The following is a 112,059-nucleotide window of genomic DNA, read 5'->3' on the forward strand; positions in this document are numbered from 1 at the left end:
CATCATGGTGATGTGGTTCTTCTTCGCGTTCGCCGCGCGGTCGTTCCAGCGATTTACCCATGACCAAAAGGGCCAGAAGGTCCTCAATCGCGTGTTTGGCTGCTTGTTCGTCCTGGTGGGCATCCTGCTGGCGGTCATCCACTAGCCACGGATTTCAGACACTAAGCCTCGACGCGTCTCAGCAAAACGCGGTGCTACCGTCGAAGCCATGGAAGCGGACTGGATCGAACACCGACGAGCGGACGACCGTGAGCACGTGGGCTGGATGAAGCCGGTGGATGACGGCTTCGTCGCCATCGACCTTCTGGGACGCCCCAGGACTGAGGTGGTGGACTGGTTGAGCGCCGAGGAAACTCTTGATGAACTCGGCCTCCGCTACCTCGCCGAGCCTCACGAACTGCTCCTCGACGACGGTGCTTGGCTTCGCGTGCGGATCGCCGAGGTAACGCCCTCCGCTGTCCGCGTGAAAAAGGAGGACTGGGGCGACATGACCGCTCCCCAGATCTACTTCACGGTGTCGAACCCCGTATCGGAAGCGCAGCTCCGCCCGCTGTCACCTAACTAAGTGACGTAGATCCCCGCACCACCAGCGAGCTCTCGAGTGTCACATGGGGCTCCTCCAACGGCACGCCTTCCATGAGTCCCCGCAGCTGCTCCCCCGCTTTGCGCCCCAGCGGCGTAGCCGGCAGATGGACGGTGGTGAGGCTTGGGTTGCTGGTGGCCGAGTACGGCAGATCATCGAAGCCCGCCACGGCCAACTCCTCAGGGATCCGGACACCCTCCACGCGCGCTTCCTGCAGCACGCCATAGGCGTGCGTATCGGTACCGCATACGACGGCGGTGACCCCCTCGCGCTGCCACTCCGGCCAGGCGTCTGCGAACGCGGCGGCGGCAGCACCGACGTCGATCGGGGTGCCAATGACGTGCCCGTCGGCCACCGAGAGTCCACACGCAGCAGCCTCCGCCAAGAAGGCTTCGCGGCGCAGCTGGAAGGTAGTAGTACCTGTCACGCCGTCCACATAGGCGGCCCGGGTGTGCCCGGAAGCAGCGAGATGACGGGCCAGTTCCCGGGCTCCCTGGGCGACATCTAGGTTCACGGAGGGAGCAAACGATTCCAACCCCGGCGCGTCCAGCAATACCAGGGGCGCGGCTGCGGACAGGTCTTCCAGGAATTCCGCGCTGGGAGCACCTACCAGCAAGCCGGCAGGACGGAGCGCCAGCAGTTTGCGAACGTCATCGGCTTGGGGTGATTCTCCGGCGTCGGTCACGGAAAGCAGCAGCTGATACTCGGACCCCAACGATTCCCGTACCCCGGTGATGACGTTGGCAAAGAAAGGGTTGGACACGTCCGGGGTCACAAGAATGACGATCGAGCTGACGCCGCGGGCCAGGGAACTGCCAATGCTGTCCACCACATAGCCGAGCTCGGCAATCGCAGAGCGGACCCGGGAGATGTTGTCATCGGATACCCGGCCTTGGGTTTTGCCGTTCGCCACCAGTGACACGGTGGCCGTGGAAACCCCTGCACGGGCGGCCACCATCGCGGCCGTCACGCGTTGGGAGCGGGGCGCGCGGCCATGGCGCCGTTCCAGGGATTCCATGCATCGATCGTAGCGTCCATTAAGCGCCCTGACCTGCGAGAAGGCATCAAGCGCTTGACGCTTTGAACGTTAAGCGTTTGACGTAACCCGCAAAGCAGTGCCAGAATTCCCCTGAATGCTTAGCGCCCTGCCCCGGGCAAGTTCCAGGCAGGCCCCAATGACGTGGAGAGAAACGTGGATCCCAACACCATGACACCGGCACGCAAGAAGATCATTCTTGACTGCGACCCTGGCCATGACGATGCAGTGGCATTGCTGCTGGCGCACGGCAACCCGGACATCGAGCTCCTGGCCGTGACCACCGTCGTGGGCAACCAGACTCTGGAAAAGGTCACTCGGAACGCCCTCTCCGTAGCCACCATTGCCGGCATCACCGGCATCCCCTTCGCCGCTGGCTGCGACCGCCCCTTGGTCCGCACCATCGAAACGGCCCCCAGCATCCACGGCGACTCCGGCATGGACGGCCCGGAACAGCCTGAGTCCGCCATCGAGCTGGACCCGCGCCACGCCGTCGACCTCATCATTGAAACTGTCATGGCGCATGAGCCGGGCACCGTCACTTTGGTCCCCACCGCGGGGCTCACCAACATCGCCATGGCCGCCCGCAAGGAACCCCGCATCGTGGAGCGCGTCAAGGAAGTTGTCCTCATGGGCGGTGGCTACCACGTGGGCAACTGGAGCGCCGTGGCGGAGTTCAACATCATCATCGACCCCGAAGCGGCGCACATTGTCTTCAACGAAAAGTGGCCCTTGGTGATGGTCGGTCTGGACCTCACGCACCAGGCGCTGGCCACGGACGAGGTAGTGGACCGCATCGCAAAAATTGGCACCAAGCCGGCCAAGTTCGTCATGGAACTCATGGACTTCTTCCAGAAGACCTACAAAGATGCCCAGGGCTTCGATTTCCCGCCGGTCCACGATCCGTGTGCCGTGGCCTATGTCATCGATCCCACCGTCATGACCACCCGCAAGGTCCCCGTGGACATCGAACTGCAGGGCAAGCTCACTCTCGGCATGACCGTAGCCGATTTCCGCGCACCCGCACCGGATGACTGCCACACCTCCGTTGCCGTGGACCTGGATCACAAGAAGTTCTGGGATTTGGTCACCGATGCCATTGAACGGATCGGCGAACCAGCTCACGACGGCGGCGCTGACGCCACCGCCGTAGCCGAAACGGTCCCGGCGGGAGAGTCCCACTAATGACCACGCTCACCGAAGCCAAATCCACCCGCGGCAACGTCACCGCCCTCATGGTTGCTTTGCTGGCCGCCTGCGTGGCCTTCCAGCTCAATGCGTCCATGCTCAGCCCCGCACTGGTCACCATGGGCAACGAGCTCAACACTGACCAAGCCACCATCGGCCTGTCCCAAACCTGGTTCTTCACCGCCGCAGCCCTCTTCTCCCTCTTCCTCCCGCGCCTGAGCGACATCGTGGGCCGCAAGAAGATCCTCGTCGGCATGATGCTCCTGATGGCTGTGGGCTCGGTCATCGCAGCAATGGCCCCGGACGTCACGTGGCTCTTCGTGGGCCGCATCATCCAGGGCGTCAGCGGCCCCACAGTTCCGCTCTGCCTGATCATGCTCCGCTCAGCGGTCAGCAATCCCCGCAAGTACGGCACCCTCATGGGCCTCATCACCGCGGTCAACGGCGGCGTGGCCGGCGTCGACTCATTCGTTGGTGGCTACTTCGCCGAGAACTTCGGCTTCCGGAGCATCTTCTGGTTGATGGTTGCACTCGCTTTGGTAGCGACCGTCCTGATTGCTGTCCTGGCTGGTGAAAGCAAGCCCGCTGCCGGCACCACCATGGACTGGCTGGGCGTGTTCTTCATCGTCATCGCCGTTGGTGCCCTGCTGACGGCCCTGAACGAGGGTGCCAAGCTGGCCACGGCCTTCGACGCCGGCACCCTGACTCTCTCGATCGCACTCACGCTGGTCGCCGCCGTCGCGTTCTTTGCGTTCTGGACTGTTGAGAAGCGCGCCAAGCAGCCCATGGTGGAAACCGTGCACCTGCGCCAGCGCTCCACGTGGGCTCCGCTGCTGACCACCACTCTCACCATGACGGGTATCTTCGCGGTCATCAACGGGATCGTCCCCGCGTATGTGCAGGCAGCCGACCCCGGTTTCGGCGTTGGCCCCACGGAGATGTCGCTCATCATCCTTACGCCGTACGCCCTGCTTGGTTGGCTGTTCGGCCCCATCAGCGGCCGGCTTGCCCCGGTCCTCGGCTACACCAAGGTCCTGCGTATCGGCCTGCTTGGCAGCTTGGTGGCGCTGGCGATCATCGCGTTCTTGGGCCTCAACAGCCTGCCGATGATGATCGTGGGAACGGCCTTGCTGGGCATCATGTACGCCGGTACCGTCAACATCATGCTGAACGGACTCGGCGTGGTTCTCTCGCCGCAGGGCAACCCGGGCTTCCTGCCTGGCATGAACGCCGGCGCCTTCAACCTCGGTGCCGGTCTCAGCTTCCTTGTCCTGCCCGCGGTCCTCGTCGCCACAGCCTCGTTGAATGATGACAAGGCTTCATATTTGACGGTGGTTGTGGTTGGTCTGGCCATCACCCTCGCAGCCTTCGCAGCTTCACTCCTGATCCCCAAGCCGGTTGACGCAGAAGTGACCGAAACCGAGAAGGTGACCGCATGACCAGCGCACCCAAGGCGGGAATCGTCGTCGTCGGCTCCCTCAACGCCGACCTGACCATCTATTGCGACCGCCTCCCCCAACCCGGCGAGACGGTCCACGGCAACGGGTTCGCCGTGAACCCCGGCGGGAAGAGCGCCAACCAGGCGGTGGCTGCCAGTAAGCTCGGCGGTCAGGTCAGCCTGATCGGTGCCGTGGGTGACGACCCCAACGGCAGCATGCTCCTGGATTCGACAGCCAGCGCCGGAGTGGACGTTTCGCGCGTCCGACGCTCCGACGTCGCCACAGGCGTCGCAGTCATTTCCGTGGACGCCGGCGGCGAGAACAGCATCATCATCTCGGCCGGTGCCAATGGCACCCTCAGGCCTTCGGATGTTACGCCGGACGCCTTCCGGGATGCGGCTGTAGTGTGCCTCTGCCTGGAGGTGGGGATCGATACTGTGATTACCGCCGCCCAAGCAGGGCACGACGCCGGTGCGACAGTTCTGCTCAACCTCTCGCCTTACGCCGAAGTGCCGGAGCGCTTGGCCGGGTTGAGCGATGTGCTGCTGGTGAACGCGCACGAGGCCTCATTATTCCTTGGTGCAGAGGCCGACGTTCCGGACGCCGACGCAGAGGCTGAAGCATGGGAGCCGGTCCGGAGCCAGTTCGCGGACCGTGGTCTGCAGCGGGTTCTGGTGACCCTCGGCTCACGGGGTTCCGTAGTACTGGATTCGCTGGCCCGTGGTACCGAGGATCAGATCACCCGGATCGCCCCAACACGCGTTTCTGCGGTGGACACCACGGGTGCCGGTGATGCCTTCACTGGTGCTGTCGCTGCGCGCCTGGCCGCTGGCGAATCCCTTGCGGATGCCGCGTCCTTCGCCTCGGTGGCTGCGGCCTTGGCTGCCACGAAGAAAGGCACGCAGGCTGCGTACCCGGGCATCGCCGACGTCGAGCGGCTGCGGGGCGCTTAGTCCCGGCGCCGCACCCAACTGGGTCGCAGTTCAGGCCGTTTTTGAGCGCTCAAACGGCCTGATCTGCGACCTACTTGGGTTAAGCGGACTTGCGGGCCGCGCGCTCTACTGCTTTGCGGCTCAGGGCTCCGTGGCCGGCCATGAGCCGGGGAACCACAACGTACACCGCGGCGGGAACCACCAGCGCCGTCAGCAGGAGGGCCCGCAAGACGGGGTGCCACGGTTCCATGACCGGGCCGAGGAGCAGCATGCCGATGGACACCAGCGGGAAGATGGCCAGCCAGGTGATGAGTGCCCGCATGTGAACGGACGGCGCTTTCGGACGGGCAGAGGCGGCCGGGGACGTGGACTCAGCGGTGACTTGGGACGTTGCTTGGGCTGTCATGGCGTTCTCCAACTAAACGGTTGCTTTTGGCTTGGAATTACCATAACCCCGCTCGCAAACAATTACAACCAGCTAGTTGGAAAATGGTAATATGACTGCATGGCATGGGACACAGAGCGAACCAAGGGACTGCTGCTTCAGGCAGCCACGTCCGAGTTCTGCACGCGTGGACTGGCCGGCGCCCGCATTGACCGCATAGCAGCGGAGGCCGGCGTCAACAAGGAGCGGATCTACCAATACTTCGGCAATAAGAATGCCCTGTTCGATGCCGTCATCGTGTCCGCGCTCAGTACGCTCATGGACGAAGTTCCCATCGAGGGCAGCGGACCCGAGGCCATGGCAGACTACGCCGGCCGACTCTTCGACCACCACCAGAAGGATGCCACCGCGCCGCGCCTCCTGTTCTGGGAAGGGCTGGAACGTGGCACTGAGGTTGTCGGGCTGCCGAAGCGGATGGCCAACTGCGCATCGAAAGTCAACAGCACCATCGCCGCCCTCCCCGGCATCTCCAGGGAAGACGCCGGGGATCTCCTCATCACCATCGTGAGCTTGTGCGACGCCGCTCCCGTGCTCCCTGCGCTCGACGGACTCATGGCCGGCAATGACCCCGGCCGGGCAGACAGGCGACGCGCCGCCGTCGTACGTACCGTTTACCTGGCCGCCGCAGCGCTGGCCGCCGAAGCTCCAACCACCGCCCCCGCCTAAGCGCAACCTGCTTGCCCGTAGCAGCCGCGTGACAGCTTTGACAGGAAAAGTGACTCACTTGTGAAGTTGCCCCTAGCCAAGAGGGGGCGCCATCAATCATGCTTGCTGCATGTACTCAACGACGAGCCCATACCGCATCATCACGGTCTGCACTGGAAACATCTGCCGCTCGCCCATGGCAGCGCTCATGCTCACCGAAGCCTTCGACGCGGAAGGGCTCGGCGAGCTTGTAGTGGTGGACTCTGCGGGCACCACAGGGTACGAGGTAGGGCACCCCATCGACCCCCGCGCCGCACGAGTCCTGACGGCCCAACACCTCGCTTCGGAGGACCACGTTGCCCGCGAATGGCGGCGTGAATGGTACGCCCAACGGGACCTGATCCTCGCCCTGGACGTCGATCACTTCGGCTGGCTCCAGGAAGGCGCCCCGGATCACGGTTCCCTCAAAAAAGTTCGGATGCTCCGCAGCTTCGATCCCCACATGAGAGGCCGCAGCTCCTTGGACCTCGGCATCGAGGACCCCTGGTATGGCGGCCACACAGACTTCGACAACACCTGGACGCTCATCAAAGCCGCGATCCCAGGGATAGTGCAACACACCAAGGCAGCAATCGCCTCCGCGGACGGAGCCTCAGGCCACGAGCACCAACAGGTAACCTCTATGACATGACCCCTGCACCCGTGATCATCGCTGTTGACGGCAGGTCCGGCGCAGGAAAAACCACCCTGGCCGTTGAACTGGCGGCCCGGTTGCGGCAGCACCACAAGGTTTCGCTGTTCCACCTGGAAGACATCTACCCCGGCTGGAACGGCCTCATGCCCGGCATTGAGCGCTATGTGGCCACAGTCCTCGCGCCGCTGAGCGACGGCCTGGCCGCGGAATGGACCAGCTGGGACTGGGAAAAGCATTACGACGGCGGCCTGAACGTTACGCTGCCCGCCGAGATCGTCATCGTGGAAGGCGTGGGCGCTGCGGCGGACGCTGCCCGACCCATGCTGGATGCCGTGGTGTGGGTGGAAGCCTCCGGCGACGAGCGCCGTCGTCGAGCTTTGACTCGTGACGGAAGCACCTACGAACCGTACTGGGACAGTTGGGCCGCCCAAGAGGATGAGTGGCTTTCAACCGATCAGGTGATCAGCGCCGCCGACATCCACGTGAAGAACCTTGCCGACGGCAACGCCCCTGACGATGTCCTGCGAACCCTGATGTACCTGCCTTCGGTTGCTTCGATTTTGTCACCGGAACTCAGCGCGCGGCGGGGACTTCAACTGCGGTCCGAGCGCCTGGAGGCAGCGCCCGATGCGGCGCTCCTGTTCGAGACACTCTACGGCCGGTCCACCAACGCGGTATGGCTGGATTCTTCCAACGCCTCCGCCGTAGCCGGCCGATCCCAAGCGGCCGCCCGCAGCCGCTTCAGCATCCTGGCGGACGACGGCGGCACGTTCGGCCAGTCGGTCATGCACCGCTCCGGCGCTACCCAAGTGACTGCGGGGTCTGCCTCCGTGACCACCTCCGGGCCGTTCTTCCGCTGGCTCGATTCCGTTTGGGGCCGGCGCGCCGTCCGAGCACCGCGCGGTTACGACGGCCAGTTCACGCTGGGCTGGCTGGGGTACCTCGGCTATGAACTCAAGCGCGAAACCGGCGGCAACGATGTCCCCTCCGACACGCCCGATGCGGCGCTGCTCTTCGCCGGGCGTGCTGTGGTGCTGGATCATCGCGAACAAACTGTCTGGCTGCTGGCCTTGGACGCATCCGACGCCGGGGAATGGATGCGCGAGGCTCGCACCGCCGTCGAGGCTGCCGCGGCCGGTCCGGTCTCTTCCGTCGCGGCCTCATTGAGTGCGGAGCCTGCCGGCGGCCCTGAGTTCGTCAGCCGGGACTCCGCGACGGATTACAAGCGCAAAATCGCGGACTCCCAGCATGAGATCAGCGAAGGCAACTCCTACGAGATCTGCCTGACCACCACCTTGGAAGCCGCCGCCGGGAACCTGGATCCATGGAGCAGCTACCTGGCACTGCGACGCCGGAACCCGGCACCGTTCGCCAGCTACCTCCGCTTCGGCGAGCTGGTGGTCGCCAGCACGTCGCCCGAGCGCTTCCTCCGCATACTGTCCGACGGCGGCATGCGCGCCGAACCGATCAAGGGGACCCGGCGCCGATCATCCGATGCCTCCGAAGATGCTGCGTTGCGGCAGGATCTTGAGACGTCGCTGAAGGACCGCGCAGAGAACATCATGATCGTGGACCTTCTGCGCAACGACCTCAGTCATTTCGCTATCCCGGGTTCTGTGACGGTCAGCCGGCTGTGCGCCATCGAGAGCTACGCCACGGTCCACCAAATGGTGAGCACCATTGACGCGCACCTTCGTCCGGGTGCTCCGCGGGCGGAAGCCTTGGCCGCAGCCTTCCCGGCCGGGTCCATGACAGGTGCGCCGAAAATCAGCACCATGGACATCCTGGACCAACTCGAATCCGGGCCGCGTGGAATCTACTCGGGCGCCATCGGCTACTTCTCGCTGAACGCGGCCACGGACCTCGCGGTGGTGATCCGCACGCTGGTGGTAAACCCTGACGGCGCAGGCGGGCGAACCCTGTCACTGGGCGTGGGAGGGGCCATCACCGCCGATTCCGTGGCCGACGACGAGTACGAGGAAATCCGGACCAAGGCGTACGGCGTGCTGTCCACGCTGGGCGCTGACTTCCCCGGCTGAGTCTTTACTGGAGCGTCGCCGTCAATCTGGCCACGTTATCCACATACTTGGCCAACGGGGGTCTATCCATCCAGTCGTCCAACATAAGCTCACGGGACACCTCTCGATACGTGGACTCCACGGCCCGCATGAGGTTCACGGTTTCGGCGCCGAGGAGCATCACCGAGACCTCCATGTTCAGTGAGAAGGAGCGCATGTCCATGTTGCTGGAACCAAGAACAGCCACCTCGTCATCAATGGTGAAGTGCTTGGCGTGGAGGACGTACGGCGCCCGGTACAGGTAGATCCGCACTCCGGCGTCCAGCAAGGCCTCGTAGTAGGAGCGCTGGGCGTGGTGAACCAGGAATTGATCGCCCTTCTCGGACACGAAGAGTTCCACGTCAACGCCTCGCTGCGCGGCGGTGGTGATGGCGTAGAGCAAGGAGTCATCAGGGACAAAGTACGGACTGCAGATGGAGATTCTGTGCTGTGCGGAGTAGATCAGGGTATTGAACAAGCGAAGGTTGTTTTCGGTAGCGAACCCCGGACCACTAGGTACTACTTGGGCAGTGACACGGCCTGGAGCCGGCTGGGTGGGCAGGCGCAACTGGTCCTCAAGGGATTCGTCCGTTTCGCTGAGCCAGTCCGTGGCGAACACGACGTTGAGGGTAGCCACGATAGGCCCCTCGAGGCGGGACATGAGCTCAACCCATTTGCGGCCAATCTTGTGGTGCTTGGGATTGTTGTAAGAGGGCTCGATCAGGTTCTGCGAGCCGGTGAAGGCAATCTCGCCGTCGATCACCATGATCTTGCGGTGATTCCTGAGGTCCGGGCGCCGCCATTGACCATGGATGGGCAGCAGCGGAAGCATCCGCTTCCACTGGATCTTGCCTGCTTTGAGGCGGCGGATCAGGCGACGGTACCCCTTGACGCGCAGCGTTCCAATGTGGTCGAAGAGCAGCCTGACGGTGACACCCCGCTCAGCCGCCTTCTCGAGCTCGGTGAGCAGTTCGTCCGTCACGGAGTCACTGCTCATGATGTAGAACTCGGCGTTGATGTAGCTCTTGGCGCCCTTGACCGCTTCGGCCATGGCTTTGATGGATTCCTGGTACCCGGGAATCAGCTCAACCTTGTTGCCATCAACCATGGGCAGCGATCCGAGCCGATGGTTCAGCTCACCCGCCGACTTCACCCACTCCGGACCCGAGTAAACGCTCACCGGATCGGCAAGATCGGACGTTACGGCCCGAACGCGGCGATTTACTTCTTCCTGCTGCTCACGCCTGCGCTTGGACAACTTGAAATTGCCGAAAAGAAGGAACAGGACGAAGCCTACGGATGGGATGAGGAACACAGCCAAGAGCCAAGCCATGGCGGTGGTGGGACGGCGGTTGCCGGGAATGATGCCCAGAAGGACGATGCGCATGACCACTTCCGCGATAGCCCACGCGCCCAGCAACCAGGTCCACTCCTGGCCAAACGGAAAAGGAAAGAGCACGCGACAAACCCCCACGGTCCAAGAACATCAGTGACCACAGCCTATCCGGCAAAGTCATCCGCCACGGCCCAGCACTAAGCTGGGACCATGACTTCACCTGCTCCCACGGTCTTGGTCTTCCTTGACCCTGCCTTCGAAAACGGACGCATTGCCGACTCCAGCCAGCCCCAACTCATGGCTACGGACCTTGGCGCAACCCGAGGCGACGGCGTGTTCGAATCACTCCTGGCTGTTCAAGGACGCCCCCGCAAGGTCCAGGCCCATCTAAACCGGCTGAGCAGTTCCGCTGCAGCCCTGGACCTGGTTCTTCCGGAGCAGGATGCCTGGCGCAAGGCGATCGACACCGCCATCAACGAGTTCCGTGACGCGCACCCCTCCCCTACTCCGGAGGAGGACGAGGTTGTGGTCAAGCTGATCGTGACCCGCGGCGTTGAAGGCGCAGCCAGCCCCACATGCTGGGTGCAGGCTTCGCCCTCACCCGCGGGCAGCCGCCGGCAGCGCGAGACGGGCATCGACGTCGTACTTTTGGACCGTGGCTTCGACACCGAAGCCGGCGAGCGGGCACCGTGGCTGCTGCTGGGCGCCAAGACGCTGTCCTATGCGGTCAACATGGCGGCGCTGCGCTTCGCGCATAAGCAAGGCGCAGACGACGCGATCTTCACCTCCACGGACGGCCGCGTGCTGGAGGGCCCGACGTCCACCGTGTTGCTGGCGCACCTTGAAACAGTGGACGACGGCGAGGGTTCCGTTAAGACGGTTCGCCGCCTCATTACGCCGCAACATGACAGTGGAATTCTGCCGGGCACGTCTCAGGGGGCTCTGTTCGCAGCGGCGAAAGCTGCCGGGTGGGAGCTCGGCTATGGGCCGCTCGTACCGCAGGACCTGTTTGATGCCGACGCCGTATGGCTCATCTCAAGCATCCGTTTGATCGCTCCTGTGAATCACATCAACGGCAAGGAAATCGGCACACCGGCTGTTCGAAAGCAGCTCACCGCGGAACTCAACGAACTGTTTGCGGGGATCGAGTAAACCAGAGGGCTTCGGAGGCTGCTCGCCTACGAAGCCCCGCTAGGAACCTAGCAGGTCGCAAGTAGAGTAATTGCTCGCATGACTCAATGATTAGGAACTCTTGGTCTCGCCCATGAGCGTTCAGCGCGTTCAATCGCGTTTCTTATCCTCCTTGAAATGGTCATTCGTCATGTGATGAATCTTGTTCTCGTGTTAGTTGGATCACGTCCGGCTGGTACTACTTCAGACTTTGCTGGCTAACTTCCCGGAGGGAATATGGGACTCAGCTCCCCCACAGAAGCCGAAGCATCGGCAACCGAGGCACAGCCCCAGACTGGCGCCTCACAAACAGGACTTCGCCGGTCCATGGAGGCCCGGCACCTGGTGATGATCGCCATGGGCGGCGTCATCGGCTCTGGACTGTTCGTAAGTTCCGGATACACCATCGCCACGGCCGGCCCGTTGGGTGCCGTGATTGCCTACCTCATTGGCGCCGTGGTGGTCTACTTGGTGATGGCATGCCTCGGGGAGCTCGCTGTTGCGTTCCCCGTCTCGGGTGCCTTCCACATCTATGCAGCCCGGACCATCGGCCCGGCCACCGGCTTTGCCACTGCCTGGCTCTACTGGCTCTGCTGGGCCGTGGCTCTAGGTTCCGAGTTCACCGCGGCGGGCCTCCTCATGCAACGCTGGTTCCCTGGCGTCGACGTCTGGATCTGGTGCTTCGTCTTCGCCACGGTCCTGTTCACCCTGAATTCCATTTCATCGCGTGTCTTTGGTGAATCGGAGTTCTGGTTCGCGCTCATCAAGGTCGCCGCCGTCGTCGGCCTGATCGTCCTGGGCGGTGCCGCGCTTGCCGGATTCCACCCGCTCGCGGCTGGCGGATACCCCTCATTTGGCGAGAACTTCAGCACGCCGGACGGGCTCTTCCCGAATGGCTTCACCGGCGTCTTCGTCACCTGCCTGGCGGTCTTCTACGCTTTCTCGGGCTCCGAGCTGATCGGCGTTGCCGCCGGCGAAACGGCGAACCCCGGCGCGAACATCCCCAAGGCCATGCGCACCACGGTCATCCGACTCATGATCTTCTTTGTTGGTGCGATCGTGGTCATCGCGGCAACCATTCCGTACGAGAAAGTCAGTGTGGACGAGAGCCCGTTTGTCACGGTCTTCTCCATGCTAGGCATCCCATACGCCGCGGACATCATGAACTTCGTGATCATCACGGCACTGCTCTCCGCCGGAAACTGCGGGCTCTTTTCCTGTGCCCGCATGCTCTTCTCGCTGGCCGACGAAGGCCACGCCCCCAAGGCCTTCCGTAAACTGACCAAGCGCGGGATCCCCATGGTGGCCCTTTGCGTCAGTATGCTGGGCGGCCTGGCTTCGCTGATCAGCAGCGTTGTGGCCCCGGCCACCGTCTACTTGGTGCTCGTTTCAGTTGCCGGTTTCGCGACCGTTGGCGTTTGGATGTCCATCGTCGCTTCACACTTCATCTACCGCCGGACGTTCATCAAGAACGGTGGCGACCTGAGCACACTCCCCTACCGGGCTCCCCTGTTCCCGCTGGTTCCGATCCTCGCGTTCGCACTGTGCGTGGTGTCGCTGATCGGCATCGCGTTCGACCCCAACCAGGTGGCTGCACTCTTGTTTGGCGTCCCGTTTGTGGGCGCGTGCTACGCCATCTTCTACTTCAAGTACGGACGACGCCGGTCGCTCAAGAAGGCGATTGACGCTTAGGTGCTTGTGTAGCGCGCTGCGGTCCCTCACCACCCACATTGAACCCGCGGCACCCCGACACACCGTGCAAGTGGAGTGGTGGGCAGCTTTTACGCCCAAAGTAGGTGGTGGCGGCCCGCGGTTTTGGAGGACTCACGACGGCGGCACACGCCTCGCCTGCCAACGCTTACGGCGGCGGCTTCCTGACCTTGTTGAGAAGCACATCAGCCCTTGGGCAACCTGTTGTGGTTGCCCAAGGGCTGATCTGGTGTGAAAGAGGGTCAGGACGCCGTGGGCTGCGGAACTACTTCTTGGCGACCCGCACGGGGTGCTCGCTCAAGATTGAAAGGCGATTGAAGGCATTGATCCCGATAGCCGCCATGCAAAGCACGCTGATCTGCTCGTCGCTGTAGTGCTGCCGTGCTTGCTCGAAAAGCTCAGTGCTTGGCCGCGAGGTACTCATACGGGTGATCTGCTCGGCGATCTCCATGGCTACCACTTCCGCGGGCTCGAAGAGTTGCACTTCTTTATAGACAGCAACCAAGGACAGCCGCTGCTCCGTTTCCCCATATTTCAGGGCACGACGATGGTGGAGGTCCAGGCAAAAGGCACAGCCGTTGATCTGCGAGCACAGGTAGTTGATGAGCTCAAGAGTGCGGCGCGGGATGCCAAGTCGGTCAGCTTCATCTACGAGCTGCTGGGAATAGTGGCTCAAAGTTGCGTAAAGATCCGGCTGTTGCTTGTCCAGGTAGCCGGCCAGACGGGGTTTTGTTTCCTGTTCGGGCATATTTGGAGCCTAGCGCAACGGGGGTTCCTGTCCCCGCTTCAGCTCCCGAATACGGAGGCGCAAGAAAATGATGGCGAGCACCAAGGCGTAAATCACCAAAGCGGCGACGGCCACCGTCACCACGGAGTAGAGAATCCCAACAAAAGAAAACAAAAAACCCCCAATTTCGCTACGGCAGGTGCCGTTCGGAACTTCAGATGCTAGCAGCCCACATGGAAGAAACCCGCGGGACATGAGAGAGGGTGCACCCCAAACCCGCGGGACATGAGAGAGGGTTCTACTCGCGGGCGTCGCGGGCGGCCGGTGTGTCCGCGGCGAGCCGGATGCCGTGCTCCGCCAGCCACACCGGGTTGAAAGCCTTGCTCAGGTAGTTGGTGCCGGCGTCGGGCGCTATGGCAACCACCAGCGAACCGTGGGGTGCGGCCCGCGCCACCCGGATGGCCGCGGCCACAGCGAGCCCGGAGGACGGACCCAGCGCGAGCCCTTCTTCATCGAGCAGCCGGTGGACGGTGGTGTAGACCTCGTCGTTGGGAATGCGCAGGAAGCGGTCCACGATGGTGCGGTCGAAGGCCTTGGGCCATTCAGCCTCGGGCCAGGAGTTGCCCACGCCGTCCACCAGGATCTCGCCGGGATGACCGCCGCTGTAGGCAGAACCGTAGGGGTCGGCGCCAACAACTTCCACGTGCCCGCCGGGCCGCGCGGCTGCCACGCGTTCCTTCAAGAACCGGCCGTTCCCGCTGATGGTCCCGCCGGTACCGATGCCCGCTACGAAGTGGGTCACCAGGCCACCTGTCTGTTCCCAAATTTCCGGGCCGGTGGTTTGGTAGTGCGCGGCGGGATTGGCTGGATTGTCGAACTGCATGGGCCGCCACGCGCCGGGTGTCTCAGCGGTTATCCGCGCAGCTACTGCGCGGGCGTTCTCAGGCGACTCGGATGGCGCGTTCCAGTCGGTCAAGATCACGCGGGCACCATAGTTGTGCAGCGCGGCGAGCTTCTCCTTGGAGATGGTGTCGCCTGTTACCACCACCACTGGGTGGCCTGTCAGGTGCCCAATGAGGGCCAGCCCAATCCCGGTATTGCCAGACGTACTTTCCACAATTGTGGCGCCGGGCTTCAGTTCCCCGGATTTCTCAGCCGCCCGAACCATGCTCAGAGCTGTCCGGTCCTTGATGGAGCCGCCGGGGTTTTCGGACTCGAGCTTGATGTGGATGGTGCTGCCCAGCCCACGGCTCAGCGACTCCAACTTAACCAGTGGCGTGTTTCCGACCCTCTCCAGGACCGAATCGTCCAATCCGTCCGGAGGCCCGGAAGCCGCGTGAACACCATGTTTGCGAATCGCTGTACTCACCACGTCTTCTCTCCTTCCTCAGAAAATTCCCGGCCAACGGCATCCCGCAGCTCAGTCCGCGCCCGTTCAACCAAGTCGGGCGCCGATGGCCGGTCGGCCAGCACGTCAGCCAAGCGGCCCACGACGGCGCCGGTACCCTTCCCGAGCGGTTGCGCGGCTCCCGCTTCGAGCAGCAGGTACGACGCCGTCAGCGCTTCGATCACCAAGAGCTTCTCCGCTGCGTCCAACGATTTTTCGAGTTGCTGCAACGCGAGCGGGGCCAGCGTTGAATGGTCTTCGACGTCGGCCGAGAGGGTTGGTGCGCCGAGCGTCGCCGGGGCAGCAAGGGCCTTGAGCTCGGCCAGCAGTCCGGCGGCGGAGTACCAGAGGAGCCCGGGAAGTTCCTCCTGTGCAAGGTCCGATTCGCCGGAGGCCGCAGCCTGCAAGTGGCGTGCCCGAATAGCTCGTTGGGGCGGATACAACTTGGCGATGCGCCGTTCACTGGAGATTCCCACATGCGCCAAAGCCAGCCGCAGCCCCTCAAAGGCGAGGGCCAGCTGCATGGGCTGGAAGTTCCCACCGGACACCATGTGCCCGGATTCGACATCAACCAAGGGATTATCACCGCGGCCGTTCAGCTCCACGTCCAAGGCCGAAGCAAGCTGCGCAACAAGCGATCGGAAGGCCCCGTGCGTCTGCGGTGCGGCCCGGAACGACAACGCGTCCTGCACCGACACCTCCGGCCGAACATCTTCCAACCACCCACCACTCAGCAGGCGACGCACAGCAGCAGCCGAGTCCCGCTGCCCGTCCACAGCCTTGGCCGCCTGGATTGCCGGCGAAAACGGGCTGAGGTTCCCGCCGCCGTCGTACCTTGCGATCGTCTCCAGCGAGAGGGAAAGCGCGACGTCGGCCAGCTCGGCCAAGTGCTGCAGCCGCAGCAATGCGAGGGTTCCAACGCCCACCGAATACGCGTTGGCACTCACCAAGGCGAGGGCCTCCCCCGGGGCGAGGACAAGGGGCTGGAGGCCGGCGTCGGCGAGCGCCTTGGCGCCGGGGACCAGCGTGCCGTCCGCGTCGAATGCTTCACCTTCACCGATGGCAACGGCGGCGACGGCGGCAAGCTGGGTCAGGTCCGATGAACCCACCGAGCCTTCGCGCGGGATGGCGGGAAAGACGCCGCGGTTGAGCAGTTCCGCATAGAACGCTGCAGTTTCCGGTCGCACACCGGAACCGCCGCGGCTGAATCCGATAAGCCGGGTGAGGATCACGGCGCGGGCAGCGGCGCGGTCCAAAGACGAACCCACTCCGCTGTTGTGGTACCTGACCACCTGGACTTGATAGGCCAGGAGCGACTTCTCCTCCACAGCGGTGTCGCGGCCGGAACCGAGCAAGGTGTTAAGTCCATAGACCCGCTGGCCGGAGGCGGCGGTCGACTCCACGATTTCCCGCGAGCGGCCTATCAAGGACAACGCATCTGGGTTGAGTTTCACATGAAACGTCGGATCTTCAGCCGCCAGCGCCACGTCCGCGGGGCGCACCGGAGCCGTTCCGATCAGGAGGGTTGGCGTTTCATGGGAGACCATCAGAAGTCCAGGAGGTTCTGCCGGAATCCACCGTTGCCGTAACTCTTCCTCAACAGGCCGCGCCGCCGCAGTTCCGGGGTGAGTTTGTCCAGTACACCGTGCACGGTCACTGGGTCCACAAAGCCGGAGAAAAGAAATCCGTCGCCACCTACGGCCGAGCCTGTTTCCTCCAGATAGTCAGCGATTTCGCCTACAGTGCCGATGATCGAGTCGCCTGCTCCGCCGCTGCGTGCCTGGAGGATTTGGCGCAGCGTGGAACCCGGAGGGGCAGCTTTGGCGAAGTGTTCCAGCGTGCCTTGGTTGCTGTTGGTGCTCAGCTCGGGAAGCGGGGCGTCGAGGTCGAACTGCTTGAAGTCGATGACGGAGAGGTAGGAAATTGAGTTGAGCTGGCTGTCGATGTCTCGCTGGGTGAGTTCCCGCCGCTGCGCCCGCAGCTCCTCTGCCTCGGCTGTGGAACCAACAACCGTGGGTTTCAGGACAAAAAGTACCTTGACGTCGTCGGGCTTCCTCCCCGCCTTGGCGGCTTCGGCGCGGATCGAATCCCGGTAGGACTTCATCCCTTCAACGCCACGCGCCAAGGCAATGGCCACGTCAGCATGGCCGCCTGCGAATGCTTTGCCCCGGGGAGAGGCACCGGCCTGCACCAGCACGGGTTCTTCCGGCAAGGGCGCCGTGTTCAGCGGTCCCCGGACCTTGAAGAAGTCGCCCTCATGGTTGATCGGGTGCACTTTGCTGTGGTCTGCGAACACTCCCGCCTCAACATCCTCAAGCACAGCAGCAGGTTCCCAACTGCGCCAAAGCCGCCTGACGACGTCAACGAATTCCTCCGCTTTCTCGTAGCGGAGGTCGTGTTCGATCTGCTGATCCAGCCCGTAATTCTGCGCTGCGAGATCACTGCCGGAGGTAACCACGTTCCAGCCAAGCTGGCCTTCCGAGAAGTGCTGCAGTGTGGCCAGAAGCCTGGCGGCGGTGAAGGGAGGGTAGAAGGAAGCGCTGACCGTGGGCACGATCCCCAGGTGCTCCGTGGCGGAGAGAAGGTACGGAACCAGCGCCAACGGATCATGCTTTGGCGCGAAAGACGCGTGGGCCAATGAGACCTCAGCCGTACCGCCATACGTGTCCGGAACAGTGAGGGAATCCTCGATGATGAACAGGTCCAGCCCGGATCGCTCAAAAGCGCGCACGGCTTCCTGGTACAGGGCGGGTTTCTTCCAGTCGTAGCCCAAGCCGTAACCAGGAGTGCCCCAGCCTTGGACTCCGAAACCGTGGCCCACAAACCATCCAAAGTGCAGCATGGGCTTGAGTGTAGAACTGCTCTGTCCGTTCACCGCGACCTGATTTCATGCGAAGTTACAGGGGGTCGTACTGCGTCAATTATGCTCCCGGGGCGTCACATTTGGGTGGGACTCATGAGCGTTCGAATTTTCCACATACGGCGGGCTCCTTGTTCCGCAAACAGCATGGGTCGGGAATGATCGCTGTATGAGTTCCCCCCCCCCGCACCTCCGCCAAGGACCGGCTTTCGGGCGTCTGGGCGCTCAAGGGATACAAGCGCGAATGGCTGCGGCATGACATCGTGGCGGGCGCTGCGTTGTTCGCCTTACTGGTGCCAGCCGGCATGGCCTATGCGCAGGCGGCCGGCCTTCCTCCCGTCACCGGACTGTACGCAACGGTGGTCCCGTTGCTGGTTTACGCCATTGTGGGGCCTTCCCGCATCCTGGTCCTCGGACCCGACTCAGCCCTAGCCCCCATGATCGCCGCCGCCATTGTGCCGCTGGCAGCTGGCAGCAGCGAAAAATCGGTGGCATTGGCCGGGCTGTTGGCTGTGCTGATCGGGGTGATCATGCTGGCCGGTTCTGCCCTGAAACTGGGAACCATTACCGGCCTGCTGTCCAAACCCATCCGGCTCGGATACCTGAACGGAATTGCGTTACTGGTGCTGCTGTCGCAGCTACCGGCGTTCTTCGGGATAGAGGCCGACGGCGACATCTGGGAGAAGCTCGCGAAGGTCACCACCGGGGTGCTCGGCGGTGACGTCAATGTCACCGCCCTGCTGCTGGGTAGCGGTTCCCTTGCCCTCATTTGGATCCCGCGGCTGCTGAAGTGGAAGGTACCCGGCGTCCTGCTGGCGGTGGTCGGCTCTTGCGTTGTTACGGCGGTTTGGGGCCTGAACGACGACGTGAAGGTCACCGGAGTCCTGCCGCAGGGCCTCCCGATGCCCGCACTCGGGGGCATCGGCTGGGCTGATGCTCTCACGCTGCTTCCCGCTGCGGCAGGGATCGCCCTCATGGCCTTCGCGGACACCGGCGTCCTATCCCAAACATTGGCGGCCAAGGAAGGGAAGAAGGTCTCGGGAAACAGGGAAATGGCGGCGCTCGGGGCAGCCAACGCGGCCACCGGACTGCTGGGCGGATTCCCGATCTCCGGCAGTACCTCCAGAACCCCGGTGGCCGTGGATGCTGGTGCCAAATCCCAGATGACCGGCGTGGTGGGTTCCGTGCTGGTGCTGGCCTTCATGCTGCTGGCTCCCGGAGTGACCGAGTACCTGCCCTCCGCAACGTTGGCCGCCGTCGTCATCGCCGCAGCCATTGCCCTCGCGGACCCGGCCGGCGTGAAGCGGCTCCTCAGCCTGAGCCGCAGCGAATCTGTGGTGATGCTGGCCGCGTTCCTGGGCGTCCTCACCGTTGGGGTACTGCAGGGAATCGTGGTGGCCATTGCGTTGGCGCTTTTGGACTTCGTGCGGAGGGCCTGGGATCCGTACCGGACAGAACTCGGTGCTGAAGAAGGGCTCCCTGGCTATCACGACCTTGAGCGGCACCCCGATGGTGAACGCATCCCGGGACTTCTCATCCTCCGCTTCGATGCGCCGCTGTTCTTCGGTAATGGGCAGGTACTGGCGGCCTTTGTCCGGGAGCAACTTGACGAGGCACCGGATGAGACAACAGATGCCATTACCCACGTCATCCTCGCCGCGGAGCCCATCACCGGGATCGACACTACGGCGCTGGACGACCTCGTCACTTTGGATGAATGGCTGGCAAGCAAAGGCGTGGACCTGGTGTTCGCCGAACTGAAGGGACCTGTGAAAGACAAGTTGATCCATTTGGGCACAGCGGCCCGCTTTACGCCCGACCACTTCTTCCCAACGGTGGGCGCGGCAGTGCGTGCGCTGAAAAACGAATAAGGGATGAGCCGCCGATTACGCAACATGACGGCCCCGCAACAGCCCGCAAGTGCGGCCCGATGCCCGTGGATGTTACGTTTTTCTTGAGTAATGAGCACCAGCGCAAAGCCCTGACTTGCTGGTCGGCAACCCTCTCTCCGGCGGGGTGCCTCAGGTGACTACTCGGCGTATCGACAACTCGTACTGCAAGCGTGACTGAGGAGCACCAGCAATGCCTGAACCCACTGAAGAAAAACTCTCCTACCGCCTGATTACAGGCCCGGATACCCGTGATTTTTGCGAGCGCATCCACAACTCGCTCGCAGAAGGTTACGTGCTTCATGGCAGCCCGGCCGCCACGTTCAACGGCACCGACGTGATCGTTGCCCAAGCCGTTGTCCTCCCTGCCGCGATCGCCAGTGCGGATGCTGCGGTAGCCAACGCCGTCGATCAGCTGGAAAACTACGACGACGAAGAAGCATTTGAGGGCCACGCATGAGCTACGCAGGTGATCTGACCCCGCAGGACGCGTGGGCCAAGCTTCAAGAGGGCGCCATCCTGGTGGACGTCCGCACCGAGGGCGAATGGGCCCACATCGGCATCCCCGATACCAAAGCCACCGAGAACGACCCCCTGTTCATCCAGTGGAATTTGGCCGGCGGCATTCCCAACTCCCGTTTCATCGAGGATCTGCAGCAGCAGGCACCCGAAGACGACGGCGTTGAGCTGGTGTTCCTGTGCCGTTCCGGCCAGCGCTCCATCTCGGCCGCAATCGCCGCAACCCAGGCCGGCTTCACTGCCTACAACGTCCTTGAGGGCTTTGAAGGCGAACCGGACCGCTACGGCGAACGCACCGTTAACGGGTGGAAGAACCGTGGCCTGCCGACGAATTTGGGGACCGAGTAAGTGACTTTCAATCCCGACGCCGCTGGCTGGAGCCCTGACACCCAAGCCGTCCGCGGTGGCCTTGACCGTACCAATTTCCAGGAAACGTCCGAGCCCGTTTTCCTGAACTCCGGGTTCGTTTACGAGTCCGCAGCCGCCGCAGAGCGAGCCTTTACCGGTGAGGACGAACGCTTCGTCTACTCCCGCTACGGCAACCCGTCCGTGGCCACGTTCCAGGAGCGGCTGCGGCTGCTTGAAGGAACCGAAGCGTGCTTTGCGACGGCGTCCGGCATGTCCGCTGTCTTCACCGCTTTGGGTGCCCTGCTGGCTGCCGGCGACCGCGTGGTTGCCGCCCGCTCCCTGTTTGGCTCCTGCTTCGTGATCCTCAATGAGATCCTGCCGCGCTGGGGCGTGGAGACGGTATTCGTGGACGGCCCGGATCTGGAGCAGTGGCGTGAAGCCCTCTCCGAACCCACCACCGCGGTGTTCTTCGAGTCGCCGTCCAACCCGATGCAGGAGATCGTCGATATCGCTGCAGTCAGCGAACTGGCGCATGCCGCCGGGGCGACTGTCGTGGTCGACAATGTCTTTGCCACTCCGCTGCTGCAACGCTGCGGTGAGCTGGGCGCCGACGTGATCGTCTATTCCGGCACCAAACACATCGACGGCCAAGGGCGCGTCCTTGGCGGCGCAATCCTGGGCACCAAGGAATTCATCGACGGCCCGGTCAAGCAGCTTATGCGGCACACCGGCCCTTCGCTGTCCGCGTTCAACGCCTGGGTGTTGACCAAGGGCTTGGAGACCATCGGGCTGCGCGTGAACCACAGCTCCGCGTCCGCTTTGAAGATCGCCGAGTGGCTGGAGCAGCAGCCTGCCATCAGCTGGGTCAAGTACCCGCTGCTGAAGTCGCACCCCCAGTACCAGCTCGCCGCGAAGCAGATGAAGGCCGGCGGTACGGTGCTGACGTTTGAACTCTCGCCTTCAGCCGGTCGGTCAGCCAAGGAGGCAGCCTTTGCGTTGCTTGATGGCCTCAGCGTGATCGACATTTCCAACAACCTGGGCGACTCCAAGTCCCTCATCACGCATCCGGCAACCACCACCCACCGGGCCATGGGGCCGGAGGGCCGCGCGGCCATCGGGCTTTCTGATGGTGTGGTGCGACTGTCCGTGGGACTTGAAGATGTGGGCGACCTTATCTTGGATCTGGAGAAGGCCCTCAAACAGGTCTAATCTTGCTGCCATGAGCGGGAACCATCCGTATCGCCGTGCCGGAGCAGTAATTGTTGCCGGCACGGTGGTGTGGTTCGTCGGAATCTCGCCGGTCTCACGCGTCTACATCACCCCCGACGACGCCGAGCGCCTCCGCATGCTGCAAGCCGGCCAACGCGGCTGGATCACAGGGCAGCACCTTACCGCGGCAGGAACAGTTGCAGTGCCTGTGGGATTCGCAGCCTTCGCCCGTTCCATTCCGGACTCGGGCACCTCACACAGGAAGGCGAAGAAATGGGCTAATGGCGCTGCAGCCGCACTGCTTGCCGGCGCCCCGCTCTTCGTTTCCAGTCTTGCCCGGCGGGCTTCCGATATTGAGGGGTTCGCCTACCGCCGTGGATCCAACGCGCCGTTCCTGGCCTATTCCGGGCTGCATGTTGTGGCGTTGGCCGCGCTCGGCGGGAGCCTTCTATCCTTGCCTGTCAAACGATGGATCGGGGTTACGGCTGCGGCCTCCGCGCCCATCTACGGGGCCATCCTCGTGGCCAAGAAGGACATTCCGCCGTTCGCTTTCTACCTGATTGAGGGACTCGCGGGCGCTTACCTGTTCGCGTGGGAGCAGCCGGAAGAACGTGAGGCCTAAGGTCGCCTGACCCGGGTCAGCATGGGCGCCGGATCCTTATGAGCATCGGCGGCAGCACCGCGCACAGTCACCTTCGCAGCATGCCCGACGACGGCGGCCAAGGCTTCGTTGGTGGGCGGACTCCCCAGCTGGGTTTGACCGTCGTGCTGCCTTTTGTTGTAGCGCACCGCGGTTTCCCGTTGCTCGTGGGCGCCGTTGCCCCGGTCCAGTACGTCCGAAATCCCTGCTTTGACGAGCTCCAACTCACCTTGGTCGTCCAGTACGGGGCTCAGATAGTCAACCAGCGCCCACACGACATCCGCTGCTGGTTGCGGTAGGAAGTCTCCGAAGTCCAGGAGGTCTCCGCGCAAACCCGAATTGCTGGCCTGCCAGCTCGCCATTCGCAGGAGGGCCGTTGGCACCGCGGTGGGTTCGACGCCGTCGAGCATTTCCAAGGAAGCAGTCTCTACCAAAGCCCGCACCAGCACGGCCATCAGTGCGGCGTCCTCGGCCCGGAGGCAGACATCGGCGACGCGGACCTCCACGGTGGGGTGGTTACGGGAGATGCGTGCGTCGAAGTAGATCATGCCTTCGTCCATGATCACGCCCGTTTCCAGAAGACGCTTCACGATGCGTCGATAGGCAGTCAGCGAACCAAATACGGATGAAGGGCCGGATGTGGGCCAGCGGTTCCAGGCCTGGGTGCGGTAGCTGTCGAAACCCGTGGGAAGCCCCCGCCAGTAAGGCGAATTGGCGGTGAGGGCCGTCAGGACTGCGAGCTTGTCCCGGATGTGGTCCAGCACCACCACGCCTTCCTCGGGCGACTCCACCGAGGTGTGCACGTGGAATCCGCACGTCAGCTGCTCTGTGGCAATGATGCCGAAGCGATCCAACATCGCGGCATACCGGGGGTCCGGGGTGGTGTGGGTGTTGGAGGCCAGTGGAGACGTGGCGATCGCAGCTACCCGTGCTCCGTGCTGACGGGCGGCCTGGTTGGCCATGGCCCGTCCGCGGCGGATCTGCTGCAGGAGCTCCCCGTAGCTGTGGCACGGGCGGGTTTGGGTTTCGATCTGCTCCAGCTTGAGTTCGTGGCTGAGGCCAGACGTGGGTTCATCCTGGCCTGCCAGCAACGCGTCCGCGAGGGCGAGGGGCTCGCCCGTCACAGGATCGACGATGAGCAGCTCTTCCTCAACCCCGAAAGTCCGCATGCTCCATTCTGCGTCAGGAGGCCGAACGAAGACAGGGCTGCGGTGCTGTCCTCGACGATTCGCACCCCTTCCCGCCATCTGCACCAGAGTTACCTGGCGCGGATGGCGGAAACGGGTGCGCCGAAAAGCACCTAAGGGCGCGTCCGGCGCGAAAGGGTGCGCAAGGGATCCCGCACGAGGCGCAATCGTCAGTCCTGGAAGTACTCGATCTTCGCGCCGATGGTGTTCAGGCGCTCGGCGAGGTCCTCATAGCCACGTTCGATCACGTAAATGTTGCGAAGCTCGGAGGTTCCCCGGGCAGCCAACATTGCCAGGAGCAGGCAGGCCGCGGGACGCAGGGCGGGCGGGCAGCCGATTTCCGCCGCACGCCACTTGGTGGGCCCGTTGACGTAGATCCGGTGCGGATCCAGCAGCTGCACCTGGGCGCCCAGCTTGTTGAGCTCCGTCAAGTAAATGGCACGGTTCTCATAGACCCAGTCGTGGATCATGGTCTGGCCCTCGGCGTTGCCTGCAATCACTGCAAAGAAGGGCAGGTTGTCGATGTTCAGGCCCGGGAACGGCATCGGGTGGATCTTGTCCTGCGGGGCACGCAGCTCGGATGGCTTGGTTGTTACGTCCACCAGCCGGGTACGTCCGTTGCGTGCCATGTATTCGCCGGAAATCTCGAGGTTCTGGCCCATCTGTTCCAGGGTGGCGAGTTCAATTTCCATGAACTCGATGGGAACCCTGCGGATGGTGACCTCGGAGTTGGTCACGATTCCCGCAGTGATGAGGCTCATCGCCTCGATGGGGTCTTCGGACGGGAAGTACTCGATGTCAACATCAATGGCTGAGCGTCCGGTGATCTTCAGCGTGGTGGTTCCGACGCCGTCAATGTCCACGCCCAGGCCCTGCAGGTAGAAGCAGAGATCCTGCACCATGTAATTGGGGCTGGCATTGCGGATGATGGTGGTGCCTTCACGGTGAGCAGCGGCCATGATGGCATTCTCAGTGACGGTGTCGCCGCGTTCGGTCAGGACGAAGGACCGGTCGTGCCCATCAGCGGGAGGCGCAGTCACGGAGTAGAAGCCGGACTTCGCCTCCACTTCAAGGCCGAACTGGCGAAGAGCCTGCATGTGCGGCTCCACCGTGCGCGTTCCGAGATCGCAGCCACCCGCGTAGGGCAGCAGGTATTCGCTGGTTTCGTCCAAGAGCGGCCCGAGCAGCATGATGACGCTGCGGGTACGCCGGGCGGCGTCCACGTCCATGGACTCGAGATCCAGGACGTCCGGGCGGCGCAGACGGAGGTCGCTTCCGTTGAGCCACGTGCATTCCATGCCAATGGACGTCAGGACCTCAACAATCCTGTTGACTTCCTCAATCCGTGCAAGTCGGCGCAGCGTGGTGGTTCCACGGTTGATCAGGCTCGCACACAGGAGCGCGACACCGGCGTTCTTGCTGCTGTTGACATCAACTTCGCCGGAGAGGGTCCGGCCGCCCTCCACGCGGAGGTGTGTCATTTGGGGCTTACCGACCTTGACTATTGAGCGGCCGAAAATGGCTTCGAGGCGCTCGATCATCCGGAGGCTCAGGTTTTGTTTGCCCTGTTCCATCCGGGCAATTGCGCTCTGGCTGGTGCCGAGCTCAGTAGCCAACTGCCCCTGCGTCCAGCCTTTTTCGCCGCGGGCGTCGCGGAGCAGGAGGCCTACATGTTCTGCGGTCGGTTGCGTCATAAGCAAAAAATATCACAAATGAGTTAGAAGTGAAGGGCAAAACGCAGAATCAGCGGCATACATCACACGGTACCCATTCTGTGCGATATATCCCTCTGCGGCGACTCATCGTGGGTGAACGCTTTCCCTCAGTATTTTCGCGGGTTACGCGCCCCGCGAGCAATTCCACGACTAACCCGTGGGCGGCCAGGGCGCGCCGAAAGGCTAGACCCGCCAGTACCCCAACGCGTCAATCCGGTGCTTGTCCACGCCGAGTTCTTTCCGCAGGTACTTGACGATTGCGCGGGTACTTGACGCTTCGCTCGCGACCCAGAAGAAGTCGTCGGCTACCGAGACAGTGTTGGCCGTGAGCGCACCGCAGACTTCCTCAACCAGAGCGGCACCGTCGCGTTTGCGCGGAATCCAGGTGACGACGTCGGAATCGGCCGTCCGCACCTCAATCGAGGGGTCGGCGTCGTGCTGGTATTCAAGCCAGGCGGTCACCGGAGCGGCGCCCGCAGCAACACGCTGCCGCTCGTCCAGCAGCGAGTTGATGGCAGGGATGGACGCGGGATCGCCCACCACCCAGATCCGGCGCGGAGCGGGTTCCGGGAAAGTGAAGGAACTCCCTTGGACGGTGGCATCGATGGCCTCGCCGGGCTGCGCAGAGCGGGCCCAGTGGGCAGCAACGCCGTGATGCATCGCGAAATCCATGCTGAACGTCCCGGCGGCCGGGTCGGGGTTTACCAACGTGTAGGCGCGCTGGTGGGCCTTGCCGGAATCGTTGAACCACAGCCGGATCCACATGGTGGGATGGATGCCGCTGCGCTCCAAGAGTCCGCCGTCACGCACATGAACGCGCAGGAAGTCCGGGGTGATCTCTTCACTGCCCGTAACCTCCAAAGTGAAGTCCTTGGCGCCCATGACTTTGAGGACGACGCCTTCCCAATTGCGTTTCAAGCAACACTCCTTCACGAAGGTCCACGATTTGTGAACGGGACCAAAGCCATTTATCTTGAGCTTAAGTAAGCCTAACCTAAGCTCGAAAGCGGCCAGAGATTATGACGCCTGCCCCCACCCCCCAATCCGCCCCGGCAGGCGGCCGCGGAACGTACCGCGATGAATGGGGCATCCCGCATTTGTGGGCTGATACCGCTGATGAACTCGCCTTTCTCCAAGGCATGAATGCCGCGACGGACCGTTCCTGGCAGATCGAGCTGGAAAGGTGGCGTTCGGAAGGCCGTACCGCCGAAATTTTGGGCGCCGATGCTGTGGTCTGGGACCGCTTCGCCCGTCAAGCCCGGCTGGATGACACCGCGCGCCGCTGCTATGAGAACCTCGACGCCGACACTCAACGTTGGTGCGGGCAGTACGTGGCCGGCGTCAACCAGGCGTTGGCGGACGGTGTCCGGGGCGGACCGGAGTTTCAAGAATCCGGCAGCGAAGCCGAGCCATGGAATTCATGGACCCCGCTCGGCGTCTTTCTGGTGCATCACATCCTCTTCTCAACCTTCCCCAACAAGTTGTTCCGTGCCCACGTCGCGCGGACACTCGGCGACGACGCCGTGAGCTTGTTCAGCATCGAAGCACCTGTATGGTCAGGCAGCAACGCTTGGGCCGCCCACGGATCGACGACTACCAGCGGCCTGCCGCTCATCGCCGGCGACCCCCACCGCCTCATGGAGCTGCCCGGCGTCTACCAGCAGATACGGCTCGCATGCCCGGAGTTCGACGCAATCGGATTCGCGTTCCCCGGTGTTCCCGGACTCCCCCATTTCGCCCACACGGGCAACACAGCCTGGGCCATCACCAACGCCATGGCCGACTACCAGGACCTTTTCGTCGAAGAGCTGCGCCGGGTCAGCGACTTCGCCGGTGAGCGCATCGAGGCGCGGGGAGCGGAGGGCTGGGAGCCCGTCGACGTGAGTTCCGAAACCATCCGCGTCCGCGGTGGTGAATCGGCGTCCGTTGAGATTATTGAGACCAGCCGGGGTCCGGTCATCTCGGAAACGCCCGACGGCGGCGCCTTGAGTCTGCGCTTCCCGGCCCGAGTTGAGGGACGGTTGGGGTTCCAAGCCCTCCTGCCGCTGTTGCGCAGCCGGAACGTCTCCGAGGTGGAAACCGCCTTCGATGCGTGGGTGGAGCCCGTCAACAGCGTGGTGGCCGGGGACGTGTCCGGATCTGTGCGGCACTTTGTTGCCGGGCTGGTCCCGCAGCGTAACCCCGCCAATCGGCGCTTACCCGCTCCGGCCTTCTCCGCCCGCCATGACTGGGAGGGGCAGTACGTGATCCTGCCCCGCACCGAGATCCAACAATTCGCAGTGAGCGCGAACGACCGCGCCGCCGGAGGCGGCGATGCCGTGGCCATGGAGTTCGCGCCCGCGCATCGGGCCCTCCGCATCCGGCAGCTGCTGGAGTCGGCCGCCGAGCCGTTATCCGTGGATGCCATGCAGGCCATCCACACGGACACCTTGCTGGGTCCATGGCCGTTGTTCCGGTCAATGCTCACCGGCCTGAACGCCGACGACCTGTCCCTCGAAGCCAAGGAGCTAAGGGCTCTCTTGGTGGAATGGGATGGCTCGATGGACGCAAGCAGCCATCACGCCGCCGTTTTCGCTGCGTGGCGTGGTGCGTTAGTCCAGCGACTGGCACGGCATCCCGCGCTTGCGGCGTTGAATGAATCCACAGGCTACTCGCCGCTGTTCGGGCCGTGGTTGTCGGTGACGTCCCGCATTGGTTTTGCGCTGGAGACCCTGCTGGCTCGCGGCTCCGAATTCGGCATCAACGGTGGAGTGGAAGCTGCGGCAGCGCTCGAGGTTGCTGCACTGGAAGAAGCCCTGCTGGACGGTGCTGTCTGGGGTGAGCGGCACAAGCTTCTGGCCGTGCATGTCCTCCCGGGCACGCTCGCGGCATCGGCACCCGTTGCTGACCTAAGCGGGGACACCGGGTGCGTCCTCTGCACCGAGAGCCTCCCCGGTGTAGATGACCGAAGCTTCCGCGGACCCGTAGCCCGTTACGTCTGGGATCTGGCCGATCAGCGCAATAGCCGTTGGATCGTTCCCTTCGGAGCGTCGGGCAGGCCGGGCCACCAGCACTTTGCCGATCAGCTCCCGCTCTGGACTGCCGGGGAACTCGCTCCAGTGGTCACTGACTGGTCCGTTCTGACCAAAGACACCCCTGAGCAAACACCCGCCTGACTCAAGACCCGCCTGCCCATTCCCGTCCCCGACATCAGCCTGCATCAGCCCCGAAGGAAGCCATGACCACCACCACGCAGGACTTCTCCGTCCGCACCACCGTCTACGCCGAGGACCTCGAAGGATGGGGTGCGCTCCGGATTGTTCCGCTGATTCCCCGCGAGGACATCGATCTCATCTTCGAATGGGTTACCCAGCCCCGCGCCAAGTTCTGGGGAATGACGGAGAACTCCCGCGAGGAGGTCCTGGGGATCTACGAGTTCCTTGACTCGCTGGATACCCACCACGCGTTCCTGGCCACCTTGGACGGGGAGCCGTTGGCCCTCTTCCAGACGTACGAGCCCCTGCATGATCCCGTGGGCGAGGCCTACCCCGCCCGAGAGGAAGACATCGGCATGCACCTGCTGCTGGCCCCTGCCACGCGGCCCATTCCTCACTTCACCCCGCGCCTGGGCACGTCCTTGATCAAGTACATGTTCTCCCTGCCGGGCAAGGACCGGATTGTGGTGGAGCCGGACTCCCGCAACGCCAAGGCCCTGCGCCGCTTGGAAGCGACGTGCTTTGAGCTGGGACCCATCATCCAGCTTGCCGAGAAGGAAGCCCAGTTGGGTTTCCTGACGCGGGCAGGCTTCGATGAAATCCAGCAGCGTCCCGCGCGCTAGCGCCAGACGAAGCTCCAGGTTCCCGCGCCCACTGCCGTCAGGACCGCACCGGCTGAGATAACCAGTCCTCCAAGGACTACCCACGCATCCAGGAGGGAATAGGTGGATTCCCGCGCCCACGTCCTTTGACCACCGCCGAAGCCGCGCGCTTCCATGGTCACCGCCAACCGCGACGCCCGCCGAACAGCCTGAACCAGCAACCCGAAACTCTGGCCGAGCGTGGCCTTCAAACGCTGAAAAGGGCTGCCTTGGGAACCGACTCCGCGGGCACGGCGGGCCATTCCGATGGTTTGCCACTCCTCTGCCATGAGGCCCACCAGCCTCATGGCAGCGAGGGATCCGAGGACGAAGCGGTGCGGCAGCCTGGCCTTCTGCGCCAGCGCGTCGGCCAGGTCTGTGGGATCGGTGCACGTCATCAGCAAGATCGCTGGCAACGCAATCGCCAAACCGCGGAGCATGAAACCAAGCCCCAGCTCAAGGGAACCTTCGCTGATGGACCAGAGCCCGACGTCGAGCAGTACAGCGCCGCTGTCCGCCGCCACGATCGCGGTGCTCCAGCCGCCGATCGCGGCCGCGATGATCAGGGGCCAGGCCCGCCGCCATAAAAGCCTGAAAGTGAGGCCGGCCAACGGGAAGAGCGCCAGTTCAGCAATGAGTGCCGTTGAGGCCGAGACCCAGTCAATGGACAGTGCCAGCACAAGGGATATGAGGAAGACCGCTACGAACTTGGCCAGAGGGTTGGCACGGGTCAGCAGGGAGTGGTTTCCGCGAATATTCAGTGCGTCCCTCATGCTGCGCCGGCTTCCTGATGGGTGGCTCGGCCCTCCGTGATCGGGCCTAGCCGCAGTTCTGTGCCGCCGAGTACGGCACTGAATTCCTGATCGTGGGTCACGGAGACCACCGCGGTTCCAGCGTCCAGCAACTCGGAAAGGAACGACGCCAATTCTGCCCACGTGTTGGCGTCCTGGCCGAACGTGGGCTCGTCCAAGACAAGAACCTTCGGATGTGCTGCGAGCACCGTGGCCACCGAAAGCCGCCGCTTCTCCCCGCCGGACAACGTATACGGGTTGGCGTCCACAAGATGCGTCAGCCGCAACCGCTCCAACAGTTCATCCACGCGTTCCTCGCCATGGCCCAGATGCTTCGGACCGAACATGAGTTCATCCAGGACCTTGCCCGTGACGAACTGATGCTCCGGCTCCTGGAACACCGTCCCGATGCGGGCGATCAGCTGCTCCGCCTTCCACTTGTACGGGTCAATGCCCGCGCCTTCGGAAAGCTCGACGGCGGCACTCACCTTGCCGTCCACAGGCGCCAAAAGGCCGGCCAACGTGAGCGCGAACGTGGACTTGCCCGCACCGTTTGGGCCCGTAATGGTCAGTGCCTGGCCAGCTCTTACCTGCGCACTGATGCCCGTTTGCACCGGCATGGGCGGGATGGTTTTGAACCCTTTGCGCCGTGGCTTTTCACGGGAAACAGAAAGGTCCTGGGCTGCGAGGAGAAGCTGCGCGGTGTCGGGCTCATTGTGCCGCCCCCGGGTTGCCGGGACGTACCCGGGCACCCAGACGCCTGCCGACATGAGCATAGTGCGGGCCTCGGAAAGGACCTGGTCCGGAGGGCCGTCCAAGAGGACGCCGCCCGTGACCCGCCCGGCCCCTGCGGCCGTGCTGGACCCTGCGGCCGATCCCGGCTGCAGGACCACGATCCGGTCCACCAGGTCCTTCCACACAGAGACGCGGTGTTCCACCACAACCAGCGTGGCGCCGGTCTTGTCCAGGCAGCGCCCAACAGCATCCCGGACCTCGAGCACACCTGCCGGGTCCAGGTTGGCTGTTGGTTCGTCCAGAAGGATCAGGCCGGGGCGCATGGCCAAAATGCCCGCAAGCGCGAGGCGCTGCTTCTGGCCGCCGGAGAGCGCCGCCGTCGGGTGATCCAACGCCAGGCCGCCACCCGCAGCGGTACGCAACCCGACGTCGTCGAGCGCTTCATGGACGCGGGACCAGATTTCGTCCCGCGGAACTGCAAGGTTCTCCGCGCCGAAGGCGACGTCGTCGCCAACCCGCGACAAGACCACCTGCGTTTCCGGATCCTGCTGCATCAGTCCGGCACGGCCACGCTGCTCGCGGGGCGCGACGCCGTCGATCAGCAGGGAGCCGGTCTCATCCGAGTCGTCTTCCTCATCCCCCAGCACCCCGGCGAGGGCGTGCAGGAGGGTCGACTTGCCGGCGCCCGAAGGGCCCAGCAGCAGAACCAGTTCCCCCGGTTCGATCCGAAGGTCCAGGCCTTGAATGGCAGGCTGGGCCCGGCCGGCATGCCGCCATCCCCAGCCCTCGGCGGAGATGGCGGCAGGCCGGACCGTGCCGCTTTGCGTGGCGGACATCAGTTGAAGACTGGCTCCGAAGCGGCCTTGCGCGAGGCGAAGGAGCTCAGCACCCCGGTCTTGGCGAGGCCGCGCGTCGCAACCCAGGAGAGGGCGCCGGCGATGATGGCACCGGAGATCGTGGTGAAGGTGATGTAGGCCAGCTTGTCGATGGCCTCGTAGGCGATGTTCCAACCCCATGGCAGGAAGGAGTCGTTCAGGCCGCAGAAGAGGCCCGCGCCGGCGCCCGCAAGGAGCGCGGTGGGCAGGTTGAACTTCTTGTACCTGAAGGCGGCGAAGATGAGCTCGGCGCCCAGGCCCTGCAAAACGCCGGATATCAGCACCGTGGTGCCGTACTGCGAGCCCATGATGAGCTCACCGGTGGCGGCGACGGCTTCGCAGAACAGCGCAGCACCGGGCTTGCGGATAATGAGCATTCCCAGGACCGCGGGAATCATCCAGCCACCGGCAATCAAGCCTGTGAGCGGCGGATACGTCGCGTTCATGGGGATGGATACCAGTGCCGCGCCCTGGGACCATGCCCAGAAGATCACGCCGCCGGCGATGGCGATAAGAGCCGCCACAACGATGTCTACAACGCGCCAGTTATAACTGGCCTTCTTCACGTTTACCGTGGTCATTTCTGCCTCCTGAGGTTACAGGAGGGGAAAGTGCTCCCCGGATCCCGGGTCCGGCTCGCGCCGTCCGCATCCGGACACTCTGAGAAGCTCGACTCCCTTGCGCCGGTACTAACCGGATCAGGTTCGAGGGTCTGCGGCTGTCCGCACTCTCAGCGCCCTCGCGTCTCCTGCATCTCTGCAGAGTCCGACGGCGGCGCTCCCCTGTCGTTATCAAATCTGCCCTGATGGGCTGGTTCAGTTTACACCTGAGTCCGTGGCGGGCGCTGCGGTCCAGTCACAATCGGCTTCCCGTCCTTGAGGTGCCCGTTGCCACGCGCGTTGCGAGGCCCGCTCTGCACCCTTCCCCCGCGCCATTCCCTGCACACCAGGCCTAACAACGAGACGGGGGTGCGTTGCGAGGCCCGCTCTGCACCCCTCCCCCACGCCATTCCCTGCACACAAGGCCTAACAACGAGACGGGGGTGCGTTGCGAGGCCCGCTCTGCACCCTTCCCCCGCGCCATTCCCTGCACACCAGGCCTAACAACGAGACGGGGGTGCGTATTGCGAGGCCCGCTCTGCACCCTTCCCCCACGCCATTCCCTGCACACCAGGCCCCACAACAGGACCTGAGAGAATGAATCAGCAGACTTCACCGCGGCAAAGGGGCACATTTCATGACGGACATCTCCGGCTCGGGACTTACAGACACCAACGCCGTGGCGGAACCCCGCCTGGCAGCGAGCGTCATCCTGCTCCGCGACGCCTCGGACGGCCTCGAAGCCTTCGTCCAACACAGGGTGAGCACCATGGACTTTGCCGCCGGAATGGTGGTCTTCCCTGGCGGACGCGTCGATGCCGCCGATCAGAGCGGGTGGGACTACCCGGCGGAGCTGCTTCAACGCCACGCAGCCGACTGGAACCAGAGCTCCCTGAGCGCGGATCCGGGAGCAGCAGCGAAGAACGCCGGGACGGTACTCGCTGCCGCCATCCGCGAGGTTCAGGAGGAGGCCGGACTCACCATCGATGCCTCCGACCTCCGCCCGTGGGCCAACTGGATCACCCCCACGGACATGCCCAAACGCTTCGACACGTTCTTCTACGTTGCCAAGCCCTCTCCGGGAGCCACGCCGCAGCACCAAACCACGGAAGCCTGGCAATCACTGTGGATGCCGGTGGCGGACATTCTTGAAGCGGAAGCCGCAGGCACGTTGAAACTGATGCCGCCCACCTATTACCTGCTCAAAGAAATCGCCGGACTCGGAACCGTGGACGCTGTCTGGTCGGCCGAACACCCAGTCGTTCCAGTACTTGCGCCGGTTGGTTCATTGGCGGCGTTCCTCAAGGAACGGGAAAGCCGCCGCTAACGGTGTGGCCTTTAGAGCTAGGCTGGGGGCATGAACCTCTTCTTCAAGCTGATCGGTGCCGGAGTAAGCCTCGGAGCAGGATTCGTAGGCACCAAACTCGTCAATAAAGGGTGGGAAAAGGCCACTGGCAACAAACCACCCATGGGCAACGACGATATGGAAACCAGTCTGCGTTCGGCGCTGACATTCGCACTGATTTCGGCTTTTGTGAGCACGCTCATCCAGGTCCTGGCAAGCCGGGGCACGCAGCGCGCCATCGCGCGCTTCGCGAAGACCCACGACATCGTCTAGGCACCCGAACCACGAACGCCGGGATCACCTGCAGGTGACCCGGCGTTCGTTGTGGCTGCTGCTAGCGGTCGCTCCCCGGTTCCTGACCGGCGGCCGCCCTTTGGACTACGGCTTCCAACTCATCCTTGGTGAGCTTTTCGCGGTGTCCGTGCTTGGTGCGGTACGCCGAGCGGCCCACCATGTGGGCAGAGACGGGCGCCGTGAGGAGCTGGAAAATCCAGGCCACCACCAAGACAGGCCACACCCACCAGGTGCGCATCTGGAGTCCGATTGCGGCAAGCATAAGGAACAACCCCAGGACCTGCGGTTTGGTGGCTGCGTGCATGCGGCTCATGAGGTCCGGGAAGCGGAGCAAGCCGATGGCCGCGCCCAGTGACATCAGGGCACCCACCACCAGGAATACGGCGGTGACAACATCAATCACAGCGTCAAGGCCGGTGGCATCAGGACTCATTGCTTTGCTCCCTGCGTTCGGCCACGAACCTTGCAACTGTCACAGAGCCGATGAAACCGATCACTGCGAGCGCTACCAGCAGCATCAGGTTGTTCAGATGCTTGTTCAACGCCATATCGATCGCCAGGGCAGCGCCCAGGATTGCCAGCAAAACGTCTGATGCCAGAACGCGATCCAGGAGGGACGGGCCGATGGCGATGCGGATAATTGCCCCAGCGGCGGCCAAGCTGAGGATCACGGCCGTAGCTACGAGAACCGCTTCTTTCATAACGCTGCTCCTTCCATCCCGGGACGCTGTTCGGCTTTGAGGGCCTCGACTTCTTCGCGTGTACCCATGATCCGGATCAGTCCTGCTTCGATGTCTTGGGTTTCCTGACGAATCTTGTCGATGTCCGCCTCTTCGTAAATGTTGAGCGCGTGCAGATAAAGCGTGGACGTGGAGCGGTCCACCTCCACCACCAGGGATCCGGGGATCAGCGAGATAACGTGCCCGGTGGCCGTCACCATGAGGTCGGAATGGCTCCGCAAAGGAACGGCGACGACGGCGCTGCGAACCTTGGGTCCCTTGGCTACAGCCAGGTACAGCACCAGGAAGCTCGCTGCCACCACTTTGGCGAGGAACAGGAGGGCGAAAGGAATGGCGCGCAGGATGTTGAACCTGCCGCTGAGCTCCACCGGGGGGAGGTAGAAGAACTTGGCCACCAGCACGGCGATCAGTGCGCCGAACAGGAGGTTGCCCGGGCTGAAGTCCCGCCACAGCGCACCCCACACGATCACCAACCAGATGAGCAACGGCAGTTCAGTGCGGAACGAGATCGGTTTGCGGCTCATTTCGCATCACCCGTCTGTACTTCATCAGTGTGCGTTTCATCCGTCTGCGCAAGCGGCGGCACCACAACGGAATCTCCCAACACGGAGTGAATATAGGCGGAGCGGTCCAACATGATTCCAGCGGAGCCGTCAGCAACCTTGAACAACGGACCTGCGAAGACCGTCAATGCCACGCCGAACACCACCAGCCCAGCTGTTGACCCCACCATGGTCCGTGGGAGCACTCCGACGTTCCCGGGGGTTTTCAGCACGGGGTCCGGGTACTCGGCGTCCTCAGGCTTCCTCCAGAACGCCCTGTTCCACACGCGGGCGATCGCCAGCAGGGTCAGCAGGCTGGTCACCACGCCACCTACCACCAGCACGATGGCCAGCGGCGTTCCGAGTTCAACACCGGCCTGCAACAGCCCCAGCTTTCCAAGGAAGCCGGAGAACGGTGGGATGCCTGCCAGATTCATCGCAGGAACAAAGAACAGCAAGGCCAGCAGCGGTGAGAGCTTCGCCAAGCCACCCAAGCGGTCCATGGATGAGCTGCCGCCACGCCGCTCAATAAGACCCGTGACCAGGAACAAACTGGTCTGCACTGTGATGTGGTGGGCAACGTAGAAGACCGCAGCCCCGAGTCCGGCCACGGAGCTCATCGCCAAGCCAAACACCATGTAGCCGATATGGCTCACCAAGGTAAAGGACAGGAGACGTTTGATGTCACTCTGGGCCAAGGCGCCCAGAATTCCGACAATCATGGTCAGTAGCGCCACCACCATCAGTGGAACGTTGAGGGTGTCCCCGGGGAACAGGAGCGTTTCCGTGCGGACCATCGCGTAGACGCCCACTTTTGTCAGCAAGCCTGCGAACACGGCGGTGACCGGGGCGGGAGCAGTTGGATAGGAGTCCGGGAGCCAGAAGGACAGGGGGAAGACTGCTGCCTTGATCCCGAAGGCCACCAACAACATCACGTGCAGGAGGTTTTGCGTGCCTTGGTCCAGTTCGGCCAGCTTGATGGCCAAATCCGCCATGGTGATGGTTCCGGTGGCTCCGTAGATCATGGCGATGGCGATGAGGAACAGAACGGACGACACCACGGAGACCACAACGTACGTCACGCCCGCGCGGATACGTGGCCCTGTCCCGCCCAACGTCATGAGCACGTAACTTGCGGTCAGCAGGATCTCGAAGCCGACGTAAAGGTTGAAAAGGTCACCGGTGAGAAAGGCATTGGACACGCCCGCGACCAGAATCAGGTACGTGGGGTGGAAGATCGAAACCGGCGCTTCCTGGTCGCCGTCGGCCATGCCCTGCCCCGTAGCGTAGATCAACACCGCGAGGCTCACCACGGTGGAGACCACCAGCATGAGCGAGGAGAACTGGTCCACTACCAGGACCACACCCCACGGGGGCAGCCATCCGCCCAACGTGACCGATGTGGTGCCGCCGTCCCACACCGAGATCAGGAGGAGGCATTCGAGCAGGAGGGTTGCGCTGAGGATGCCAATGCTCACCGCACGCTGGGCGCTGTGGTGGCGGATCAGCAGGAACGCCAGGGCAGCACCCAGAATTGGTAGGAGGACAGCTAGCGGCGACAGGTTCGCGAGATTCACGCGCTGCCTCCTTCCTGGGTTGTTGCCGTGTTGGGGGTCTCTGTGGCATCCGGCTTTTCGCGATCCGCCGGGCTTGCGGGGGTGATCGCGAACTCCGAGGTTTCCAGCGGAACAATGGCGTCGTCCTCGGCGTCGAAGCTCGGAGTCTTGGCCACGCGCACGTCTTCGAGGTCATCCTGGATCTCGTCCTGACGAGCCAGAACCCATGTGCGGTAAATGATGCCCAACATGAAAGCCGTCACGGCGAAGGAAATGACGATCGACGTGAGGATCAGCGCCTGGGGCAAAGGATCGTTGTAGGTGTCCGGGTTCGTTTCCTTGTTGAACAGCGGTGCAAGGCCGGCGTACCCTCCCGTGCTCAGGATCAGGATGTTGGTGGCGTTGGCCAACAGCATCAAACCCAACAGCACACGCGTCAGGCTGCGTTCCAGGATCAAGTAGATGCCGCAGGCGTACAGCACGCCCATGACGATCAGCAAGGTCAGGTTGATGCTCATGCGTTACTCTTCCCGAGCGCGGCGGATTCAGCGGCTTCGTGGGCAAGCTCAGGATGCTCGGCAGCGTCTTCCTCTGCAAGGGGCATGCTTTTGCCTTCAAAGTGTTCGTCGATTTCGGCGCCGAGGCTGCGGAGGACGTCCAGCGCCAACCCCACAACCACGATGTACACGCCGATATCGAAAATCGTTGACGTGACGAACTTGACGTCACCGAAGACGGGCAGCCAGAACTCGATGATCGCGCTCTGGAATACCTGGCCGCCAAGGAACAGTGGGACCACACCCGAGGCTGCCGCCGTCGCAAGTCCCGTCCCCAGAAGCGTGCCGGCGCTGATGGTCGCTGCCTCACTCAACTCGAAACGCCCACCGGCCAGATAGCGGATGGTGAGGGCGAGGCCTGCGGTGAGGCCGCCTGCGAAGCCGCCGCCCGGCAGGTTATGTCCGGCGAGGAGGAGGTAGATGGAGAAGATGATCATCGAGTGGAAGATCAGCCTGGTCACCACTTCGAAGATGATCGAGCGTCGTTCCGGCGCCAGCGTGCGTCCTGCAACCAGCCACGCGTCGCGGGTAACGTCAGTGAACTTCCTGGCGACGGCCAGCGTGGCACCGTCGCGTGAATCGCGGTCGACGCCGGTGCGGCGCCCCACGCTGCCTGCCGGCACGGCCTCCGAGGTCTTGATCCTGTCGCCGCGGCTACGGACGAAGATCAGGCTGGCAACACCCGTGGCGGCAATGGCCAACACGGAAATCTCACCAAAGGTGTCCCATGCCCGGATGTCGACGAGGGTCACGTTGACCACGTTCAGTCCGCCGCCGCCTTCATAAGCCAGGCGCGGGAATTCAAGGGAGATGGGAGTGGCTACACGGGCGCCCATGGCGTAGATGGCCACGAAAATCATGGTGATGCCGAACGCTGCCCCGATGATCACGCGGATCACCCGGAGCCTGCCGCCGGTCCTGTCCCTCAGCTCGGCAGGCAGGCTGCGCATGGCCAGCACGAACGCCACCAGCACAATGGTTTCCACCAGCATCTGAGTCAGGGCGAGGTCCGGCGCGCCCTGCAAGGCAAACATCAGCGCGATGCCGTAGCCCGTGACGGAGACCATGAGAACGGCGAGGAAGCGCTTGTTGGCGCGCACTGCTGCCAGCGCACCCACCACGATTCCCGCCCCGGCCACCAACTGCAGTGGGGAGTTCGGGTCGATGAAATAGATGCCGCCCGGCAAGGGCTTGTTGGCCACAATCAAGGCGGTGGCCGGCACAGCGAAGGCGACAGTCAGGATAACTGCCAGGTAGAAGTACAGCGAACCACGCTGCGTGCGGCCCGTTACCCACACTGCGATGTCGTCCAAGGCACCGATGGTGTGCTGGTAGGCGCGATCACCGTCCACCCAGTCCGGAACCAAGCTTTGCGCCCGGGAGACGAGGTTGCGTCCGTAGAACATTGCAGCACCAGCCGCGAAAGTTATCGCTGTCAGCCCCAACGCAGGGGTGATGCCATGCCACAAAGCCAAGTGTCCGGCGTCGACCGCGTCCGGGCCGTCAGCGAACAGCGCTGCGTAAGGCTGAATCCAGGTGTCCACGGGTGCCGGCCACACACCGTAGGCGATGGTCAGCAGGCTCAAAATTGCGGGCGCGGCCAGGAAGGCGGGCTTGATGGGCTTGAAAGGCGTGGGCTCCACGCCGGGCTTGACGGCAAACGCGCCCCACATGAACCGGGCGCTGTAGGCGAACGTCAGGATGGAGCCGATGACCAGGCCAATCAGGATCCAGACGCCCCAAACCGGCGCGTCGTCGCCGGTGCCGTAGTGGACAAAGGCCTCGAAGACCGACTCCTTGGCTACGAAGCCAGCCAACGGAGGCACGCCGGCCATGGACGCCGCCGCAATACCGGCCACCACTCCGAGGGCACGTGAAGAACGGAAAACCCCGGAAAGCTTGCGGATATCGCGTGTTCCGGATTGATGGTCGATGATGCCGACCACCAGGAACAGGGCCGCTTTGAACAGGCCGTGCGCCAGGAGCAGCCCGAGTCCTGCAAGGGCAGCATCAGGCCTGCCCAGACCAACCACCATGGTGAGGAAGCCGAGCTGGCTGACAGTGCCGTAGGCGAGGATGAGCTTGATGTCGGTTTGGCGAAGTGCGCGGTACCCACCCACCAGCATGGTGGCCAGGCCCAGCCCCAGGACCACGGGAAGCCAAAATTCCGACGTCGAAAACCCGGGAGCAAGGCGCGCGACGATGTAGATGCCGGCCTTCACCATGGCAGCCGCATGCAAGTAGGCGCTCACCGGTGTGGGAGCAGCCATGGCGCCCGGCAGCCAGAAGTGGAACGGGACAAGGGCCGATTTGGTCACCGCACCGGCAAGGATAAGTACGACGGCGGCAGTCACCGCTCCCTGCATCGGTCCGCTCATGAGCGTCCCGGCCTGGTCCAAAATCGCCGAAATCCGGTAGGTGCCGGCAGCTTGGCCCACGATGATGAGGCCCACGAGCATCGCCAGGCCACCAGCCGTGGTGACCATGAGTGCCTGCAGCGCCGAGCGGCGTGCTGCCAAACGGGTGCGCGCATAGCCGATCAGCAGGTAGGACAGGATAGTGGTGAGTTCCCAGAAGATGAACAACATCAGGAGGTCATCGGAGGTCACCAAGCCGAACATTGCGCCGGCAAAGGCCAGAAGTTGTGCCCCGAATCCGCCGAGGTCCGCATCCTTGTTCTTGAAGTACCGGGCGCAATAAACCAACACCAAGGATCCAACGCCGAGGATCAGCAGCGACATAACCCAAGCCAAGGGATCCATGCGGAAAGCGAGTTCCAACTTCAGGCTGGGGATCCACGGGAGGATCTCTTCTATGCCTCCGCCGGAATATACGGCTTCGTACTGGAAGATCAGCCAAATGAAAGCGCCCGCGGGGACTGCTGCGAGGGCGTAGAACGCGTTCCTGCCGAGCTTGCTGAAAATCAAGGGCGCCACAGTTGCCGCTACAAAGGTGATGGCGAGAACTGTGATCACTGTTATCTCCGCAAAGTCAGGAACGAATTGTCAAAAGTTGGAGCAGGCGGTCATACGTTGGGTTCGGTTGGTCCAGTTTATCAAGGGCGTCCGACAGTTTTGGGCTAAGTGACCGGGCTGCGCGGAAGGCTTAAACAAGCGTTGTCCACAACGCGGTCTGTCATGTGCCCGCCGTTATCCCGGCCGCTATAGCATTCAAGCTATGAACGCGGCCGCAGTCCCCGAAGCCTCCCACCCGACATCCGAGCTTGCCTCAGGATCCGTCGCCTCAAAAAAGGGACAAATCCTTGCATGGGCGTCCTGGGACTGGGGTTCGGCTGCCTTCCAAGCGGTCATGACCACCTTCGTTTTCACCGTTTACCTCACATCCAATGCTTTCGGCGGAGAGGACGCCGCGTCGGCCGCCCTGGGTGCCGCCCTGGCCATTGCCGGCCTCGCCATTGCGCTCCTGGCTCCCGTAACGGGCCAGCGTTCGGACGCCGGTGGACGCCGCAAGCTCTGGCTCGGCGTCAACACCGCCGCCACGGCCGTCCTTACCGCGCTGTGCTTCTTCGTGTTCCCGCAACCGGAGTTCCTGCTCCTCGGCGTCTGCCTGATCGCACTCGGCAACATCTTCTTTGAGTTCGCCGGCGTGAACTACAACGCCATGCTGGCCCAAATCTCAACACCGCGGAACATCGGCAGGGTCAGTGGCTTCGGGTGGGCCATGGGCTATCTCGGAGGGATCGTGGCCCTCCTCCTGGTCCTGCAGTTGTTCGTTCAGCCTTCCTTTGACTGGTTCGGCGCGTCCACGCAGGACTCCCTCAACATCCGGCTCGTAGCCGTCTTCTCGGCGCTATGGTTCTTCATCTTTGCGCTTCCCGTGATGTTCGCCGTCCCTGAGGTCTCCGTCAAGAAGGCCGCTGCATCTCTGGGATTCCTGGCCTCATACAAATTGTTGTTCCGCCGCATCGGGGCGATCTACCGGACCAGCCCGCACACCATCTACTTTTTGCTGTCCAGCGCCATTTTCCGCGACGGTCTCGCGGCCGTGTTCACGTTCGGCGGCGTCATCGCCGCCGGCACGTTCGGCTTCGAACTCAAGGACGTCATCTTCTTCGCCATCTTCGGCAACGTAGTCGCGGCCGTCGGCGCCATTATGGGAGGCTTCCTGGATGACAGGATCGGGCCCAAAGCCGTCATCGTCCTTTCCCTGGTTGGCCTCCTCATCGCAGGCACAGCCATTCTGGTTCTCGGCAACGGCGACTACGTCTTCTTCGGCAATGAATGGCCTGGGTCCACAACATTCTGGGTCTTCGGCCTTCTGCTCTGCCTGTTCGTGGGACCGGCCCAATCATCTTCGCGGGCCTACCTGGCAAGGCTCGCCCCCGCTGGCGAATCGGGCGAATTGTTTGGGCTCTACGCCACAACCGGGCGGGCCGTCAGCTTCCTCGCCCCCACACTCTTCACCCTGTGCATCACCATCGCCTCGCCGCTTGTAGCAGAAGGCGAAGCCCAACGCTGGGGCATCCTCGGGATCATGGTGGTGCTCCTTGCAGGACTTCTGGTGATCCTCCCGGTGAAACCACCGGCCAAGGTGGAAATAGCCGTGGTGCCTGAGCGTTAACTACATAGGACTGGCTGAGCGCAAACGCCGTACCAGACCCGTACAACAGAGTTAGGGTGGAGCTATGAACGTGGATGAGACTGAACTCCCGGGCCTCGGGATCCGCAAGGATTTCGTCACGGCATCGGGCCGTCGCATCGGTGTCGTGGAACTTCGTGAGGGTGAGACCGAACTTTTCGTTTCTACCTGGGATGATCCTGACACGTGCCAGGCGTCCATCCCGTTGACGGCCGATGAAGCATCGACACTCGGGAACCTCCTGAGCGGCCAGCACATTGCCATGCGCCTGGCAGAGGAACATCGCGAGATCCCGGGCATCGTCACCCGCCAGTTCTCCATCACCCCCGATTCACCCTTCGTCAACCAACCCATGGGCAAGGCACAAATCCGCACCCGCAGCGGTGTCTCCATCGTGGCGATCATGCGCGAAGGCGAGGTGGTCCCATCGCCGGCGCCCGACGTCGTACTTCACACCGGCGATTTACTCGTAGCGGTCGGCACGCAGGAAGGTCTTGACTCGGCAGCCGATATCCTCCGCAACGGCTGACCGGAATGGATCCGCTCGCATTAGCCCTCGTTGAACTGGGGGCCGTCGTCTTTTGCCTCGGTCTCCTTGCTCGATTAGCGGGCCGGATAGGCATGTCTCCCATCCCCCTCTATTTGGTGGGTGGGCTGGCCTTCGGAGCTGGCGGGTTCGTCAAACTGGATGGCATGCACGAGTTCGCCCATCTCTCCGGCGAAATCGGGGTCATCCTCCTGCTGCTTATGCTCGGATTGGAATATACGGCGTCGGAGCTGGTCACCGGACTTCGGCGATCCTGGCAGGCCGGTGTCATGGATTTCATCCTCAACTTCATTCCGGGCGCGGGATTGGCCGTACTTCTGGGCTGGGGACTTGTGGGCGCCATCGTCATGGGTGGCGTTACCTATATCTCGTCGTCAGGCATCGCGGCCAAGGTGATCACTGACCTCGGCCGTATCGGTAACCGCGAGACTCCCGTGGTGCTTTCCATCCTGGTTTTCGAAGACCTTGCCATGGCCATCTACCTGCCCATCCTCACCGCCATCCTTGCCGGCGTCGGGTTCCTGGGCGGATTACAAACTGTGGGAATTGCTCTTGCAGTGGTCACGGTGGTGCTGGTCATCGCCCTCAAGCACGGGCACCGGGTATCTCAAGCGGTGCACAGCGAGAACTCCGAGGTCTTTCTGCTGAACGTGCTCGGCCTGGCACTTCTCGTGGCAGGCATCGCCTCTGCCCTCCAGGTGTCGGCCGCAGTGGGTGCCTTCATGTTGGGTATCGCTATCTCCGGCGCGACCGCCCACAATGCCACGCGGATCCTCGAACCGCTTCGGGATCTTTTCGCTGCGATCTTCTTCGTGGCCTTCGGGCTCAACACGGACCCGACCTCCATTCCACCGGTCCTTGGCTGGGCTCTGGTGCTGGCCGTCATCACTGCTGCTACCAAGATGCTCACGGGCTTTTGGGCTGCCAAGCGCGCAGGCATCGCTGTACCGGGCCGCTTCCGCGCAGGGGCTGCCTTGATCGCCCGTGGTGAGTTCTCCATCGTCATCGCTGGCCTGGCTGTTGCTTCAGGCGCCGTGCCAGACGAACTTGCCGCCCTCGCCACGGCCTACGTACTCATCATGGCTATCCTCGGCCCGCTGGCTGCTCGCTTTGTGGAGCCAGTGGTCAAGGCCATCCGAAAGACACCTGGAGCCCCACCCCGTACCCCGGAGCCAGCCCCCGCCTAGCGTGCCATCTCCGCCCCTTCGTTCCACACGCGCCGAGGGGCGACATCTCAACCCAAACCCCTCCACCGAGGGGCGACATCTCAACCCAAAGAGCCCTCCAAAGCCCCGAGATCTAACCCCTCGGCGACCACCCACCCCGGATGAGGGCCTCCCTTATGCGACGAACTACTCCGTCGTAGCCACTCTCCCGCACCTGCTCCACCGTGATCACTACGGAGATCCAGCCGTTTGCCGCGAGTGAGGCCTCGCGTCGGATGTCGGATTCTTTTTGTGCGGCACTGAGGTGATGGCCGCCGTCGTAATTGATCGCAACCTTGAAGTCCGGAAAGGCGAGATCCGGCCACACCAACTCGCGGCCCGCCGGGTCGCACACCACGTAGCTCAGCACAGGTTCCGGCAAGGAATCGCGACCAATCGCCAGTCGCAGCCTTGTCTCAGGCACGGAATCCGCCCCAACACGTGCCAAGTCCAGCGCAGCCCGAGCCTTCCGAATGCCACGCGCGCCGGCATGTCGTTCGATCTGTGCCTTGAGATCGTCTACCGAACAGAGCGGCACCCTGTTATGCCCGAAGCTTCGGGTTTGGCTGCAGATGAAATGATCGGCCGCTGCGACGAGGTCTTCGAATGGAAGTACTCCGGCGAGGTCCAACCAGGTTCGGGCAGGCGTCGTGACAGGAATACCGTCGATGGCGCATACGTCCGAGTCCATAAGGACCATTCGGTGCCCTCGGACTCCCCTGCGTTGGGGCCGAAAAGTACCGTCCGCCCGAGTGAGGTGGACCAGGAAGTCGTGCTGCGCATCCCACGGCAAGGGGCATCCCCACAGCATGGCCGCGGTTTCGCGGCAGCACACCGCCCCGCCGCTCACGGCTGTGAGGAGCCGGGCGGTGTGCACGGGGTCCTGTTCCTTGCCCCACGGAACTCGGATTCCCCTGCTGGCAACGCGGAGATCGCTATTCCATGCACGATGGTCCGGCAGGCCTGCAGCTTGTTGTTCGGCAAGCGTGAATGAACGGCCTTGGAGCTCAATCGGAAGGGGCGCGGTAATCCTCATCAGCCATTGTTGGCATGCTCCAAGGACCTCTGGGAGGTTACCCACAGTGTGGAGGACTAGTGGGCCCCATCAGCACTCACCGAGGGGCGAGATCTCAACCGAAAGACCAACCCAAAGTGCCGAGAGCTAACCCCTCGGCAACAAAACTGGAGGGCACAGGGAAAGCCGCTTCCTTCAGGCCACCAACCTCCACCGAGGGGCGAGATCTCAACCGAAAGACCAACCCAAAGTGCCAAGAGCTAACCCCTCGGCGCGAGAGGTGAGCAAGAGGAGCGCGAGAGCTAACCCCTCGGCGCATCAAGCATCAAGCATCAAGCATCAAAAGAGCTAGATGGACGTCCGGTGGAAATTCTGGTGGCTGCGGCTTGCAGTTGGTCCGCGCTGGCCCTGGTAGCGGTTACCGTACTCGCCGGAACCGTAGGGGTGCTCCGCCGAGGACGTCAGGCGGAAGAAGCACAGCTGGCCGATCTTCATGCCCGGCCACAGTTTGATGGGCAAGGTTGCCACGTTGGAGAGCTCCAACGTCACGTGACCCGAGAAACCGGGATCGATGAAGCCAGCCGTCGAGTGTGTCAGCAGCCCCAGGCGTCCAAGGGATGATTTCCCCTCAAGACGCGCAGCGATGTCGTCGGCCAGGCTGACAGTTTCATAAGTAGATCCGAGCACAAACTCACCGGGGTGCAGGATAAAGGGCTCGTCGCCTTCCACTTCCACCAGCCGGGTCAGTTCGGGCTGTTCCTCTGCGGGGTCGATGTGGGCGTATTTATGGTTGTCGAAGAGCCGGAAAAACCGGTCAATCCGCACGTCCACGGAGGACGGCTGAACCATCGCGGGGTCGTACGGTTCAAGAACAATCCGTTGGGAGTCTATTTCGGCACGAATATCGCGGTCAGAGATCAGCACAGCATCAAAAATACCCCATGCATTGTCCGCGCCGCCCCATGGGACTATAGTTCCCGGACATGTAGAACCGCGCCCGTACCTGGGGGCAACGAGCATTCGCGGGGTAAAAGTGAGAAAAATGGCAGCGCCTGCCGCTATCGTGCTGGCCTGCGCGCTGGCGCTGGGGGTGGCCGCATCCAGCCAAATTCTCCCGTCCACCCAGACGGTCCCCGGCCCCATTGCCAGCCCGTCGTCCGGCGTTCCGTCAGGACTGACGGCACCGAAAGAAACCACGACGGCGGACCCCGCACCTTCAGCGCCGCTCCCGGCGGCCGGTACCGCGTCCAATCCCGCCACTGTGCCCGCCCCTGCTCCCGCGACACCGGAGCCTGCACCAAGCGCCGGAACGGAAACCGACTCGGACAGCGGACCCGTCGCGGTGGATCCCGTGTTTGAAACGCCACCTCCTGTGCCCAACATCGGGCCATCCTGGGGACCGGACAACCCCTCGGAGACGGGTGCCACCGATCCACCGGCAACGGAGCCGGCTCCACAGGAGACCGCTACTACTGTCCCGGCCGAACCCACGCCGACGGCCCCGGCCGTCGGGCCAAGCCCGGCTGCGTCTCCCACGCCAACAGCGCCAACGCAAACGGCGTCCGCGACTCCCTCCCCAACAGAAACGGCATCCTCCACAGAACCAGCACCAACAGAGACGTCGGCCCCAACACAACCGGCCCCCACAGAAACCACCTCACCCGCTCCAACACCCACACCCGAAACGACCACAACACCGCCCACCACCCCCTTCCCGGGCAAGGCCCCCAGCGGCGAGGCAGATCCGGAAAACGGTGCGCTTGCCCTCCTCCCGGACAGCAACACAGCTGCGATCCTGACGGTCTTCAACGCGATCAACAGCTACCGCGCATCGCTTGGTCTGGCACCGGTGAAGTATCACGCGACGGTGGCGAGCCTGGCCCAGGACTGGTCCAACAACATCGCGACGCGTGAGGTGATCCAGCACCGCGCCAACTTCTGGACGGATCCTCGGGCGCTCAATCCGAACAATGGCGCGGGTGAAGTCATCGCTGTCCGCTGGGACCGTGACGCGGCCCAGCTTGTGGAGTGGTGGAAGGGTTCGCCGGGTCACGATGCTCTTCTCCGTGATCCCCGGTTCAACGTCATGGGCATAGGTATCACGTACACGGATGGCAATTGGCAGACCACCCCTAACCGTTACACGCTGTGGGGTGTGGTGAATTTCTTCGGCTACACAACGTTGCCGGCTGGGACCACAACGAGCCCCGGCGGTACTGTTCCGCCTCCAACTGACCCTGTGGGTGTCTGCGAACCTGGCAGCAAGCACCAGCCACCCACCCTCAACTTGAGCGCGGCATCGATCAGCAGCGCAGCCGACCTCGTGTCGATCGCCGGCGACGGCTCCGTGGTTGCGTACCCATCATGGGGCGGCGGCCGGTACGGAGGCGGCAAGAGGATCGGCGTGGGGTTCACCGGACTCAAGGACCTCTTCATTGTGGACTGGGACCGGGATGGTGTGTTTGACCTGATCTCCCAAAGACTCGACGGCGCGCTCTTGGTGTATCCCGGTCTTCAGGCAGGTGGGTTCAAGGATCCTGTTGCGCTTGGCCAGGGCTGGGGGACGCTGAACATCGCTGTGGGCACTTGGTGCGCCAACAACCGGCTTCCCCAGATAGTTGCCATGGATTCGGGCGGTAACCTGTACCTCTATAAGAATGCGGGCCTGGCCTATATTCGTGCGCAGGCGGCGATTGGAACGGGCTTCCCTGCAATCAGGCTGAGCATGGTGGATTACAACGCCGACGGATTCCAGGATCTGCTCACAACCGAGGCAAACGGCACCCTCCGGCTGTATCGCGGCAGCGGGCTGGGCACGCCCAAGCAGGAATCCCGTCCGGTAGTGGGTGCAGAATGGACCGACTACATAGGGCTGCGGGCGCTGCGCGGGGTGACGGGTCCCGACTCGACGGGTATTGCCGGACTGGACCGCAATGGTGTTGTTGAGTATTGGGATCTCAACACCGGACGCCTGACTACGCCTGTGACCATCGGTATCGGCTGGGGCGGGCTGAAGTTCGCCCAATAAAGCGGAAACCGACGCACCCAACCGGCGGACCGCCGTCGTACGCCAACTGCGGCGTCCCGGACAAAACCAACTGCGGCGTCCCGGACGAAACCAACCGCGGCTAAACGGACGAGTCGGCTTCGATCGCAACCTTGAGTTGTTCCAGCTGCGCCACTTCGCCCTCAAGGGTTTTTTGGATCATGCCGTTCATGAGCTTCCGCAGGCCCTTGGGGTGGTATTCGAGCGCGAAGCGAAGTCGAGTGGTGTTGCCTTCGGTACTGAGGTAGTAGCCTCCGGTTGGCCGGGCGGGTCCTGCCACTACGGCATAGCGGACTTCGGCGCCGGGACGGGCGTCTGTGATCTTGAAGTCGGCGGCTACGGGGCGGCCGCCTGGCCCGGAAACGGTCTGCTGGTAGAGGGCGCCCTTCTGCCCGCGTATCCCGGAGCGAAGCGAAATGCTCCGTATCCCAGTTCGCCACAGGGAGTTGTTCATTCCGTCCATGAGGAATCCGTACACGGTCATGGCGTCCCTGCTGATCACCACTTCATTAGCTGCGAATGCCACGGAAACCTCTTTCGGCGTACGGTCGAATGTCGTAGCCCGGTTCCCCATACACAGCAGCTAACATCTTCAGAATAGTCAGCGGCGGGCGCCTGCGACACACGACTGCCGAGCCTTGACCGAATGGTTACCTGCCAATTTTCCGGGGCACTGCTGACAGGCGTCCCCAGGCCCGGTAGAGTGCCGTGCGGCTGGCAACAAGCAAATTGGGGGCGTTATGCGAAGTCACATCCGTTCGGGTTCCATGGGGAACGCACGACGACGGCTGGCGGCTTGCGCTGCTGTCTTCAGCCTAGCGGTGGCTGGCGGCGTCGTGGCTGCAGCGCCTGCCACGGCTGCGCCGACTCAAGCTGTCACCACCACAGCACCGGCCGCCGTCGCCCAAACAGCGGTCCCCACCACAGCGAATCCGCTGCCGAGCGTCGATCCTGTGGGCGATCCCGCGAACCTCTCTGTCTTGGTCAATAAGTCCCGGCCACTGAACCCGGTGAGCTACGCTCCTGGCGACCTGGTCAACGCCCGCGGTTCCGGACAGTATCTGCGGGCCGAGGCTGCGGCATGGCTCAATGGTTTGTTCCAAGGTGCGGCCGATGCCGGCACAGGCGGGCTGGCGGTAGTGAGCGGTTACCGCTCCTACACTCAACAGCAGCAGGTCTACTCCTATTACGTCAGCATCTACGGCCAGGCCCAGGCTGACCTCATTTCGGCGCGTCCCGGGCACAGCGAACACCAGACGGGACTCGCCGTGGACGTCGGAAACGCCAACGGTTCCTGCGGCCTCAGCACCTGCTTCGGGGACACTGCCGCAGGTATCTGGGTGGCGGCGAATGCCCACAGGTACGGCTTCATAGTCCGGTACCCCAACGGCTACACCAATGTCACGGGGTACAGCTACGAGCCGTGGCATTTGCGCTACGTCGGGGTGGATCTGGCCACCGACATGAAGCGCCGCGGCTTCCCCACCATGGAACAATACTTCGCCGGCAACCCCACCGCATATGCAAGCATCACCTCCGGCGCTGACCTGGTTGCTGCGGACTCCTCGGGCCGGCTCCTTCGCTATCCTGCACACGGCGGTGGCGGCTACGGCATTCCTTCTGTGATCGGCTCCAACTGGCATGGTGTGAAGCAGGCCTTCGTGGTGGACTGGGACGCTGATGGCGTCTACGACATCCTTGCGCAGTGGGACAACGGCACGTTGGGCTTGTTCAAGGGTTGGCCTGGCGGTGCTTTCTCCACTCAGATCGTGGTGGGAACGGGTGATTGGGACAAGATGACCATCACCGTGGGCAAATGGTCCGCCGCGCAGGGGTACCCGGGCATTGTGGGGTATTTCCCGGATGGCGGTCTCCGGTACTACCCCAATACTTCGGGCAGGGCTTTGAGCTACCGGGTGGATATCGGGAGTGGTTGGGCAGGCATGGGCCTGACCATGGCCGACTGGAATGCCGACGGCGCCAACGACATCCTGGCAATCACCACCTCCGGGCATTTGCTCAGCTACCCGGGCAACGGCGGGGGTGGTTTCGCGGGCCTTCCCGCCACTGTTGGTTCCGGCTGGGGCACCATGAAGGCACTGGTTCCGAGCTTCGGTTTGTCCGGTCCGGGTACGCGCAGCATCACTGCGCAAACCGTGGACGGTTACCTCGTGGACTACGCGCTGGGCGTAGGTGTGTGGGGTACTCAGCGCCAAGTGGGCAACGGCTGGAACGGCATGAAGCTGTTTAGATAAGGGGATGGTCGCCCATCGGTGCGCCGGTCATGAGGAGCCCTGTAACTGCGCTAAGCTAGGACTCGCTCAGGGGATTTTCCCGGGCAACGCGGGCGTAGCTCAATGGTAGAGCGCTAGCTTCCCAAGCTCGATACGCGGGTTCGATTCCCGTCGCCCGCTCCAAGAAAACCCCGGATCCAACGATCCGGGGTTTCTTTGTTCCCAAGACATGCTCGACGACGACACTCACCAAAGAGGGCCGTTTACCCGTCGACCGGGAGGCCTCGCGAGCCTAAACTCTTACGTACATCCACCTATCCGGGAGGTCCTCCAATGACTCTCGCCGACGATGCTGGGGCGGGTCCGCTCGCCGTCATCAACCGCCTGCTGGAAGCTACGAACAAGCACGATCTTGAAGCCTTGGCTGAGTGTTTCGCGCCGGGCTACGTCAACGAAACACCGGCCCACCCCACCCGGGGATTCACGGGACGGGACACTATCCGCAGCAATTGGGAGCAACTCTTCACAGGTGTACCGGACATCGCAGCCCGCATGCTGTCCCACAGCGTGAGCGGCGGAAGTGTGTGGACAGAGTTGCATTTGAAGGGTGCCCGCCGTGACGGCACCCCGCATGAGATGACCGGCGTCATTATCTTCGGCGTGGACCAGGGCATCATCAGCAGCGCCCGTTTCTACCTTGAACCCGTGGAGCAGGTTGTGACCGTGGACGATACCGCGGAACGCGTCACTCACCGCGTGACGCATGGCCGACCGGCGGTTCAGCCCACCCAATAGGCAGAGGGCCGCGTGACTCCGGCCACAGCACTATCCGGGGAGGTGTATCGTCAGGAGTCAGGAGCCATTTCGGCTCCGCTCTAAGGGAGCCATCATGGGCGACAAATCACCGCGCCAAACTGCATCGAAGAAATCCAGCAAATCCATCAAGGAAAAACGCGCGGATAAGCGGGCTTCCGAGTCCTCCGCCACCGAGGCGGCAAAGCCTTCTACCGGCAACAAGAAGTGACCGCGCCAACCGGCCAGCTGAGCATAGGCGTCCTGGCTTCCTCGCTGAAGCCCAATGAGCGCCGCCTGCCGATCCACCCGCAGCATCTGGAGCGCATTGCACCGGAAGTCCGGCAACAGCTCCGCTTTGAACATGGCTACGGCGAGCGGTTCGGTGTCCCGGACAGCAAGCTTGAGTCGCTGGTGGGCGGGCTTGGTACACGTCAGGAGTTGATCGCCACTAACGATGTCATCCTCCTGCCCAAGCCGCAGGCCCAGGACTTGGCGGAGCTCCGTGACGGCCAAACTTTGTGGGGCTGGCCGCACTGCGTGCAGGACCGGGCGATCACCCAGTTGGCGATCGACAAGAAGCTCACGCTCATTGCTTTTGAGGCGATGAACCACTGGGCGGGCGACGGTGGCTTCGGCCTCCACGTCTTCCACAAGAACAACGAGCTCGCCGGGTACTGCTCCGTGCTGCACGCCCTGGCCCTGACGGGTTCCACCGGCGACTACGGCCGCCGGCTCAGCGCCGTCGTGATTGGTTTCGGAGCCACCGCCCGCGGTGCCGTCACCGCGCTCAATGCCCATGGCGTCCATGACGTCCAGGTCCTTACCAACCGTGGCGTTGCCGCCGTCGGATCTCCGATCCATTCAGTGCGGATCGTGCAGTTCGACCACGACAGCAAGGCGCCGTTCCTCAGCGAAGTCATCACGGACAAGGGGCGCAAGCCCTTGGCGCCGTTCTTGGCCGCGGCGGACATCGTGGTCAATTGCACCCTGCAGGATCCGAACGCCCCGCTGACCTACCTGCGGACGGAGGACCTGGCGGAATTCCAGCCGGACAGCCTGATCGTGGATGTTTCCTGCGACGAAGGCATGGGTTTCAGCTGGGCGCGGACCACCACGTTCGACGAGCCCATGTTCCGCGTGGGCGGGCACGTCAACTACTACGCCGTGGACCACAGCCCGTCATATCTTTGGAACTCGGCCAGCTGGGAAATCAGTGAGGCCCTGCTTCCATTCTTGGAAACCGTGGTGGCGGGACCGGACGGATGGGACGCCAATGAGACCGTCTCCCGGGCCATCGAAATCCGTGAAGGTGTCATCCGCAATCCGGACGTCCTGGAGTTCCAGGGCCGATCCGCGGAGTACCCGCACCTACCTGTGGCCTAGCGCCACGCAGAATGAAGCGCCCCCCGGTTCGCCGGGGGCGCTTCGACTGTTTAGACGGTCTGCGGCTCCCGCACGATCCGCAGCACCCGACGCCGATCCCGCAGGTCTACTTTGATGTGCAGGGATGACTTCCGGGCCAGTACGACGGCGACTACCGCAGCTGCGATGGCCGGCACGCCACCGGAGATCAGGACGGCCAGGTGCGGACCGAGGTGCTCGGCGAGCCAACCCATCATGGGACCGCCGATTGCCTGGCCGCCGATCAGCACCACCAGGTACAGACTCATGACACGGCCGCGAATGCTCATGTTGGAGCTGGTCTGCACCATTTGGTTGGCCGCGGTGAGGAACATCAGACACCAGAATCCGGCCAGGACCATGGTGACGCTGAACCACACCATGGTTGGCATGAGCGAGGAAACACAGAGCATCAGGCCGTACAACCCGGCGGACGTCACCACCGAGCGCAACCGCAACTGACGACGGCGGGTGGACGCTACCGCACCGGTCAGCGCACCGAGCGCAACCATGGCGTTCAGCAGGCCGTAGCCTCCGGCACCGGCGTCGTACACGTGGTCCGCGAACGCGGCCAGCAGCACCGGCAGGCTCATCGCGAAAACTGCCACGAAGCCGGCCATCAACCATGGCCAGTAGATGGTTGGCTTGCTCAGCGCGTAGTTGAGGCCTTCGCGCAGCATTCCTTTCTTGCGGGGCGTCGGCTGGCTGAGGTGCAGCTGGTCCTTGCGGAGGATCAGCAGCATGGCCACCGTGGAGCAGCACGCCACGGCGTTGGCGGCGAAGGCCCAGCCGGCACCAACTGCTGTGAGCAGCACACCGGCCAGGGCGGGACCGATCAGTCCACCGAGCTGGAAGGTGGTGGAGTTCACGCTGATGGCGTTCCGCAGGTACTTGGGGCCCACGAGTTCGTTGACGAACACTTGCCGGGCCGGCTGGTCCAGGACGGTCACAAAGCCCAAAACCAGGGCGATGACGTACACGTGCCACACTTCTACGCGCTGGCTTAGGGAGAGCACCGCGAGCACGGCTGCGAGTACCGCTGCCGCCGACTGGCAGATGATGAGGATCTTTCGCTTGGCAAAGCGGTCGGCGATCATGCCGCCCCACGGACCAAGGAAAAGCGACGGCATGAACTGCAGCGCCACAGTGATTCCGACGGCGGTGACGGAACCGGACAGCTGGAGCACCATCCAGTCCTGGGCGATGCGCTGCATCCAGATGGCGATCACGGCAATAAAGTGGCCGATTGCGAAGATCCTGAAGTTGGGGACTTTCAGGGATATGAAGGTATGCCGCCAGGGCAGCTTTTCGCTCACGACGGCGAGTGGCTGGGTGACGGTGTCCGGCGGCTGAGGCGCGGAGAGGGAATCGATGACGGGCTGGCTGACGTTTGCCGCTGAAGGCGGTGGGGGTGCCAAAAGTAGTCCTCGGATCGAGAGTTTCGGTGGGATACGTTTAACGCTATGGTTGCCAGCAGCAATTATGGAAGCGTATTGCGCCTATAACTAGCATTGCGGAATGCAATGAGCCCTCTCCACCGGCGCAGTACTCCGGCCCGGCGCTGACCTGCGCTTTAGGAGTTACGTGTTCGAACCTGTCCAGCTCCGTTCCTTTTTGGCCGTCGCAGAGACGCTGAGTTTCACCAAGGCTGCAGAGCGCCTGGGACTGGCACAGCCCACAGTCAGCCAGCATGTCCGCAAGCTCGAGGCTTCCGCCAAACGGGTGTTGGTTGCCCGCGATACGCGCGAGGTCCGGCTCACCGACAACGGCGATGCCATGGCCGGATTTGCCCGCAGCATCCTGGCCGCCCACGACTCCGCTGCCCGCTACTTTTCCGGTTCAGCCATGCGCGGGCGGCTCCGCTTTGGCACTGCCGACGACCTCGCTATCACCGGCCTTCCCCGGATCCTTCGCGAGTTCCGGCAGCTGTACCCACAGATCAACTTGGAGCTCACCGTCAGCCAAAGCGACCAGCTCTACAAGCGACTCAACGCCGGGCAACTGGACCTGGTGTTCGTGAAGTGGGTGGCCGGGGCGAAGGAAGGCACCGTGGTCCGGCACGACAACTTCGCCTGGGTGGGCGTCGAGCAGACCGTGCTGGAACCCGGGGCACCCGTCCCCCTCATCGCCTACCCCGCCCCAAGCCTCAGCCGAAAACTTGCCATCGACGCTTTGGAAGCCGAGGGCCGGACCTGGCGGATCACCTGCAGCACCAAGCAAATCAGTGGCGTGCTCGCTGCTGTGCGCGCCGGTATTGGAGTTGCGGTAATGCCCGCATCCTTGGTGCCGGAGGACTTGAAGGTCATCACCCAGAGGTTCGGCCTACCCCCGGTGGGTGACGTCGATTTCACCCTGATCCGCAATCCGCTGGCCAACGCTGAAGTGATCGACGCCCTCACTCAGGCCATCATGGGCCGGACGTTGAGTAAGTCGAACTAGTGGACAGGGCGGCTTGGCCGGCTGCGGTCCACCAGCGACGGTCGGGGTGGGAATGCGACTTTCGAAGGCGGCGGGTTGAGGACGCCGAAAGCGACCGGAACATTCGAAGCCTGAACCGACGGCCGTAGTACGCTCACCCAATGATTCACGCTGAGCTAACACGTCCATCGTCAAGCCTCCATGCGTCCTGGCTGGAAAGCTGGGACGAGTGGGGAACCCTTGACCAAGACGGCTCCGCGGCCTTTCTGGCAGCCCGCTACGAGTTGGATCTCCGCGACAGCAACCACTTCGCCCAGTGGGTTGAACTGCTGCACCACATGCCCTTGGCAGAATTCCAGCCTCCTGAAGGCGTGGTCAACCAGAGCACCATCTGGGTGGTGGAGGGCAATTCGTATCTGGGTTCCACTAGTCTCAGGCACGCCCTTTCGAGTGAGTATCTGACCGAGGTGGGAGGACATATCGGTTATGGAATCCGGCCCAGTGCCAGGGGCCGGGGACTCGCCAAGCTTGCCCTCAATGGCGCGTTGGAAGAAGCGCATGCGCTCGGAATGGAACGCGTCATGGTGACCTGCAAGCAGTCCAACCCGGCGTCCGCCCGCACCATCGAGGCCTGCGGCGGCATCCTTGAAGGCGCCCGCCCACCGGAGAGTTTCAGCCCGGACCTGGGCGTTACCGAACCCATTCATCGATACTGGATAGATCTGTAGGCCACGGATGTGCGCGGTCAGGCCACCCCATCCTTTGGCGGTGGTTCCGGACGTCGCGCCCTTTTCCGCCGTTTGCACCAGTAACCTCTGGTGCGCGCGGCGGGAGCGGGTGCGGTGTCGCTGCCTCAGGGGTGCGTGTGGCGGGAGCGGTGGCGCACGACCGCCGGGCGCGGGCGCGGAAATGCTCACCAGGCGATACGCCCTTACTGGGTAAGCGCATTCCCGGTATCCTGTGAAGCATGATCGACCTCACCACGCTGGCTGACCTCACGCCTGGCATTTGCTCCGTCACTCTCCGCTCACACGGGATTGACGATGTGGTCCGGATTTCCTCGGACGCAGGCTTGGCCGGCATCGAATGGGGAACGGATGTGCACGTCAGCGATCCCGGTTCAGCTGCGCACGCGAGGGAAGCCACGGAGGCGGCTGGACTCAGCGTCCTGTCGTTGGGTTCGTACTACCGGTGCGGCGCATTCGGAGACTTCACCCGCGACCTGGACCTCGCTGCAGCGCTCGGAGCCCCCCGCGTCAGGGTGTGGGCCGGTGAACTCGGTTCGGCGGACGCCAGCCAGGAGCACTGGGATGCGATCGTGAAGGACACTCGGCGAATCGCGGACCTCGCGTCCGAGCGCGGAATCGCCATCGCGTTCGAGTACCACGGCCGAACCCTCACGGACTCCCCCGCCACCACTCTTGAACTCCTGAACCAGGTCAACCACGCCAACGTCGGCACTTACTGGCAGCCCGCCGTCGGGCTTTCAGACAAGCAGGCGCTGGAGTCCCTCCACGAAGTCTTGCCGCACCTGGTGGGCGTGCACTGTTTCTCGTGGGGGCCCCAAGCTGAGCGTTTCCCGCTTCGGAACCGGAAACTGCTGTGGCAGACCGTTACCGACGTCCTGCGCGGCAACGGCAAGGACATGGACATCATGCTGGAATTCGTGGAGGACGACCTTCCGGACAACGTGCTCAACGACGCCGCTTTCCTGCACACCATCACACTGGGTGAGGACTAAACGGTCCAGCCCATCCGGTGAAGCCATGCGGCACAAAGCACGGTCCACTGATCCGCGCCGGGCGTCCCCGTAGCCAAGCCAATGCCGTGGACACCGTTCGGAAATACGTGAAGCTCCACTGAAACGCCGGCCCTGCTCAGCGCTCCTGCGTACGCGAGGCTGTGGCTGACTGGAACGGATTCGTCGTCGGCAGTGTGCCATAGGAAAGCGGGCGGAGCGTCAGGCGTGACGTGCAGTTCCGTTGACAGCTCACGCAGGACTTCCGGCGTTGCGCCCACTCCTGCGAGGTTGTCCACGGACCCCTGATGCACGGAATCCACGAACGAAATCACCGGATAGCAGAGGATGCTGAGGTCTGGAACTGACGCATCAATATCCAGCCCGGGATCTCCAGTGAGCACGCCCACGGACAGCGTTGAAGCCAGATGCCCGCCGGCAGAAAACCCGAGGACCCCAACCCGCGCCGGATCGACGTTCAATCCATGATTACCATCGCGGATCCAGATCAAGGCCTGCTTGGTGGTGGCCAACGGCGCCGGGTGCCGATGCGGAGCCACTGGATATCGCAACACAAACGCGTGGATCCCCAGCGAAGCAAGCCATTCAGCGACCGGCTCGGCCTCGTGGTCGGCCTGCTTGGCGTAGCCTCCGCCGGGTAGCACCAGGACGGCGGGGGCCGCTCCGGTGGAACGCCCGACGGCGGGAATCACCGTGAGCGCCCGGGGCGCCTGGCCAGCGGCGGAGGTCATACTTGCGATTCGGCCGGGATCTCCGTGCTGCGGCGGAGCTTGACCGCGCCACTGACGGGAGGCGTGTCAGGATCTCCGGCAGCGAGGCGCCCAATGTCCTCCAGCGGCAGATGCACGGTGGACAAAGCCGGGCGGAAGTCCCGCAGGGTTTCGATGTCGTCAAAACCGGCGATGGTGGCGTCCCGGGGAATCCACACGCCTTCGGGCCGGAGCGCCGCTGTAACTCCAATGGCCATGACATCATTCACGGCGAAGATGCAGAGCCGCTCTTCGGAAGCCTTGATCCGCTCGGCGAGCGCCAGGCCGGCGTCGTATCCGCCGGCGCGGTTGAAGCCCGTGCGCATGATCTCTGCTTCGGGCCTGCCGGCGTCAGCGAGTCCGCGCTGGAAACCGCGCACACGGTCGTCGGAGGTGTACAGCCCTTCGGGACCTGCAACGATCAGGAACTCACCGTGGTGCGTGGCGGCCAGTTCCGCAGCGAGGCCTGCAGCAAGCTCCTCATTGGGGACTTTCACCACGTGGTAGCCCTCCGTAGTGGAAGCGCCAACCACCGGGTGGCCCACGACCCCCACGTGACCGCCGTTGCGGCAGTAGCGGTCCAGTTCGGCGGCGAGTTCCACGTTGCCTTGCTTGTCCTCGGCGCGCACGGAGCGCGAGCCGGCGATCACGATCGAATCGGCACGCCGGGCGGCAAATGCGGCCACTGCTTCTTTTTCATCCGCGGGCGCACCGGACGTGCTGGCCAGCAGCACCATGCGGTTCTGCTGGCGGGCTGCTTCCTGGACGCCACGTGCGATGGCGGAGAAATAGGGATCGGCGATGTCATGAACAATGAGGCCGATCAATCCGGAGCTGGATTTCGCCAGTGCCTGCGCCTGGGCGTTGGGTACGTAGCCGAGCTTGTCGGCGGCCTCGCGGACACGCTCTGCGATGTCCTCGGCGGGTTTGCGGGACGAGCCGTTCAGGACCCGGGATGCCGTGGCAAGGGAGACTCCTGCCAAACGGGCAACTTCACTCAGTGTGCTGGCGGCCACGGGGCCCTCCTTTTCTGCAAGCGTCGGGACTGGCGCTAAGGAAATTATGGCAGTTCTCGCTGAATTATGGGAAAGCGCTTGCCAACCCGGCGCGCCATAGTGCATGATCGATGCAACGGGAATGCGCTTTCCCACATGAGAACAGCAAGCACCGGCATCCGCAGAGCGACCGGCACACAAGGCACTGGAGAAAACATGGGCTACGAAACAAAGACGATCCGCATCGCCATGAACGGCATTACCGGCCGTATGGGTTACCGCCAGCACCTGCTGCGGTCCATCCTGCCCATCCGCGACGCCGGCGGCTTCACCCTTGAAGACGGCACCAAGGTTCAGGTTGAGCCGATCCTGGTTGGACGCAACGAAGCCAAGATCCGCGAACTCGCCGAGCTCCACAAGGTCTCCGAATGGACCACTGACTTGGCCGCCGTCATCGCTGACCCCACCGTTGACATCATCTTTGACGCCTCCATGACCAGCCTCCGCGCCGCCACCCTGAAGAAAGCAATGCGCGCCGGCAAGCACATCTTCACCGAGAAGCCCACGGCCGAGACCCTCGAAGAAGCCATCGAGCTGGCACAGATCGGCAAGGAAGCCGGCGTCACCGCAGGCGTTGTGCACGACAAGCTGTACCTCCCCGGGCTGGTGAAGCTCCGCCGTCTGGTGGATGAGGGCTTCTTCGGCCGCATCCTTTCCATCCGTGGCGAATTCGGCTACTGGGTCTTCGAAGGCGACGTCCAGGCTGCCCAGCGTCCGTCCTGGAACTACCGCAAGGAAGACGGCGGTGGAATGACCACGGACATGTTCTGCCACTGGAACTACGTCCTTGAAGGCATCATCGGCAAGGTCAAGAGCGTCAACGCCAAGACCGCCACGCACATCCCCGCACGCTGGGACGAGGCAGGCAAGGAATACAAGGCCACCGCTGACGACGCTTCCTACGGCATCTTCGAACTGGAGACCCCGGGCGGCGACGACGTCATCGGCCAGATCAACTCCTCCTGGGCCGTCCGCGTCTACCGCGACGAACTGGTCGAGTTCCAGATCGACGGCACCCACGGTTCCGCCGTCGCAGGTTTGAACAAGTGCGTTGCGCAGCAGCGCGCCCACACCCCCAAGCCCGTCTGGAACCCGGACCTGCCCGTCACGGAATCCTTCCGCAGCCAGTGGCAGGAAGTTCCCGCCAACGCTGAACTGGACAACGGCTTCAAGCTGCAGTGGGAAGAATTCCTGCGCGACGTCGTCGCCGGCCGCGAGCACCGCTTCGGCCTGCTTTCGGCAGCACGCGGTGTGCAGCTGGCCGAGCTCGGCCTGCAGTCCTCGGCTGAGCGCCGCACCATCGACATCCCGGAGATCACCCTCTAATGACGTCACTGATTCTTCCCACCGACGACGGCGGCACCCGCGAGTACCGCCTTCAGGCAGCCACCTCGTGGGCCAAGCCGACCGCTCCTTTGACGGCCCGCCGCGCTTACGCCGCCGCCCACGTCATCCCTCAGGTCGCCGCGGACAACACTCCCGGCGCACCGGCTCAGCTCGATTGGGACGCCACGTTGGCCTACCGGCACGAGCTGTGGTCCTACGGGCTTGGCGTTGCCGACGCCATGGACACCGCGCAGCGCGGCATGGGCCTTGACTGGGCAGCCACCCAGCAGCTCATCAAGCGCACCGGTGCCGAGGCCGCCTCCGTTGTTGCAGCGGGCAACGCTGCCATCACCGGCAAGTCCGTCCGCGACCTTGTCTCTTGCGGCGCAGGCACCGACCAGCTGGATATCACTGCCCTTCCCGAGGGCGCAGCGGGTATCCAGGCCGTCATCGACGCCTACCGCGAGCAGATTGCCGTCGTCAGCGAAGCCGGTCCCAAGGTCATCCTCATGGCGTCCCGCGCCCTGGCCAAGGTTGCCAACGGCGCTGACGACTACCTGCACGTCTACTCGACACTCCTGCAGGAAGTCGACCAGCCCGTCATCCTTCACTGGCTTGGCACCATGTTCGATCCCGCACTGGCCGGCTACTGGGGCTCCGACGACGTCTCTGTGGCCACCGATACGTTCCTCAGCTTGATCCGCGAGCACTCGGACAAGGTTGACGGGGTGAAGGTTTCGCTGCTGGATGCTTCCCACGAGGTCGCCCTGCGCGCTGCACTTCCGGAAGGCGTCCGCCTCTACACCGGCGACGACTTCAACTACCCGGAACTGATCGACGGCGACCAAACGCACCACTCGGACGCCCTGCTGGGCATCTTCGCTGCCATCTACCCTGCCGCTTCGGTTGCCTTGCAAAAGTACGACGCCGGTCAGGGCACCGAAGGTCGCGCCATCCTTGACTCCACCCGTGAGCTCGGAAAGCACATCTTCAGCGCACCCACGTTCTACTACAAAACCGGCATCGCCTTCATGTCCTGGCTCAACGGCAAGCAGCCCGGCTTCCAGATGGTGGGCGGCCTGCACTCGGGTCGCTCCGTGCTGCACCTGGCTAAGACGTTTGAACTGGCCGATCAGGCCGGCTTGCTGAAGGATCCGTCGCTGGCCGCGTTCCGGATGTCCGACTTCCTGCGGATCAACGGGGTGGGCGCATGAGCGCGGACTTCTCCCGGCTGTCGCTGAACAGCGCCACCACCAAGAAGTGGACCCTGGCCGAAGCCGTGGATGGTTGCGCACGCGCGGGGATCCCCGCGATCGGACCGTGGCGTGACCGCGTGGCCGAGGCTGGCTTGGACAAGGCAGCGAAGCTGATCAAGGACGCAGGTCTCCGGGTTTCCTCGCTCTGCCGCGGTGGCTTCCTCACGGCGGCTGACGCTGAAGGACAGGCTGCAGCGCTGGCTGACAATTTTGAAGCCGTCCGTGAGGCAGTAGCGCTGGACACGCAGGAGCTGTTCCTGGTGGTTGGTGGGCTCGCTCCGGGTGAGAAGGACGTGGTGGCTGCACGCCAGCGCGTGGCCGACCGCCTCGAGGAACTTGTTCCGTTCGCTTCGGAGAACGGCGTGCGCCTGGTGCTGGAACCCCTGCACCCCATGTATGCCGCCGACCGCGCGCTCATCTCCACCCTTGGCCAGGCTCTCGATCTCGCCGCGCCGTACGACGCAAAGGCTGTCGGCGTCGCCGTCGATACCTTCCACGTCTGGTGGGATCCGGAACTGAAGGCGCAGATCGAACGCGCCGGCCGCGAAAATCGCATCGCCTCTTACCAGGTGTGCGACTTCAACCTGCCCATCGCTGCGGACGCGCTTTTGTCCCGCGGCATGATGGGCGACGGCGTCATCGACTTCGCCACCATCGGCACCTGGGTCAGGGATGCCGGATACACCGGCGACATCGAAGTTGAAATCTTCAACCAGGAAATTTGGGACGCCGACGGCGACACCGTCCTGGAAACCATGAAGCAGCGCTACGCGGAGCTCGTCCTCCCGTTCGCATAACCACGTGGTCCTCCCGCGGATGCCCTAAGTTCCGCGGGAGGATCGCTCCAAAAAGCCAGCGGGCTCCTGCCAAGGTCACGGCAGGGGCCCGCTTTTGTGTCAGCGCCACCCATATTTCAGCTTTGCTGGCTCGGGACTGTGCGGCCACCACCTACTTTGATTGCTGGCATCGGCGGACACGCCGCATTCTGGGCGTGTCGAGAGGCTTTGAGTTTCGAAGAAGGTGGTGACCGCACGCTCGTCTTTTGTGTCGGTTGTAAGTCCTCGAACGGGCAGGTGAGATAAGTGGTACACAGCGGAAACATTGCGTCGACGAGAGGAAACAATGGCCACCTACGCTGGTTTTACCTGGACAAAGACGTCCACGAAACCACTGAAAGGACACCACCATGATGCTCTTGAAGACCCTGAACTTTTTCCTCGACGCCAGCGGCAGCCATAGCGGATCCGGCGATTCCAACAGCGAACCCGCTCCTGCCTTTACTACCGAACGCCTGACCTCCAGCGCTTGGGAGGGTTGGTGGGACGACGCCGATCAGGGCTTCCCCGCCGAAGCCTGAGTCGTCAACCCGCTACAAGCCCGTCCCAGGACCACTTGGGAACCATCCGGCCAGCGGGGACGTCCTCTGCTGAGCGCTGATAGCGGGCGGCGGTCCAATGCGTGCCCCACCACCTCGTCCGGCCAGGAACGGATTCAGGAGGCTCGCGCAGCGAGCTGCACCTTGGCCTTCGGCAGGCCGATGAAGGTGACCGAACCGCCGTCCGGCGCTGTCAATTCCAGCCTGATGCTTCGCGAGCCCTCTTGGGGTTCGATTGAGTCCACCAGGAAAACCTCACCGCTGATCCGGACGCTGTCACCGTTTCTGATGGTTTTGAGCTTGGTGTTGTGCGTTTCAGTGCTCATGGCGGGGATCTCCACGTGGGCTACTTGTTCTTCCTGGGCTCGTCACCGTGAGTTTCACGGATTTCTTCGCCGTCCCGAACCACTTGGTCTTCCTTTTCCTGCATCTTGTCGCTCTTCTTGGTATCGCGCGGTGGCAGTTGGATGCTTTCTTCGGCTTTAATACCGCCCTGCAGTTGGCGTCCGCGCTCCATCTCGGCATCGAATTCGGCTCCGAACAGCAAGGACATGTTCAGGATCCAGAGCCACAGCAGCATGATGATCACGCCTGCGAGAGCGCCGTACGTCTTGTTGTAGTTGCTGAAGTTGGCAACGTAGAAGCCGAAGCCCAGCGACGCCAGCGCGAAAATTACCAGAGCGATCAGGGAACCCATGCTCATCCAACGGAACTTAGGCTGCTTGACGTTGGGAGTGAAGTAGTAGAGCACCGCAATGATCGCCACCACAATGATGATGAGGACCGGCCACTTGGCGATGTTCCAGACGGTCAGGAACGTCTCCGACATTCCGATTGCGCCTCCTACCGCCTCCGCTACGGGACCGCTCAGCACCAGCATCCCTGCCACCAATGCAGCGCCCACAACGGAGACAACGGTGACCGCCAACATCGTGCCGCGCAGCTTGACGAAGCCGCGGCCTTCGTCCACTTCGTACACCCGGTTCATCGCCCGGCTGAAGGCTGTGGTGTACCCGGAAGCGGACCAAAGCGCCACCAGAATACCGAGAATCAGCGCGAAGCCAGCGGCGTTGGACTGAGTCAGCTCCTCGATGGGCTGACGCATGGCGTCTACGCCAGGTCCCGGAGCGAACTGCTGGACAATATCCAGCAGGGCGCCGGTGGTTTTTCCTGCATCGCCGAAGATCCCGATCAGGGAGACCAACGCCAAGAGCGCCGGGAACAGGGCAAGCACAGCGTAATAGGTCAACCCAGCAGCAGCGTCCGGGCACTGATCCTTGGTGAACTCCCGCAAGGTCCGCTTGGCGATGTACATCCACGTGGGCTTGGCGAGGTCGTTGGGACTATCCGGCTTACGCGAATCTTCGGGGGAAGGTGCGGTCTTCGCCTTGGCGGTGCTGGTGTGGGCTGAGTCTTGTGTAGTCATGGGGCACTCGTCCGTTGGGGTAGTTTGCGCGAACAACTGGCCCATCAATAGTAAGCATGCTGATGATTCATTCGGAAGAACCCACGCCGAATTATCGCCTACGAGTCCGGAAGATTATCGCGGACCTGACGGTGCGGCGTGATTCGAGCGCTCCCCAAGGCTGAGCCCTGGGGAGTACAACTAGGCCAGCTTGCTCGCCAGCAGGAACTCGAACGGGGACTCAATCACGGACCTGATGACTTGGCCCGCGGCTCCGAGGAGCGTTCCGGAATGCTCAAGGGAAGAAACCGTGAGGTTGCCCGGATCCAGCAGGCCCGGCGCGTGGCGCTCCAAACTGCTGAGCAACGCCGGCCTGAGCCACTCCGCCAGTACGGCGAAATGCCCGCCGAGGACTACGGCTTCAATATCCATCAACCGGGCAGAAGACGCGAGCGCAACGCCTAAGTACCTCCCGGCGTCGTGAACTGCCTCCGTGGCTTGCAGCTCCTGGGCGGTCAAGGCCGCCAGTAGCAGTTGCGTGCGTCCGCCCAGCGAGCCATCCGGGATGCCGGCCGCCTCGAAAATAGCCTCCTGGCCGGCAAAGGTTTCCAAGCATCCGGCTCCACCGCAGGAACAAGCCGGCCCGTCCGGGTGCACCACGATGTGGCCAAGTTCGCCCGCCGACCCGCCAGGTCCGGTGTAAAGCTCCGAGCCGATGATGACGCCCCCGCCCACGCCCACCTCACCTGAGACGTAAAGGAAGTCCGGCCGGCCTTCGCCATACCAAAGCTCTCCCAGCGCGGCACTGTTGGCCTCGTTGGACAATCTGACGCCAAGCGGGGCGCCTTCCAGCAAGGACCTCGGATTCAGCTCCTTGTGTTCCCAGTGCAGGTTGGGGGCGGACAACACCATGTTGCGCTGCTCATCCACCAAGCCCGGCACCGCCAGTCCGCCACCGAGGATCGAGATGTCCGCGGCGGCCGCGGCGGCTATGGCTTGGGCAGCCAGGCCACCCAAGCGTTCCATGACCTTTTCAGGCTCCAGCCCCCGGTTTCGGGATTCAACGGTGGAGTGGAACCGGAGGTTGCCCCCCAGGTCTACGAGGCCAACAGCCAGGTAATCCACGTTGATCTCCATGCCCACCACGCCACGGCGCGCGCTGAGCTCCAAGCCTTGGCCCGGCCGCCCCCGTTCACCGTCGCGATACAGACCAACTTCCGAGACCAGCCCGGATTCAACCAGATCGGCAACCAAGCTGGAAACGGCTGCCTTGGTGAGCCCGGTTCCGGCAGCCAACTGCGCGCGGCTGGGCTTGGCATCCCCGGTCCGTGCGATGGAGTCCATCACCAATGAAAGATTTCGACGGCGGACGTCACCTACGCGTCCGGGCGCGGCTTGCTCATTCACTGGCGTGGGACCTCCCTGCAGATTCAAAAAATTCTCCCGCTTCCATTGACCATGATCCATTATCCCTCATATAGTTCAGATTGAAAACTAATTGGAATGATCTTCTTCCAGTTCTTCCCAGTGCTTTGCAAAGGAGCAAAAATGACCCCGCAGCCCACCCCGCAGGACCGCTTCACCTTTGGCCTCTGGACCGTCGGCTGGACCGGCGCCGATCCGTTCGGCGTAGCCACCCGCCCGGCGCTGGACCCGGTGGAAGCAGTCCACAAGCTCAGCGAGCTTGGCGCCTACGGCATCACGTTCCACGACAATGACCTGGTCCCCTTCGACGCCACGGCGTCCGAGCGCGACCTCATCCTGAAGAACTTCAAGGCAGCGTTGGCCGAGACCGGACTGAAGACGCCCATGGTCACCACAAACCTGTTCAGCCACCCTGTGTTCAAGGATGGCGGGTTCACCTCGAACGACCGTTCCATCCGCCGCTTTGCCCTGAGCAAGATCCTCCGGAACATCGATCTCGCTGCTGAACTGGGTGCCGAGACCTTCGTGATGTGGGGCGGCCGCGAAGGCAGCGAATACGACGGCTCCAAGGATCTTTCCGCAGCCCTGGATCGCATGAAGGAAGGCGTGGACACCGCGGCCGGCTACATCAAAGAGAAGGGCTACGGCCTGCGCATCGCCCTTGAGCCCAAGCCGAACGAACCCCGCGGCGACATCTTCCTGCCCACCGTGGGCCATGGCCTGGCGTTCATCGCACAGCTGGAACACGGCGACATCGTAGGCCTTAACCCGGAAACGGGCCACGAGCAGATGGCCGGGTTGAACTTCACCCACGGCATTGCACAGGCCCTGTGGGCGGGCAAGCTCTTCCACATCGACCTCAACGGCCAGCGCGGGATCAAGTACGATCAGGACCTTGTTTTCGGCCACGGCGACCTCACCAGCGCCTTCTTCACCGTGGACCTCCTGGAGAATGGCTTCCCCAACGGCGGACCAAAGTACGACGGTCCGCGCCACTTCGACTACAAGCCCTCCCGCACCGACGGTTACGACGGTGTGTGGGAATCAGCCAAGTCCAACATGTCCATGTACCTCCTGCTGAAGGAACGCGCACTGGCCTTCCGCGCGGACCCCGAGGTTCAGGAAGCACTCGCCACCTCAGGCGTCTTCGAACTGGGCGAACCCACGTTGAACGCTGGAGAGACCACGGCGGATCTGCTGGCTGACGCCAGCGCCTTCGACACGTTCGACGCCGATCAGGCCGCCGAGCGCTCGTTCGCCTTCGTCCGCCTCAACCAGCTGGCCATCGAGCACCTGCTCGGCGCCCGCTAGGTCCTTCCCACCCACCGCAACCCCGCCGCCGGGCTCCCAAGGGTTCTCTTTGGAGACTCCTTGCCAGCCCGGCGGCGGTCCCCCTAAGGAACAAAAGCATGCCTCTCGTAGCCGGGATCGACAGCTCCACCCAGTCCTGCAAAGTGGTCATCCGGGATTCAGTCACTGGTGCCTTGGTACGTCAGGGCCGGGCCTCCCACCCCGAGGGCACAGAAGTCCACCCGGATCATTGGTGGTCAGCCCTCCAGGAAGCAATCGCACAGGCGGGCGGATTGGAAGACGTCGACGCCGTATCCGTCGGCGGCCAGCAGCACGGCATGGTGTGCCTTGACGAGTCCGGAGACGTCGTCCGCCCGGCGCTGCTGTGGAACGACACCCGTTCGGCCACGGACGCGGAAGAACTGATCCTCGAGGCCGGCAATGGCGATGCCACCGCGGGAGCGTCCTACTGGGCATCGCGCACCGGAACCGTGCCGGTGGCATCACTGACGGCCACCAAACTGCGATGGTTGGCACGGAACGAACCCGGGAATGCCCAACGGACAGCAGCCGTATGTCTTCCCCATGATTGGCTGTCCTGGCGCCTGGCCGGCCACGGACCCGGAAGCGGGCCGGCATCCTTGGATCTCCTCCGCACGGACCGCTCGGATGCTTCCGGCACAGGTTACTTCTCTGCCAGCAGCGGCGAATACCTGCCTGAGGTCCTCAACGGCACGCTCGGTCATGTGCCTGTACTGCCTGTTGTCGTCGGGCCGTTGGAAGCCGCGGGTAAGACACCTGGCGGCGCACTGATTGGGCCGGGGGCGGGCGACAATGCGGCAGCGGGACTGGGCGTGAGTGCCGCCGTGGGGGATGTTGTCATTTCGATCGGAACATCGGGGACGGTCTTCGCCGTTTCAGATGTTCCAGCGCAGGATGAAAGCGGGCTCGTGGCAGGCTTCGCGGACGCCACAGGCAATTACTTGCCGCTGGCCTGCACGCTCAATGCGACCAGGATCTTCGACGCTACAGCTGCGCTGCTCGGTGTGACCCTCACGGAGCTCGGCGACTTGGCTTTGTCTGCTCCGGAAGGCGCCGAAGGGCTGACTCTCGTCCCGTACTTCGAGGGCGAACGAACCCCGAACCTGCCGGAAGCCACGGGTTCACTCCACGGCATCACGGTTTCCAACTACACTCCCGCCAACATGGCACGGGCCGCAGTGGAGGGCGTGTTGTGTTCGTTGGCCGACGGGCTGGCCGCCCTGCAGGCGCAGGGTGGCTCCGCACAGCGCATCATCCTGGTGGGCGGCGGCGCTCAATCGACGGCGGTCCAACAGATCGCGGCCGCAGCCTTCGGATTGCCCGTCTTCGTCCCCGCACCCGGAGAATACGTGGCGGACGGCGCAGCCAGGCAAGCCGCAGGCATCCTGACAGGCAAATTGCCGGAATGGGCACTCGAGGGAACTGAGGTTGCTCACCGAAAAACCACCGGGAATCCGGAGTTCCTGACGAGGTACCGCCACTACGCTGCCAAGGTGGCCAAGGGCTGATCAACGCCGCGCGTGCTCTATCGTGACAGGGTGAGCACTGAAGAATCCGCACCGTCCCGGCCTCCCGTCATGGAGGACGTTGCCCGAGTGGCAGGTGTCTCCCACCAGACCGTCTCCCGGGTGTTGAATAACCACCCCAATGTGAGCTCAAAGACCCGCGAGCGCGTGGAACAGGCCATCACTGAGCTGGGGTACCGCCGGAACACTGCCGCGCGAAGCCTGGTCACTCGGCGATCCCAGACCATTGGCGTGCTCGGCAGCGAAATGGCACAGTACGGGCCGTCGCACACCCTCCTCGGAGTCCAGCAGGCGGCGAGGGAGGCGGGCTATTTCGTCAGCATCGCGGCCTTGCGGGAAGTAACGCCGGAGACCATCAAGGACGCCATGGCGCACTTCATGGACCAAGGCGTTGACGGCATCGTGGTGACCGTGCCCCACCCGGGGACTTTTGATGTCCTCAAAGACATCACAGCGCAGGTGCCCTTGGTTGCTGTTGGGTCCATCGGTGACGAGCACCTCACGGGCGCCACGGTGGACCAGCGGCAGGGTGCGCGGCTCGCCGTCGAGCATCTCTTGGAACTGGGGCACCAGCGGATAGGGCACCTATCCGGGCCCGCTGATTGGATCGACGCCGCTGCCCGCATCGAGGGCTGGCGGGATGCGCTGACCGAGGCCGGGATCGAAGGGGAGACCCTTATTGAGGGCGATTGGAGCGCCGAATGCGGGTACCGCGAAGGTTTGAAAATCGCCGCAGACCGATCCGTGACAGCCCTGTTTGTCGCCAATGACCAGATGGCCCTCGGTGTACTCCGTGCGCTCAACGAACTTGGCGTCCGGGTGCCTGAGGACATCAGCGTGGTGGGCTTTGACGACCAACCGGAGTCGGCATACTTCATTCCGCCGTTGACCACGGTGGCGCAGGACTTCGAGGAACTCGGCCGGCGTTGCATCGGCTTGCTGTTGGATCGGCTGGAGAGCGGCAGCACCGGCACTCCTGTCACGGTGGCACCGCGGCTGGTTGTCCGCTCCACAACGGCGCCGGCCATCAGCTAAGCGTCCCGCCCGCCAAGAACCCGCGTCATGAGCCTCGCTTTCGGACTGCACCCTCTTGACATCAAAGTTGTGAGCGCTAACAATTGCAACAGACCTTCTTCAGTTTTCCACCCCGACCCCCGGCAATGAGGCCTTGGCCAGCCGGATGGAGACCCCATGAATACCTCTGAAAACATCCCGCTCGACGAACAGTTCGTCATTGGCGTGGACTATGGCACTTTGTCCGGCCGCGCCGTCGTTGTGCGCGTATCTGACGGCGCCGAGATCGGCAGTGGCGTGTTCGAATACCCGCACGCCGTCGTGACGGACAACCTGCCCGGAAGCAGCCAGCGACTCCCCGCCGATTGGGCCCTCCAAGTACCCAACGATTACCGCGACGTCCTGCGCAACGCTGTACCGGCCGCCGTCGCCGATGCCGGAATCAACCCGGAAAATGTGGTGGGCATCGCCACCGACTTCACCGCGTGCACCATGGTTCCGACGACGGCGGACGGTACGCCGCTGAACGAACTGGAACGCTTCGCGGATCGACCACACGCCTTCGTCAAGTTGTGGCGTCACCATGCGGCCCAGCCGCAGGCGGACCGCATCAACCAGCTCGCCGCAGAACGCGGCGAATCTTGGCTTCCCCGTTACGGCGGTCTGATCTCTTCTGAGTGGGAGTTCGCCAAGGGACTGCAGCTCCTTGAGGAGGATCCGGAAGTTTACGGCGCCATGGAGCACTGGGTTGAGGCCGCCGACTGGATCGTTTGGCAGCTCTGCGGCAGCTACGTCCGCAACGCCTGCACCGCTGGGTACAAGGGCATTTACCAGGACGGAAAGTACCCGTCCCAGGACTTCCTGACTGCACTCAACCCGGATTTCAAGGACTTTGTGTCCGAAAAGCTCGAACACACCATCGGCCGCTTGGGAGATGCCGCCGGCTACCTCACGGAAGAAGCCGCGGCATGGACCGGCCTTCCGGCGGGAATCGCAGTAGCAGTAGGCAACGTGGACGCCCACGTCAGCGCACCGGCCGCGAACGCCGTTGAACCAGGACAGCTAGTAGCGATCATGGGCACCTCCACCTGCCACGTAATGAACGGGGACGTCCTCCGCGAAGTCCCCGGCATGTGCGGAGTGGTGGACGGCGGCATCGTGGATGGGCTGTGGGGTTACGAAGCAGGCCAGTCAGGAGTGGGCGACATCTTCGGTTGGTTCACCAAGAACGGAGTACCACCGGAATACCACCAAGCCGCCAAGGACAGGGGCTTGGGCATCCACGAGTACCTCACCGAACTCGCGGAAAAGCAGGCAATCGGCGAGCACGGGCTGATCGCCTTGGACTGGCACTCGGGCAACCGCTCAGTGCTGGTGGACCACGAACTCTCCGGCGTGGTGGTGGGCCAGACCCTGGCCACCAAGCCCGAGGACACATACCGGGCGCTGCTGGAAGCCACTGCCTTTGGCACCCGGACCATCGTGGATGCCTTCCGCGATTCCGGCGTCCCGGTCAAGGAGTTCATCGTGGCCGGCGGGCTCCTGAAGAACAAGTTCCTGATGCAGGTGTACGCCGACATTACCGGCCTCCAGCTCTCCACCATCGGATCAGAGCAGGGTCCTGCGCTGGGCTCGGCAATCCACGCAGCCGTGGCCGCAGGGAAATACAAGGACATCCGTGAAGCCGCCACCTCCATGGCTGCCGCTCCCGGCGCCGTCTACACGCCCATCCCGGAAAACGTGGCCGCCTACGAGGTCCTCTTTCAGGAATACCGCACCCTGCACGACTACTTCGGCCGCGGCACCAACAACGTCATGCACCGCCTCAAGGCCATCCAACGCGCCGCGATCCAAGGCTCCTCACACAATGGCCCAGCGGCCCAGGCCAGCACTTTGGAAGGAGCATCCGCATGAGCTCGCTTCTGGAATCCATCGCGAAGGTCCGCAGGGACGTCTGCGATCTGCATGCCGAACTGACCCGCTACGAATTGGTCGTTTGGACCGCAGGCAACGTGTCTGGCCGTATCCCGGGTCACGACCTCATGGTCATCAAGCCATCCGGCGTCTCCTATGACCAGCTCACGCCTGAGCTCATGGTGGTCACTGACCTGTACGGCACACCCGTCCGGGGAATGAACACCGGGAGCGCCGGCACCGTGGATTGGGGCAACCCGGAGCTCTCCCCGTCCTCCGATACCGCAGCGCACGCCTACGTCTACCGGCACATGCCCGAGGTAGGAGGTGTGGTCCACACCCACTCCACTTACGCCACGGCCTGGGCTGCACGCGGCGAGGAAATCCCCTGCGTGCTGACCATGATGGGCGATGAGTTCGGCGGGCCCATTCCGGTGGGACCGTTCGCGCTGATCGGCGACGACTCCATCGGCCAAGGCATCGTGGAGACCCTCAAGAACTCCAACTCCCCCGCGGTCCTGATGCAGAACCACGGCCCCTTCACCATCGGCAAGTCCGCCCGCGAGGCCGTCAAGGCTGCGGTGATGTGCGAGGAAGTGGCCAGGACGGTCCATATTTCCCGCCAACTCGGTGAGCCACTGCCCATTGACCAGGCCAAGATCGAGTCCCTCTACAAGAGATACCAGAACGTTTACGGCCGCTAAAGCGCAGCCGCTCAAAGAGCAGCCGCTTTCAGCCCGTAGCCACCACGCCGGACCCCATACTCCAGGAGCACCACATGCCCAGCGCCACCATTAATCCCGCTAACAACACCTCCCTCGAGCAGTACGAGGTGTGGTTCCTCACCGGCAGCCAGCACCTTTACGGCGAAGACGTCCTTAAGCAGGTAGCAGCGCAGTCACAGGAGATTGCCAACGCCCTCAATGCCAACAGCAACGTTCCGGTCAAGCTCGTCTGGAAGCCGGTCCTCACCGATTCCGACGCCATCCGCCGCACAGCACTCGAAGCCAACGCGGACGACTCCGTGATCGGCGTGACCGCTTGGATGCACACGTTCAGCCCCGCCAAGATGTGGATCCAGGGCCTGGACGCACTGCGCAAACCCCTGCTTCACCTGCACACGCAGGCCAACAGGGACCTTCCCTGGGCCGACATCGACTTCGACTTCATGAACCTCAACCAGGCAGCCCACGGAGACCGCGAGTTCGGGTATATCCAGTCGCGACTCGGCGTGCCGCGGAAGACCGTCGTCGGACATGTCAGCAACCCTGAGGTTGCCCGCCAGGTTGGTGCGTGGCAGCGCGCCTCGGCTGGATGGGCCGCCGTCCGCACACTGAAGTTGACCCGTTTCGGCGACAACATGCGCAACGTCGCCGTCACCGAAGGAGATAAAACCGAAGCCGAGCTTCGCTTCGGCGTCTCGGTGAACACCTGGTCCGTCAACGAGCTCGCTGACGCTGTCCACGGCGCGGCAGAGTCCGACGTCGACTCCTTGGTTGCCGAGTACGAGCGGCTTTACGAGGTGGTCCCCGAACTTAAGAAGGGCGGCGCGCGCCATGAGTCGCTGCGCTACAGCGCCAAGATCGAACTGGGTCTCCGCAGCTTCCTGGAGGCCAACGGTTCCGCAGCTTTCACAACCTCGTTCGAGGACCTGGGGGCGCTGCGACAACTCCCAGGCATGGCGGTCCAGCGCCTCATGGCTGACGGTTATGGCTTCGGCGCCGAGGGCGACTGGAAGACCGCCATCCTGGTGCGCGCCGCCAAAGTCATGGGCGGCGACCTGCCCGGCGGTGCCTCCCTCATGGAGGACTACACGTACCACCTGGAACCGGGAAGTGAGAAGATCCTGGGCGCGCACATGCTGGAGGTCTGCCCGTCATTGACCGCCAAGAAGCCGCGCGTTGAGATCCACCCGCTGGGCATCGGCGGCAAGGAAGACCCCGTCCGCATGGTGTTCGACACCGACGCCGGTCCCGGCGTCGTGGTGGCGTTGTCCGATATGCGGGATCGCTTCCGTCTGGTGGCGAACGTGGTGGACGTCGTGGATCTTGACCAGCCGCTGCCCAACTTGCCGGTTGCCCGCGCACTCTGGGAGCCCAAACCCAACTTCGCTACCTCCGCCGCCGCGTGGCTCACCGCCGGCGCCGCGCACCACACGGTATTGTCCACGCAGGTGGGTCTGGACGTGTTCGAGGACTTCGCCGAAATCGCCAAGACCGAACTTCTCACCATCGATGAGGACACCACCATCAAGCAGTTCAAGAAGGAACTCAACTGGAACGCGGCCTACTACAAGCTGGCCGGCGGCCTGTGAGCACCGAATTCACGCTGAGCGCGGGCGGCTACACGGCAGTTGTCACCGCCCGCGCGGCCGCGCTGCGCGTCCTGCAGTTTGAAGGCCGGGACCTCATTGTCCCGTTTCCGGAGGGTGGTCCGATCCCGGACTACCGTGGCGTTATCGCCGCGCCGTGGCCCAACAGGATCGCCGACGGCACGTACAGCTTCGACGACGTGGAGCACCACGTGCCGATCAACGAACCGGAGCGGGCCACGGCCTTGCACGGGCTCGCCTTCCCGCTCGATTGGGTCCTGAAAGAGTCCGACGCCGGTTCGCTCACCTTGACGTGCACGGTAGGACCCACGGCCGGATACCCTTTCGTGCTGGAGCTTTCGGCCCGGTTCATGCTGGACGAGGCCGGGCTGCACACGCAGGTGACGGCCAGGAACGCAGCCGATGTCGCTGCTCCCTACGGCGTCTGCCCGCACCCCTATCTCGTGGCGGGCACCTCGCCACTGAATGAATGGGTCCTTGAGTTCGCTGCGGATTCATTCTTGGAAGTCACCCCGGACAGGCTGCTGCCAGTGGGCGTCGTGGGCGTGGAGGGCCACGCGTTCGACTTCCGCAATGCGCGGGCCATCGGCAGCACGGAAATCGATCACGCCTTCACGGGAATAACGTTCGACGGCGGGCTGGCGCGGCTGGCGCTGAGGGACCCGGCGGGCACCGGCGTCGGAATGTCCTGGGACGAAAGCTGCCTTTGGCTGCAGATCCATACGGCCGACAAGCCGGCACCGATTCCGAGCCGCATTGGCCTGGCCGTGGAGCCCATGACGTGCCCGCCGGATGCCTTCAACAGCGGCACGGAGCTGATCCGGCTGGAAGCGGGCGCATCACACACGGCGTCCTGGAGCATATACGCCTTGTAGTTACCCAACTAAGTCGCAGTTCAGGCCGTTTTGACCGCTCAAGACGGCCTTAATTGCGACTCAGTCGGGTGAGCCGGCCGTGCTTTGGCGGACCACAAGTTCGGGCGTGAACACCACTGCCCGGTGCTTGGTTCCGCCGCTGTCCTGCTCCTCAGCGAGCAGCTCGATTGCCGTCCGGCCCAACGCTTCTGTCGGCTGGCGGATGGAGGACAACGGGACCACTGCGGAGATGGCGAAATCGATGTCGTCGTAGCCAATGAGGGCGATGTCCTCCGGGATGCGCACCGTCCGCAGCATTGTCAGGGATTGCATGACTCCGAGCGCCAGGAGGTCGTTGGAGCAAAAGACCGCTTCAGGCCGTGCCGCCGGGTCTCTTTCCACCAGCTTGTTGCCCACTTTGCGACCGGTCAGGACTGTCTGCCCTTCGGAGTCGAGCACCTCGATGCTGGCATCCGATACTTCGCCGACAGCGCGCTGCGCGCCCTTGAGTCGGCTGGCCACCTGGCGGATGGAGGGCGTGCCAACAAAGGCCAGACGACGGCGACCCAGGTCCAGCAGGTGCCTGGCGGCCAGATACCCGCCTTCCTCGTCATCCACGGAGACCGAGCTGCAGCGCTCGGTGTCCGCGAGCTCATCTACCAGGACGGTGGGAACTCCCCGTTCGCGGAGGGTATCGATCCGTTCTCTGACGTCGCCTACCGGAGAAATCAGCAGGCCCTGGACGCGCTGTTCCTGGAACAGGTCCATGTAGTGGGCTTCACGGGAAGCGTCTTGGCCGCTATCCCCCACCAGCACCACGCTTCCAAGGGCCGTGGCAGCATCTTCAGCGGCACGAGCCACGGAGGAGAAGAACGGGTTTCCAACGTCCAGCACGATCAAGCCGACGGTGCGGCTCTGGCCAGCACGGAGTTGGCGGGCGGCGTCATTGCGGACGAAGCCTAGTTCAGCGATGGATTTGAGAACGCGTTCCTTGGTCCTCTGTGAAACCCGGTCCGGATAGTTCAGCACATTGGAAACAGTTCCCACTGCTACCTGGGCGTGAGTGGCAACGTCTTTGATGCTGGCTGTCTGGGACATGCTTTCCGATCTCCGCTGGCTGACGTCAATGTGTTGGAAACGCCTTGACACCCTCCCGTTTACGAGGGTAATTTGAATCGTAACAAATGAAACGATTCAAAGACGAGTAACCCTGGAGATCCGCACATGAGGGTTTGTTTCCGCTCTTCAGTCCAACCGGAACTGATGGCCGAGTACAAGCAGCGCCACGCCGCCGTATGGCCGGAGATGCTGTCCGCACTGAAGAACGCCGGGTGGAACAACTACTCACTGTTCCTCGCTCCGGATGGCCAATTGATCGGCTACCTGGAATGCGAAGACTACGAGGCAGCGCAGGCCCGCATGGCCGTGACAGAGGTCAACGCCCGCTGGCAGGCCGAGATGGCCACCCTCTTTGCGAACAGCGATGTCCCTCCGGACCAAGGTTTTGAGGTGGTCGAGGAAGTTTTCAACCTCGAAGACCAACTTGCTGCGGCGGACGACGCCACAGCCGCCGCCGGCACCACACACATAGACAAAGACCCCGCCCACTAGTACCAAAAGGAACAAGCATGAACACCACAGAATCGGCCCTGGGCCGTCTAGGGGAACTGGCCATTGAAGTGCCGTCCTGGGCCTACGGAAATTCCGGGACCCGGTTCAAGGTCTTCGGCACTGCAGGTACACCGCGCACCGTCCAGGAAAAGATCGCGGACGCCGCGAAGGTCCACGAGCTCACCGGCCTGGCCCCCACGGTCGCCCTGCACATCCCGTGGGACAAAGTGGACGACTACTCGGCCCTGCGCGAGTACGCCGCGGGTCTGGGTGTTGGGTTGGGCACCATCAACTCCAACACGTTCCAGGATGACGAGTACAAGTTCGGCTCGCTGACCTCGTCCAACGAGTCCGTGCGCCGCCGCGCCATCGATCACCACTTGGAGTGCATCGAGATCATGCACGCCACCGGGTCCAAAGACTTGAAGATCTGGCTGGCTGACGGCACCAACTACCCTGGCCAGGACGACATCCGCGGCCGCCAGGACCGCCTTGCCGAGTCCCTCCAGGAGATCTACGCGGGCCTCGGTGACGAGCAGCGCTTGGTCCTGGAGTACAAGTTCTTCGAGCCGGCTTTCTATCACACCGATGTTCCGGACTGGGGCACTTCCTACGCTCAGACCCTTGCCTTGGGTGAGAAGGCGTTCGTTTGCCTGGATACCGGGCACCACGCCCCGGGTACCAACATCGAGTTCATCGTGATGCAGCTCCTGCGCCTGGGCAAGCTGGGTTCGTTCGACTTTAACTCCCGCTTCTACGCCGATGATGACCTGATTGTTGGCGCGGCCGATCCGTTCCAGCTGTTCCGCATCATGCACGAGGTCATCCGTGGTGGCGGTTTCGGCAAAGATTCCGGTGTCGCCCTGATGCTGGACCAGTGCCACAACCTGGAAGAGAAGATCCCGGGCCAGATCCGCTCGGTGCTGAACGTTCAGGAAATGACGGCCCGGGCCCTGCTCGTGGACACCGCAGCACTCTCCGAAGCGCAGCGTGCCGGGGACGTTCTGGCCGCCAACGGCATCTTCAACGATGCCTTCTACACCGACGTCCGCCCGGTCCTGGCCGAGTGGCGCGAATCCCGCGGCCTCCCCGCCGACCCGATGGCCGCGTACAAGGCCAGCGGTTACCAGAAGAAGATCAACGAGGACCGCGCAGGCGGCCAGCAAGCCGGATGGGGCGCTTAAGAGCATGACCACGAATAAGACTGTTGAAGAACTGATCAGCCGTTCCAACCGCCTCGGTGCGGATAAGCGGAACACCAACTTCGCCGGCGGCAACACCTCCGCAAAGGGCACCGAGAAGGATCCGGTGACGGGTCAGGACGTTGAACTCCTGTGGGTCAAGGGCTCCGGCGGAGACCTCGGCACGCTGAAGGCTGAGAACCTTGCAGTACTTCGGCTGGACCGGCTGCAGGCACTCAAGGATGTTTACCCCGGCGTCGAGCGTGAAGACGAAATGGTGGCCGCCTTTGATTACTGCCTGCACGGAAAGGGCGGCGCTGCGCCGTCCATTGATACCGCCATGCACGGCCTGGTGGACGCTGCGCACGTTGACCACCTGCACCCTGACTCGGGGATTGCCATCGCGACGGCGGTGGACGGCGAAGCCCTGACCTCAAAGGTCTTCGGCGACAAAGTGGTGTGGGTTCCCTGGCGCCGCCCCGGATTCCAGCTCGGCTTGGACATCGCGGCGATCAAGGAAGCCAACCCGCAGGCCATCGGCACCATCCTGGGCGGCCACGGCATCACCGCGTGGGGCGCCACCAGCGAAGAGGCCGAGGCCAACTCGTTGTGGATCATCGATCAGGCCGAGAACTACATCAAGGACAATGGCAAGGCCGAGCCCTTCGGCGCCACGCTCCCCGGCTACAGCGCCCTCCCCGAGGCCGAGCGCAGGGCCAAGGCAGCCGCCCTCGCACCAGTGATCCGCGGCCTGGCGTCCACGGACAAACCGCAGCTGGGGCACTTCAGCGATGACGCCGTCGTTCTTGAATTCCTCGCCGCGGAAGAGCACCCGCGCCTCGGTGCGCTGGGCACGTCCTGCCCGGACCACTTCCTGCGGACCAAGGTCAAGCCGCTGGTCCTGGACCTGCCGGCCGATGCCTCGATCGAAGACTCCGTGGCCCGGCTCAAGGAACTGCACGCGGCCTACCGCGAGGACTACCAGGCGTACTACGACCGGCATGCTGACGCTGATTCACCGGCGCTGCGTGGCGCGGACCCGGCCATCGTGCTGATCCCCGGCGTGGGCATGTTCTCCTTCGGCAAGGACAAGCAGACCGCACGCGTGGCCGGCGAGTTCTACATCAACGCCATCAACGTGATGCGCGGCGCGGAGGCGATCTCCACGTACGCCCCGATCGAGGAATCCGAGAAGTTCCGCATCGAGTACTGGGCGCTGGAAGAAGCCAAGCTCGCCCGGATGCCCAAGCCCAAGTCCCACGCAACCCGCATCGCGCTGGTGACCGGTGCGGCGTCGGGCATCGGCAAGGCGATCGCCACCCGCCTGGCGTCCGACGGCGCGTGCGTGGTCATTGCCGACCTGAACCTTGAGAATGCACAGAAGGTTGCCGAGGAACTGGGCGGTTCCGACGTCGCCATCGGCGTCCAGGCGGACGTGACCGATGAAGCGCAGATCGCTGCCGCGGTTCAGGAGGCCGTGCTCGCCTTCGGCGGCCTGGACCTGGTGGTCAACAACGCCGGGCTGTCCATCTCCAAGCCGCTGCTGGAAACCACCGAGAAGGACTGGGACCTGCAGCACAACGTCATGGCCAAGGGCTCGTTCCTGGTATCCAAGGCCGCGGCCAAGGTCATGATCGATCAGGGCATGGGCGGAGACATCATTTACATCTCCTCCAAGAACTCCGTGTTCGCCGGCCCCAACAACATCGCCTACTCCGCTACCAAGGCAGACCAGGCCCACCAAGTGCGACTGCTCGCCGCCGAACTGGGCGAGCACGGTGTCCGCGTCAACGGCATCAACCCCGACGGCGTGGTCCGAGGCTCCGGCATCTTCGCCGGCGGCTGGGGCGCCAAGCGTGCCGCCGTGTACGGCGTGGACGAGCAGGAACTGGGCAAGTACTACGCCCAGCGCACGCTCCTCAAGCGCGAAGTCCTCCCGGAGCACGTGGCCAATGCCGCGTCCGTGCTCACCAGCAACGAGCTCTCCCACACCACCGGCCTCCACATCCCCGTGGACGCCGGCGTGGCAGCAGCATTCCTCCGCTAGGACCAACAGTGACCAACGGAACCACCACGCACACCGCCCCGGCATACGCCGGGGCGGTGTGCGCTCCCGCAGACATCAACGCGGTGTTCGCCGCCATCGACATCGGGGCCTCCTCCGGCCGCGTCATGCTCGGCCGCGTCTCCCCCTCCACAGGCGTCTCCCTCGAGACGATCCACCGCTTTCCCAACGGAGTAGTGGAGCTCGACGGCGGCCTCCACTGGGATTTTGACGCCCTGTTCGCTGAGGTGCTCAAGGGACTCACGGCGGCCGCTTCCGTGGCGGCCACGAACGGCGAGCGCATCGTGAGCGTCGGCATCGACACCTGGGCAGTGGACTACGGCCTGGTGAACAAAGCCGGCGAACTCACCGCGCAACCCTACAGCTACCGGGACGAGCGCAGCCGGGCCACGGTGGGACGGGTCCATGCAGTCATTTCCCCGGAGAAGCTGTATGCCACCACCGGCTTGCAGTACTTGCAGTTCAACACTTTGTACCAGCTGGCGGCGGAGCCGAACCTGGACGGGGTACAGGCTCTCCTGATCCCGGACCTGATCGCGTTCCTACTCACGGGAGAGCGTCGGACCGAGGCTACCAACGCTTCCACCACGGGGCTCTTCGATGCCGTCAAGGGCGAGTGGGCCACCGGATTCTTGGATGCCTTGGGGCTCCCCCGGAGCATCTTCCCGCCGCTCATCCAGCCCGGCGAAACCGTGGGCACACTGTTGCCGGCGATCCTGAAGCAGACGGGCTTGCCCGCGGATGCCACGGTGGTGGCCGTGGGTTCCCATGACACAGCATCAGCCGTGGCGGCCGTCCCCGCTGACGGAGACGACTTCGCCTACATCTCCTCCGGTACCTGGTCCCTGGTTGGCGTGGAGTTGGACGCCGCAGTGCTGACCGAAGCGAGCCGTAGCACCAACTTCACCAACGAACGCGGCGTGGACGGAACCATCCGTTATCTCCGCAACGTCGGCGGCCTGTGGTTGTTGAGCGAATGCCAGCGTTACTGGGCTGCCCAGGGATTGAGCCAATCGCTTCCGGCCTTGCTTGAGGCCGCTGCTGCCCTTCCTGCCGGCGGTCCGCAGATCAACGCCGATGATCCGGCCTTCACGGCACCTGACAACATGCCTGATCGTATCCGCGCAGCTGTGCGCAACACAGGTGCGCTGCTCCCGGACCGGCCTGCCGCCGTCGTGCGTTGCATCATGGACAGCCTTGCGGCCGGTTACGCCAGAACGCTGGCCGATGCCGAGCGGCTCACCGGTCGAAGCACCAGCGTGGTGCACATAGTTGGAGGCGGTTCCCAGAACCGGCTCCTGTGCCAGCTCACCGCAGACGCGACTGGCAAATCCGTGATCGCGGGACCTGTGGAAGCGACGGCGCAGGGCAACGTCCTGGTGCAGGCGCGTGCTGCGGGTGTAGTCGCGGGTGGCCTAAGTGAGCTGCGCGCGCTCGTTGCGGCGGGAACGCAACTGGTGCGGTACGAATTTAGGGATGCTTTTGCGTCACAATCAGGAGGATCCTAGTTAGAGCCGAGTCTACGACGAACAAATGTAACCGAATGGTGCCATATTAGATCAATGAACATGAACGCGGAGGCTGTTGGCCGCACTATGCGCGAGCGACGGAAAGCCCTCGGCTATACGCAGCAAGCCCTGGCTGACTCCATAGGGACTTCCCGCAAGTTTGTTGTGGACCTGGAATCAGGAAAGGAAGGTGCATCCTTCGGGTTGGCCCTGAAGGCGATGCGAGTCCTCGGCCTGGAAATAACCTCCCATGAGAGCTCTTTCCATGAATTCGCGGCTGACTTTGCACGCACTCTGAACGAGGGCGACTACCACTACGCCATCCGGTTGCTGGGCGAATACACCAACTCCTCGCTCGCTGCGGGCCGGGCACTGATGCCCGCCGCCCCTTCCTTCAATGACGACGCTTACCGGGCAGCACTTGGCGCAGTCACGCTATGGGTCTCAGCAAAGACCGGCTCTCCCGCACCAAAGTGGGCGAAAAACGCCAAGGCATCGCCGCAGCCGGTTTTCCTGGCCGAGAAGCTCCATCCGGTCAGTGACCGAATGAAAGACCTCATTCGTAGTGAGACTCCCGCTGAGATCGCTGCAATGAACGTATGGATCCGCGAGAGAGATTTGGCCACGGTTTGAGGGTGCTCGAATTCCAACGTGCCGACGTGGATGAAGTGGCCGCAGCCATGGAGCAGGAGTACGGGTTGCCCCCGAAGTGGCTAAACAGCAATGCAGCAGCCTTCTCCCCGAAGAAGCGCGGTGGATCGCCGGCCCAAAGGGGACCTCATCAGCCATCCAGCACGCCGACCTGCCCACCTTGGCTGCAATGAAGATAGCTGCGGAGAGGGCGAAAGACATTGAGGACCTTGGCCACATAGTGCTGGCACTGGGGATCGAAAAAGCCGGCGACCTCGTGCAACTCGCTTTCGAGAAATATGGCGAGCACTCTATAGCTCTCAGCGCACCAGCAGACAATTACGAAATCGTTGCTGAAGAAGCAATGGCCGCAGCCAGAGCCTTGCGTCGGCCACCCAGCTAGCCTTTCACTAGCGCTAAGAACGCGAACGTCTGGTACGTCACAGCGCCGGGTGAGGGTGCCGCGCTAAACTGATCGCATTATGATCCGCACAATGTTCAAGTCCAAGATTCACCGCGCAACGGTGACCCACGCCGACCTCCACTACGTCGGTTCGGTCACTGTCGACCTGGACCTCCTGGACGCGGCCGACATCCTTCCCGGCGAGCTCGTCTCCATTGTTGACGTCACCAACGGCGCCCGGCTGGAGACGTACACCATTGCCGGCGAGCGCGGTTCAGGCGTGATCGGGATCAACGGCGCGGCCGCCCATCTGGTACATGTGGATGACACGGTCATCCTCATTACCTACGCGGAAATGACCACGGAAGAGGCCCGGACATACGAGCCCAGGGTGGTCCACGTGGGCAAGGACAACAAGATCCTGCAGCTCGGCAACGACCCCGCAGAGGGCCATACACCCGGTCTCATGCGTCCTCCGCACGCACTCAGTAACGCGGCGCACCTCAGCTAAGGCTCCACAGCAACGTTCGACGTCGGCACTCACCGGAGTGCCGACGTCGAACGCGTTTACACGTCCGTATGACGGAACTCTCGGCAGAAAACGCTTACTCGGACGGCGATTCTGGCTAGGCTGGGAACCGTGATCCAACGATTCCCACACAGCGCAGCCTCATGATTGGTGTCCTGTCCGGGTTCTTCGTGGTGTGGGCCATCATCCTGGTGGGCATGTTCGTTGGACGCCGGAACATCCTTGGCGAGAATGCCCGGTCCGTCCTGAGCTCGCTGACTTTCTTCGTGGCGAGTCCGGCGCTCCTGTTCGAGACCTTGAGCAAAGCCAAACTGCATGACGTCTTTGCCGCCCCGTTGCTGGTCACAGCCGTGGGCGCTGTGGTGACGGGCTTGCTGTTTTTCCTGATTGCGAAGTTCTGGCTGAAGCGGGCCATGCCCGAAGCCCTGATGTCCTCCATGAGCTCGTCCCTGGCCAACTCCGCCAACCTTGGCATCCCGATTGCCGTGTTCGTCCTGGGTGACGCGAGCTACGTGGCGCCGCTGCTGATCTTCCAGCTGGCTTTCTTCACGCCCTTGTACCTCATGGCCCTCGATGCCAGCACCAGTACGCACCGAACAACTCCCCTGCGCTTCCTGCTGATGATCGTGAAGAACCCCATGATCGTGGGCTCGGCGCTGGGCCTGCTGGTGGCGGGTACGGGTTTCCACGTCCCGACGCTCATCCTGGAGCCTATCCACCTGATCGGCGGTGCCGCGATTCCGGCCATGCTGATGTCCTTCGGCATGAGCCTGAACGGATCCAAGCCGTTGCAGAAGGCCTCGGGGCGGAGAGTGGATACCCTGCTGGCAAGCGGCTTCAAGCTGATTGTCCACCCCCTGATCGCATACCTGTTCGCCCGCTTCGCGCTGGGCATGGACGGGCACGCACTCTTTGCCGTGGTGGTGACATCCGCGCTTCCCACAGCCCAGAATGTTTTCGTCGCGGCGAACCGTTACCAAGCGGGTATTACCGTGGCCAAGGACACCGTTCTCATCACCACCATCGTGGCCGTGCCGGCCATGATCGCCGTGGCGCTGCTGCTCACCTAGCGCTGAGTTACTCCACGTCCGCACTCGCCAGATAGTGGTCCAAGAGCTGAGCGCAGCGGATGAAGCCCAGATGCGAGTATGCCTGCGGGTGGTTGCCCAAGTGTGTTTCCGTACCGGGATCGTACTCCTCCGGCAGCAAGCCCGTTGGCCCGAACAACGCCACCAGCTGGTTGAACAGCTCCAAGGCATCATCCAAGCGGCCAACGGCAAGGTACGCCTCGATCAGCCAGGTGGTGCAGATGTGGAAACCGCCCTCCAAACCCGGCAGTCCGTCGTCGTACCTGTACCGGAAAACGGTGGGCCCCACACGCAATTCCCGCTCAACGGCAGTGACGGTATCCAGGAAGCGCTGGTCCTGAACATCCAGCAGGCCCGAAAGCCCAACGTGGAGGACGGCGGCGTCCAGGTCAGGGCTGTCGTACGCCACGGTGTAGGACGCGGCGGATGAATCCCAGCCTTCGCGGAGGACTTCCTCGCGGATGGTTTGGGCAGTAGGCGCCCATTCTGCATGAGGCGAACGACCGTGCAAAGCTGCAGCCTGGAGGGCCCTGTCCAGCGTGACCCAACACATGACCTTGGTGTACACATGGTGCCTGGGGGGCCTGCGTGCTTCCCAAATTCCGTGGTCGGGCTCGTGCCAACGGGCAAGCACCGCATGGGCCATCTGCTCCATGAGGAACCAGTGCTCATCGGGCAGGAACCCGCGGCGCTCGGCAAGATCATGGATCAGCTCGGCGATGGGACCGAACACGTCCAGCTGCACTTGGTGGTCTGCCGCGTTGCCGATCCGGACCGGACGCGAGCCCGCATAACCGGGCAGGCTCTCCACGATTGCCTCCGTGGACAGAGGAGAGCCGGTCACCGAGTAGAGGGGGTGCAGCCACTCGGGCCCAGGAGCGTTCTGGAGGATGCCGTCCAGCCAGGCAAGGAACCCGTTGGCCTCCTGCGTGGAGCCCAACGACACCAGCGCATTCACTGTCATGGACCCGTCACGCAGCCAGCAATACCGGTAGTCCCAGTTGCGGGTTCCCCCGATGCCCTCAGGCAGCGATGTGGTGGGCGCGGCAAGCACGGCGCCGGTGGGTTCGTGGACGAGCGACTTCAGCACCAGCGCGGAGCGCCGCACCAATGACGTTTTGATGGTGGGCAGTTGCAGTGCCTTGATCCACTCCCGGGAGGACTGCCCGACGGCGGCACGCCGGTTTGGTTCGCCGTCCGGGTCAGCGGGTGGTGGCTCGGTGTCACCGCAGCGAAGGTTCAGCACCACAGGACCGTTGTCCAGGGGAATCTCGGCGGTTGCAGTGGCGTATTTACCGTCGCTGGTGATCATGAAGGTGACGCCTTGCGCGGAGAGGATGATCGGATCCGAGGTACCCATGATGTGGACTTCGTCGCCACGGGTCTCCATGCTGAAGGGCGCGTTGGCGTAATCAGGCCTGGGGGCAAACACCACACGTGCAGCCCCCGTTCCGGAGAGGACGCGGACCAGGCTGGTAATGCCTTCCGGCGCGGGCTCCAAGTAATCGGTCACGGTGACATCGGCCCAGCGGGTCTCCACAATCATGGTGTTGTCCACATAACGCTGCGCCAGCACCTGTGAGGCCTTCACCGGCTCGATGCTGAAGTGGCCAGCGGGCTCACCGCCAAGAATGTGGGCAAAAATCGACCCGGAATCCGGCAAAGGATGGCTCATCCAGCACACTTTGGCGTCCGGGGTAAGCAACGCGGTGGAGCTTCCGTTGCCGATCATGGAATGCCGTTCCAGGCCTACCGCGTCTTCGCCGAACAACCATGCCCGCCGAAGTTCGAACAACAAAGCCAGCACGCGGGCAAAGGCCTCCGGGTCCGGAAGGGTATGTGCCGCCGTCGTATCCCCCGGTCCCACGTGCAGGCCAAGGTCCGGTCCGCGCAGGGTGGCGATCGCTTTTTCGTCACTCTCGGCGTCGCCGGCAAAAAGTGCGGCGCTGACGCCCAGCCGCGCACGAAGCTGCTCCAAGGCCTGGCCTTTGGCCGGTTCCTCAACGGTCAAATCCAGCACCGTTCCATCAATGATGAAATACAGCCCGAACTCGATGGCTATCTTCTGCGAAACGAAGATCACCCGCTCCACTACCTCGGGAGTCGCCGGGCGGGTATGCACGGCAACACCCACGGGTTTGCGGACAACGCTGATGCCCTTCTCGGAAGCAACGGCTTCGGTCAACGCGGCGGCCACTTGTTGAAGCAGCTGCTCCGTGGCGAGGGAGAGCGTGTAGGCATAGCCCATGTCGAACTCCACGCCGTGGGACCCCACCAAGTGAACCTCTGCCGGCAGCCGGGACACCGCCGCCAAATCCCTCAGGGACCTACCCGAAATGATCGCGGTGTGCGTGTTGGGCAAGGCGGCCAGCGCACGGAGTGCCACAGCAGCACTGTCCAGCGGCAACGTTTCCGTGGAAACACCCTCAGCGGAGCAGAGCGTCCCGCCATAGTTGCATGCCACCAGCAGCCCGGGCACCCGGGCGAGTGCCCTGAGTTCCGAGAACAGCTCGGGCGTGATGCCATGCTGCGCGTCGGATTGGAGGACGGTCCGGAGGAGGCCAAGCGGGAGCGATTTCATCAGCAGTGCCGAGTCGGCCACTGCTTGGTTCAAGTGCGTAGGCATGGCGAATCCTTCCGAAGCGGATAGCTATAGTCTCCGCCCGGACGGTTTCGCTTGACTACCTAGTAGATTGCGAATGCGTAAAGCTTTTCCTTGGATTTATGCGCTCACAAGCCCGGCAACCTCGGCCAGCAGTTCCACGGACCGCAGGCGCTCTTCGGTGCCGATGCTCTGGTGGGCCACGATCAGTTCATCAGCATCAGCGAACGCCGCAAACTCGTCGAGGTAGTCGCGCACAACATCCTTGGTACCCACGGCGGAGAACTTCATCATCTGCGCGATGTGCTGACCCTGAGGGGAATCGAGCACCATGTCCGCTTCGTCATCGGTGAACTCGCGGCCGCCACCGAAGAACAGTGACACACGGGCCCGCTTCACTGCGAGATGGATGGCCTGCGCCTCGGCGTTGGAGTCCGCGGCAGTAACGTTCACGCCGGCGATCACGTGCGGCTCGGACAACTGATCCGAGGGCTTGAACTCGCGGCGGTAGACGGCCACAGCATCCTGCAGAGCGGCAGGGGCAAAGTGTGAAGCGAAAGCGTAGGGAAGACCCAACTGGGCGGCCAACTGGGCGCCGAAGAGCGAGGACCCCAGAATGTACAGCGGCACGTTGGTGCCCTTGCCCGGCGTCGCTTCAACACCTTGGATGCGGGTGGGCCCAGTGAGGTAGCCCTGCAGTTCAAGGACATCCTGCGGGAACCTGTCCGAGGACGTGTGGTCGCGCCGCAGCGCGCGCATGGTGTTCTGGTCGCTGCCGGGAGCCCGGCCCAGGCCGAGGTCGATCCGCCCCGGATGCAACGTTTCCAGCGTGCCGAACTGCTCAGCGATGGTCAACGGCGAGTGGTTGGGCAGCATGACACCGCCGGCCCCGAGGCGGATGGTGTTGGTGTGCGCGGCGACATGGGCGATCAGGACACTCGTAGCCGAGGACGCAATGGCGGACATGTTGTGGTGCTCGGCGTACCAAACGCGGCGGTAGCCCAGCTCTTCAGCCTTCTGCGCCATGGCCACGCTGCCCGCGAGACTTTCCGCCACCGTCTGGCCCTTCCCGATGGTTGCCAGGTCGAGGATGGAAAGAGGAACAGTCACGGTGGAGGCCTTTCGGTACGTTTCGCGGTGCCGCACGGTTGATTGCCGGCACTCTAGCGACAACGACGGCGGCACCCGGCTTATTTCTGTGAGTTGCGTCGCGCGGTGCCTCGGCTCGTGTTTTGTGACCCTGTTCGACGCCCGATTAACTGCCGTGAACCCCTGTATCCCCGCGTTTCGGACCACTTTGACCGCCTCCCACGGCTGCCGGATAGTTGCAGCCACGAGTACGCATCAGACCTCTCTGTCCATGATCAGGACAAACCCAAGGAGAACCAATGGCACGTTTTGCAGGCAAGACCGGCGTCACAGCGGCGCTGGCCGCTACCGCTCTGCTGGGGCTCGCCGCCTGCTCGGACCCGGGCGCGACGGCGGCAACGGGAGCGTCAGCCCCGGCGTCGAGCGCTTCTTCCAGCTCGTCCACGAAAGAATTCAACCTGACCCCGCAGCAGGACCGCATCAAGGTGACGGTGGACTCCGCAGCGGCTGCGCTGGTTCCGGACGCCATCAAGGCGGACGGCAAGCTGACTGTGGTGACCACCGGCGGCACTCCCCCGCTGAGCACGTTCGCCACGGACAACAAAACGCTGATTGGCAGCGAAGTGGACATTGCCTACGCCGTGGGCGAGAGCCTGGGCCTGCAGGTGGAAGTGCTGCCGGTAGCGTGGGCAGACTGGCCGTTGGGCGTCGAATCGGGCAAGTACGAGGCCGTTCTTTCCAACGTCACGGTCACCGAAGCGCGCAAGGAGAAGTTCGACTTCGCCACGTACCGCAACGACCTCCTGGGCTTCTACGCGAAGACGGACTCGGACATCTCCACCATCAAGGAAGCCAAGGACGTGGCCGGCAAGCGCATCATCGTCGGCTCAGGAACCAACCAGGAAGCCATTCTGGTGCGTTGGGATGAGGAGAACAAGAAGAACGGCTTGAAGCCGGTTGAGTTCCAGTATTACGACGACGACTCCGCCTCCCAGCTCGCCCTCCAGTCAGGCCGCGCAGACCTCACGTTCGGGCCCAACGCGTCCGCGGCGTACAAGGCAGCGAAGGACGGGAAGACCAAGGAAGTGGGCACGCTTGACGGCGGCTGGCCCCTGAAGGCAGAAATTGCCTTCACCACGCAGAAGGGCAACGGCTTGGCTGTGGCCGCTCAGGCTGCGCTCAACACCCTCATCAAGGACGGCAATTACGGCAAGATCCTGGATCGCTGGGGACTCGCCTCCGAGGCAATCCCCGCGTCCGAACTGAACCCGGCAGGCCTGCCCAAGAAGTAGGAACCGCTGTGGCAGGGCACCTGCCGACGCCGAATCCCCGCCGGACACCAACCGGCGGGGATTCTTGCATTCGCTGACCCAACGTGGGTGCGGCCGGAAGTGGTTAGAAGTGGGAGGGATCGGTGTTGGCTCCGCAGAGGATGACCGCCACCGTTTCCCCGTCGTTCGGTTTGTATGCCCCGGACAGCAACGCCGCGTAGGCAGCCGCAGCGCCGTGCTCCACGACGATGCGATGCTTCTCCCACAGGGCACGACGGGCCTGGACAATGTCCTCGTCCGAGACCAGCAGGCTTTGAACACCGGTGCGTCGGGCAACTCCGAAACCGATCTCCCCGATGCGCCGGGCTCCAAGGGAGTCCGCAGCAATTCCGGAGACGGCCACGTCCACAGGCTCGCCCTTGGCCAACGCGGTGTGCAGTGTGGGGACCGTCTCCGGTTCGACGCCCACTACACGAGCCCTGCCTTCGGCGGCTGAGGCAATGCCGCCCATCAGTCCACCGCCGCCTACAGCAACAAGAATGGTGTCGACGTCGGGCAGTTCATCCAAGAGTTCAAGCCCTACCCCGCCCGCGCCAGCCACGATCTCGGGCTGATCATAAGCGTGGCAATACACAGCGCCCTTCTCCTCGGCGAAGCGGATCGCGGCGGCGTAGGCCTCCGCGTATTCGGCGCCGCCTTGGACCACCTTGGCACCACTGGCGTACAGCTTGTGGACCTTGTTTGCCGGAGCCGACTCGGGAACGAAAACCGTGGCGGGGACTCCGAGTTTGGCGGCAGCGTACGCGTTGGCCAGGCCTGCGTTGCCGCCGGAGGCCACCACGATACCTACCGCGGGGTCCAGCTCACCGCTTTCCTTGGCCGTGAGCAGGCGGTTGAAGGCACCACGGGCCTTGAAGGAGCCGGTGTGCTGCATGTATTCGCACTTGAACCACAGGTGATACGGCTCCTGCTCGCCACTTTCCGCCAGCGGCGTATGCCGAACCCACCCGGCTGTCCGTGAGTACGCTGCTTCTACTTCTTCGCGTGTGACCATCGTGGCTGCACCTTTCGTCCGTTTCATCCTATGGTTTGCGTGGCCGCCTCGGACCCAGCCGAATAGGCTTGTTCACATGTCCGTCGACTTTGTCCTCCGTCCCTCCGTAGCCTCCGACGCCGCTTGGATTGCCGAACTTCGCGCCGTGGTGATGCGCCCGGACCTTGAGCGACTTGCCCGATGGGATCCGATCCGGGTCCGTGAGCGCTTCCTGAACGCCTTCCAGCCGGAACACACGTACGTCATACATTCCGATGGCGTGGACGCAGGAGTGATCGCCATCAGGCCCGAGCCGGATGCCCGGTGGATCGAACATTTCTTTGTTGCACCGGCCCACCAGGGCAAGGGGCTCGGCAGCGCTGTGCTGAGGCACGTCATGTCGGCTTCCGTTGACGAGCGGCCGTTCCGCCTGGATGTGTTGCAGGGAAGCCCGGCACGGCGTCTCTACGAACGGCATGGCTTCGTGCTGGAATCCGAGGACCCGATCGATGTCTTCATGATGGCGCCTGCCACCCCCTGACCCCGCGCCCGGAAGTGCGGTAACCTCAGCACACACCACGCGGCAACGACGCGATACTTTCCGGGGGGAAAAATGGGGATTCTTCGATCGCGCTCGTTGAGGCGCGCAGCTACCACCGCAATGGCATTGGGACTCTTGGTTTCCGGGCTGACTGCTGCCGGCCCAGCCACTGCAGCATCCCAGCCGACACCGTATATCGACGGCGTCCCTTACGTCGGTTCTGAGATGCGCCGCCAGTACAACTACGACTATTGGGGTTGCAGGAACCCGGACGGCTCCGGAGATGCGATCACCCTGGAGTGGTTGCGCAACGGCGAACCACTTCCTGCCGAGCGTCAGGGTGAAACTTTGCGTGTCCTCCCTGAGGATCAGGGCAGCCGCATCTCCTTGAGGGTGTACCCGCTCACTCCCGGCGAACCAGGCTGCCCCACCGGGACACAGCTGAGCGCCGAGACGAAGCCCATCAAAGCCTCCAGCCGCGCCATGGGCTGGACCGGGCGCGGCAATTTCGAGCCGCTGGCCCGCACACACGACGGCAGGCTCATCCTGTACCCGCGGACGTACACCTATTACAAAGGCATGTGCGAGGGGCCGTGCCCGGTCTATTTCGGCGCGTGGGATGAACCCCGGCAGGTCGGGGCGGGTTGGAATATGTTCAACATCGTTTTCTCTCCCGGAGATTTTGATGGCGACGGATTCAACGATCTCCTGGCGAGGAACGCCTCCGGCCAACTGTTCCTTTACCGCGGAGACGGAGATGGCGGTTGGCTTCCCACCCGCCAAGTAGGTGCCGGGTGGAACATTTTCGATTCCATCGTGGGTCCCGGGGATTTCAACGGTGACGGCACCAACGATGTCCTGGCCCGGAACGCGGGCGGTGACCTGTTCCTGTACCCGGGCAACGGAAACGGCGGCTGGCTCGCACCAAGCAAGGTGGGTTGGGGCTGGCAGGTCATGAACAAGATCATCCCCGGCGGCGACATGAACGGCGACGGCACCGTGGAGGTCTTCGGCCGGGACCACAGTGGCGGCCTCCAGTTGTACTCCGCCGACGGTCAAGGCGGATGGGGCGCCCAGGCGTATATGGGTGGTGGCTGGAATGACTTCCAGGATGTGGCGGGTCTGGGCAGTTACGCCCACCAGAAGTACAACAACCTTGCTGCCATCAATGGCAACGGCGACCTCGTGTTGTACTCCACTGGCGCCATGACCACCGGTCTCTACGGGCCCCAGGGTCCTGTCGGCAGTGGCTGGAACGTGTTCAGGGAACTGCTCTAGTTCCCTGAGCCGGACTAGAGCGGCTGGCTCCCTACCGTCAGTTGCAAACTGACCGTTCCGCGCGAAACGTCGACGACGGCGGCACTTGAGTCGCCGCCGTCGGGCGCTGTTCCGCGTCGGCCCGGCTGGAAGCCGAGCCGACGCAGCAACGTCTTCAGCAGGTGACCTGCCTTCATGAAACGTGCGCCGACTCTTCGGAGCGCACCGGCGTTTCCAGCCCCAGGTTTTCGCGCAGCGTGGTGCCGCGGTATTCCGTGGGGTAGACGCCGCGTTCCTGGAGCTCAGGCACCAGGTGGTTCACGATGTCGTCCAAACCCGTGGGGATGAGCCATGGCGAGATGTTGAAACCGTCCACCGCCCCAACCCGTGCGAACTCGGCGAGATGGTCGGCCACGGCGGTGTAGGAACCCGTGAACGTGGCGTCGATGCGAGCCGTTTTTGAAGTGACGAACTGGCGGATGGAGAGGCCCTTGTCCTTGGCCTCGGCCCTCCACTGATCGGCAAGCTGGCGGGCCTTGGCACCGTGGAAACCACTGCCGCGCGTTTCGGAGGTTTCCTCCACAACAGGATCAATCTCGGGAAGGGGACCGTCGGGATCATAGGAAGAGAGCTCCCGGCCCCAAAACTGTTCCAGGTAGGCAATAGCCTGCTGCGGACCGATCTGCAGGCTCCGGACCCAAGCCTTCTTCTCCTGGGCTTCCTGGTCCGTGGCGGCGAGGATGAACTCGCTGGCCGGCATGATCTGCACGGCGTTGGCACCGCGGCCGGCGGCTACGGAGCGCGCTACGATGTCGCGGCGGAACTCCACGGCGTCGTCGAACTTGGGGTGGGCGGAGAAGATCACGTCAGCCTGGCGGGCTGCGAAGTCGCGGCCGTCCGGGGAATCGCCGGCTTGGAAGAGCACGGGGCGGTACTGTGCGCTGCGCGGCAGGCGCGGGGTCACATCAACGGTGTAGTGCTGGCCTTCGTGGAGGACTCGTCGCGCAGGTCCGGTGGAAGTTTCCCACGAGTCCCAGATGCGCTTGGCGGTCTCCACGAACGCTTCGGCATGTTTGTAACGGTCGGCGTGGTCCAGGTATCCGCCGCGGCGGAAGTTCGCGCCGGTCCAGGCGTTGTCCGTGGTCACAATGTTCCACGCGGCCCGGCCTCCGGAGATCAGGTCCAGTGAGGACAGGCGGTGTGCGAGGTCCGCGGGATCGTTGTACGTGGTGTTTTGCGTGGCCACCAAGCCGATGTTCTTGGTGACTGCGGCAAGTGCGGCAAGCATGGTCTGGGCGTCAGGACGGCCCACCACATCCAGTGCATGGGGACGCCCGAGGTGTTCGCGCAGGCGGAGGCCTTCACCCAGGAAGAAGGCTGCGAACTTGCCGCGCTCGGCTGTCTGGACGATGTGGCGGAACGACTCGAAGTCCGTCTGCGAGCCTGATTCGGGAGCCTTCCAGATGGTGCCGGAGTTGACGCCCTGGAAAAAGATTCCGAAGTGGATGTGGCCGCTCGGCTGGAAAATGTCGCGTGTCATGGTGTTCCCCTACTTTCCGGCGGCAACAGCAGCCGCGGCAGTGGTCGAATAGCGGTTCTCCGCCGGAGCCAGCCCCAGCAGCTCACGGAAAGTTCCGTTCTGGACAGGCGCCTTCACGGAACCGCGGCGACGCAGCGCCGGGAGGACCAGCCGTGAAAGTTCTTCCAGCTCCACGTCCAGAACAGCTGGGTGAAGACGAACGCCGTCGGCTTCCTGGAGAAGTGCATCGAGCAACTCAGTAAGGCCGGCAGCCGAGCCCACAAACCGCGCAAGCCCGTTTTCCTGCAACTGGACCGGGCGTGAATCCGCAGCCTGCCCACGCGAGTCCAGGACGACGTCGAGCTCTGCCACAACGGCCACTGAAGCACCAAGCCGGGCCCTCACATCGCGGATCTCGGCAGCGAGGAGCTCCGGCGTCGGAGCGGAAACCAGCACGGCGTCCACCGCGTCAGCGGGCACCAGGCCCTCGCCCACCAATGACGCCGCGGCGAGCACGGGGAGTTGACCCTGCAGCGGCCGCGGGATGATGGACGGGCCCTTCACGGAGTAGCCAGTACCAGCGAAGTCTGCGGGAGTTTCGAAATCCGCGTAGTGCAGCTTGTCGACGTCGATATACCGCCCGGTGGCGACATCGCGGATGACGGCGTCTTCCTCCCAGGAGTCCCACAAGCGGCGGCCCACCTCAATGGACGCCGCGGCTTCCTGCGCCAGTGCCTCCCCCTGAACAAAAGAGCGTCCGACGGCGGCAGCAGCCTCGGGTGACTCAGCTGCGGTAGCGATCCACCCGGCACGGCCCCCGGACACATAGTCCAGGCTCGCGAGCTGCGTGGAGACGTGGAAAGGCTCCGTATAAACGGTATCCACCTCAGGGACCACAGCAATGGTCCGGGTCACCGGCCCGGCAAAAGCCGCGCGCTGGAGGGCGTTGGCCCGCCCGGCCTCCGGCGTGTCCTTGAAGGTTGCCGCATGGAAACCGGCGGACTCGGCCGCGAGGACGGCGGTGGCAAGGTTCTCATAACCCGCGCCGTCAAGTTCAATGGCCAGGAACCCGGCCTTGCGTTCTTCGAAGGTACTCACTGCTGATCCTGACGTTCGTAGGGAATCTTTTCGCCTGCTTCGATGGCCACGGGAAGCCGGTTTTCGGCGGGCGGCAACGGGCAGGTGGCGAGGTCGGTGTAGGCGCACGGCAGGTTCACGGCCCTGTTGAAGTCGAGCTGCACGGAGCCATCAGCGGCGGGGACCACGGACAGCGAGCGGTTGGCCGCATAGGTGGTCTTGCCGGAGGTCTGGTCGGTGAACAACACAGATAGTGACCCCGGCGCGTGGCCGTTGAACGCCGTCAGCGCGAGCTCCTCACCGGCCAGTTTGAAGCGAATCTCCCCCGGAGCTTGGTAGACGTGCTGGATGCCCTCGACGGCGGCACCCACCGTGGTGGGGCGCGGAGCCTCGAACGGGACAAAAGTGCCAGCCACAGCAAATGCAGCATTGGGCGTGTAGGCGGGCGTGCCTTGGTACTCCTGCAAGAGCTGATTCTGCGGGTTTCGGGGCCGGACGATGTACTCGCCGCCCCGCTTGGCCACCTCGATCACCGTGTCGCCGGAAACCAGGTTGATGCCACCGCGTTCCTCGATGGGACCCAATTCCACAGGAGTGCCGTTGTTCAGTTCCACGCCGTCCAGCAGCAGGCTTTCGCCCGGTTCCAGGACAACACGTACGACGTCGTCCTCCGCCTTCCAGGTGCCAGGCGCGCCTTCGAGTCGGCTCGCCTCGCTGCTGAGCCAGTGCAGGTGGGTCACGGCGAGGAAGCCATGCGGGTGGGCACGGTGCCGCTCGTGGGCGTCGTGCCATTCCTGCCATTCTTCGTCGAAGGATTCGAGTGCTGTATCAGTGTGCAAAGACATGGGCGTTGTCCGTCCTGTTGAAGGCATGGTCTGCGGTGACTGCTGCTGCGGCGTCGGGTTCTGTGGCCCCGGCAAATTCGGGTCGGCCCGCGAAGGGATCCCCGGCTTCCCACAGCGTGGTGGGCGCCGAGGCCCGGACGGCCGGGATGACCTCCAGCGCGAAGCGTTCCAGGATCTCCAGCTGCTGTTCGAAGGGCAGCGTGGTGGGCAAGGAAACGGACTGAAGATCGTGGTTGTACAGCGAGTGGTAGCTGAGAATCTTGTCGATGACCTGCTCCGGGCTGCCTACCAGGGCGGGCCCTTCGGCCACGGCGTGCTGGATGTCGCGGAAGGGCGAGTTGTTGCCGGGGACGTTGCGGTTGGCGGTCAAACCCTCGTACACCGGACCGTACTGACGGATGGCTTCCTGCGTGGTGTCCGCGATGAACACGCCACCAGCGCCACTTCCCGAGCCGAGGTACTGGTGCCGCGGATCGTGGCCGTAACGCTCGTACTCTTCGCGGTAGTGGTCGATCAGGACCTTGTAGTTCTCGCGGGGCTGGATGGCGTTGGCCGTGAACAGCGGGTCTCCCCACTTGGCCGCGAGCGCAGCGGATGTCAGGGTTGTAGCCGAGCCGTGCCAAATCCGGGGAGATCCTGCGAAGGGGCGTGGTGTCGTCGTCGTTGGTTCGGCGAGCGCGGGCCTGAAGCGGCCGGACCAGGTGACGCTTTCCTTGCGCCACAGCGTGCGCAGCAGCGCGTACTTCTCGGCCAAGAGGTCCCATTGCTCGTCCAAAGACAGGCCAAACAACGGGTACTGCAGAACTTCATTGCCTTTGCCGATCACCAGTTCCAGCCGGCCGCGGCTCAATTGGTCGATGGTGGCGTAGTCCTCTGCCACACGCACCGGGTCCAACACGGAGAGCACTGTGACGCCAGTTTGGAGGCGGATGCGGTTGGTGACGGCGGCAATCGCTGCGAGGACCGTCGTCGGGGATGACGAGACGAACTCACCGGCGTGGCGTTCACCCACTGAGAAGCTGTCGAAGCCGAGTTCCTCAGCCCGCTTCGCCGTCTCCACCACCTGGTTCAAGCGGTCAGCGGTGGAGACAATCTCCCCCGTCACCGGATTCTTCAGGTGGGGAATGATGTCCAGGACTTGGAACTTCATTTGCCGGTACCAAAAGTTGCTTCGGTGACTGTCTTGGATTCGGGGATGGCTTCCTCGGAGAGGCCCCAGCGTTCCAGGACTTTGCCGTACGAGCCGTCCTTGATGGTGGAGTTCAGGGCGTCCGTGATGGCCGGAGCCAGTCCGTTGCCCTTGAGGGTTGTGGCGGCGACGAGTGTTTCCGCGGGCCAGCCGGCGTTGACCTTGCCCACCACTTTAAGGTCATCCCGGGTGTTCTCGCGGTACGTCACCGATGGGTACGGTGCCAGGTTCAGGTCGGTACGGCCCGAAGAGAGGGCCAGGATGGTGTCTGCGTCGGAGGAGTAGTACTGCAAGGTGGCCGGTGCCTTGCCCTTGGCTTCGAGCTCCTTGTTCCAGGCCAGCAGGATCTTCTCCTGGTTGGTGCCGGAGCCCACGGAGATCTTCAGCCCGGAAATGTCGTCCGAGCCCTTGATGTCGTAGGTTGAGCTCTTCTTCGCCTCAAAGCCCATGTACGCGGCGCGGTAGGTGGAGAAGTCGAACAGCTTCACACGGGCTGCGTTGATGCCCACGTTGGAGAAGACGGCCTCGAAGTCGCCGGACTGGGTCTTGAGCGGCCAGTTCTCCCACGATGTCACTTGGAGGTCCAGTTCCAGCCCGAGCTTGTCGGCCACGAGCTGGGCGATGTCCACCTCCACCCCGATCGGAGTCTTGTCGTCCGTGGCGTGGAAGGACAACGGAATGGACCCCGCAGTGGTGGCAACGGTCAGCTTGCCGTCCTTGGCGATGGCTTCAGGAACAGCAGAAGCTGCGGCGGCGTCTTTCTCACCGCGGATGCGGTTCTGGTCCACGGACGTGTTGTAGACAATCCCGTTCTTGGCAGCTTCGGACTCCGGCTGGGCTGCCGACGCTCCAGGATCGGAGCACCCGGCCAGCACGGGAAGCACGACGGCGGGAAGTACAGCGAGTGCCAGGAGCCTGCCTTTAATTGAGCGCAGTTTTGTTTCATGAGCGGCGAAGCCGTGGGCAGTGCTAAGCATTGGGTGTCCTAGATGTTGAAAGCTGGTTCGATGACTTTGGAGAAGAAGCTGCGGGTGCGTTCCTCGCGGGGGTTGGCGAAGATGTCCTGCGGTGTGCCGGACTCCACAATTTGGCCTTGGTCCATGAAGACCACGGTGTCCGCGACATCCCGGGCGAAGCCCATCTCGTGGGTCACCACAATCAGCGTGGTGCCGGACTTGGCGAGTTCGCGGATGACGTCCAGGACCTCGTTGACGAGTTCCGGGTCCAACGCGGAAGTGGGTTCATCGAACAGGAGGATCTTGGGATCAAGTGCCAGCGCCCGGGCAATCGCGACGCGCTGCTGCTGGCCGCCGGAAAGCTGGCGCGGGTAGGCGTCGGCGCGGTCCTTCAAGCCAACCCTGTCCAGAAGTTCCAGGCCGCGTTTCCGGGCTTCGGCTTTGGAACGCTTCTGAGCCACGATGGGCGCCTCAATGACGTTCTCCAGCGCCGTGAGGTGCGGGAACAAGTTGAAGCTCTGGAACACCATGCCAATGTGGGTGCGCTGCTTGAGGATGTCCTTCTCACGAAGTTCGTGGAGCTTGTTCCCGCGGACTTCGTAGCCCACCAATTCGCCGTCAATGGTGATGTAGCCGCCGTCGACTTTTTCCAAGTGGTTGATGGTCCGCAGCAGGGTGGACTTGCCGGAGCCGGACGGGCCGACAATCACAGCCACCCCGCCTGGTGGGACGGACAAGGAGACGCCCTTGAGGACTTCGGTGGCGCCAAAGGACTTCCGGACATTGGTGATGTCCACTTGGCCGCGGGTAGCCGTCGTCGTACCGGGCCGTGCCGCTGTGGCGGCCCCTGCCGCCGTCGTGCCTTCCGGAGCCGCGGCCGAAGCGGCAGCCTGATTTTCCTCTGCGACCTTTGCCGCCGTTGCGGATTCTTTGCGTGCAGCGATGATGCTCATCGGGCGTCCTTCGTGGGAGAGGCAGCAACGTGGGTGGTGAAGAACTTACGGGCCTTCTGCAAGGGAGTAAGCGGCAGGGTCCGCAGGGCGCCCTTGGAGAAGTGGCGTTCGATGTAGTACTGGAAAACGCTCAGTACCGAGGTGATCACCACATACCAGAGCGTGGCGACCAGCAGCAGCGGAAGCACCTGCTGGGTCCGGTTGTAGATGACCTGGACCGTGTAGAAGAGCTCGGAGTAGGCAAGGACGTAAACGATCGAGGTGCCCTTGACCAAGCCGATGATCTCGTTGAACGCGTTAGGCAGGATGGCGCGCATGGCTTGCGGCAGCACAATCCTGGTGGAGCGCTTCCACGCCGGGATGCCCAGGGCTGAGGCAGCTTCGAGCTGACCCTGGTCCACGGACAGGATGCCGCCGCGGATGATCTCGGCGGAATAAGCGGCCTGGTTCAGCGTGAGCCCCAGGACTGCAGCTGCGAACTGGCTGATGAGCGTGGTGGTCTGGGCCTCGAAGAAGCGGACGTCCGTGAAGGGGATGCCCAGGCTGATCTTCTCGTAGAGGTAGCCAAGGTTGTACCAGAGCAGGAGTTGGACCAGCAGCGGTGTGGAGCGGAAGATCCAGGAGAACGTCCAGGACACCGAGACCAGCAGCGGCGAGGCGGACAGGCGCATGAGAGCCAGGATGAAACCGAGCACAAAGCCAAGGACACCGGAAATGGCAGTGAGCTTGAGGGTCTCGATGAGTCCGTTGACCACCGACTGGGCCGTGAACCATTCGGCCACCACGCCCCACTCCCAGCGCGGGTTGGTGACCAGCGACCACGCAATGGCTGCGACGCCGGCAGCTACCAGTACGGTACCCACCCATCGCCAGGGATGCCGGGCCGGGACCAGCTTGTACTCGGAGTAATCCGGGGTGGGCGGTGCAGTTTCCGCCGTGGCAGGCGGTGCGATTGCACTCATGCGCCACCTCATTTCAGATCGGTTGTTGTCTATCGGATGGCTGCCAATCTAGGGCCGCGCGAAACCCGGCAGCAAGGCGGGAATTTGCACTTCTTCACTGGACTTCGCGCGGCTTCGCCGGAGTTCGCACAGCGTCACAATCTGCGTCACGAGACGTCCTATGAGACGTGGTTTTGCGTGTTTTAACGCTGCATGACGTGTGGTGAACGGCGGTTACCGCCGCCTCGACCGGCAGCCTGCTTCGTCCTTAGATTGGGCATCACCAACCACTGCTTTCAGGAGATCCCATGCCGTCTCGAGTACCCGCCATCGCCTTCATTGGCGGCGGCCCGCGCACGGCCGGCGTCCTGGAACGGCTGGCCGCCAACCGTCCCGCGTTGTTCGCAGGTCCCCTGCACGTCCACGTCATCGAACCACACCACCCCGGCTCCGGGAGGATCTGGCGCTATGACCAGGATCCCGGCCTGCTGCTGAACTCCACCGCTGCGGACGTCACCATGTTCACGGATGCCTCGGTGGCCTGCGATGGGCCTTCCGTTGACGGACCTGGGCTCTCCACCTGGGCGGCAGGGGTGTTGGATGGCAGCATCCGCGACGTTCCCGCTTTCGAGCCGCACCTGCTCCACCAACTCCGCGCATTGACTCCCGCGTCCTTTCCCAGCCGGCAGCTACAGAGCAAGTACCTTGAGTGGTTCTTCCGCCGCGCCGTTGGGGCGCTCGGCCCGGACGTCACAGTGACAGTACATCGCGACACGGCCACCGGCGTCTCGGCGGCGGCGGCGGACGGCGGGCACGACGACGATGCGCACCGCGTGCGGCTGGCTTCCGGCGCAGAGGTGGTTGCCGACGTCGTGGTTTACGCGCTGGGCCACACCGACTCCCTGCCCGATCCCGAATCTGCACGCCTCAGCGAATTCGCTGCCCGGCACGGCGGGTTCCATGCGCCGCCGTCGTACACCACGGACGTGGACTACTCCGCGGTTGAGCCCGGGCAGGACGTGATCGTCTCCGGCATGGGGCTCGCGTTTGTGGACCTGCTGGTGCTGCTGTTTGAGGGCCGCGGCGGCCGCTTTGAAGAAAGGCCCGACGGCGAACTGGACTATGTGCCTTCGGGCGCCGAACCCCGCGTCTGGGCAGGATCACGACGCGGCGTGCCGTACCACTCCAAGATCTCCTCCGTCCTGCGGGGCGAGCCGATCGCCCGTCCGCGGTACTTCACCGCAGAGGCCATTGACGCCCTGCTCGCAGAGCACCAGGAACTCGATTTCCGCACACACCTGTGGCCCCTGATCGCCAAAGACGCCGGCTACGCCTACTACCGTGAGCTGTTCACGGGGTACCCGTCCCGCGTGGTGGGTACCTGGGCCAGCTTCGAGGCGAGGTACGACGCCCTTGATTGGTACAGCGCTGCCCGGGAAGAGCTGGCGGCATTCTCCGTGCGGGACCCCGCGCTGCTTCTGGACCTCGAGAAACTGGACCACCCCCTGAGCGGCTGCGCGTTCGCCGATCACCAGGCCGTTCAGCGCTCGGTGGCCGCGTATATCCAAAACGACCTCAGCCTCCGGACCAGCCCGGACCATTCCGAGACCCTCGCCCTGTTTACCGCCCTGTTGTTCGTGTACATGGACTTGGGGCGTTTGGTCCCGCAAGAGCGGCTCAACGCGCGCTCCCAGCAGACCATCCATGGTTGGTGGCACGGATTCTTCAGTTTCGTGGACTCGGGGCCGCCCGCGCACCGGCTGCGCGAGATGCTGGCCCTGCACAGGGCCGGGCTCCTGAAGTTCCTGGGCCCCGGCATGTGGGTCCGCGCCGACGACTCTCTTGGCAGGTTCGTAGCCGGGACGTTCCAGTCGCCCGTGGTGGTGGATGCCTCTGCGTACATTGAGGCGCGGCTGCCTTCTGCGTCCGTGGAGCGTTCCGCGAATCCCGCCTTGGCTGACCTGCACGACGCCGGATGGGGCACCGAACAAAGGCTCCTCACCTCCGAGGGCGCCCACTCCACCGGGAAGCTCCTGGTCTCCGGGAATCACCAGGTCCTGTCCCCTGTTGCTACTCCACAGAGGGGTTTGTTCGCGGTAGGCCCGTGGACGTCCGGGTGGGGCGCGGGGGCTTTTGCCCGCCCCAACACCAACGCAGCACCCTTCCGGGAGAACGACGCCCTGGCGCGGAGCATCCTGTCCACGGTTGCCACCACCCGCCCAACTGAGTCGCAGTTAACGCCGTTTTGAGCCCTCAAAACGGCCTCAGCTGCTACCTACTTGGGTTCCACCTACGAAAGGCCTGACATGACCACCACCCCCACCCTGCCGACGTCGGGCCTTACCGTCCTCAGCCTGCCCATGCGCGATCCTCGCGTTCGCCCGCTCCTGGACGAGCTCGCGGTCGAATACGAAACCCGCTACGGCAACCTGTTCGGCACCGGCGGCGCTGCGGAGGAACTGAACAGGTACCCGGCCGAGGAATTCGAAGCTCCCCACGGCGCCCTGATCATCATTCAGGAGAACGGCGAGTCCGTGGCTGGCGGCGCGTTCCGCCGTTACGACCAACACACAGCCGAGCTGAAGCGGATCTGGACGCACTCAGCTCACCGCCGCCGCGGTTTGGCGCGGCTGGTGCTGGCCGAACTGGAAAACGAGGCTCGACGGCGGGGCTACAGGAAGCTGTACCTCACCACCGGGCCACGACAGCCGGAAGCCAAAAACCTGTATCTGGCAACGGGCTACAAAGCACTGTTCGACCTCGCTGCGGACCCCGAGGACATCAAGCATTTGGCCTTCAGCAAGGATCTTGCCGCGCACAGCTAAGCTATGCGCATGGCCAACAAACCCACCGCAACAACAGCCGAAAAACTCGCCACCATCCAGCAGGGGTACACCCTGGAAGGTGCCACCATCGAGCTGGGCGCCGCGATTGTTGACGGCGAAATCCACAAAGAGGCCCAGGTCCGGCTCCCGCTTGCCATGATGAACCGGCACGGGCTGGTGGCCGGCGCCACGGGCACTGGCAAGACGGTCACGCTGCACATGATTGCCGAGCAACTTTCAACGGCGGGTGTCCCGGTTTTCCTCGCTGACATCAAGGGTGATCTGTCAGGATTGGCGACGCCGGCCACTGGCAGTGAGAAGCTGACGGCCCGTACGTCTGCGCTGGGCCAGCAGTGGGAGGCCAAGAACTTCCCGGTGGAGTTCCTCTCACTCGGTGGAGACGGCCACGGCATCCCCGTCCGCGCCACCATTACCTCGTTCGGGCCCATCCTGCTGTCCCGCATCATGGATCTCAACGACACCCAGGAATCCAGCCTCCAGTTGATCTTCCACTTTGCGGATAAGAACAACCTGGAACTGATCGACCTCAAGGACCTCCGCGCAGTCATCCAGTTCCTCACCTCGGACGAAGGCAAGGCCGAACTCGCAAACCTTGGTGGACTGTCCAAGGCCACAGCCGGTGTGATCCTGCGCGAACTGGTGGGTTTGGAAGCGCAAGGCATGGAGAAGTTCTTCGGCGAACCCGAGTTCGACACCGCTGAACTCCTCCGCACGGCACCGGACGGCCGCGGTGTCATCAGCTGCCTGGAACTTCCCACGCTGCAGACCAAGCCCCTGCTGTTCTCCACATTCCTCATGTGGCTGCTGGCCGACCTGTTCGAGGACCTGCCCGAAGCGGGCGACCTGGACAAGCCCAAGCTCGTCTTTTTCCTTGATGAGGCCCACCTGCTGTTCAACGGTGCGTCCAAGGCCTTCCTTGAAGCCATCACCACCACCGTCCGGCTCATCCGTTCCAAGGGCGTGGGCATCTTCTTCGTCACCCAGACCCCCAAGGATGTTCCCGCCGATGTCCTCGGCCAGCTGGCCAACCGCGTGCAGCACGCCCTCCGCGCCTTCACCCCTGAAGATGCCAAGGCATTGAAGGCCACAGTGTCCACTTTCCCGGTCAGCGACTACGACCTCGAAGAAACCCTCACGTCCGCAGGCATCGGTGAGGCCGTGATCACCGTCATGAACGAGAAAGGCGCACCCACCCCCGTTGCGTTGACCCGGCTCCGTGCCCCGGAATCCGTGATGGGCCCAAGCGCCGATGACCTCATCCGGAGCACCGTTGCGGCGTCCTCCCTGCTGGTCAAATACGGCACCGCCGTGGACAACCTCTCCGCCTACGAGAAACTCAATGGGCAGGCGGCCGCTCCTACGGGCGACGCCGCGCCGGGATTGCCGCCTGTGCCGGCTTCTAGTTCCGGGGTTCCTTCCGGGGCTTCGCAAGCCGACATCGACGCCGAAGCCCGCCGTATCGAGGAAGAAATCCTGGGCCGGCCCAGCTCACGGTCCTCGTCGCCTGAGTCTTTCCCGGCCCCTCCCGCGCCCGTTCCCGCACCGGCTCCGACCTCGCAGCAGGACGGTATGTTCGGTGACATCGCCGGCGCACTCGGTGGAGCGCTGGGCGGTGGGCTCAAGAGCATGGTCCGATCCATGGGAACACAACTTGGACGCGACCTCATGCGCGGGGTGTTCGGCACGTCCTCGCGGCGACGCCGCTAGTCCTTTCCAGCTGCCGGAACCACGACGTCGGGTGGCCGCAGCGCTTGCTGCCATCCGGCGTCGGGCCTTCTCCAAACGGTGGATATAAGTCGCTCCGAGGCATTCCTGCACGGCGATGGCTGCCACGGCAGGTAACGTAAAGGGCGTGCAGTTGAGTCAAGCGTTCGTCAAGACCGCAGCCGGATGGCTGCTCGGTCTGATGCTTGCTGCCGCAGGAGCGATCGTTTGCATCAACCTGGTGAGCTCATCGGTGGCCAGCCCTCAACAGCCCGTCAAGGAGTATTTGGCGGCCCTGCAGAAGGGCGAAGGCGAAGAGGCTCTGGGCCTCCTGCGCGCCAAAATTCCCAGCTCCAACCCTGCCATGCTGGACGGTACGGCCCTGCAAACCGCAGTTTCCAAGATGTCCGACGTCAAGGTGGGAAACCCCGAGGCCCGGGGCAGCAACCGCATGGCGGTGCCGGTGGATTACAGTCTTGACGGCAGCCGGCTCCACACTGAATTCCTGATGGAGCGGACTGGGACACAGTGGCTTTTCTTCGCCAAATGGGCGTTTGTGCCCACCACGCTCCCCACCATAGAAGTCACTGTGGTCAACGCCAGCGAGGCCACACTCAACGGCGTCCCCGTGAACATGCCCAACGGCCGCAATAACTTTGCCGTGTTATTTCCTGGCAAGTACGAGGCCAGCTTGAACGGCACCTACTTCGAAGCCCCGGCAGCGTCGGCCCTGGTTTCAACCCGCGACGGCGGCCAGGCACCCCTGAACCTGCAGACACGGTCTACCGCCGCCATGAATGAAGCCGTGGCCGGCAAGGTCCGCGAATTCCTGGACAGCTGCGCGGCGCAAGCCACCGAGCAGCAGCGTCTACAACCCGATTGCCCGTTCTATCACGCCAGCAACGCCCGCGTGGTGGACGGAACCATCAAGTGGGAAATTACCGAGTATCCCAAGATCACCATCGAGCCGTTCGGTGGCAAATGGGTAGTGGCTCCCCTGGATGGCAAGGCCACACTGACTGCCCGGGAGATCGACCTTTTCACCGGGTTCGTCAACGACCTCAACGTGGAGCACGACTTCAGCTTCACCACCCAGCTGGACGTCAGCGGCGACACTGTGACGGTCACCCCGATGCTGACCTTCTAGCCTCTTTTTCGGGCGGCCCGGGTGTCGGATCTGGCCCAGTTTCCACCCCCTAGCCCCCCATTCAATGCCTGTGGTGGCAAGAGAGCCGCCCTAAAGTGGGCTAGTCCGACCACATGCGAGCCGGCCCTCGAAGAAGAACTTCACGCACATGCCGGAGCATTCGCTCTGGTGCATGCACAACGTCGTCATAGAAGAACCTCAGCACCAACATCCCCTGCCTGATTGCTTCGTTGTCCCGCCGACGGTCCTTTTTGAACTGCCGCGGCTCCATGTGGGATGCGATACCGTCTATCTCGACTATGAGAAATCCTTCGAGGAGAAAGTCCACGGTTCCTACGCCCTCAATCCAGACCTGGGTCTCGGTGCGGATGCCCACATCACGGAACAGGACCCGTGCGAGGGTTTCTATTAATGAACCTGCGCCCCGATCCACCTTGGCCAACACATTCCGCGCCTGCCCGCCCCGATTCCCCACAAGATGGCGGCGCAAGTAATCAAGGGTGATGTCGCCGCGAATATAGGCACTTTCGACCATCACGAGCGATTCCAACGGAGGAAGGCAGAGAAGTGCGTGCAAAAGAACGTCCGGCAGTGCGACGAACGGCTCGCTCCGCCGAGGTTGGGACAGGGACGTGCGGTGGCTGATGCAACCGGCGGACCGTCGACCGTTGTTCTGCCAGTAGTGGGGCTCAGCGGGTTTGTGCAGCAGCCACAAGCCGTAACGGCCAGCCGCCGATGCGCATGTCAGCAGCGATCTCGCTCTGACAGCCGCAACAAACTCCGGAGCCGCGCCGGGGAGGCCCAGAACTCCCCGCTCCACGCGCTGGATACTTCCCGCCTGCAACGCGGCTCGAATCGCCTTTTCACTGACACCACGGCCTTGTACCTGCCGGGTCAGTGCCACGCCGCCCAGTTGTCGCAGGGCTTCCTCGGGTTTCATCCCTCCAGCGTGCCGTCTGACCAAGGGAGCCAGCAGCCGCAGGGTGGGCTATGTGGATAAGCTGTCGCTCCGGAGTAGCCCACTTTCGACGGTTCCCACGGCATAAGAATGGCCCGGGCAACCCCTTGAGGGGTCAAACCCGGGCCATTCTCGGTGGCTAACGTTTAGTCCATGCCGCGCAGGTCCAGGACCAGCTCGGACTCACCGTCGGCCTGCAGGATTACCGGAATGCCCCAGTCCTGCTGGTAGAGGTGGCACGCTGCGTGATCGGGGATTTCGCCGTCCTCAGTCTCGGGACCATCGCATGCGGCCGCGCGGGCGGTGATGTGGAGGATGCCCTCGGGAACATCGGCGGACAGCTCCAGGGTGCGCAGCAAGCCCACCGATGTCCCACCACCGGAGACCAGCAGTTCCGGCGGCGTGGAGGAAATCTTCAGCTGTGTGGGATCGCCCCAACGGTCGTCCAGCTTCTGGCCGGTCGGAGCCTTGAAGCGCACTGCCAGCTCAAGGGTTCCGGGGGTCACCGGGCTCTTGGGACGGTGTGTCTGCGCAGCTCCCTCATCCACCTGCTGGGCTTCCTTGGGAATGGGAACCAGGACCAGTTGGTGCTTGTTCGACTCCACCACGATAAGCAGCGGATCGCTGCCTTCTACCTGGACCACGACGACGTCACTCGGCTCAGCGAGGCCCCTGGCCAGGGTGGATACGGACTTGGTGGCAGGATCATAGCGGCGAACGGCACCGTTGTAGGTGTCAGCGATGGCCACGGAATTGTCCGGCAGAACCGTGACACCCAAGGGGTGCTGCAGGCGTGCTTCAGAAGCCTCGCCATCACGGAACCCGAAATCAAACAGGCCCTTGCCGATGGCAGTTTCCACGCTCACACCGGAATCGCTGATGACCAGGCGACGCAAGGACGACGTTTCCGAGTCAGCCACCCAGATGTTGTCTTCACCGTCGATGGCCAGCCCGGACGACTGTGCGAACCATGCCTCCTCCGCCTTGCCGTCCAGCAGGCCTTCAAGTCCGGAGCCCGCGAGGATGGAAACCTCGTTGGCCAGGGGGTCGAAGGCGAAAATCTGGTGGGTTCCCGCCATGGCGATGACGACGCGCTGCAGCTTTTCGCTCCAGACCACATCCCACGGCGAGGATAGTGAAACCTCGGTGCCGAGACCAAGCGCCCCCACATCGATCGCGTCGGCAGCGAAGTCAGCAGGGCCGCCGTCGTGGTGTTCAGACCAAGTGCCGGCGCCGGTGTCTGTCACCCGGGCGGGACCGGCGTCGAGCAGCCGCTGAACACCGTTGCCGGCGAGCGTCTGCACGTAGCCGGAACTCAGCGTGACGCCACGGAGGCGGTGGTTCACTGTGTCAGCCACAACGGCGTCGTAGCCCAGCTTCCAGGCGAGCTCCGACGGCAGCAGCGTCACGCCCTGAGGCTCGTTGAACTGTGCAATCTCCGACTGTCCGTCCAGGTAGCCCTTGGTGCCGGAGCCGATGACGCGCTCCACGGTTTCAAGGTCCGGGCGGAGTTCCACCAAGCGGTGATGGCCGGAGTCCACAACCAGGTAGTTGCCGTTGGGAAGCTGGGTCGCCTTTCCGGGGAAGCGCAAAGTGCCCGACGTCGGCTCGGGGGCCACGTACGGCCCATTACCGCGGTGGAGGGTCCCCTTGGCTTCGTGCTCTGCCACGAGTTCCTCCAGAAGGACAGCGAGGCCGTCGGCGTGGCCCTCGCCGGAGAGATGGGCCACGATGTAGCCCTCGGGATCAACGACCACCAGTGTGGGCCATGCGCGGGCGGTGTAGGCCTTCCACGTCGCGAGCTCGGGATCGTCCAGGACCGGGTGGTGAATTTCGTAGCGTTCCACGGCAGATGCCAGTGCAACAGGATCCGCTTCGTGTTCGAACTTGGGCGAATGCACGCCGACCGTCACCAGCACGTCCGAGTACTTTTCCTCAAGGGGGCGCAGCTCGTCCAGCACGTGCAGGCAGTTGATGCAGCAGAAGGTCCAGAAGTCGAGCAGCACGATCTTGCCGCGCAAGGACTCGAGGTCCAGGGATTTCCCGCCCGTGTTGAGCCAGCCGCGGCCCTCCAGTTCGGAGGCCCGGACCCGGTGTTGGGTACGTACGGTTTCGCTCATCAGCGTCCTTCCAGCTTGGTGTTCGGTTCAGTCTGCCCGGCAGAGTCTGTGGTGGGGCGTTCGGCGTTGCTGCGTTCCGCCTGCGCCGTGGTGGATCCCTGGGGCGTCCTGGATGCTTGGGTGGTGCGGTTTGCCATCTTTGCGTCGCGGTCAGCGAGCCGGGCAAACATATCGTTGTAAGCACTGAGATCGGCGTCGTTATTCCTGTCGGCTGCCCGATCTACCCGTCGGGTCTCCCGTTCGTCCGATCGGGACCACAAGACGGCGACGCCGATTGCCACCAGCAAAGTGGGGACTTCGCCGATGCCCCACGCCACTGCGCCGCCCAATTGTTGGTCTCCAATGGCCGACGGCCCCCAGGCCCGGCCCAGGTTTCCAAAGTAGTCAGCGGCCAACAGCCCGGTGCCACCCATGATGGCCACGCCGAAGAATGCATGGAAGCCCATGGTGGCCAGCAGTAGGAGCAGGCGCATCGGGTAAGGGGCTCGACGCGGGAGAGGATCGCTGCCAATCATGCTCAGCACAAAAATGTAGCCGGTCAGCAGGAAGTGCACGTTCATGAGCTCATGGCCAACATGCTCGCGCATCGCAAGGCTGAACAGGTCAGAGTAGTAGAACAGCACAATGGAGCCCGCGAAGTTGGCTGCAGCGAACAGCGGGTGCGTTACGATCTGCGAGAACTTGGAGTGCACAAACAGCAGCAGCCACTCGCGCAAACCCCGTGACCCGTGGATACCTTCGCCTCGGGCCGGGAGTGCCCGCAAGGCAAGGGTTACGGGGGCGCCCAGGACGAGGAAGATCGGCGCCACCATGGTGAGGGCCATGTGGTCCACCATGTGCGCAGAGAACAGGACACGGCCGTAGACAGCGGGCGGACCTGAGGTGATGTACGTGAGCACCACCAAGCCGATCAGCCAGTTGGCTGTCCGGAACCAGGACCACTTATCTCCACGCTTGCGGACCTTGATGATGCCCAGGATGTAGGTGACCGCGCCGAACAGTGCGATTCCCACCCACAGCCAATCCAGGCGCCATTCCGTAAGCCAGCGCTCCGGAGTCAACTCTGGTGGAAGCTCGTATCCGGAGAGGATGAACGACGGCGAGGCATCGGGCGCGTAGGTGGTGGGCTGCGGCGGAGCCGAACGTCCCAGCGCAACGGCAAGTCCCGACGTCGCGCCCATCACCAGAAGCTCAACCAAAACAAGCTGCCACAGCACACGGCGGGCCGACATGGAGCCGTTCTTGCCCAGCTGCGGGATGACCCACTGGCGGTGCATGAAGCCGATGCCGCCCAGCACCAGGGTGGCCAGCGACTTGGCGATAATGAGCTGGCCATAGGCCGAGCCAAAAAGGTCGGCGGGGTTGGTGACGCGGATGGCAGCGTTGATGACACCCGAGGCGAACACCAGGACAAAGGCAAAGCCTGCCAGCGACGAGAAACGACGCAGGGTCTGCTCTGTGATGTCCGGTGTCCCCTTGTTCTTGGAACCCGTAAGAATCCCGGAGAGGACCGCGAGCATGATGATGCCGCCCACCCATGTGGAAACACCCACCAGGTGGAGGCCCAGAGAATTGATGGCCCCTTCGTGGTCGCTGGAGCTGGAGGAGTGTCCGATCAAGGCTGTAGGAACCAGTCCGATCAGGGCCAGCAGGAGTGTGAACGCCAGGCCCGTCAATGATCGGACGCCGAACAGCGCGGTGGTCACAACGGCGGCGATGATGGTGACCGCGAGCCAGGCCTTGCCGGTCTCAATGTCCGTCATGAAGTAGACCAGGGAGCGCGTGAACTCCGCATCTCCGGAGAGCCCCTGCCCCGCCACGTCTGCGTATGTCAGGACCAAAACCGCGACGGCGGACAGTGTCCATGTGGCGCCGGCTGCCGCCGCAACGGCCAATGCACGGGCGAAGGCCGGGTGTTCCGGCGCGTCAACGTCCTTCTCACGGGACCGGGAACCGCCAAGGTTTTTGGGCAGGATGCCCACAGCGAAGATCAGGCCACCAACCACCGTAGCCACGGACACGTTGTGGATGGCCTTCGCTACGGGAAGGCCCCACCGGACCAACTCACCGGGATCAGAAACCTGCCGGGCGGCTGAGGCGCCGGAGAAGATAAGGGCCGCTGCGAGAACCAGGAACAGCACCGCCAGTCCGGCCAGTTGCCACGGCAAGGAAATACCCGCGACCGAAGCGCCTCCCCGCGCTCCCGGCTTGGGAACAGGCGAAGGGGCAGTAGCGGAACTTCTTACTGATGGCACTTATCCATTGTCCGCTACCTGCCGCCGGGCTGCGAATCGGAAGAGCGCTATGTGCATTAACTAACAGCCTTAACAGCAAAAGGGACGGCAACCAGCAGGTTGCCGTCCCTTCAAGGCGTTCGCCGAAGAGTTACTTCTTCTTGGCGACAGCAGCCTTCAGCTTGGAGCCAGCGGTCAGCTTGACGCTGTGGCCGGCTGCGATCTGGATGGTTTCGCCGGTCTGCGGGTTGCGGCCGGTGCGAGCTGCACGGTCGGTGCGCTCAACTGCGAGCCAGCCCGGGATGGTGATCTTTTCGCCGGCGGCGACAGAAGTCTCGAAAACTTCGAACAGTGCATCGAGCACGGAGTTGACTGCTGCCTGGCTGGTGCCAGCCTTGCCTGCTACCTCTGCAACGAGTTCACTACGGTTCTTAGCCATTTACGTCCTCCTGGACTCATACGTTTTTGAGCTTTCAAGCGGAATGCGAGCAAGCCACTGTTCGAAAACTTACCAGCTTGGGCTGCCATGGCCAGCAAATTCCGCGTGTTTCCGCGCCTTTTTGACCAAAATCACCGGAATTTCGGGGTTTTTAGGAGTGCTTTACGCCCTTGGCGTACCCTACGGCGATGGCAACTGGCACAGCTGGCACTCCGTAGGTCCTTCCCGGTTAGAACAGAATGCGTTGGAACAGGACATGATCCTGCCATTTCCCGGCGATCCGAAGGTAGGACGGCGCCATCCCTATCCGCTCGAAACCGCACCGCTTCAGGACCGCTTGCGAGGCCGTGTTGTGCGCCAGCGTCGCGGCCTGGATCCGGTGCAGGCCGAGCTCATTGGTGCCCATATCTACCACAGCGGCCACCGCGCCCGACGCTACGCCCTTGCCCGTCCACGCCTCATCCACCCAGTAACCGAGGTTGGCATTCAGGAAGGGCCCGCGGACAATACCGGAGAGGGTGATCATCCCTATGATGCCCTTCGCTGTCGTCAACACCCAGGGCACCTCATTGCCCTGTTCGTAGAGGTTCAGCTTCGCTCGGATCACCGCTTCTTGGCCCGCGGTGGTGAAAAACTCATCGGCCCGGACCGGTTCCCACGGTGCCAGGTGCTCACGGTTCCGCCGGTAGGCAGCGGCCAGGGCGGCCGCATCTGACTGCTCCAGAGGGCGCAAAAAAAGCTGACCAGCCTCTTTACCAGCTGAGTGGTGCTCCAGGCTTTGCGTGAGAATCATCCCCAGACTCTACCGGCCGCCTCCTTTGCGATTGCGCTCAAGTGGGGCGACTGATAGCTTTCCTGTGATCGTGATTTTCCGTCAGGAGGTGAGTCCCATGTACGCAGTATCCACAGTGGGCGCTCCCCTGCAGTCCACGATCTCGCGACTGAGCTAGTCGCCACCGGGAGCGCCAGTCAGGCAATTCGCGAAAGGCGACTCCCATGAACACAACATCTTCTTCTCCTCTGCAGCAGCCTCAACTGACAGTTGATGCTTCTTACCGGGTGCCTGTCGGCGAGCGGGCGCTAATCCTCGGTGGCGGCGGGTCAACAGGCAATGCCTGGTTGATCGGCGTCGTCGCCGGCCTGTTCGACGCCGGGTTGGACGTGACCGCTGCAGACCTTACCGTCGGCACATCGGCCGGTTCGACGGCGGCGGCCCAGTTTGCCGGGGCAAATCCCACCGCGCTCTTTAACGACATCCTTGCTGCTGCCCCGCAGAACGCGGTTTTTGCTTCAGGCCGGGCCACACCTGCCAGGTCAGGGGCAGGGCAAAACAACGGAGCCCGACCCGTGACAGACCACATGGAACGTACGGGTCAAATCCTGGAGGCCTCAGCGGATATGGCTGATATGCGCCGCAGAATGGGCGCAGCAGCAATGGACATGGCCGAGGCAATGGATGGCTCCAGTGCTCGCTGGCGAGCAACCGTTTCAGCCCGGCTACCCCATCAAGAGTGGCCTGAACGACTGGTGCTCCTCACTGCGGTTGACGCCAAAACCGGCGAACCGGTGGTGTTCGACCACCACAGTGGAGTGGACTTGGTTGACGCTGTGGCCGCCAGCTGCGCCAGTGGCTTCGCTTACGCCATAGGCAGCAAGCACTATATCGACGGCGGCTACCGATCCAACGCCGAGAATGCCGACCTGGCTGCCGGGTACAGGCGCGTGCTGGTGCTGTCGCCATTTGGGGGCAGGACACGGACGCCGTTGGAGTGGAACATGCACCTCGCGGCACAGGTGGGCCAACTGCGCAGTAGCGGCAGCCGGGTTGAGACCATCTTCCCGGACACCGAGGCGGAGCACCTGTTCGGCATCAATGCCATGGACCTGACCTTGCGGCCGGCGGCGGCCCGGGCCGGTTTCGATCAGGGCAGGGCCTTGGCCGGTTCCCTAAGCGAGTTCTGGCGCTGACCCTACCCGAGTCGGGACGCGACTGACGGTTGCTTTCAGCCGTCAGTCGCGGCCACTCTTGTTAAATGCGGGGAGCCCCGACCGTGGTGGTCGGGGCTTCCCGTGAATGGTTGTCCGGCGGTGTCCTACTCTCCCACACCCTCCCGGGTGCAGTACCATCGGCGCTGTGGGTCTTAGCTTCCGGGTTC

At 63.5% G+C, this 112,059-nt stretch carries 103 protein-coding genes, 1 tRNA gene, 1 rRNA gene and 2 riboswitches (1 of these 107 cut by a window edge); of the genes, 58 read left to right on the forward strand and 47 right to left on the reverse strand.

Annotated elements, in window-relative coordinates; genetic code table 11:
• Together AC1RJY_RS08690 and AC1RJY_RS08695 are read left to right on the forward strand one after the other, a co-directional pair.
• A protein-coding gene (locus tag AC1RJY_RS08690) for a LysE family transporter (protein ID WP_043471529.1) crosses the window boundary here: on the forward strand, positions 1-145 show its 3' end. 479 nt of this gene lie to the left of the window's left edge; 145 of the gene's 624 nt are visible here — the last part of the coding sequence; the start codon falls outside the window, past its left edge; the stop codon is at positions 143-145.
• Positions 146-208: 63 nt separating this feature from the next.
• Positions 209-565 carry a hypothetical protein gene (locus tag AC1RJY_RS08695; RefSeq protein ID WP_498602130.1) on the forward strand — a complete coding sequence of 119 codons (357 nt, stop codon included), beginning with the start codon at positions 209-211 and terminating at the stop codon, positions 563-565.
• Here AC1RJY_RS08695 and AC1RJY_RS08700 read toward each other — a convergent pair.
• Positions 558-1,601 (reverse strand): LacI family DNA-binding transcriptional regulator, encoded by a 1,044-nt coding sequence (locus AC1RJY_RS08700; RefSeq protein WP_498602131.1) that lies wholly within the window; start codon positions 1,599-1,601, stop codon positions 558-560. The two genes, AC1RJY_RS08695 and AC1RJY_RS08700, sit on opposite strands and share 8 nt — an antisense overlap.
• 189 nt (positions 1,602-1,790) lie before the next feature.
• Here AC1RJY_RS08700 and uriH point away from each other — a divergent pair, with 189 nt between their 5' ends.
• From uriH to AC1RJY_RS08715, 3 genes are read left to right on the forward strand one after another with little or no spacing between them, the layout of a single operon-like run.
• Positions 1,791-2,804 (forward strand): uridine-preferring nucleoside hydrolase UriH, encoded by a 1,014-nt coding sequence (gene uriH, locus AC1RJY_RS08705; protein WP_498602181.1) that lies wholly within the window; start codon positions 1,791-1,793, stop codon positions 2,802-2,804.
• Positions 2,804-4,246: a uridine transporter UriT gene (gene uriT, locus AC1RJY_RS08710; RefSeq protein ID WP_011776261.1), complete on the forward strand. Its 1,443-nt coding sequence runs from the start codon at positions 2,804-2,806 to the stop codon at positions 4,244-4,246. The genes uriH and uriT overlap by 1 nt, the downstream gene beginning before the upstream one ends.
• Positions 4,243-5,199, forward strand: coding sequence for a ribokinase (locus AC1RJY_RS08715; RefSeq protein ID WP_498602132.1), 957 nt, complete (start codon positions 4,243-4,245; stop codon positions 5,197-5,199). The genes uriT and AC1RJY_RS08715 overlap by 4 nt, the downstream gene beginning before the upstream one ends.
• A gap of 79 nt (positions 5,200-5,278) precedes the next feature.
• On the opposite strand, the gene AC1RJY_RS08720 is transcribed toward AC1RJY_RS08715, so the two are convergent.
• Positions 5,279-5,584, reverse strand: coding sequence for a hypothetical protein (locus AC1RJY_RS08720; protein WP_498602133.1), 306 nt, complete (start codon positions 5,582-5,584; stop codon positions 5,279-5,281).
• Positions 5,585-5,683: 99 nt separating this feature from the next.
• Here AC1RJY_RS08720 and AC1RJY_RS08725 point away from each other — a divergent pair, with 99 nt between their 5' ends.
• The 3 genes from AC1RJY_RS08725 (at position 5,684) to pabB (ending at position 9,001) form a co-directional block, all read left to right on the forward strand.
• On the forward strand, positions 5,684-6,289 hold the full coding sequence (locus tag AC1RJY_RS08725; RefSeq protein WP_043806372.1) for a TetR/AcrR family transcriptional regulator: 606 nt from the start codon (positions 5,684-5,686) through the stop codon (positions 6,287-6,289).
• Between the two features lie 109 nt (positions 6,290-6,398).
• The gene (locus AC1RJY_RS08730) at positions 6,399-6,959 is read left to right on the forward strand and encodes a low molecular weight protein-tyrosine-phosphatase (RefSeq protein WP_014922925.1); all 561 of its coding nucleotides are present in this window, start codon (positions 6,399-6,401) and stop codon (positions 6,957-6,959) included.
• Positions 6,956-9,001, forward strand: a complete 2,046-nt coding sequence (pabB, locus tag AC1RJY_RS08735) for an aminodeoxychorismate synthase component I (protein ID WP_498602134.1) — start codon at positions 6,956-6,958, stop codon at positions 8,999-9,001. The genes AC1RJY_RS08730 and pabB overlap by 4 nt, the downstream gene beginning before the upstream one ends.
• 4 nt (positions 9,002-9,005) lie before the next feature.
• Here the strand turns inward: pabB and cls are convergent, their stop codons facing one another.
• Positions 9,006-10,478: a cardiolipin synthase gene (gene cls, locus AC1RJY_RS08740; RefSeq protein WP_014922927.1), complete on the reverse strand. Its 1,473-nt coding sequence runs from the start codon at positions 10,476-10,478 to the stop codon at positions 9,006-9,008.
• A gap of 87 nt (positions 10,479-10,565) precedes the next feature.
• Here cls and AC1RJY_RS08745 point away from each other — a divergent pair, with 87 nt between their 5' ends.
• Both AC1RJY_RS08745 and AC1RJY_RS08750 read left to right on the forward strand, forming a co-directional pair.
• Positions 10,566-11,507: an aminodeoxychorismate lyase gene (locus AC1RJY_RS08745; protein WP_011776267.1), complete on the forward strand. Its 942-nt coding sequence runs from the start codon at positions 10,566-10,568 to the stop codon at positions 11,505-11,507.
• Between the two features lie 255 nt (positions 11,508-11,762).
• Complete coding sequence (locus AC1RJY_RS08750) at positions 11,763-13,217, forward strand: amino acid permease (RefSeq protein WP_498602135.1); 1,455 nt, start codon at positions 11,763-11,765, stop codon at positions 13,215-13,217.
• A gap of 283 nt (positions 13,218-13,500) precedes the next feature.
• Here AC1RJY_RS08750 and AC1RJY_RS08755 read toward each other — a convergent pair whose 3' ends face one another.
• From AC1RJY_RS08755 to AC1RJY_RS08775, 5 genes are all read right to left on the reverse strand, one after another.
• Positions 13,501-13,983: a carboxymuconolactone decarboxylase family protein gene (locus AC1RJY_RS08755; protein WP_498602136.1), complete on the reverse strand. Its 483-nt coding sequence runs from the start codon at positions 13,981-13,983 to the stop codon at positions 13,501-13,503.
• 9 nt (positions 13,984-13,992) lie between these two features.
• On the reverse strand, positions 13,993-14,136 hold the full coding sequence (locus tag AC1RJY_RS08760) for a hypothetical protein (protein ID WP_011776270.1): 144 nt from the start codon (positions 14,134-14,136) through the stop codon (positions 13,993-13,995).
• A gap of 124 nt (positions 14,137-14,260) precedes the next feature.
• A complete protein-coding gene (locus tag AC1RJY_RS08765; RefSeq protein WP_498602137.1) occupies positions 14,261-15,334 on the reverse strand; it encodes a PLP-dependent cysteine synthase family protein in 1,074 nt (357 codons plus the stop codon).
• Positions 15,328-16,896, reverse strand: a complete 1,569-nt coding sequence (locus tag AC1RJY_RS08770; RefSeq protein WP_498602138.1) for an aromatic amino acid ammonia-lyase — start codon at positions 16,894-16,896, stop codon at positions 15,328-15,330. The genes AC1RJY_RS08765 and AC1RJY_RS08770 overlap by 7 nt, the downstream gene beginning before the upstream one ends.
• On the reverse strand, positions 16,896-18,224 hold the full coding sequence (locus AC1RJY_RS08775) for an NtaA/DmoA family FMN-dependent monooxygenase (protein ID WP_498602139.1): 1,329 nt from the start codon (positions 18,222-18,224) through the stop codon (positions 16,896-16,898). Before AC1RJY_RS08775 ends, AC1RJY_RS08770 begins: the two co-directional genes overlap by 1 nt.
• A 248-nt stretch (positions 18,225-18,472) precedes the next feature.
• Between AC1RJY_RS08775 and AC1RJY_RS08780 the strand changes: the two genes are divergently transcribed.
• The 5 genes from AC1RJY_RS08780 to AC1RJY_RS08800 all read left to right on the forward strand — a co-directional run bounded on the left by AC1RJY_RS08780 (position 18,473) and on the right by AC1RJY_RS08800 (position 22,796).
• A complete protein-coding gene (locus AC1RJY_RS08780; RefSeq protein WP_498602140.1) occupies positions 18,473-20,080 on the forward strand; it encodes a SulP family inorganic anion transporter in 1,608 nt (535 codons plus the stop codon).
• A gap of 86 nt (positions 20,081-20,166) precedes the next feature.
• Positions 20,167-20,278, forward strand: a riboswitch (SAM riboswitch).
• A 13-nt stretch (positions 20,279-20,291) separates the two neighbouring features.
• The gene (locus AC1RJY_RS08785) at positions 20,292-20,558 is read left to right on the forward strand and encodes a DUF1737 domain-containing protein (protein ID WP_011776275.1); all 267 of its coding nucleotides are present in this window, start codon (positions 20,292-20,294) and stop codon (positions 20,556-20,558) included.
• Entirely contained in the window at positions 20,555-20,965 is a 411-nt protein-coding gene (locus AC1RJY_RS08790; protein WP_011776276.1) for a rhodanese-like domain-containing protein, read from the forward strand. The genes AC1RJY_RS08785 and AC1RJY_RS08790 overlap by 4 nt, the downstream gene beginning before the upstream one ends.
• On the forward strand, positions 20,966-22,174 hold the full coding sequence (locus tag AC1RJY_RS08795; protein WP_011776277.1) for an O-succinylhomoserine sulfhydrylase: 1,209 nt from the start codon (positions 20,966-20,968) through the stop codon (positions 22,172-22,174).
• Positions 22,175-22,184: 10 nt separating this feature from the next.
• Complete coding sequence (locus AC1RJY_RS08800; protein ID WP_498602141.1) at positions 22,185-22,796, forward strand: hypothetical protein; 612 nt, start codon at positions 22,185-22,187, stop codon at positions 22,794-22,796.
• Here AC1RJY_RS08800 and AC1RJY_RS08805 read toward each other — a convergent pair.
• From AC1RJY_RS08805 to AC1RJY_RS08815, 3 genes are all read right to left on the reverse strand, one after another.
• Entirely contained in the window at positions 22,793-23,983 is a 1,191-nt protein-coding gene (locus AC1RJY_RS08805) for a glutamate--cysteine ligase 2 (RefSeq protein ID WP_498602142.1), read from the reverse strand. The two genes, AC1RJY_RS08800 and AC1RJY_RS08805, sit on opposite strands and share 4 nt — an antisense overlap.
• Before the next feature lie 188 nt (positions 23,984-24,171).
• Positions 24,172-25,695, reverse strand: coding sequence for a UDP-N-acetylglucosamine 1-carboxyvinyltransferase (locus tag AC1RJY_RS08810; protein WP_014922934.1), 1,524 nt, complete (start codon positions 25,693-25,695; stop codon positions 24,172-24,174).
• A gap of 204 nt (positions 25,696-25,899) precedes the next feature.
• Complete coding sequence (locus tag AC1RJY_RS08815; protein WP_498602143.1) at positions 25,900-26,634, reverse strand: siderophore-interacting protein; 735 nt, start codon at positions 26,632-26,634, stop codon at positions 25,900-25,902.
• A 101-nt stretch (positions 26,635-26,735) separates the two neighbouring features.
• Between AC1RJY_RS08815 and AC1RJY_RS08820 the strand changes: the two genes are divergently transcribed.
• Positions 26,736-28,871 carry a penicillin acylase family protein gene (locus AC1RJY_RS08820; protein ID WP_498602144.1) on the forward strand — a complete coding sequence of 712 codons (2,136 nt, stop codon included), beginning with the start codon at positions 26,736-26,738 and terminating at the stop codon, positions 28,869-28,871.
• Between the two features lie 62 nt (positions 28,872-28,933).
• On the forward strand, positions 28,934-29,533 hold the full coding sequence (locus tag AC1RJY_RS08825; protein ID WP_210065718.1) for a GNAT family N-acetyltransferase: 600 nt from the start codon (positions 28,934-28,936) through the stop codon (positions 29,531-29,533).
• Here AC1RJY_RS08825 and AC1RJY_RS08830 read toward each other — a convergent pair.
• Genes AC1RJY_RS08830 through AC1RJY_RS08840 form a run of 3 tightly spaced genes read right to left on the reverse strand, consistent with a single transcriptional unit; the run spans position 29,530 to position 32,533 of the window.
• Positions 29,530-30,324, reverse strand: a complete 795-nt coding sequence (locus AC1RJY_RS08830) for an energy-coupling factor transporter transmembrane component T family protein (RefSeq protein ID WP_498602145.1) — start codon at positions 30,322-30,324, stop codon at positions 29,530-29,532. The two genes, AC1RJY_RS08825 and AC1RJY_RS08830, sit on opposite strands and share 4 nt — an antisense overlap.
• Complete coding sequence (locus tag AC1RJY_RS08835; RefSeq protein WP_498602146.1) at positions 30,321-31,913, reverse strand: ABC transporter ATP-binding protein; 1,593 nt, start codon at positions 31,911-31,913, stop codon at positions 30,321-30,323. Before AC1RJY_RS08835 ends, AC1RJY_RS08830 begins: the two co-directional genes overlap by 4 nt.
• Positions 31,913-32,533, reverse strand: coding sequence for an ECF transporter S component (locus AC1RJY_RS08840; RefSeq protein ID WP_011776286.1), 621 nt, complete (start codon positions 32,531-32,533; stop codon positions 31,913-31,915). Before AC1RJY_RS08840 ends, AC1RJY_RS08835 begins: the two co-directional genes overlap by 1 nt.
• 76 nt (positions 32,534-32,609) lie before the next feature.
• Positions 32,610-32,746: riboswitch (TPP riboswitch) on the reverse strand.
• A 442-nt stretch (positions 32,747-33,188) separates the two neighbouring features.
• Between AC1RJY_RS08840 and AC1RJY_RS08845 the strand changes: the two genes are divergently transcribed.
• Entirely contained in the window at positions 33,189-33,878 is a 690-nt protein-coding gene (locus tag AC1RJY_RS08845) for an NUDIX hydrolase (protein WP_011776287.1), read from the forward strand.
• 30 nt (positions 33,879-33,908) lie between these two features.
• Positions 33,909-34,169: a DUF4235 domain-containing protein gene (locus AC1RJY_RS08850; RefSeq protein ID WP_011776288.1), complete on the forward strand. Its 261-nt coding sequence runs from the start codon at positions 33,909-33,911 to the stop codon at positions 34,167-34,169.
• A gap of 61 nt (positions 34,170-34,230) precedes the next feature.
• Here the strand turns inward: AC1RJY_RS08850 and mnhG are convergent, their stop codons facing one another.
• Genes mnhG through AC1RJY_RS08880 form a run of 6 tightly spaced genes read right to left on the reverse strand, consistent with a single transcriptional unit; the run spans position 34,231 to position 40,560 of the window.
• A complete protein-coding gene (gene mnhG / locus AC1RJY_RS08855) occupies positions 34,231-34,623 on the reverse strand; it encodes a monovalent cation/H(+) antiporter subunit G (protein WP_011776289.1) in 393 nt (130 codons plus the stop codon).
• Positions 34,613-34,891, reverse strand: coding sequence for an MrpF/PhaF family protein (locus tag AC1RJY_RS08860; protein WP_210065713.1), 279 nt, complete (start codon positions 34,889-34,891; stop codon positions 34,613-34,615). The genes mnhG and AC1RJY_RS08860 overlap by 11 nt, the downstream gene beginning before the upstream one ends.
• The gene (locus AC1RJY_RS08865; RefSeq protein ID WP_014922941.1) at positions 34,888-35,454 is read right to left on the reverse strand and encodes a Na+/H+ antiporter subunit E; all 567 of its coding nucleotides are present in this window, start codon (positions 35,452-35,454) and stop codon (positions 34,888-34,890) included. The genes AC1RJY_RS08860 and AC1RJY_RS08865 overlap by 4 nt, the downstream gene beginning before the upstream one ends.
• Positions 35,451-37,049 (reverse strand): Na+/H+ antiporter subunit D, encoded by a 1,599-nt coding sequence (locus AC1RJY_RS08870; protein WP_011776292.1) that lies wholly within the window; start codon positions 37,047-37,049, stop codon positions 35,451-35,453. Before AC1RJY_RS08870 ends, AC1RJY_RS08865 begins: the two co-directional genes overlap by 4 nt.
• A complete protein-coding gene (locus AC1RJY_RS08875; protein ID WP_011776293.1) occupies positions 37,046-37,546 on the reverse strand; it encodes a Na(+)/H(+) antiporter subunit C in 501 nt (166 codons plus the stop codon). Before AC1RJY_RS08875 ends, AC1RJY_RS08870 begins: the two co-directional genes overlap by 4 nt.
• Positions 37,543-40,560: a Na+/H+ antiporter subunit A gene (locus AC1RJY_RS08880; protein WP_498602147.1), complete on the reverse strand. Its 3,018-nt coding sequence runs from the start codon at positions 40,558-40,560 to the stop codon at positions 37,543-37,545. The genes AC1RJY_RS08875 and AC1RJY_RS08880 overlap by 4 nt, the downstream gene beginning before the upstream one ends.
• 202 nt (positions 40,561-40,762) lie before the next feature.
• Here AC1RJY_RS08880 and AC1RJY_RS08885 point away from each other — a divergent pair, with 202 nt between their 5' ends.
• From AC1RJY_RS08885 to AC1RJY_RS08895, 3 genes are all read left to right on the forward strand, one after another.
• Positions 40,763-42,166 (forward strand): MFS transporter, encoded by a 1,404-nt coding sequence (locus AC1RJY_RS08885; protein WP_011776295.1) that lies wholly within the window; start codon positions 40,763-40,765, stop codon positions 42,164-42,166.
• A gap of 64 nt (positions 42,167-42,230) precedes the next feature.
• Positions 42,231-42,713, forward strand: a complete 483-nt coding sequence (locus tag AC1RJY_RS08890) for a cation:proton antiporter regulatory subunit (RefSeq protein WP_011776296.1) — start codon at positions 42,231-42,233, stop codon at positions 42,711-42,713.
• Between the two features lie 5 nt (positions 42,714-42,718).
• The gene (locus AC1RJY_RS08895) at positions 42,719-43,918 is read left to right on the forward strand and encodes a cation:proton antiporter (protein WP_014922944.1); all 1,200 of its coding nucleotides are present in this window, start codon (positions 42,719-42,721) and stop codon (positions 43,916-43,918) included.
• Positions 43,919-44,030: 112 nt separating this feature from the next.
• Here AC1RJY_RS08895 and AC1RJY_RS08900 read toward each other — a convergent pair whose 3' ends face one another.
• Both AC1RJY_RS08900 and dcd read right to left on the reverse strand, forming a co-directional pair.
• A complete protein-coding gene (locus AC1RJY_RS08900) occupies positions 44,031-44,972 on the reverse strand; it encodes an endonuclease domain-containing protein (RefSeq protein ID WP_498602148.1) in 942 nt (313 codons plus the stop codon).
• Positions 44,973-45,299: 327 nt separating this feature from the next.
• Entirely contained in the window at positions 45,300-45,875 is a 576-nt protein-coding gene (gene dcd / locus AC1RJY_RS08905) for a dCTP deaminase (protein WP_011776299.1), read from the reverse strand.
• Between the two features lie 118 nt (positions 45,876-45,993).
• Between dcd and AC1RJY_RS08910 the strand changes: the two genes are divergently transcribed.
• Positions 45,994-47,979 carry a CAP domain-containing protein gene (locus AC1RJY_RS08910; protein WP_498602149.1) on the forward strand — a complete coding sequence of 662 codons (1,986 nt, stop codon included), beginning with the start codon at positions 45,994-45,996 and terminating at the stop codon, positions 47,977-47,979.
• A 100-nt stretch (positions 47,980-48,079) separates the two neighbouring features.
• On the opposite strand, the gene AC1RJY_RS08915 is transcribed toward AC1RJY_RS08910, so the two are convergent.
• Positions 48,080-48,523 carry an SRPBCC family protein gene (locus AC1RJY_RS08915; RefSeq protein ID WP_014922947.1) on the reverse strand — a complete coding sequence of 148 codons (444 nt, stop codon included), beginning with the start codon at positions 48,521-48,523 and terminating at the stop codon, positions 48,080-48,082.
• Positions 48,524-48,737: 214 nt separating this feature from the next.
• Between AC1RJY_RS08915 and AC1RJY_RS08920 the strand changes: the two genes are divergently transcribed.
• The 5 genes from AC1RJY_RS08920 (at position 48,738) to AC1RJY_RS08940 (ending at position 52,409) form a co-directional block, all read left to right on the forward strand.
• Entirely contained in the window at positions 48,738-50,252 is a 1,515-nt protein-coding gene (locus AC1RJY_RS08920) for a M15 family metallopeptidase (protein WP_498602150.1), read from the forward strand.
• A gap of 88 nt (positions 50,253-50,340) precedes the next feature.
• Positions 50,341-50,414 (forward strand) — tRNA-Gly (locus tag AC1RJY_RS08925).
• A gap of 150 nt (positions 50,415-50,564) precedes the next feature.
• The gene (locus tag AC1RJY_RS08930; protein ID WP_011776303.1) at positions 50,565-51,026 is read left to right on the forward strand and encodes a nuclear transport factor 2 family protein; all 462 of its coding nucleotides are present in this window, start codon (positions 50,565-50,567) and stop codon (positions 51,024-51,026) included.
• Positions 51,027-51,120: 94 nt separating this feature from the next.
• Complete coding sequence (locus AC1RJY_RS08935; protein ID WP_011776304.1) at positions 51,121-51,255, forward strand: hypothetical protein; 135 nt, start codon at positions 51,121-51,123, stop codon at positions 51,253-51,255.
• On the forward strand, positions 51,252-52,409 hold the full coding sequence (locus AC1RJY_RS08940; protein WP_011776305.1) for a N(5)-(carboxyethyl)ornithine synthase: 1,158 nt from the start codon (positions 51,252-51,254) through the stop codon (positions 52,407-52,409). Before AC1RJY_RS08935 ends, AC1RJY_RS08940 begins: the two co-directional genes overlap by 4 nt.
• Positions 52,410-52,459: 50 nt before the next feature.
• On the opposite strand, the gene AC1RJY_RS08945 is transcribed toward AC1RJY_RS08940, so the two are convergent.
• Positions 52,460-53,845, reverse strand: coding sequence for an MFS transporter (locus tag AC1RJY_RS08945; RefSeq protein WP_011776306.1), 1,386 nt, complete (start codon positions 53,843-53,845; stop codon positions 52,460-52,462).
• Positions 53,846-54,011: 166 nt separating this feature from the next.
• Between AC1RJY_RS08945 and AC1RJY_RS08950 the strand changes: the two genes are divergently transcribed.
• The 3 genes from AC1RJY_RS08950 to AC1RJY_RS08960 all read left to right on the forward strand — a co-directional run bounded on the left by AC1RJY_RS08950 (position 54,012) and on the right by AC1RJY_RS08960 (position 56,586).
• On the forward strand, positions 54,012-54,866 hold the full coding sequence (locus AC1RJY_RS08950) for a LysR substrate-binding domain-containing protein (protein WP_011776307.1): 855 nt from the start codon (positions 54,012-54,014) through the stop codon (positions 54,864-54,866).
• A 140-nt stretch (positions 54,867-55,006) separates the two neighbouring features.
• Positions 55,007-55,573, forward strand: coding sequence for a GNAT family N-acetyltransferase (locus AC1RJY_RS08955; protein WP_498602151.1), 567 nt, complete (start codon positions 55,007-55,009; stop codon positions 55,571-55,573).
• A gap of 239 nt (positions 55,574-55,812) precedes the next feature.
• Positions 55,813-56,586, forward strand: coding sequence for a sugar phosphate isomerase/epimerase family protein (locus AC1RJY_RS08960; protein ID WP_011776309.1), 774 nt, complete (start codon positions 55,813-55,815; stop codon positions 56,584-56,586).
• Here AC1RJY_RS08960 and AC1RJY_RS08965 read toward each other — a convergent pair.
• Both AC1RJY_RS08965 and AC1RJY_RS08970 read right to left on the reverse strand, forming a co-directional pair.
• Positions 56,583-57,335: an alpha/beta hydrolase gene (locus AC1RJY_RS08965; RefSeq protein WP_498602152.1), complete on the reverse strand. Its 753-nt coding sequence runs from the start codon at positions 57,333-57,335 to the stop codon at positions 56,583-56,585. The genes AC1RJY_RS08960 and AC1RJY_RS08965 overlap by 4 nt on opposite strands.
• Entirely contained in the window at positions 57,332-58,369 is a 1,038-nt protein-coding gene (locus AC1RJY_RS08970) for a LacI family DNA-binding transcriptional regulator (protein WP_014922953.1), read from the reverse strand. Before AC1RJY_RS08970 ends, AC1RJY_RS08965 begins: the two co-directional genes overlap by 4 nt.
• Positions 58,370-58,564: 195 nt before the next feature.
• On the opposite strand from AC1RJY_RS08970, the gene AC1RJY_RS08975 reads away from it, so the two are divergent.
• The 4 genes from AC1RJY_RS08975 to AC1RJY_RS08990 all read left to right on the forward strand — a co-directional run bounded on the left by AC1RJY_RS08975 (position 58,565) and on the right by AC1RJY_RS08990 (position 62,347).
• Positions 58,565-59,734, forward strand: a complete 1,170-nt coding sequence (locus AC1RJY_RS08975; protein WP_498602153.1) for a Gfo/Idh/MocA family protein — start codon at positions 58,565-58,567, stop codon at positions 59,732-59,734.
• Entirely contained in the window at positions 59,734-60,948 is a 1,215-nt protein-coding gene (locus AC1RJY_RS08980) for a dihydrodipicolinate synthase family protein (RefSeq protein ID WP_498602154.1), read from the forward strand. Before AC1RJY_RS08975 ends, AC1RJY_RS08980 begins: the two co-directional genes overlap by 1 nt.
• On the forward strand, positions 60,945-61,787 hold the full coding sequence (locus tag AC1RJY_RS08985) for a sugar phosphate isomerase/epimerase family protein (protein ID WP_011776313.1): 843 nt from the start codon (positions 60,945-60,947) through the stop codon (positions 61,785-61,787). The genes AC1RJY_RS08980 and AC1RJY_RS08985 overlap by 4 nt, the downstream gene beginning before the upstream one ends.
• 389 nt (positions 61,788-62,176) lie before the next feature.
• Entirely contained in the window at positions 62,177-62,347 is a 171-nt protein-coding gene (locus AC1RJY_RS08990; protein ID WP_043470743.1) for a hypothetical protein, read from the forward strand.
• 134 nt (positions 62,348-62,481) lie between these two features.
• On the opposite strand, the gene AC1RJY_RS08995 is transcribed toward AC1RJY_RS08990, so the two are convergent.
• The 3 genes from AC1RJY_RS08995 to AC1RJY_RS09005 all read right to left on the reverse strand — a co-directional run bounded on the left by AC1RJY_RS08995 (position 62,482) and on the right by AC1RJY_RS09005 (position 65,237).
• On the reverse strand, positions 62,482-62,691 hold the full coding sequence (locus AC1RJY_RS08995) for a hypothetical protein (protein ID WP_043471533.1): 210 nt from the start codon (positions 62,689-62,691) through the stop codon (positions 62,482-62,484).
• A gap of 20 nt (positions 62,692-62,711) precedes the next feature.
• Positions 62,712-63,791: a YihY/virulence factor BrkB family protein gene (locus AC1RJY_RS09000; protein ID WP_043470744.1), complete on the reverse strand. Its 1,080-nt coding sequence runs from the start codon at positions 63,789-63,791 to the stop codon at positions 62,712-62,714.
• A 180-nt stretch (positions 63,792-63,971) separates the two neighbouring features.
• Entirely contained in the window at positions 63,972-65,237 is a 1,266-nt protein-coding gene (locus tag AC1RJY_RS09005) for an ROK family transcriptional regulator (protein WP_498602155.1), read from the reverse strand.
• 81 nt (positions 65,238-65,318) lie between these two features.
• On the opposite strand from AC1RJY_RS09005, the gene xylA reads away from it, so the two are divergent.
• The 7 genes from xylA (at position 65,319) to AC1RJY_RS09040 (ending at position 74,188) form a co-directional block, all read left to right on the forward strand.
• A complete protein-coding gene (xylA, locus tag AC1RJY_RS09010) occupies positions 65,319-66,506 on the forward strand; it encodes a xylose isomerase (RefSeq protein WP_498602156.1) in 1,188 nt (395 codons plus the stop codon).
• Positions 66,507-66,604: 98 nt separating this feature from the next.
• Positions 66,605-68,035, forward strand: coding sequence for a xylulokinase (locus AC1RJY_RS09015; RefSeq protein WP_498602157.1), 1,431 nt, complete (start codon positions 66,605-66,607; stop codon positions 68,033-68,035).
• A gap of 69 nt (positions 68,036-68,104) precedes the next feature.
• Entirely contained in the window at positions 68,105-69,088 is a 984-nt protein-coding gene (locus AC1RJY_RS09020; protein ID WP_043470746.1) for a LacI family DNA-binding transcriptional regulator, read from the forward strand.
• A gap of 156 nt (positions 69,089-69,244) precedes the next feature.
• A complete protein-coding gene (gene araB / locus AC1RJY_RS09025) occupies positions 69,245-70,981 on the forward strand; it encodes a ribulokinase (protein ID WP_498602158.1) in 1,737 nt (578 codons plus the stop codon).
• Positions 70,978-71,685, forward strand: coding sequence for an L-ribulose-5-phosphate 4-epimerase (locus tag AC1RJY_RS09030; RefSeq protein ID WP_011776322.1), 708 nt, complete (start codon positions 70,978-70,980; stop codon positions 71,683-71,685). The genes araB and AC1RJY_RS09030 overlap by 4 nt, the downstream gene beginning before the upstream one ends.
• Positions 71,686-71,759: 74 nt before the next feature.
• Positions 71,760-73,295, forward strand: a complete 1,536-nt coding sequence (gene araA, locus AC1RJY_RS09035) for an L-arabinose isomerase (protein WP_498602159.1) — start codon at positions 71,760-71,762, stop codon at positions 73,293-73,295.
• Positions 73,292-74,188, forward strand: coding sequence for an aldose 1-epimerase family protein (locus AC1RJY_RS09040; RefSeq protein ID WP_498602160.1), 897 nt, complete (start codon positions 73,292-73,294; stop codon positions 74,186-74,188). Before araA ends, AC1RJY_RS09040 begins: the two co-directional genes overlap by 4 nt.
• Before the next feature lie 60 nt (positions 74,189-74,248).
• Here AC1RJY_RS09040 and AC1RJY_RS09045 read toward each other — a convergent pair whose 3' ends face one another.
• Positions 74,249-75,265 (reverse strand): LacI family DNA-binding transcriptional regulator, encoded by a 1,017-nt coding sequence (locus tag AC1RJY_RS09045; RefSeq protein ID WP_498602161.1) that lies wholly within the window; start codon positions 75,263-75,265, stop codon positions 74,249-74,251.
• Positions 75,266-75,391: 126 nt separating this feature from the next.
• On the opposite strand from AC1RJY_RS09045, the gene AC1RJY_RS09050 reads away from it, so the two are divergent.
• From AC1RJY_RS09050 to AC1RJY_RS09085, 8 genes are all read left to right on the forward strand, one after another.
• The gene (locus tag AC1RJY_RS09050; RefSeq protein ID WP_498602162.1) at positions 75,392-75,778 is read left to right on the forward strand and encodes an L-rhamnose mutarotase; all 387 of its coding nucleotides are present in this window, start codon (positions 75,392-75,394) and stop codon (positions 75,776-75,778) included.
• Between the two features lie 17 nt (positions 75,779-75,795).
• Entirely contained in the window at positions 75,796-76,962 is a 1,167-nt protein-coding gene (gene rhaI / locus AC1RJY_RS09055) for an L-rhamnose isomerase (protein WP_011776327.1), read from the forward strand.
• 4 nt (positions 76,963-76,966) lie between these two features.
• On the forward strand, positions 76,967-79,006 hold the full coding sequence (locus AC1RJY_RS09060; RefSeq protein WP_498602163.1) for a bifunctional aldolase/short-chain dehydrogenase: 2,040 nt from the start codon (positions 76,967-76,969) through the stop codon (positions 79,004-79,006).
• A gap of 8 nt (positions 79,007-79,014) precedes the next feature.
• On the forward strand, positions 79,015-80,532 hold the full coding sequence (locus tag AC1RJY_RS09065) for a rhamnulokinase (protein WP_498602164.1): 1,518 nt from the start codon (positions 79,015-79,017) through the stop codon (positions 80,530-80,532).
• Between the two features lie 54 nt (positions 80,533-80,586).
• Positions 80,587-81,165, forward strand: coding sequence for a helix-turn-helix domain-containing protein (locus tag AC1RJY_RS09070; RefSeq protein WP_498602165.1), 579 nt, complete (start codon positions 80,587-80,589; stop codon positions 81,163-81,165).
• Between the two features lie 76 nt (positions 81,166-81,241).
• On the forward strand, positions 81,242-81,565 hold the full coding sequence (locus AC1RJY_RS09075; protein ID WP_498602166.1) for a hypothetical protein: 324 nt from the start codon (positions 81,242-81,244) through the stop codon (positions 81,563-81,565).
• Positions 81,566-81,644: 79 nt separating this feature from the next.
• Complete coding sequence (gene panD, locus AC1RJY_RS09080) at positions 81,645-82,076, forward strand: aspartate 1-decarboxylase (RefSeq protein ID WP_011776332.1); 432 nt, start codon at positions 81,645-81,647, stop codon at positions 82,074-82,076.
• Positions 82,077-82,237: 161 nt separating this feature from the next.
• Positions 82,238-83,164, forward strand: coding sequence for an AEC family transporter (locus tag AC1RJY_RS09085; RefSeq protein WP_014922971.1), 927 nt, complete (start codon positions 82,238-82,240; stop codon positions 83,162-83,164).
• A 7-nt stretch (positions 83,165-83,171) separates the two neighbouring features.
• Here AC1RJY_RS09085 and AC1RJY_RS09090 read toward each other — a convergent pair whose 3' ends face one another.
• Together AC1RJY_RS09090 and AC1RJY_RS09095 are read right to left on the reverse strand one after the other, a co-directional pair.
• Positions 83,172-85,808 (reverse strand): trehalase-like domain-containing protein, encoded by a 2,637-nt coding sequence (locus AC1RJY_RS09090; RefSeq protein WP_498602167.1) that lies wholly within the window; start codon positions 85,806-85,808, stop codon positions 83,172-83,174.
• Between the two features lie 96 nt (positions 85,809-85,904).
• Complete coding sequence (locus AC1RJY_RS09095) at positions 85,905-86,894, reverse strand: LLM class flavin-dependent oxidoreductase (protein ID WP_011776335.1); 990 nt, start codon at positions 86,892-86,894, stop codon at positions 85,905-85,907.
• A gap of 278 nt (positions 86,895-87,172) precedes the next feature.
• Here AC1RJY_RS09095 and AC1RJY_RS09100 point away from each other — a divergent pair, with 278 nt between their 5' ends.
• Positions 87,173-88,165: an ABC transporter substrate-binding protein gene (locus AC1RJY_RS09100; protein ID WP_011776336.1), complete on the forward strand. Its 993-nt coding sequence runs from the start codon at positions 87,173-87,175 to the stop codon at positions 88,163-88,165.
• 103 nt (positions 88,166-88,268) lie between these two features.
• Here the strand turns inward: AC1RJY_RS09100 and AC1RJY_RS09105 are convergent, their stop codons facing one another.
• Positions 88,269-89,198, reverse strand: coding sequence for a threonine/serine dehydratase (locus AC1RJY_RS09105; protein ID WP_498602168.1), 930 nt, complete (start codon positions 89,196-89,198; stop codon positions 88,269-88,271).
• Between the two features lie 76 nt (positions 89,199-89,274).
• On the opposite strand from AC1RJY_RS09105, the gene AC1RJY_RS09110 reads away from it, so the two are divergent.
• A complete protein-coding gene (locus AC1RJY_RS09110) occupies positions 89,275-89,718 on the forward strand; it encodes a GNAT family N-acetyltransferase (protein ID WP_238324393.1) in 444 nt (147 codons plus the stop codon).
• A 72-nt stretch (positions 89,719-89,790) separates the two neighbouring features.
• Entirely contained in the window at positions 89,791-90,996 is a 1,206-nt protein-coding gene (locus AC1RJY_RS09115) for an FG-GAP repeat domain-containing protein (protein ID WP_210065681.1), read from the forward strand.
• A gap of 14 nt (positions 90,997-91,010) precedes the next feature.
• Here the strand turns inward: AC1RJY_RS09115 and AC1RJY_RS09120 are convergent, their stop codons facing one another.
• Genes AC1RJY_RS09120 through AC1RJY_RS09155 form a run of 8 tightly spaced genes read right to left on the reverse strand, consistent with a single transcriptional unit; the run spans position 91,011 to position 98,476 of the window.
• Positions 91,011-91,172: a hypothetical protein gene (locus AC1RJY_RS09120; RefSeq protein WP_011776340.1), complete on the reverse strand. Its 162-nt coding sequence runs from the start codon at positions 91,170-91,172 to the stop codon at positions 91,011-91,013.
• Positions 91,169-92,515, reverse strand: a complete 1,347-nt coding sequence (locus tag AC1RJY_RS09125) for an NtaA/DmoA family FMN-dependent monooxygenase (protein ID WP_011776341.1) — start codon at positions 92,513-92,515, stop codon at positions 91,169-91,171. Before AC1RJY_RS09125 ends, AC1RJY_RS09120 begins: the two co-directional genes overlap by 4 nt.
• A gap of 9 nt (positions 92,516-92,524) precedes the next feature.
• Positions 92,525-93,592, reverse strand: coding sequence for an LLM class flavin-dependent oxidoreductase (locus AC1RJY_RS09130; protein ID WP_498602169.1), 1,068 nt, complete (start codon positions 93,590-93,592; stop codon positions 92,525-92,527).
• Positions 93,589-94,416: a DUF1684 domain-containing protein gene (locus AC1RJY_RS09135; RefSeq protein ID WP_014922978.1), complete on the reverse strand. Its 828-nt coding sequence runs from the start codon at positions 94,414-94,416 to the stop codon at positions 93,589-93,591. Before AC1RJY_RS09135 ends, AC1RJY_RS09130 begins: the two co-directional genes overlap by 4 nt.
• Positions 94,400-95,566, reverse strand: a complete 1,167-nt coding sequence (locus AC1RJY_RS09140) for an LLM class flavin-dependent oxidoreductase (protein WP_498602170.1) — start codon at positions 95,564-95,566, stop codon at positions 94,400-94,402. The genes AC1RJY_RS09135 and AC1RJY_RS09140 overlap by 17 nt, the downstream gene beginning before the upstream one ends.
• Positions 95,563-96,582: an ABC transporter substrate-binding protein gene (locus tag AC1RJY_RS09145; RefSeq protein ID WP_498602171.1), complete on the reverse strand. Its 1,020-nt coding sequence runs from the start codon at positions 96,580-96,582 to the stop codon at positions 95,563-95,565. Before AC1RJY_RS09145 ends, AC1RJY_RS09140 begins: the two co-directional genes overlap by 4 nt.
• Positions 96,583-96,590: 8 nt before the next feature.
• Positions 96,591-97,514 (reverse strand): amino acid ABC transporter ATP-binding protein, encoded by a 924-nt coding sequence (locus tag AC1RJY_RS09150; protein WP_498602172.1) that lies wholly within the window; start codon positions 97,512-97,514, stop codon positions 96,591-96,593.
• Positions 97,511-98,476: an amino acid ABC transporter permease gene (locus tag AC1RJY_RS09155; RefSeq protein ID WP_011776347.1), complete on the reverse strand. Its 966-nt coding sequence runs from the start codon at positions 98,474-98,476 to the stop codon at positions 97,511-97,513. Before AC1RJY_RS09155 ends, AC1RJY_RS09150 begins: the two co-directional genes overlap by 4 nt.
• A gap of 287 nt (positions 98,477-98,763) precedes the next feature.
• Between AC1RJY_RS09155 and AC1RJY_RS09160 the strand changes: the two genes are divergently transcribed.
• From AC1RJY_RS09160 to AC1RJY_RS09175, 4 genes are all read left to right on the forward strand, one after another.
• Positions 98,764-100,704 (forward strand): FAD/NAD(P)-binding protein, encoded by a 1,941-nt coding sequence (locus AC1RJY_RS09160; RefSeq protein ID WP_498602173.1) that lies wholly within the window; start codon positions 98,764-98,766, stop codon positions 100,702-100,704.
• A 57-nt stretch (positions 100,705-100,761) separates the two neighbouring features.
• The gene (locus AC1RJY_RS09165; RefSeq protein WP_014922984.1) at positions 100,762-101,280 is read left to right on the forward strand and encodes a GNAT family N-acetyltransferase; all 519 of its coding nucleotides are present in this window, start codon (positions 100,762-100,764) and stop codon (positions 101,278-101,280) included.
• Between the two features lie 3 nt (positions 101,281-101,283).
• The gene (locus AC1RJY_RS09170; RefSeq protein WP_011776350.1) at positions 101,284-103,008 is read left to right on the forward strand and encodes a helicase HerA-like domain-containing protein; all 1,725 of its coding nucleotides are present in this window, start codon (positions 101,284-101,286) and stop codon (positions 103,006-103,008) included.
• A 115-nt stretch (positions 103,009-103,123) separates the two neighbouring features.
• Positions 103,124-104,152, forward strand: coding sequence for a hypothetical protein (locus AC1RJY_RS09175; RefSeq protein WP_014922986.1), 1,029 nt, complete (start codon positions 103,124-103,126; stop codon positions 104,150-104,152).
• 100 nt (positions 104,153-104,252) lie between these two features.
• On the opposite strand, the gene AC1RJY_RS09180 is transcribed toward AC1RJY_RS09175, so the two are convergent.
• The 5 genes from AC1RJY_RS09180 to AC1RJY_RS09200 all read right to left on the reverse strand — a co-directional run bounded on the left by AC1RJY_RS09180 (position 104,253) and on the right by AC1RJY_RS09200 (position 110,696).
• Positions 104,253-105,092 carry a type IV toxin-antitoxin system AbiEi family antitoxin domain-containing protein gene (locus AC1RJY_RS09180; RefSeq protein ID WP_014922987.1) on the reverse strand — a complete coding sequence of 280 codons (840 nt, stop codon included), beginning with the start codon at positions 105,090-105,092 and terminating at the stop codon, positions 104,253-104,255.
• Positions 105,093-105,256: 164 nt separating this feature from the next.
• Complete coding sequence (locus AC1RJY_RS09185) at positions 105,257-107,230, reverse strand: NHL domain-containing thioredoxin family protein (RefSeq protein WP_011776353.1); 1,974 nt, start codon at positions 107,228-107,230, stop codon at positions 105,257-105,259.
• Positions 107,230-109,485 carry a bifunctional copper resistance protein CopD/cytochrome c oxidase assembly protein gene (locus AC1RJY_RS09190; protein WP_498602174.1) on the reverse strand — a complete coding sequence of 752 codons (2,256 nt, stop codon included), beginning with the start codon at positions 109,483-109,485 and terminating at the stop codon, positions 107,230-107,232. The genes AC1RJY_RS09185 and AC1RJY_RS09190 overlap by 1 nt, the downstream gene beginning before the upstream one ends.
• Before the next feature lie 130 nt (positions 109,486-109,615).
• A complete protein-coding gene (locus tag AC1RJY_RS09195) occupies positions 109,616-109,903 on the reverse strand; it encodes an HU family DNA-binding protein (RefSeq protein WP_011776355.1) in 288 nt (95 codons plus the stop codon).
• Between the two features lie 229 nt (positions 109,904-110,132).
• Complete coding sequence (locus tag AC1RJY_RS09200) at positions 110,133-110,696, reverse strand: GNAT family N-acetyltransferase (RefSeq protein WP_498602175.1); 564 nt, start codon at positions 110,694-110,696, stop codon at positions 110,133-110,135.
• A 203-nt stretch (positions 110,697-110,899) separates the two neighbouring features.
• Here AC1RJY_RS09200 and AC1RJY_RS09205 point away from each other — a divergent pair, with 203 nt between their 5' ends.
• Positions 110,900-111,871 (forward strand): patatin-like phospholipase family protein, encoded by a 972-nt coding sequence (locus AC1RJY_RS09205; RefSeq protein WP_498602176.1) that lies wholly within the window; start codon positions 110,900-110,902, stop codon positions 111,869-111,871.
• Between the two features lie 112 nt (positions 111,872-111,983).
• Here the strand turns inward: AC1RJY_RS09205 and rrf are convergent.
• Positions 111,984-112,059: ribosomal RNA gene (rrf, locus tag AC1RJY_RS09210) — 5S ribosomal RNA — on the reverse strand; the annotation flags it as partial.

The organism is Arthrobacter sp. GW822-FHT05G07, assembly GCF_058799755.1.

What these genes read in the sequence shown, in the direction of transcription:
- AC1RJY_RS08895 (WP_014922944.1), top strand. Translation starts at nt 42,719, where the DNA reads ATGGATCCGCTCGCATTAGCCCTCGTTGAACTGGGGGCCGTCGTCTTT.
- AC1RJY_RS08935 (WP_011776304.1), top strand. Translation starts at nt 51,121, where the DNA reads ATGGGCGACAAATCACCGCGCCAAACTGCATCGAAGAAATCCAGCAAA.
- AC1RJY_RS08920 (WP_498602150.1), top strand. Translation starts at nt 48,738, where the DNA reads ATGCGAAGTCACATCCGTTCGGGTTCCATGGGGAACGCACGACGACGG.
- AC1RJY_RS09205 (WP_498602176.1), top strand. Translation starts at nt 110,900, where the DNA reads ATGAACACAACATCTTCTTCTCCTCTGCAGCAGCCTCAACTGACAGTT.
- AC1RJY_RS08830 (WP_498602145.1), bottom strand. Translation starts at nt 30,324, where the DNA reads ATGAGGGACGCACTGAATATTCGCGGAAACCACTCCCTGCTGACCCGT.
- AC1RJY_RS09015 (WP_498602157.1), top strand. Translation starts at nt 66,605, where the DNA reads ATGCCTCTCGTAGCCGGGATCGACAGCTCCACCCAGTCCTGCAAAGTG.
- AC1RJY_RS08700 (WP_498602131.1), bottom strand. Translation starts at nt 1,601, where the DNA reads ATGGAATCCCTGGAACGGCGCCATGGCCGCGCGCCCCGCTCCCAACGC.
- AC1RJY_RS09085 (WP_014922971.1), top strand. Translation starts at nt 82,238, where the DNA reads ATGATTGGTGTCCTGTCCGGGTTCTTCGTGGTGTGGGCCATCATCCTG.
- AC1RJY_RS09135 (WP_014922978.1), bottom strand. Translation starts at nt 94,416, where the DNA reads ATGTCTTTGCACACTGATACAGCACTCGAATCCTTCGACGAAGAATGG.
- AC1RJY_RS08820 (WP_498602144.1), top strand. Translation starts at nt 26,736, where the DNA reads ATGACGCCTGCCCCCACCCCCCAATCCGCCCCGGCAGGCGGCCGCGGA.
- AC1RJY_RS09110 (WP_238324393.1), top strand. Translation starts at nt 89,275, where the DNA reads ATGTCCGTCGACTTTGTCCTCCGTCCCTCCGTAGCCTCCGACGCCGCT.
- AC1RJY_RS08725 (WP_043806372.1), top strand. Translation starts at nt 5,684, where the DNA reads ATGGCATGGGACACAGAGCGAACCAAGGGACTGCTGCTTCAGGCAGCC.
- AC1RJY_RS08975 (WP_498602153.1), top strand. Translation starts at nt 58,565, where the DNA reads ATGGGCTACGAAACAAAGACGATCCGCATCGCCATGAACGGCATTACC.
- AC1RJY_RS09180 (WP_014922987.1), bottom strand. Translation starts at nt 105,092, where the DNA reads ATGAAACCCGAGGAAGCCCTGCGACAACTGGGCGGCGTGGCACTGACC.
- AC1RJY_RS08985 (WP_011776313.1), top strand. Translation starts at nt 60,945, where the DNA reads ATGAGCGCGGACTTCTCCCGGCTGTCGCTGAACAGCGCCACCACCAAG.
- AC1RJY_RS08860 (WP_210065713.1), bottom strand. Translation starts at nt 34,891, where the DNA reads ATGAAAGAAGCGGTTCTCGTAGCTACGGCCGTGATCCTCAGCTTGGCC.
- AC1RJY_RS09120 (WP_011776340.1), bottom strand. Translation starts at nt 91,172, where the DNA reads ATGAAGGCAGGTCACCTGCTGAAGACGTTGCTGCGTCGGCTCGGCTTC.
- AC1RJY_RS08930 (WP_011776303.1), top strand. Translation starts at nt 50,565, where the DNA reads ATGACTCTCGCCGACGATGCTGGGGCGGGTCCGCTCGCCGTCATCAAC.
- AC1RJY_RS08980 (WP_498602154.1), top strand. Translation starts at nt 59,734, where the DNA reads ATGACGTCACTGATTCTTCCCACCGACGACGGCGGCACCCGCGAGTAC.
- mnhG (WP_011776289.1), bottom strand. Translation starts at nt 34,623, where the DNA reads ATGAGTCCTGATGCCACCGGCCTTGACGCTGTGATTGATGTTGTCACC.
- AC1RJY_RS09090 (WP_498602167.1), bottom strand. Translation starts at nt 85,808, where the DNA reads ATGCCTACGCACTTGAACCAAGCAGTGGCCGACTCGGCACTGCTGATG.
- AC1RJY_RS09000 (WP_043470744.1), bottom strand. Translation starts at nt 63,791, where the DNA reads ATGACTACACAAGACTCAGCCCACACCAGCACCGCCAAGGCGAAGACC.
- AC1RJY_RS08810 (WP_014922934.1), bottom strand. Translation starts at nt 25,695, where the DNA reads ATGACGCAACCGACCGCAGAACATGTAGGCCTCCTGCTCCGCGACGCC.
- pabB (WP_498602134.1), top strand. Translation starts at nt 6,956, where the DNA reads ATGACCCCTGCACCCGTGATCATCGCTGTTGACGGCAGGTCCGGCGCA.
- AC1RJY_RS08875 (WP_011776293.1), bottom strand. Translation starts at nt 37,546, where the DNA reads ATGAGCATCAACCTGACCTTGCTGATCGTCATGGGCGTGCTGTACGCC.
- AC1RJY_RS08750 (WP_498602135.1), top strand. Translation starts at nt 11,763, where the DNA reads ATGGGACTCAGCTCCCCCACAGAAGCCGAAGCATCGGCAACCGAGGCA.
- AC1RJY_RS09195 (WP_011776355.1), bottom strand. Translation starts at nt 109,903, where the DNA reads ATGGCTAAGAACCGTAGTGAACTCGTTGCAGAGGTAGCAGGCAAGGCT.
- AC1RJY_RS08990 (WP_043470743.1), top strand. Translation starts at nt 62,177, where the DNA reads ATGATGCTCTTGAAGACCCTGAACTTTTTCCTCGACGCCAGCGGCAGC.
- AC1RJY_RS09105 (WP_498602168.1), bottom strand. Translation starts at nt 89,198, where the DNA reads ATGGTCACACGCGAAGAAGTAGAAGCAGCGTACTCACGGACAGCCGGG.
- AC1RJY_RS08865 (WP_014922941.1), bottom strand. Translation starts at nt 35,454, where the DNA reads ATGAGCCGCAAACCGATCTCGTTCCGCACTGAACTGCCGTTGCTCATC.
- AC1RJY_RS08745 (WP_011776267.1), top strand. Translation starts at nt 10,566, where the DNA reads ATGACTTCACCTGCTCCCACGGTCTTGGTCTTCCTTGACCCTGCCTTC.
- AC1RJY_RS09020 (WP_043470746.1), top strand. Translation starts at nt 68,105, where the DNA reads ATGGAGGACGTTGCCCGAGTGGCAGGTGTCTCCCACCAGACCGTCTCC.
- AC1RJY_RS08840 (WP_011776286.1), bottom strand. Translation starts at nt 32,533, where the DNA reads ATGACCACGGTAAACGTGAAGAAGGCCAGTTATAACTGGCGCGTTGTA.
- AC1RJY_RS09140 (WP_498602170.1), bottom strand. Translation starts at nt 95,566, where the DNA reads ATGAAGTTCCAAGTCCTGGACATCATTCCCCACCTGAAGAATCCGGTG.
- AC1RJY_RS09200 (WP_498602175.1), bottom strand. Translation starts at nt 110,696, where the DNA reads ATGATTCTCACGCAAAGCCTGGAGCACCACTCAGCTGGTAAAGAGGCT.
- AC1RJY_RS08995 (WP_043471533.1), bottom strand. Translation starts at nt 62,691, where the DNA reads ATGAGCACTGAAACGCACAACACCAAGCTCAAAACCATCAGAAACGGT.
- AC1RJY_RS09030 (WP_011776322.1), top strand. Translation starts at nt 70,978, where the DNA reads ATGAGCTCGCTTCTGGAATCCATCGCGAAGGTCCGCAGGGACGTCTGC.
- AC1RJY_RS09145 (WP_498602171.1), bottom strand. Translation starts at nt 96,582, where the DNA reads ATGCTTAGCACTGCCCACGGCTTCGCCGCTCATGAAACAAAACTGCGC.
- AC1RJY_RS08800 (WP_498602141.1), top strand. Translation starts at nt 22,185, where the DNA reads ATGAGCGGGAACCATCCGTATCGCCGTGCCGGAGCAGTAATTGTTGCC.
- AC1RJY_RS08900 (WP_498602148.1), bottom strand. Translation starts at nt 44,972, where the DNA reads ATGAGGATTACCGCGCCCCTTCCGATTGAGCTCCAAGGCCGTTCATTC.
- AC1RJY_RS08960 (WP_011776309.1), top strand. Translation starts at nt 55,813, where the DNA reads ATGATCGACCTCACCACGCTGGCTGACCTCACGCCTGGCATTTGCTCC.
- AC1RJY_RS08715 (WP_498602132.1), top strand. Translation starts at nt 4,243, where the DNA reads ATGACCAGCGCACCCAAGGCGGGAATCGTCGTCGTCGGCTCCCTCAAC.
- AC1RJY_RS08850 (WP_011776288.1), top strand. Translation starts at nt 33,909, where the DNA reads ATGAACCTCTTCTTCAAGCTGATCGGTGCCGGAGTAAGCCTCGGAGCA.
- araA (WP_498602159.1), top strand. Translation starts at nt 71,760, where the DNA reads ATGCCCAGCGCCACCATTAATCCCGCTAACAACACCTCCCTCGAGCAG.
- AC1RJY_RS09170 (WP_011776350.1), top strand. Translation starts at nt 101,284, where the DNA reads ATGCGCATGGCCAACAAACCCACCGCAACAACAGCCGAAAAACTCGCC.
- panD (WP_011776332.1), top strand. Translation starts at nt 81,645, where the DNA reads ATGATCCGCACAATGTTCAAGTCCAAGATTCACCGCGCAACGGTGACC.
- AC1RJY_RS09070 (WP_498602165.1), top strand. Translation starts at nt 80,587, where the DNA reads ATGAACATGAACGCGGAGGCTGTTGGCCGCACTATGCGCGAGCGACGG.
- AC1RJY_RS09100 (WP_011776336.1), top strand. Translation starts at nt 87,173, where the DNA reads ATGGCACGTTTTGCAGGCAAGACCGGCGTCACAGCGGCGCTGGCCGCT.
- AC1RJY_RS08730 (WP_014922925.1), top strand. Translation starts at nt 6,399, where the DNA reads ATGTACTCAACGACGAGCCCATACCGCATCATCACGGTCTGCACTGGA.
- AC1RJY_RS09165 (WP_014922984.1), top strand. Translation starts at nt 100,762, where the DNA reads ATGACCACCACCCCCACCCTGCCGACGTCGGGCCTTACCGTCCTCAGC.
- AC1RJY_RS09005 (WP_498602155.1), bottom strand. Translation starts at nt 65,237, where the DNA reads ATGGATCATGGTCAATGGAAGCGGGAGAATTTTTTGAATCTGCAGGGA.
- AC1RJY_RS08835 (WP_498602146.1), bottom strand. Translation starts at nt 31,913, where the DNA reads ATGTCCGCCACGCAAAGCGGCACGGTCCGGCCTGCCGCCATCTCCGCC.
- AC1RJY_RS08965 (WP_498602152.1), bottom strand. Translation starts at nt 57,335, where the DNA reads ATGACCTCCGCCGCTGGCCAGGCGCCCCGGGCGCTCACGGTGATTCCC.
- AC1RJY_RS09150 (WP_498602172.1), bottom strand. Translation starts at nt 97,514, where the DNA reads ATGAGCATCATCGCTGCACGCAAAGAATCCGCAACGGCGGCAAAGGTC.
- AC1RJY_RS08845 (WP_011776287.1), top strand. Translation starts at nt 33,189, where the DNA reads ATGACGGACATCTCCGGCTCGGGACTTACAGACACCAACGCCGTGGCG.
- uriH (WP_498602181.1), top strand. Translation starts at nt 1,791, where the DNA reads ATGACACCGGCACGCAAGAAGATCATTCTTGACTGCGACCCTGGCCAT.
- AC1RJY_RS09185 (WP_011776353.1), bottom strand. Translation starts at nt 107,230, where the DNA reads ATGAGCGAAACCGTACGTACCCAACACCGGGTCCGGGCCTCCGAACTG.
- AC1RJY_RS08890 (WP_011776296.1), top strand. Translation starts at nt 42,231, where the DNA reads ATGAACGTGGATGAGACTGAACTCCCGGGCCTCGGGATCCGCAAGGAT.
- araB (WP_498602158.1), top strand. Translation starts at nt 69,245, where the DNA reads ATGAATACCTCTGAAAACATCCCGCTCGACGAACAGTTCGTCATTGGC.
- AC1RJY_RS08825 (WP_210065718.1), top strand. Translation starts at nt 28,934, where the DNA reads ATGACCACCACCACGCAGGACTTCTCCGTCCGCACCACCGTCTACGCC.
- AC1RJY_RS08755 (WP_498602136.1), bottom strand. Translation starts at nt 13,983, where the DNA reads ATGCCCGAACAGGAAACAAAACCCCGTCTGGCCGGCTACCTGGACAAG.
- AC1RJY_RS08885 (WP_011776295.1), top strand. Translation starts at nt 40,763, where the DNA reads ATGAACGCGGCCGCAGTCCCCGAAGCCTCCCACCCGACATCCGAGCTT.
- AC1RJY_RS08785 (WP_011776275.1), top strand. Translation starts at nt 20,292, where the DNA reads ATGCCTGAACCCACTGAAGAAAAACTCTCCTACCGCCTGATTACAGGC.
- AC1RJY_RS08805 (WP_498602142.1), bottom strand. Translation starts at nt 23,983, where the DNA reads ATGCGGACTTTCGGGGTTGAGGAAGAGCTGCTCATCGTCGATCCTGTG.
- xylA (WP_498602156.1), top strand. Translation starts at nt 65,319, where the DNA reads ATGACCCCGCAGCCCACCCCGCAGGACCGCTTCACCTTTGGCCTCTGG.
- AC1RJY_RS09060 (WP_498602163.1), top strand. Translation starts at nt 76,967, where the DNA reads ATGACCACGAATAAGACTGTTGAAGAACTGATCAGCCGTTCCAACCGC.
- AC1RJY_RS09045 (WP_498602161.1), bottom strand. Translation starts at nt 75,265, where the DNA reads ATGTCCCAGACAGCCAGCATCAAAGACGTTGCCACTCACGCCCAGGTA.
- AC1RJY_RS08695 (WP_498602130.1), top strand. Translation starts at nt 209, where the DNA reads ATGGAAGCGGACTGGATCGAACACCGACGAGCGGACGACCGTGAGCAC.
- AC1RJY_RS09155 (WP_011776347.1), bottom strand. Translation starts at nt 98,476, where the DNA reads ATGAGTGCAATCGCACCGCCTGCCACGGCGGAAACTGCACCGCCCACC.
- AC1RJY_RS09050 (WP_498602162.1), top strand. Translation starts at nt 75,392, where the DNA reads ATGAGGGTTTGTTTCCGCTCTTCAGTCCAACCGGAACTGATGGCCGAG.
- AC1RJY_RS09175 (WP_014922986.1), top strand. Translation starts at nt 103,124, where the DNA reads ATGGCTGCCACGGCAGGTAACGTAAAGGGCGTGCAGTTGAGTCAAGCG.
- AC1RJY_RS08790 (WP_011776276.1), top strand. Translation starts at nt 20,555, where the DNA reads ATGAGCTACGCAGGTGATCTGACCCCGCAGGACGCGTGGGCCAAGCTT.
- AC1RJY_RS08910 (WP_498602149.1), top strand. Translation starts at nt 45,994, where the DNA reads ATGGCAGCGCCTGCCGCTATCGTGCTGGCCTGCGCGCTGGCGCTGGGG.
- uriT (WP_011776261.1), top strand. Translation starts at nt 2,804, where the DNA reads ATGACCACGCTCACCGAAGCCAAATCCACCCGCGGCAACGTCACCGCC.
- AC1RJY_RS08720 (WP_498602133.1), bottom strand. Translation starts at nt 5,584, where the DNA reads ATGACAGCCCAAGCAACGTCCCAAGTCACCGCTGAGTCCACGTCCCCG.
- AC1RJY_RS08955 (WP_498602151.1), top strand. Translation starts at nt 55,007, where the DNA reads ATGATTCACGCTGAGCTAACACGTCCATCGTCAAGCCTCCATGCGTCC.
- AC1RJY_RS09125 (WP_011776341.1), bottom strand. Translation starts at nt 92,515, where the DNA reads ATGACACGCGACATTTTCCAGCCGAGCGGCCACATCCACTTCGGAATC.
- rhaI (WP_011776327.1), top strand. Translation starts at nt 75,796, where the DNA reads ATGAACACCACAGAATCGGCCCTGGGCCGTCTAGGGGAACTGGCCATT.
- AC1RJY_RS09115 (WP_210065681.1), top strand. Translation starts at nt 89,791, where the DNA reads ATGGGGATTCTTCGATCGCGCTCGTTGAGGCGCGCAGCTACCACCGCA.
- AC1RJY_RS08770 (WP_498602138.1), bottom strand. Translation starts at nt 16,896, where the DNA reads ATGGTCTCCCATGAAACGCCAACCCTCCTGATCGGAACGGCTCCGGTG.
- AC1RJY_RS09160 (WP_498602173.1), top strand. Translation starts at nt 98,764, where the DNA reads ATGCCGTCTCGAGTACCCGCCATCGCCTTCATTGGCGGCGGCCCGCGC.